The organism is Micromonospora sp. WMMD714 (assembly GCF_029581315.1).
Lineage (GTDB): Bacteria > Actinomycetota > Actinomycetes > Mycobacteriales > Micromonosporaceae > Micromonospora > Micromonospora rifamycinica.
The window spans coordinates 5361852-5477194 of the sequence record NZ_CP120744.1 but is presented as its reverse complement, the minus strand read 5'-3'; the positions used below and the strand labels follow the sequence as shown (position 1 = coordinate 5477194).

The 115343-nt window shown below is 72.6% G+C and carries 90 protein-coding genes and 4 pseudogenes (2 of these 94 cut by a window edge); 35 read left to right on the top strand and 59 right to left on the bottom strand.

What is annotated here, in order from left to right; translation table 11 throughout:
• The 15 genes in view from O7625_RS23355 to O7625_RS23285 are tightly spaced (at most 12 nt apart) and all read right to left on the bottom strand, a layout consistent with a single transcriptional unit that may run on beyond the window.
• Positions 1–1292 carry the 5' portion of a hypothetical protein gene (locus tag O7625_RS23355; RefSeq protein ID WP_282341546.1) on the bottom strand. 1087 nt of this gene lie to the left of the window's left edge, so the window shows 1292 of its 2379 coding nt (coding positions 1–1292); the start codon lies at positions 1290–1292; its stop codon lies off the left edge, out of view.
• Positions 1289–1651: a GPW/gp25 family protein gene (locus O7625_RS23350; RefSeq protein WP_282341543.1), complete on the bottom strand. Its 363-nt coding sequence runs from the start codon at positions 1649–1651 to the stop codon at positions 1289–1291. The genes O7625_RS23355 and O7625_RS23350 overlap by 4 nt, the downstream gene beginning before the upstream one ends.
• On the bottom strand, positions 1648–1992 hold the full coding sequence (locus O7625_RS23345) for a hypothetical protein (protein ID WP_067303919.1): 345 nt from the start codon (positions 1990–1992) through the stop codon (positions 1648–1650). The genes O7625_RS23350 and O7625_RS23345 overlap by 4 nt, the downstream gene beginning before the upstream one ends.
• Positions 1992–2498 (bottom strand): phage baseplate assembly protein V, encoded by a 507-nt coding sequence (locus O7625_RS23340; protein WP_067303923.1) that lies wholly within the window; start codon positions 2496–2498, stop codon positions 1992–1994. Before O7625_RS23340 ends, O7625_RS23345 begins: the two co-directional genes overlap by 1 nt.
• Positions 2495–3646, bottom strand: a complete 1152-nt coding sequence (locus O7625_RS23335) for a hypothetical protein (RefSeq protein ID WP_282341542.1) — start codon at positions 3644–3646, stop codon at positions 2495–2497. Before O7625_RS23335 ends, O7625_RS23340 begins: the two co-directional genes overlap by 4 nt.
• Positions 3639–4061: a hypothetical protein gene (locus tag O7625_RS23330; RefSeq protein WP_197700039.1), complete on the bottom strand. Its 423-nt coding sequence runs from the start codon at positions 4059–4061 to the stop codon at positions 3639–3641. The genes O7625_RS23335 and O7625_RS23330 overlap by 8 nt, the downstream gene beginning before the upstream one ends.
• On the bottom strand, positions 4058–4702 hold the full coding sequence (locus tag O7625_RS23325; protein WP_067303927.1) for a hypothetical protein: 645 nt from the start codon (positions 4700–4702) through the stop codon (positions 4058–4060). The genes O7625_RS23330 and O7625_RS23325 overlap by 4 nt, the downstream gene beginning before the upstream one ends.
• On the bottom strand, positions 4699–12273 hold the full coding sequence (locus O7625_RS23320; protein ID WP_282341539.1) for a DUF4157 domain-containing protein: 7575 nt from the start codon (positions 12271–12273) through the stop codon (positions 4699–4701). Before O7625_RS23320 ends, O7625_RS23325 begins: the two co-directional genes overlap by 4 nt.
• Positions 12270–12512: a hypothetical protein gene (locus O7625_RS23315; RefSeq protein ID WP_282341537.1), complete on the bottom strand. Its 243-nt coding sequence runs from the start codon at positions 12510–12512 to the stop codon at positions 12270–12272. Before O7625_RS23315 ends, O7625_RS23320 begins: the two co-directional genes overlap by 4 nt.
• Positions 12509–14347 (bottom strand): ATP-binding protein, encoded by a 1839-nt coding sequence (locus O7625_RS23310; protein ID WP_282341535.1) that lies wholly within the window; start codon positions 14345–14347, stop codon positions 12509–12511. The genes O7625_RS23315 and O7625_RS23310 overlap by 4 nt, the downstream gene beginning before the upstream one ends.
• Entirely contained in the window at positions 14347–15633 is a 1287-nt protein-coding gene (locus O7625_RS23305) for a DUF4255 domain-containing protein (protein WP_282341533.1), read from the bottom strand. The genes O7625_RS23310 and O7625_RS23305 overlap by 1 nt, the downstream gene beginning before the upstream one ends.
• On the bottom strand, positions 15630–16463 hold the full coding sequence (locus O7625_RS23300) for a hypothetical protein (protein ID WP_282341532.1): 834 nt from the start codon (positions 16461–16463) through the stop codon (positions 15630–15632). The genes O7625_RS23305 and O7625_RS23300 overlap by 4 nt, the downstream gene beginning before the upstream one ends.
• Positions 16460–17179 (bottom strand): hypothetical protein, encoded by a 720-nt coding sequence (locus O7625_RS23295; protein ID WP_282341530.1) that lies wholly within the window; start codon positions 17177–17179, stop codon positions 16460–16462. The genes O7625_RS23300 and O7625_RS23295 overlap by 4 nt, the downstream gene beginning before the upstream one ends.
• Entirely contained in the window at positions 17176–17694 is a 519-nt protein-coding gene (locus O7625_RS23290) for a phage tail protein (RefSeq protein WP_282341528.1), read from the bottom strand. The genes O7625_RS23295 and O7625_RS23290 overlap by 4 nt, the downstream gene beginning before the upstream one ends.
• Positions 17695–17706: 12 nt before the next feature.
• Positions 17707–19722 (bottom strand): phage tail sheath C-terminal domain-containing protein, encoded by a 2016-nt coding sequence (locus tag O7625_RS23285; RefSeq protein WP_282341527.1) that lies wholly within the window; start codon positions 19720–19722, stop codon positions 17707–17709.
• 370 nt (positions 19723–20092) lie between these two features.
• Between O7625_RS23285 and O7625_RS23280 the strand changes: the two genes are divergently transcribed.
• Positions 20093–20830 (top strand): DUF2071 domain-containing protein, encoded by a 738-nt coding sequence (locus tag O7625_RS23280; protein WP_282341525.1) that lies wholly within the window; start codon positions 20093–20095, stop codon positions 20828–20830.
• Positions 20831–21156: 326 nt separating this feature from the next.
• On the opposite strand, the gene O7625_RS23275 is transcribed toward O7625_RS23280, so the two are convergent.
• Positions 21157–23259: a ThuA domain-containing protein gene (locus O7625_RS23275; RefSeq protein WP_282341523.1), complete on the bottom strand. Its 2103-nt coding sequence runs from the start codon at positions 23257–23259 to the stop codon at positions 21157–21159.
• Between the two features lie 66 nt (positions 23260–23325).
• Positions 23326–26103 (bottom strand): PQQ-dependent sugar dehydrogenase, encoded by a 2778-nt coding sequence (locus tag O7625_RS23270; RefSeq protein WP_282341521.1) that lies wholly within the window; start codon positions 26101–26103, stop codon positions 23326–23328.
• Positions 26104–26446: 343 nt separating this feature from the next.
• Between O7625_RS23270 and O7625_RS23265 the strand changes: the two genes are divergently transcribed.
• Complete coding sequence (locus O7625_RS23265; protein WP_282341519.1) at positions 26447–27439, top strand: hypothetical protein; 993 nt, start codon at positions 26447–26449, stop codon at positions 27437–27439.
• 320 nt (positions 27440–27759) lie between these two features.
• On the opposite strand, the gene O7625_RS23260 is transcribed toward O7625_RS23265, so the two are convergent.
• From O7625_RS23260 to O7625_RS30300, 5 genes and pseudogenes are all read right to left on the bottom strand, one after another.
• Positions 27760–28749 carry a Dyp-type peroxidase gene (locus tag O7625_RS23260; protein ID WP_282341518.1) on the bottom strand — a complete coding sequence of 330 codons (990 nt, stop codon included), beginning with the start codon at positions 28747–28749 and terminating at the stop codon, positions 27760–27762.
• Between the two features lie 307 nt (positions 28750–29056).
• Positions 29057–29407, bottom strand: a complete 351-nt coding sequence (locus tag O7625_RS23255) for a hypothetical protein (RefSeq protein ID WP_282341517.1) — start codon at positions 29405–29407, stop codon at positions 29057–29059.
• Between the two features lie 12 nt (positions 29408–29419).
• Positions 29420–29761 (bottom strand): hypothetical protein, encoded by a 342-nt coding sequence (locus tag O7625_RS23250; RefSeq protein WP_282341516.1) that lies wholly within the window; start codon positions 29759–29761, stop codon positions 29420–29422.
• Between the two features lie 2 nt (positions 29762–29763).
• A complete protein-coding gene (locus O7625_RS23245) occupies positions 29764–31002 on the bottom strand; it encodes an RHS repeat-associated core domain-containing protein (RefSeq protein WP_348774023.1) in 1239 nt (412 codons plus the stop codon).
• A 174-nt stretch (positions 31003–31176) separates the two neighbouring features.
• A pseudogene (locus tag O7625_RS30300) lies at positions 31177–31260 on the bottom strand (hypothetical protein); the annotation flags it as partial.
• Between the two features lie 297 nt (positions 31261–31557).
• On the opposite strand from O7625_RS30300, the gene O7625_RS23240 reads away from it, so the two are divergent.
• Complete coding sequence (locus tag O7625_RS23240) at positions 31558–33414, top strand: ribosome-inactivating family protein (RefSeq protein ID WP_282341512.1); 1857 nt, start codon at positions 31558–31560, stop codon at positions 33412–33414.
• A gap of 654 nt (positions 33415–34068) precedes the next feature.
• Here O7625_RS23240 and O7625_RS23235 read toward each other — a convergent pair.
• Both O7625_RS23235 and O7625_RS23230 read right to left on the bottom strand, forming a co-directional pair.
• A complete protein-coding gene (locus tag O7625_RS23235) occupies positions 34069–34488 on the bottom strand; it encodes a hypothetical protein (RefSeq protein ID WP_282341510.1) in 420 nt (139 codons plus the stop codon).
• Between the two features lie 752 nt (positions 34489–35240).
• Positions 35241–36329: a hypothetical protein gene (locus O7625_RS23230; RefSeq protein WP_282341508.1), complete on the bottom strand. Its 1089-nt coding sequence runs from the start codon at positions 36327–36329 to the stop codon at positions 35241–35243.
• Here O7625_RS23230 and O7625_RS23225 point away from each other — a divergent pair.
• Positions 36316–36639, top strand: coding sequence for a transposase (locus O7625_RS23225; RefSeq protein WP_282341506.1), 324 nt, complete (start codon positions 36316–36318; stop codon positions 36637–36639). The two genes, O7625_RS23230 and O7625_RS23225, sit on opposite strands and share 14 nt — an antisense overlap.
• A complete protein-coding gene (locus O7625_RS23220) occupies positions 36636–37532 on the top strand; it encodes an IS3 family transposase (RefSeq protein ID WP_282341504.1) in 897 nt (298 codons plus the stop codon). The genes O7625_RS23225 and O7625_RS23220 overlap by 4 nt, the downstream gene beginning before the upstream one ends.
• A gap of 37 nt (positions 37533–37569) precedes the next feature.
• Here the strand turns inward: O7625_RS23220 and O7625_RS23215 are convergent, their stop codons facing one another.
• On the bottom strand, positions 37570–37935 hold the full coding sequence (locus tag O7625_RS23215; protein ID WP_282341502.1) for a hypothetical protein: 366 nt from the start codon (positions 37933–37935) through the stop codon (positions 37570–37572).
• Positions 37936–38025: 90 nt separating this feature from the next.
• Complete coding sequence (locus O7625_RS23210; RefSeq protein ID WP_282341500.1) at positions 38026–38364, bottom strand: hypothetical protein; 339 nt, start codon at positions 38362–38364, stop codon at positions 38026–38028.
• A 258-nt stretch (positions 38365–38622) separates the two neighbouring features.
• Here O7625_RS23210 and O7625_RS23205 point away from each other — a divergent pair, with 258 nt between their 5' ends.
• Positions 38623–38814: a hypothetical protein gene (locus O7625_RS23205; protein WP_282341497.1), complete on the top strand. Its 192-nt coding sequence runs from the start codon at positions 38623–38625 to the stop codon at positions 38812–38814.
• A 204-nt stretch (positions 38815–39018) separates the two neighbouring features.
• A pseudogene (locus O7625_RS23200) lies at positions 39019–39300 on the top strand (transposase); the annotation flags it as partial.
• Between the two features lie 81 nt (positions 39301–39381).
• On the opposite strand, the gene O7625_RS23195 reads toward O7625_RS23200, so the two are convergent.
• Positions 39382–40626, bottom strand: a complete 1245-nt coding sequence (locus tag O7625_RS23195) for an IS256 family transposase (protein ID WP_282341496.1) — start codon at positions 40624–40626, stop codon at positions 39382–39384.
• A 118-nt stretch (positions 40627–40744) separates the two neighbouring features.
• Between O7625_RS23195 and O7625_RS23190 the strand changes: the two are divergent.
• Positions 40745–41614 (top strand): annotated as a pseudogene (locus O7625_RS23190) (IS3 family transposase); the annotation flags it as partial.
• On the opposite strand, the gene O7625_RS23185 reads toward O7625_RS23190, so the two are convergent.
• Together O7625_RS23185 and O7625_RS23180 are read right to left on the bottom strand one after the other, a co-directional pair.
• Positions 41602–41931: an acyl-CoA dehydrogenase family protein gene (locus O7625_RS23185; protein ID WP_282341495.1), complete on the bottom strand. Its 330-nt coding sequence runs from the start codon at positions 41929–41931 to the stop codon at positions 41602–41604. The pseudogene O7625_RS23190 and the gene O7625_RS23185 sit on opposite strands and share 13 nt — an antisense overlap.
• Before the next feature lie 348 nt (positions 41932–42279).
• The gene (locus O7625_RS23180; RefSeq protein WP_282341494.1) at positions 42280–42792 is read right to left on the bottom strand and encodes a hypothetical protein; all 513 of its coding nucleotides are present in this window, start codon (positions 42790–42792) and stop codon (positions 42280–42282) included.
• Positions 42793–43580: 788 nt separating this feature from the next.
• Here O7625_RS23180 and O7625_RS23175 point away from each other — a divergent pair.
• Complete coding sequence (locus O7625_RS23175) at positions 43581–45113, top strand: DHA2 family efflux MFS transporter permease subunit (protein WP_282341493.1); 1533 nt, start codon at positions 43581–43583, stop codon at positions 45111–45113.
• 101 nt (positions 45114–45214) lie between these two features.
• On the opposite strand, the gene O7625_RS23170 is transcribed toward O7625_RS23175, so the two are convergent.
• Positions 45215–45820 carry a TetR/AcrR family transcriptional regulator gene (locus tag O7625_RS23170; protein WP_282341492.1) on the bottom strand — a complete coding sequence of 202 codons (606 nt, stop codon included), beginning with the start codon at positions 45818–45820 and terminating at the stop codon, positions 45215–45217.
• Positions 45821–46275: 455 nt separating this feature from the next.
• Here O7625_RS23170 and O7625_RS23165 point away from each other — a divergent pair, with 455 nt between their 5' ends.
• On the top strand, positions 46276–47505 hold the full coding sequence (locus O7625_RS23165; RefSeq protein ID WP_282341491.1) for a hypothetical protein: 1230 nt from the start codon (positions 46276–46278) through the stop codon (positions 47503–47505).
• Positions 47506–47734: 229 nt separating this feature from the next.
• Here O7625_RS23165 and O7625_RS23160 read toward each other — a convergent pair.
• Positions 47735–47860: pseudogene (locus O7625_RS23160) on the bottom strand (IS5/IS1182 family transposase); the annotation flags it as partial.
• Between the two features lie 81 nt (positions 47861–47941).
• Here O7625_RS23160 and O7625_RS23155 point away from each other — a divergent pair.
• Entirely contained in the window at positions 47942–48145 is a 204-nt protein-coding gene (locus tag O7625_RS23155; protein WP_282341490.1) for a hypothetical protein, read from the top strand.
• Between the two features lie 93 nt (positions 48146–48238).
• Here O7625_RS23155 and O7625_RS23150 read toward each other — a convergent pair whose 3' ends face one another.
• A complete protein-coding gene (locus O7625_RS23150; protein ID WP_282341489.1) occupies positions 48239–48700 on the bottom strand; it encodes a MarR family transcriptional regulator in 462 nt (153 codons plus the stop codon).
• A gap of 72 nt (positions 48701–48772) precedes the next feature.
• Between O7625_RS23150 and O7625_RS23145 the strand changes: the two genes are divergently transcribed.
• Both O7625_RS23145 and O7625_RS23140 read left to right on the top strand, forming a co-directional pair.
• Positions 48773–50239 (top strand): DHA2 family efflux MFS transporter permease subunit, encoded by a 1467-nt coding sequence (locus O7625_RS23145; RefSeq protein WP_282341488.1) that lies wholly within the window; start codon positions 48773–48775, stop codon positions 50237–50239.
• Between the two features lie 43 nt (positions 50240–50282).
• Positions 50283–50846: an NAD(P)H-dependent oxidoreductase gene (locus tag O7625_RS23140; protein ID WP_282341486.1), complete on the top strand. Its 564-nt coding sequence runs from the start codon at positions 50283–50285 to the stop codon at positions 50844–50846.
• A 74-nt stretch (positions 50847–50920) separates the two neighbouring features.
• Here O7625_RS23140 and O7625_RS23135 read toward each other — a convergent pair whose 3' ends face one another.
• Genes O7625_RS23135 through O7625_RS23125 form a run of 3 tightly spaced genes read right to left on the bottom strand, consistent with a single transcriptional unit; the run spans position 50921 to position 53828 of the window.
• Positions 50921–51739, bottom strand: a complete 819-nt coding sequence (locus tag O7625_RS23135) for an ABC transporter ATP-binding protein (RefSeq protein WP_282341485.1) — start codon at positions 51737–51739, stop codon at positions 50921–50923.
• A 44-nt stretch (positions 51740–51783) separates the two neighbouring features.
• Positions 51784–52806, bottom strand: coding sequence for an iron chelate uptake ABC transporter family permease subunit (locus O7625_RS23130; RefSeq protein ID WP_282341482.1), 1023 nt, complete (start codon positions 52804–52806; stop codon positions 51784–51786).
• Positions 52803–53828 (bottom strand): iron chelate uptake ABC transporter family permease subunit, encoded by a 1026-nt coding sequence (locus O7625_RS23125; RefSeq protein ID WP_282341479.1) that lies wholly within the window; start codon positions 53826–53828, stop codon positions 52803–52805. The genes O7625_RS23130 and O7625_RS23125 overlap by 4 nt, the downstream gene beginning before the upstream one ends.
• A 103-nt stretch (positions 53829–53931) precedes the next feature.
• Here O7625_RS23125 and O7625_RS23120 point away from each other — a divergent pair, with 103 nt between their 5' ends.
• Complete coding sequence (locus O7625_RS23120) at positions 53932–54981, top strand: iron-siderophore ABC transporter substrate-binding protein (protein ID WP_282341477.1); 1050 nt, start codon at positions 53932–53934, stop codon at positions 54979–54981.
• Positions 54978–55889 carry a siderophore-interacting protein gene (locus tag O7625_RS23115; protein ID WP_282341476.1) on the top strand — a complete coding sequence of 304 codons (912 nt, stop codon included), beginning with the start codon at positions 54978–54980 and terminating at the stop codon, positions 55887–55889. The genes O7625_RS23120 and O7625_RS23115 overlap by 4 nt, the downstream gene beginning before the upstream one ends.
• Here O7625_RS23115 and O7625_RS23110 read toward each other — a convergent pair.
• Entirely contained in the window at positions 55831–56868 is a 1038-nt protein-coding gene (locus O7625_RS23110) for a LacI family DNA-binding transcriptional regulator (RefSeq protein ID WP_282341474.1), read from the bottom strand. The genes O7625_RS23115 and O7625_RS23110 overlap by 59 nt on opposite strands.
• Before the next feature lie 71 nt (positions 56869–56939).
• Here O7625_RS23110 and O7625_RS23105 point away from each other — a divergent pair, with 71 nt between their 5' ends.
• Positions 56940–57941: a P1 family peptidase gene (locus O7625_RS23105; protein ID WP_282341473.1), complete on the top strand. Its 1002-nt coding sequence runs from the start codon at positions 56940–56942 to the stop codon at positions 57939–57941.
• Between the two features lie 42 nt (positions 57942–57983).
• On the opposite strand, the gene O7625_RS23100 is transcribed toward O7625_RS23105, so the two are convergent.
• Complete coding sequence (locus O7625_RS23100; RefSeq protein WP_282341471.1) at positions 57984–59138, bottom strand: histidine kinase; 1155 nt, start codon at positions 59136–59138, stop codon at positions 57984–57986.
• Between the two features lie 155 nt (positions 59139–59293).
• Here O7625_RS23100 and O7625_RS23095 point away from each other — a divergent pair, with 155 nt between their 5' ends.
• The 4 genes from O7625_RS23095 to O7625_RS23080 all read left to right on the top strand — a co-directional run bounded on the left by O7625_RS23095 (position 59294) and on the right by O7625_RS23080 (position 62847).
• Positions 59294–60613, top strand: coding sequence for an ATP-binding protein (locus O7625_RS23095; RefSeq protein ID WP_282341469.1), 1320 nt, complete (start codon positions 59294–59296; stop codon positions 60611–60613).
• Positions 60614–60838: 225 nt separating this feature from the next.
• Positions 60839–61486, top strand: coding sequence for a response regulator transcription factor (locus O7625_RS23090; protein ID WP_282341467.1), 648 nt, complete (start codon positions 60839–60841; stop codon positions 61484–61486).
• Between the two features lie 334 nt (positions 61487–61820).
• Positions 61821–62507, top strand: a complete 687-nt coding sequence (locus O7625_RS23085; protein ID WP_282341465.1) for a hypothetical protein — start codon at positions 61821–61823, stop codon at positions 62505–62507.
• Between the two features lie 160 nt (positions 62508–62667).
• The gene (locus tag O7625_RS23080) at positions 62668–62847 is read left to right on the top strand and encodes a hypothetical protein (RefSeq protein WP_282341463.1); all 180 of its coding nucleotides are present in this window, start codon (positions 62668–62670) and stop codon (positions 62845–62847) included.
• Positions 62848–62939: 92 nt separating this feature from the next.
• Here the strand turns inward: O7625_RS23080 and O7625_RS23075 are convergent, their stop codons facing one another.
• Entirely contained in the window at positions 62940–63605 is a 666-nt protein-coding gene (locus tag O7625_RS23075) for a DUF998 domain-containing protein (RefSeq protein ID WP_282341461.1), read from the bottom strand.
• 136 nt (positions 63606–63741) lie between these two features.
• On the opposite strand from O7625_RS23075, the gene O7625_RS23070 reads away from it, so the two are divergent.
• From O7625_RS23070 to O7625_RS23055, 4 genes are all read left to right on the top strand, one after another.
• Positions 63742–64941: an ATP-binding protein gene (locus O7625_RS23070; RefSeq protein ID WP_282341459.1), complete on the top strand. Its 1200-nt coding sequence runs from the start codon at positions 63742–63744 to the stop codon at positions 64939–64941.
• Positions 64938–65567, top strand: a complete 630-nt coding sequence (locus O7625_RS23065; protein WP_282341457.1) for a response regulator transcription factor — start codon at positions 64938–64940, stop codon at positions 65565–65567. The genes O7625_RS23070 and O7625_RS23065 overlap by 4 nt, the downstream gene beginning before the upstream one ends.
• Before the next feature lie 148 nt (positions 65568–65715).
• The gene (locus O7625_RS23060; RefSeq protein ID WP_282341455.1) at positions 65716–66378 is read left to right on the top strand and encodes a HEAT repeat domain-containing protein; all 663 of its coding nucleotides are present in this window, start codon (positions 65716–65718) and stop codon (positions 66376–66378) included.
• A gap of 4 nt (positions 66379–66382) precedes the next feature.
• Positions 66383–67396, top strand: a complete 1014-nt coding sequence (locus O7625_RS23055; protein ID WP_282341453.1) for a HEAT repeat domain-containing protein — start codon at positions 66383–66385, stop codon at positions 67394–67396.
• Between the two features lie 70 nt (positions 67397–67466).
• Here O7625_RS23055 and O7625_RS23050 read toward each other — a convergent pair whose 3' ends face one another.
• A complete protein-coding gene (locus O7625_RS23050; protein ID WP_067313666.1) occupies positions 67467–67685 on the bottom strand; it encodes a hypothetical protein in 219 nt (72 codons plus the stop codon).
• A 170-nt stretch (positions 67686–67855) separates the two neighbouring features.
• Here O7625_RS23050 and O7625_RS23045 point away from each other — a divergent pair, with 170 nt between their 5' ends.
• Genes O7625_RS23045 through O7625_RS23030 form a run of 4 tightly spaced genes read left to right on the top strand, consistent with a single transcriptional unit; the run spans position 67856 to position 71522 of the window.
• Positions 67856–69082, top strand: a complete 1227-nt coding sequence (locus O7625_RS23045) for a sensor histidine kinase (protein WP_282341451.1) — start codon at positions 67856–67858, stop codon at positions 69080–69082.
• Entirely contained in the window at positions 69070–69726 is a 657-nt protein-coding gene (locus O7625_RS23040; protein WP_282341449.1) for a response regulator transcription factor, read from the top strand. The genes O7625_RS23045 and O7625_RS23040 overlap by 13 nt, the downstream gene beginning before the upstream one ends.
• Positions 69727–69786: 60 nt before the next feature.
• Positions 69787–70881 (top strand): winged helix DNA-binding domain-containing protein, encoded by a 1095-nt coding sequence (locus O7625_RS23035; protein WP_282341447.1) that lies wholly within the window; start codon positions 69787–69789, stop codon positions 70879–70881.
• Positions 70882–70925: 44 nt separating this feature from the next.
• On the top strand, positions 70926–71522 hold the full coding sequence (locus tag O7625_RS23030) for a GNAT family N-acetyltransferase (protein ID WP_282341445.1): 597 nt from the start codon (positions 70926–70928) through the stop codon (positions 71520–71522).
• A gap of 30 nt (positions 71523–71552) precedes the next feature.
• Here O7625_RS23030 and O7625_RS23025 read toward each other — a convergent pair whose 3' ends face one another.
• Genes O7625_RS23025 through O7625_RS23010 form a run of 4 tightly spaced genes read right to left on the bottom strand, consistent with a single transcriptional unit; the run spans position 71553 to position 74960 of the window.
• A complete protein-coding gene (locus tag O7625_RS23025; protein ID WP_282341443.1) occupies positions 71553–72158 on the bottom strand; it encodes a response regulator transcription factor in 606 nt (201 codons plus the stop codon).
• Positions 72155–73312, bottom strand: coding sequence for a sensor histidine kinase (locus tag O7625_RS23020; RefSeq protein ID WP_282341441.1), 1158 nt, complete (start codon positions 73310–73312; stop codon positions 72155–72157). Before O7625_RS23020 ends, O7625_RS23025 begins: the two co-directional genes overlap by 4 nt.
• A 21-nt stretch (positions 73313–73333) precedes the next feature.
• On the bottom strand, positions 73334–74065 hold the full coding sequence (locus O7625_RS23015; protein WP_282341439.1) for an ABC transporter permease: 732 nt from the start codon (positions 74063–74065) through the stop codon (positions 73334–73336).
• 1 nt (position 74066) lies between these two features.
• Positions 74067–74960: an ABC transporter ATP-binding protein gene (locus O7625_RS23010; RefSeq protein WP_282341437.1), complete on the bottom strand. Its 894-nt coding sequence runs from the start codon at positions 74958–74960 to the stop codon at positions 74067–74069.
• 414 nt (positions 74961–75374) lie between these two features.
• On the opposite strand from O7625_RS23010, the gene O7625_RS23005 reads away from it, so the two are divergent.
• The gene (locus O7625_RS23005; RefSeq protein ID WP_282341435.1) at positions 75375–78740 is read left to right on the top strand and encodes a M12 family metallo-peptidase; all 3366 of its coding nucleotides are present in this window, start codon (positions 75375–75377) and stop codon (positions 78738–78740) included.
• A gap of 111 nt (positions 78741–78851) precedes the next feature.
• Complete coding sequence (locus O7625_RS23000; protein WP_282341433.1) at positions 78852–81068, top strand: ATP-dependent RecD-like DNA helicase; 2217 nt, start codon at positions 78852–78854, stop codon at positions 81066–81068.
• A gap of 140 nt (positions 81069–81208) precedes the next feature.
• Here the strand turns inward: O7625_RS23000 and O7625_RS22995 are convergent, their stop codons facing one another.
• Both O7625_RS22995 and O7625_RS22990 read right to left on the bottom strand, forming a co-directional pair.
• Entirely contained in the window at positions 81209–82813 is a 1605-nt protein-coding gene (locus O7625_RS22995; RefSeq protein WP_282341432.1) for an arabinofuranosidase catalytic domain-containing protein, read from the bottom strand.
• Positions 82814–82999: 186 nt separating this feature from the next.
• A complete protein-coding gene (locus O7625_RS22990; protein ID WP_282341430.1) occupies positions 83000–84832 on the bottom strand; it encodes an RICIN domain-containing protein in 1833 nt (610 codons plus the stop codon).
• Between the two features lie 499 nt (positions 84833–85331).
• On the opposite strand from O7625_RS22990, the gene O7625_RS22985 reads away from it, so the two are divergent.
• On the top strand, positions 85332–87077 hold the full coding sequence (locus tag O7625_RS22985) for a trehalase family glycosidase (protein ID WP_282341428.1): 1746 nt from the start codon (positions 85332–85334) through the stop codon (positions 87075–87077).
• Between the two features lie 140 nt (positions 87078–87217).
• Here the strand turns inward: O7625_RS22985 and O7625_RS22980 are convergent, their stop codons facing one another.
• Entirely contained in the window at positions 87218–88231 is a 1014-nt protein-coding gene (locus tag O7625_RS22980; RefSeq protein ID WP_282341426.1) for a LacI family DNA-binding transcriptional regulator, read from the bottom strand.
• A gap of 306 nt (positions 88232–88537) precedes the next feature.
• Between O7625_RS22980 and O7625_RS22975 the strand changes: the two genes are divergently transcribed.
• From O7625_RS22975 to O7625_RS22965, 3 genes are all read left to right on the top strand, one after another.
• Positions 88538–90007: an arabinofuranosidase catalytic domain-containing protein gene (locus O7625_RS22975; protein WP_282341424.1), complete on the top strand. Its 1470-nt coding sequence runs from the start codon at positions 88538–88540 to the stop codon at positions 90005–90007.
• Between the two features lie 243 nt (positions 90008–90250).
• Positions 90251–90769, top strand: a complete 519-nt coding sequence (locus O7625_RS22970; RefSeq protein WP_282341422.1) for a hypothetical protein — start codon at positions 90251–90253, stop codon at positions 90767–90769.
• Positions 90770–90837: 68 nt separating this feature from the next.
• Positions 90838–93144 (top strand): helix-turn-helix domain-containing protein, encoded by a 2307-nt coding sequence (locus O7625_RS22965; RefSeq protein WP_282341421.1) that lies wholly within the window; start codon positions 90838–90840, stop codon positions 93142–93144.
• On the opposite strand, the gene O7625_RS22960 is transcribed toward O7625_RS22965, so the two are convergent.
• Positions 93090–94217, bottom strand: a complete 1128-nt coding sequence (locus tag O7625_RS22960; protein ID WP_282341419.1) for a helix-turn-helix domain-containing protein — start codon at positions 94215–94217, stop codon at positions 93090–93092. The genes O7625_RS22965 and O7625_RS22960 overlap by 55 nt on opposite strands.
• Positions 94218–94399: 182 nt before the next feature.
• Entirely contained in the window at positions 94400–95869 is a 1470-nt protein-coding gene (locus O7625_RS22955) for an RICIN domain-containing protein (RefSeq protein WP_282341417.1), read from the bottom strand.
• A 483-nt stretch (positions 95870–96352) separates the two neighbouring features.
• Between O7625_RS22955 and O7625_RS22950 the strand changes: the two genes are divergently transcribed.
• Positions 96353–97225, top strand: a complete 873-nt coding sequence (locus tag O7625_RS22950; protein WP_282341415.1) for a hypothetical protein — start codon at positions 96353–96355, stop codon at positions 97223–97225.
• A gap of 83 nt (positions 97226–97308) precedes the next feature.
• Here the strand turns inward: O7625_RS22950 and O7625_RS22945 are convergent, their stop codons facing one another.
• From O7625_RS22945 to O7625_RS22895, 11 genes are all read right to left on the bottom strand, one after another.
• Entirely contained in the window at positions 97309–98913 is a 1605-nt protein-coding gene (locus tag O7625_RS22945; RefSeq protein WP_282341413.1) for a class I SAM-dependent methyltransferase, read from the bottom strand.
• A 142-nt stretch (positions 98914–99055) separates the two neighbouring features.
• Positions 99056–101794, bottom strand: a complete 2739-nt coding sequence (locus tag O7625_RS22940; RefSeq protein ID WP_282341411.1) for a M14 family zinc carboxypeptidase — start codon at positions 101792–101794, stop codon at positions 99056–99058.
• A 355-nt stretch (positions 101795–102149) separates the two neighbouring features.
• Positions 102150–103598 carry a phosphoesterase gene (locus tag O7625_RS22935; protein WP_282341409.1) on the bottom strand — a complete coding sequence of 483 codons (1449 nt, stop codon included), beginning with the start codon at positions 103596–103598 and terminating at the stop codon, positions 102150–102152.
• Positions 103599–103886: 288 nt separating this feature from the next.
• A complete protein-coding gene (locus O7625_RS22930; RefSeq protein ID WP_282341407.1) occupies positions 103887–105428 on the bottom strand; it encodes a cellulose binding domain-containing protein in 1542 nt (513 codons plus the stop codon).
• A 186-nt stretch (positions 105429–105614) separates the two neighbouring features.
• Positions 105615–108491 carry a DUF5682 family protein gene (locus O7625_RS22925; protein WP_282347066.1) on the bottom strand — a complete coding sequence of 959 codons (2877 nt, stop codon included), beginning with the start codon at positions 108489–108491 and terminating at the stop codon, positions 105615–105617.
• A 74-nt stretch (positions 108492–108565) separates the two neighbouring features.
• Entirely contained in the window at positions 108566–109678 is a 1113-nt protein-coding gene (locus O7625_RS22920; protein ID WP_067313381.1) for an AAA family ATPase, read from the bottom strand.
• 14 nt (positions 109679–109692) lie between these two features.
• Positions 109693–111192: a VWA domain-containing protein gene (locus tag O7625_RS22915; protein WP_282341404.1), complete on the bottom strand. Its 1500-nt coding sequence runs from the start codon at positions 111190–111192 to the stop codon at positions 109693–109695.
• Positions 111189–112586, bottom strand: a complete 1398-nt coding sequence (locus tag O7625_RS22910; RefSeq protein ID WP_282341402.1) for a hypothetical protein — start codon at positions 112584–112586, stop codon at positions 111189–111191. Before O7625_RS22910 ends, O7625_RS22915 begins: the two co-directional genes overlap by 4 nt.
• Positions 112586–113053 carry a hypothetical protein gene (locus tag O7625_RS22905; protein WP_089004249.1) on the bottom strand — a complete coding sequence of 156 codons (468 nt, stop codon included), beginning with the start codon at positions 113051–113053 and terminating at the stop codon, positions 112586–112588. The genes O7625_RS22910 and O7625_RS22905 overlap by 1 nt, the downstream gene beginning before the upstream one ends.
• A 286-nt stretch (positions 113054–113339) precedes the next feature.
• Positions 113340–114596, bottom strand: coding sequence for a Cmx/CmrA family chloramphenicol efflux MFS transporter (locus O7625_RS22900; RefSeq protein ID WP_282341400.1), 1257 nt, complete (start codon positions 114594–114596; stop codon positions 113340–113342).
• 192 nt (positions 114597–114788) lie between these two features.
• Positions 114789–115343, bottom strand: partial view of a hypothetical protein gene (locus O7625_RS22895; protein WP_282341398.1) — the 3' portion only. It continues 36 nt past the right edge of the window; only the last 555 of its 591 coding nucleotides appear in the window; its start codon lies off the right edge, out of view; it ends in the stop codon at positions 114789–114791.

The following is a 115343-nucleotide window of genomic DNA, read 5'->3' as shown; positions in this document are numbered from 1 at the left end:
GACACCGCGATGGCGTGCTGCACGGCCACCAGGTTGGCCCGCGCCACCGCGCAGGTCACCAGGTGGTCGGTGCCCGTCCCGGCGACGGAGGCGGTGACGGTCAGCGGGAAGGCCAGCCGGTCGGCGGCGCTCCACTCGACCTCCAGCACGGCCACCCCGGTCACCGGGTCGGTGGTGGGCCGTACCGACACCAGCCGGACCACCTGCCGGTGGGTGGGATCCGCGTCGGCGTGCCGCCCGGTCCGTGGGGAGAGCACCTCCTCCAGCAGCAGCAGGTCACCGGCGGCCAGCCCGGTCGCCGGCAGGTCGACCAGGGTGGCCCGGGTCGCGCCGACGGGCAGGCCGCAGTCCCGGCCGCCCCACACGTACAGGGCGATCTCGTTGCGGGCGGCGCGGGGGGCGAGCGGGGTCAACGTCTCGAAGCCGGTCGCGCCGCCGGCCAGCAGCGCCGCCGCGTCGGCGGGCCGTACCGCCGGGGTGGCCCGGTCGGCGGCCAGCACCGGCGTCCCGGCGGGCACGCCCCGGCTCTCCACGTCGGAGCCGGCGGCCACCCGGACGCTGAGCCAGGCGCGGGCCGCGCACCCGTCGTGCACCGCGTAGTCGAGCAGCCGGGCGTGCCGGCGTACCGAGATCCGGCTGCGGGCGGTGCCCAGGTACGCCTCGGTGCCGGCGGCGTCCTGCCGGTAGGACAGCCGGTCGGCGACGTGCGCCAACGCCTCGACCACGGTGGTCAGCGGGTCGGCCGGGTGCCGTGCGGATCCGCCGGGCAGGGCGGCGAGCCGGTCGAGCATCAGCCGCCGGAACCCGGCGTAGTCCTTGGCCAGGTAGTCGGTCGGCGCGGTGGTCGCCGGCGGCGGGGCCACGGTGGGGGCGGCCGGGGCCGGGTCCAGGTCGCTGGGGCAGTTGGCCTTGAAGGAGAAGGTCTGCGCCGACAGCACCGGGTCGAAACCGGGCGGCACCCGGTCGTCCACCGCCGAGCGCACCAACCGCAGGGTGTACGGGGAGAAGTCCCCGGCCCGGTCCACCCGGACGGTCAGCTCCGCGCCGGTGGCGGCGACGCTGAGCACCCGGACGCCGGTGATCCGGACTCCGCCGTCGACCAGCACGTTGCCCACCGCCAGTGCCGCCCCGGCGGGCACCTGACCGGGCTGGCCGGGCAGCGGGTGCAGGAAGCCGACGCGCAGCAGCCGCTGGTCGGCGGCGTCCACCTCGACCCAGTCGATGCCGTTGAACGCGCTGCCGGGCCGGGCCACCTCGGCCCGGCGTTCGTCGTCGTCGCACCGCACACTCATCCGTCGCCCCTCTCCACCGACACCTGCGCGGGCCGGCCGGTGGCCCGCAGCCGGTACCCGACGTGCACCCGCACCGCCGCCTCGGCCAGGTCGACGCGGACGTCGTCGACCTCGATCAGCTCGCCGAGCCAGCGCTGCAACGCGCTGCGGGCCTGCAACTCGGCGGTGCCCACCACCGCGTCGTCGACCGGGGCGAAGAGCAGCTGGCCCAGGCCGGCGCCGAAGTCCGGCCGGTTGACCCGCTCGCCGGGCGCGGTGAACAGCACCGCCTCCACCAGGTCGGCGACGTGCCGTTGCGGGTCGGCCAGGCCGGAGCGGCCCCGGTTGTCCGGCCGCCAGGGGAACGCCGGGTACGTCATGTCGCCACCGCCCGCACCTGGACGCCGGCCACCGTCGGCGGACCCTGCGGGACGCCCTCCGCGCTGACCCCGAGCCCGACGCTGGTGCCGAGCACCGGCGGCTGCCCGTTGACCAGCACCCGGGCCGCCGGGGTGGTCCACTGGAGCTGGACGCAGGGCTGCGGTTTGGTGCCCGCGCCCACCGGCACCTGGAACGGGCATCCGGTGACCGGGTAGGCGTCGGTGGCGGTGACCACCGGCAGGCCGTTGACCAGCACCCGCGCGTTGCCGGTCTGCGGGGTGACCGGGCCGGTGTGCGGGCAGGTCAGCACCGCCCCGACGTGCAGCAGCGGGCCGGGCATCAGGTCACCGTCAACGCGGTCTGGTTGACCGCCACCGTCGGGCCGACGAGGGTGATCGAGGCGCCCTTGCCGTTGGAGATGATGATCCCGGTGTCGTTGATCGAGATCATCGCCCCGGTCAGCGTCTTGAGCAGGATGCCACCGGTCGGGCCGGGGGCGTCGGAGATCATCAGGGTGGCCTGGCCGGGGGTCTGCAACACGATCGGCGGGGTGGGCGGCGGGGCGGACGACACCAGTGCCGGGATCTCCGCCTTGGAGCCGTACCAGCAGCCCGTCCAGATCGGATGGTCGGCGTCGCCCTGCTCGAACTCCACCCACACCCCGGTGCCCGGCAACGGCACGGCGAACATGCCCGCCTGGATGCCGGCCAGCGGGAAGCAGGGCATCGCCCAGCTCGACGGGGGGAGCGTGACGTCGGGGACGGTCACCTGGATGCGGCCCTGCTGCAACGGGTCGAGGTGGTTGACCACCGTGCCGCGATACTTGCCGTAGTACCTCGTCGTCATGGTTGTGCCCTTCCGGAGCGGGAGATCTGGGCGTTACGGCCGAGGGTGAACCGCTGCTTGACCTCGCCGGCCTTCACCGTGGTGGTCACGCTGCGCACCACGTACTCGCCGTCGTAGGCGCGGCCCGCCCCGCGAACCCCGACCAGCCGCCGGCAGCGCAGCAGGCGGCCGTAGCGCAGCACGTCCAGCGACCCGGACCCGCTGATCACGTTCGCCGACTGGGCGGCGCGGGCCAGGCCCCGGGCGAGGGTCTGCACCACGTCCATCCGGGCCGTGGCGTCGTCGGTGCCGTCGGGGTTGGACCGCCCGACGTTCATCCGCCGGTACGACAGCGGGATCGGGATCTTGCGGCCCAGCGGCGGGTTGAGCGGGCTGACGTCCGGCACCGGCAGCGGGATCGGCACCCGTACCTGCTCCGGGAACGCGGTGAGCAGGTAGACGGTCTTCTGCACCCCGTCGAAGGAGAACGACAGCGACTCCACGTTCGCGCCGGCGTCGGCGTTGACCGTCAACGCCGGCTGCGGCTGGCCGGCGCGCACCTCCGGCCCCCAGTAGGCGGTGTTCATCCCCGGGGTGGGCCCCGGCTCGACGTAGAACGTGTAGCCCACCTCGTCGGCGAGCTGCGACACGTACGCGAAGCTGGTGCCGCGCACCGCCGGGATCCGCTGCACCGGGTTCGGCGCGAACACCAGCACGCTGGGCACCACCATCGGCACCACCCCGTACGCGGCGAACGGGGCGAGCAGGGTCAGCACCCGGGCCTCGGCCGGCATCGGCATCGGCAGGTCGGACAGGTCGATCAGGTCCATCATCTGGCTGACGTCCACCCCGGTGAGGGTCAGCGTCGACGCGCCAGCGTCGTTGCTGCGGGCCACGTCGTGCCGGGTGACCACCCCGTCGGAGAGCACCTGCGGCCGGCCGTCGACGTGCAGCACCAGCAGCATCCGGGTCGGCGGGTCGAGGCCGCCGTCGGCGAGCATCCGCTCCACCAGCGACCCGCGGCCCAGCGCGAGACGCAGCTGGAAACCCGAGCGCTGGCCGGCGTTCTCGGTGACCTGCGCCTCCTGCACCGCCGCCACCAGCTCCAGCGGGGCCGGTCGGAAGGTCAACGGCCCGGTCAGCACCTGCAACCGCACCCCGCTAGGCATCGCCACCTCCCGGGAACCCCTCGGGCAGGGCCACCCGGACCACCCGGCCCGGCTGCTCCAGCTCGGCCGGGTCGAAGACGCCGTTGGCGTCGCAGAGCTGCCAGAAGGCGGTCGGGTCGCCGACCGTACGCCCGGCCAGCAGGTCCACCCGGTCCCCGTCGGCGACCGGCTCCCAACCGGCGGTGGCGAGCCGCTCGGCGGGGGGCACGAACCGGCGACGCAGGTGCACGATCTCCTCGCCGGTGTCCGGGTCGACGGTGACCGTGGTGCCCACGGCGGCGTACCGGCTGTCCGGGGCGACCGCCCCGGGGGCCGGCGTGCCGACGCCACCCGCGCCGGTGGCGGCGAAGAGGGTCTCCGCGACCCGGCTCTGCGCGGCGACCAGGGCCGGGTCGGTGTCGGTCGGGTCGCTCACGGCAGCCGGTCGATGCCGAGGTCGGCCAGCCGCCCGCCGCGCGCCCGGCCGGCGAGCTGTTCGAGCTGCTGGTGGGCGGCCATGGCCAGGCCACCGGCCCGGCCGTCGGTGCCCACGTCGTTGACGGTCAGCACCCGCAGACCGAGTCGGATCTTGGCGCGGATCGGGTTCAGCATCGGGTCGAACGCCTCCTCGGTGATGGTCAGCTCGGTGATCCGTACCGGCCAGAGCCGGCGTCGTCCGAAGGCCAGCAGCACCAGCGGCGCCGGGGGTGGCACCACCTCCAGGGTGCCGGCGGCCAGCAGCGCCGCCGCGTCCTGCACCGCCGCCAGGCTGGGGTAGGCCAGCGATTCCAGGGCGGCGAGCTGGGCGGTCAGCCCCAGCTCCACCGTGTCCGGGTCGGTGAGCTGGTCGGCGGCGTCGAGGTCGGCCTCCAGGGTGAGCGTCTGCACCGGCGGGCCGGTGATCCGCAACGCCTCGCCCCGCGCCCCGCCCTCGGCCCCGGCGGTCTTGAGCTGGAAGCCGCGGGTCAACGAGTCCGGGTTGTACTGCAGGGTGATGACCCGACGGCTGCGTCCGCTGTCCGGGTCGAGCACGACCAGGCCGGCGCGGAGCAGCCGGGGGCTGAGGGGACTGGTCACGGGGTGCCTCCAGAGGTGGGACGCCGCCAGCGGATCCGCTCCGCCACGGCCCGGGTGATCCGGCCCTGCATCAGCAGCGGGTCCAACCCGCTGAAGTCGACGGTGCAGTCGGCCAGCTCGGTGATCCGGATCTGCCCGGTGGACAGGCCGAGCCCGTCGAAGAGCAGGTTCACCCGGGCCACCGTGGCACTCTGCAACGACACCGGCCGCAGCCGACCCGGCCGACCGCCACCACCGGCGGCCCGGCGTACCCCGCCGCCGACGGCGAGGTGCACCAGCGCGTCGGGGGCCAGCACGATCTCGTTGCCGCCGCCCAGCGGCAGGGTGATCTCCCGGGGGTTGTTGACCGACAGGTCCACGTCGACGTTGCCGATCGCCAACATGCCGGGCGGGCCGGTCGACGGTTCGTCGCTCTGCACGTCGGCGATGGTGTGCAGCAGGTCGTCGCGGGACGCGGCGGTCGGTCGCAGCAGCCGGTTGAGGCGTACCAGGTGCTCGGTGCGGGCCTGGCTGACCTCGCCGGTGTCGAGCTGCCACCGCAGCAGGTCGACGTCGCTGTCCGGTGGGGGAGCGCCCTCCGCCGCGAAGCTGGGCAGGTGCACCCGGTAGACCAGGTCGTCGCCTTCGACGATGAACCGGCCCGGCGTCCACCACGGCAGCGCACCGGTGAGCCGGCGGTAGTCGACCGCGCCGTCACGCAACGTCAGCCGCACCTCCCAGCTCCGCTCGCCCCACAGGAACCCGTCGTGGGTCACGTCGAAGTCGATGTGCCCGTTGAGGCTGTCCAGCACCTCGCCGATGCGGTAGGCGTCGAGCACCCGGACCAGCGCGTCCCACTTCCCGGCCAGGGCGGCCCGGCGCTGCGCGCTGGTGGTCCGGGCCGGCGGCGGGGCCGGGATCGGGGAGCCGCCGCCGAGCATGGTGGCCAGGTCCAGCACGAACCGGGCGTTGCGGATGTCCAGCGACGGCAGCTCACCCGACCCGCTGGTCAGGTCGTGGGTGAGGTCGCCGAGCAGCCCCTGTTCGACGAAGACGTACAACCCGAGCCCGCTGTCGGTGAAGCTCAGCCCGGTCACCTCGCCACCGCGGACGGCGATCCGCTTGCCCGGGGCCGTCGTGCCGTCCGGCCCGGCCGGGTCCTGCTCGTAGCCGATCGAGGTGAACCGCAGCCCGTACTCGGGGCGGCCGGTCGGTGCGCCGAGGAACAGCAGCTGCCGGCGCGGGTCGGCGGTGACCTGGGCGCTGATCGCGGTCAGCGTGGGCTGCGCCAGGTTGAGCCGCAGCCCGCCGTGGTCGAGGAAGTCGACGCTGAGCCCACCGGCGGTGAAGTCGGCCGTACCGCCGGACAGGAACGTGCCGATGTCGAAGCCGACCCGGGCCGCCTCGATCGCCCCGATCCGCAGGCCGCCGAGGATCCGCATCCCCTCCGCCGTGCGGGTCGCCTCCACCAGGAAGCCGTCCTGCCCGGCGGCCGGCACCAGCCGCAACTCCCCGAGCACCGCCTCGATGTCCGGGTTGAGGCGGATGGTGACGCCGTCGTGCAGGTCCACCAGCAGCCCGCTGGCCCGGGTCTGCTGCACCACCAGCTCCCGCAGCAGCAGCCGGCGGAACCGGCCGCCGGGCGTGCCGGCCGGGTACAGGTCGACCCGGGCCCGCGCGCTGATGCCGAGCAGGGTGATCGCCCCCGCGCCCGACGGGATCCGCAGGCCGAGCGCCGCGCCCTGCCAGTTCAGCGCGTCCACCGAGATGGTGGCCAGGCTCAGCCCCGGCTGCCCGTCCGGGCCGATCTCGATGTGGTCCGGGCCGACGCTGACCACGCCGGTGTCCAGCCCCTGGATGCTGACCTGCTGGTCGTGCTCGCCGGGGCGGGGGCCGACGCCGAGCTGAGCCTCACCGCCGACCACCCGGGCCTGGATCCGGCCACCCCGGCCGAAGGCGAGGGTGAGCTGGGCGGCCCACAACGCGCCGTCGACGTGCAGCGCGGCGTCGATCCGGCCGGCGATCTCGACCCGGGTCGCCCCGGTGGTGAGCCGCCCGGCGGTCACCCCCGCCGCCGCCGACCAGCGCAGGCCGCGCAGGTCCACGTCGAGGATCTCCAGCGGCGGCCGGTCCGGCTCCCCGGCCGGGAGCGGTTCGGGCCGGCCGAGGCCGACGTCGAGCACCCCGTCGCGGTAGCGCAGGTCCCGGCCGGTGACCCGGGCGACGTGCAGCCGCTCCAGGTGCAGCGCGGCGGTGGCCGGGACGACCCGACCGGCGGCGTCGCGCTGCTCCGGCGTGCTGTCCCAGCGTCCGCTGGCGGTCAGCCCGTCCAGCACGGTCGGCCCCCGGGAGACGATCCGCCCGTCGCCGGCCCGCCAGTCGATCGCGCCCAGCTCGATGCGGGCCGGACCGACGTCCTCGAAGCGCAGCCCGCCGGCCCGCTCGGTGACCAGCCGTCCGCCCAGCCCGGCCCGGCGTACGGTGACCGCGCCGTCCGGGGTCCGCAGGGTGGTGTCGGTCAGGGTGAGCCCGTCGAGCTGGATGCGCTGGCTGTCGGTGGGGTCGCTGACGATCCGGCCGGTCACCGGGTCGACCTGGTGCGGCCCGGCCCGGATCAGGTCCACGGTGACCGAGGCGGCGTTCGGGGTGGCCGCCCGGCCGCCCACGGTGCCGGTGATCGTGGTGGGGCCGCCCTGCACCGCGCGGGAGACCACGCTGAACCGCAGCCGGTCGAGCTGGCCGACGGTGAGCCGCCCGGTGTAGGTCAGCTCCTCGCCGGTGAGGTCCACGTCGAGATCGCGCAGTCGCACCCCGATCAGCGCGCCGGAGACCACCTCGACGCTCATCCCCGGTGCCGGGTCGGTGACGTCCATGCCGATCCGGTCGGCGTCGATCCGGTCGATGACCAGGTTGCGGACCAGCGCGCCACGGACCTGCCGGCCGGTGGCCGTCACGCCGGTGCGGACCCGCACGTCGAGGCTCATCCGACCGATCCGGGTGCTGCCCCGGGAGTAGAGGCTGCGGCCGGGGGAGCTCATGGCCAGCCCGGTCAGCTCGGTCTGCTCCACCACCAGGTCGGGCAGGCGCAGGTCGTCGCCGTCGGGCAGCACCCGCCCGTGGATCGCCTCGCCGGGCGTGCCGTCGGCGCGGGCCGGCGCGGTGAAGGCGATCCGCTGGGCCTGCACGCCGGGGCCGGAGAACCCGGTCACCGCCAGCTCGCCGACGCCGAAACCGACGGCGGTCCGGCCGACCGGCAACCCCTGGGCGGCGGCCGGGCCGGCCAGCTCGGCGGGGAGCCGGCCGCCGCCGACGGTGTCGAGGTCGGCGCGCACCCGCAGCCGGGACGCCGCCAGCCGCTCGACGGCGGTGGCCCCGGCCCGGACGTCGGTGGCGGTCAGCTCGGCCAACCGCACCTCCACCCCCAGGGTGGCCGGGTCCAGGGCGACGTCGAGCCCGCCGACGGTCAGCCCGCCGACGGTGACGCCGAAGTACCGGCCGGCCCGCTCCCGCAGCAGCTGGAGCTCCTGCTCCTGGGCCCGGGTGCGGTGCCCCGGCAGGTACCGGCCGGCGGGGTCGACCGGCTCGGCGGCCAGCGACTCCAGCTCCCGCAACCGGTCCAGGTCGGTCAGCCAGCGGGTCAGCTCGGCCCGCCGGTCCGCCCAGCGCGGTTCGTCGGGCAGCGCGGCGAGCTGGGCGGTGACGTCCGCCCGGGTGGGCAGGGCACCGGCGGTCAGTCGCAGCGCCGGTGCGCCGGCCGGGCCGGGCAGCAGCCGTACCCCGGCGAGGGTGGCCGACCCGGTGCTGCCCCGGGCCGTCGTCGCGGCGTCGGCGGGCCGGCGGTCGCGGCGGAACCGGGTGATCAGCTCGTCGTCGGGCAGGTACTCCCCGGCCCGCGACGGCAGGGACGCCTCGGCGTGGATCGGATCGATCTCCACTCCGGCGGCCTCGACCCGGCCGGTCAGCCCGGTGACCCGGATGCCGCCGACGTCGACCGCGCCGCCGACGGACTGGCGCAGCTGGTCGGAGAGCTCGACCAGCCGGCGACGTTCGGCCTCCGACAGCGACTCGGCGTGCCAGCGGTGCCGGGCCTCCAACCGGTGCAGCTCCCGCTCCGCCGGCTCCAGCTCGGCGAGCCGGCTGTCGACCGCGCGCAGCCGCTCGTCGAGGGCGGGGTGGGCCGTCGGCGGGGCGGTGTCGCGCCGCAGCCGCAGCGACTCCCGCTCGGCGCGCAGCCGGGCCGGCAGGCTGGTGGCCACCCCGATCAGGGTGCGGCCCACCTCGATCCGGCCGATCTGTTGCAGGCCGGCGAAGGAGAGCCCCTCGGCGGTGGCGCTGGAGAAGCTGACCCGTAGCGAGTGCATCATCTCGGCCGCGTCGGTGACCCGCTCGCCGACCCCACGGGGTGGCCGGAACACCCCGTCGGTGAGCAGTCCGATGGTGGCGTTGGCCAGCGGGGTGAAGATCTCCCCGGCGGTCAGCGAGGTGAACTGCTGGGCCAGGAACGGCGCCCCGGCGGTGTACGGGGCCAGCAGCGCGTCGCTGATCTTGGACAGGAACGGCAGGCCGCCGTAGAACGAGATGACGTTGTGCAGCAGGTGGATCAGCGGATCGATGACCGGGATGCCGACCCAGCCGTGCCGGCCCGGCTCGGTCAGGTCCTCCTGCCCGGTGGCCCCGGCCCGGAAGGCCAGCGTGGACAGCCCGAACCGGCTCAACCCGAGCAGCCCGCCGGGCAGCCCGTCGCTGGCGTACACCACGTCGGCGACGCTCAACGAGCCCATCCCGGCCTGCGCGCCGACCGGCCGGTCGTAGCCCCGGTCGGAGAACGACGCGACGATGTCCAGGTCGGTCAGGGTGACCCGGCCGGTCCGCAGCGAACTGCCGGTGAAGGTGCGGTTCACCCCGTCGAGTTCCAGCCGGGGCAGCCGGATCCGCAGCACCCCCTGCCGGGCGTCCACCGACAGCGACAGCCGGTTGGTGCGCTCCCGGTCGGTGTCGCGCAGCCGGGCGCCGCCCAGGTCGCCGCTGATCCACTGGGCGTCGTGCAGGTCGAACTCGTCGACGGTGACCTCGTCGGTGAACAGGCTCAGCCCGGTGCGGCTGAGGAACAGCAGCTTCAGCCCGACCGCGACCAGCCGGGCCAGGTCACCGACCACGGTCGGCAGGCCGTCGGTGCGCAGCGCCTCCGGCTCGAACGAGGGCCTTCGGGTGGCGTGGTAGAGCCGCAGCTCCGCGACCAGGGTCGCCAGGGCGGGCAGCAGGTCCGCGCGGACCTCGCGGGAGCGCAGGAACACCCACCGCCGGTCGTCCAGCGCGTACGCCTGGATGATCAGCGAGCGCAGCTCGGTGGCCCGCCCGGCCCGCCAGAGCCGGTCGTCGCGCAGCCGGTCCCGGAGCTGGTCGCGGGCCTCGACGCGGCGCGGGCCGGAGATCGCGGTGACGGCCAGGGAGGCCCGCATCTGCGGGGTCATCCCGGACTGCATCCGGGCCCACCGGTCCGGGTCGTCGGCGGCCAGCCGGGCCTGGTCGGCCAGCGGCAGGTTCCGCACCAGCTGGAACGCCAGCCACGCCTCCCGGGGGTTGACCGCCCAGTCGGTCAACCCGATCGCCAGCAGGCCGCGGGCCTGCCGCTCCAGGTGCGCCGGGTCGCGCAGGGCGAGCAGGTCGAGCAGTTCGGCCCGCCACGTCTCGTGGGTCAGGTAGGCGTCCGGCAGGGCGGCGAGGATGCGGTCCAGGTCGCGCAGCGCGTCCAACCGGTGCACGGCGGTCCGCAACGCCTCCCGGCCCCGGGCGTCCGGGCCGGCGGTCGCGCCGGTCGGCCGGTCGTAGCCGATCAACCGGCGGACCAGCTCGACGGCGTTCACCCCGTCCAGACCACCCTGCACGATCCGGTGGATGTCGGCGACGAGCCGCTCGGCGTCGACCTGCCCGGCGCTGCGCCGGCGGCGGTCCCACGGCTCGGCGAGGGTGCCCACGCCGGTGTAGCCGCCACCGAGCACGTCCCCGGCCGGGATGTTCTCCTCCAACCGGTCGAACCAGCTGCCCTGGTCCAGCCGTCGCCACCGGTCCTGGGTGGCCAGTGGGAGGCTGCGCAGCAGCAGGTACGCGAAGCGGGCCTCGTGATCGCGGATCGCCCAGTCGAACAGCCCGTACGACAGCAGCCCCTCCACCCGGGCCAGGTTCCGGTGCTCCGGGCGGGCGGCGAGGACGACCAGCAGCCGGGGGCCGAGCGGCGCGTCGACCCGCTTCTCCTCCCACGGCAGGTGGTCGAGCAGGGTGTCGACGTGACCGCTGTCGTCGAGCCGGCGGACCACGTACCGCAGCCGTGGCCCCGGCTCGGGCGGTCCCGCGCCGGCCGCCGTGGTGGTGGTCGGGGTGCCGGCGGTGGGTGCGCCGGGGGCCAGCTCGGCCAGCAGCCGCAGCGCCTCGTCGCCCTGCCGGTCGCCGACCAGCCGTTCGATGCGGCGCAGCCGCGCGCCCAGGTCGGCGTCCCGGTCGAGCCGGGCGTCGTCGGTCTGCGCGTCCCGCAGCGCGGTGACCTGCTCCCGTAGCGCGTCGGCGTCGCTGCCCGCCGGAGGCCGCTCGGCCAGCAAGGCCCGGAAGTGCGCCCTGCGGTCCCCGCCCAGCAGCTCCCGCAGCACGCTGGTCCGCAGCGCCCGCAGCACGTTCAGCGCGGTCCGCCGCTGCACCGGGTCGAGCCCGTCGGTGGCCAACCCGTGCACGTTGTCGGCCTCCAGCACCCGCAGCAGGTAGGGGGTCTGCCCGCCGAGGGCGGCCAGCGCGGCGCGCGGGTAGGCCCGGTGGTGGTCGTCGTCGAGGTTGCCGGCCAGGTCGGTGCGCCGGGCCGCGGGCAGGCTGTGCACCAGGCTGCGGGCGACCACGAACGGCAGGGTGTCCAGGATCCGCAGGCACCCGCGCACGTCGTCGCCGGAGACCCAGAGACCGTCGAGCAGGTCGACCAGCCGGGACCGTTCCGCCCGGTACCGGCGGTCCACCAGCGCGCCCAGCTCCGCCTCCAGCGGCCCCGTCCCGTCCTCGCCGGCCGGTGCCCGGTCGGCGGCCGGCGGGGTGGCCGGTCGCGGCGGGGTGGCGACCGCACCGGTGTCGGCGGCGACCGCACCGGCCGGCAGCCACGCCACCGGCGTCCACAGTGCCCGCCCGGCCGCAGCGGCGTCGGCCAGCGCCCGCGCCTCGGCCTCCGGATCGGTCGCCCTCCTCCCGGGGTACGCCGGCGCGGCGTCCGCCTGCGCCAGGTGCCCCAGCTCGTGCACCAGCAGGGCCCGCCCGGCGGCCCGGGACGGGTCGAACCCCGGGGCGAGGTGCACCGCGCCGTCGGCCAGCAGCCCCCGCGCGCCGTGGTTGGCGGCCCGTCGGCCCGCCTCGCCGAGGCGCACCCGCACCGCGTCCGGCCGTAGGCCCAGCGCCGGGGCGTACCGGTCGACCAGCTCGCGGGTCAGCGCGGCGAGGGCGTCGTCGCGGTGCGGCGCGGGAGGCCCCGCCGGCCGGGCCGCGCGGTCGACCGCCGGGTCGGCGGCCGCCCGCGTGCCGGTGGTGTGGTGGGCGGCCCGGTCGGGTCCGCCGGGGGTGGTCATCGGCCCACCGCCGGGGGCACCAGCCGGGTCCAGATCGTCTCGGCCAGCACGGTCGGCAGGTCGCCGCCCGCCGGCGGGCCGGTGGCCGGGGTGCCCGCCGCCGGCAGGCCACGGTCGGCGACCAGCCGACGCAGCCGTTCGCCCACCTCGGCCGCCAGCGTGCCGTCGACCGGCCCGTCGACGCCGGTGAGGACCAGCCGGCGGATGTCGACCTCGATGGCGGTGACCTCGACGTTCATGACCACAACCCGGGGTCGGCCGGCCGGTCGTGCTTGGCGTACTCGGCGGCGACCGCGTCGAGCACGTGCCGCATCCCGACCGGGTGACCCTCCCCGGTGGCGACCAGCGCGGCGCGCAACGCGACGGTGTGGATGTCCCCGCCGGTGAGGTCCAGCGCGGCGAGGCGGGGCAGGTCCAGCTCGGCGGTGGCGACCCCGGCCGGGAAGGCCCGCCGCCACAGGTCGGCCCGCTCGGCGGGACCGGGGTGCCCGAACGGGACCACCACCCGCAGCCGGCGCAGGAACGCCGGGTCGATGGCGGTCCGCATGTTGGTGGTCAGCACCGCCACGCCCCGGTACTGCTCCATCCGTTGCAGCAGGTACGACACCTCGATGTTGGCGTACCGGTCGTGGCTGTCACGCACCTCCGAACGGCGGCCGAACAGGGCGTCGGCCTCGTCGAACAGCAGCACCGTGCCGCCGCGTTCGGCAGCGTCGAAGATCCGCCGCAGCTGCTTCTCGGTCTCGCCGATCCACTTGCTCACCACTGTCGCCAGGTCCACCCGGTGCAGGTCCAGCCCGAGCACGCCGGCGACCACCTCGGCGGCGAGGGTCTTGCCGGTGCCGCTGGGCCCGGCGAACAGCGCGGCCACCCCGAGGCCCCGACCGGTCCGACCGGCGAAGCCCTGCTCGGCCAGCAGCGTCCGGCCGGCCGCGGCGGCGGTCAACTGACGCAGCTGGGCCAGGGCCGGGGCGGGCAGCACCAGGTCGTCCCACCCGGCCCGCACGTCGATCCGCTCGGCCAGCCCGTCCAGGTCCCGCCGGACCCGCTCGCGGACCAGCCCCCGGGCCAGCGTCACCGGGTCGCCGGCCGGGCCGGGGGCGGCGGCGTCCAGGATCTCCCGGTGTCCCAGGTCGAACTCCCGGGCCAGCACGGTGGCCGCCTGCCCGGTGCGGCCGGGCAGCAGCTCCCGCCAGAGCGCCCGCTGCTCGGCCCGGGTCGGCCGGTCCACCGTCGGCCCGGGGGCCACCCCGTCGAGGGCGACGGCGCGGGGCGTGCAGACCACCACGTCACCGACGAGCCGGGGCAGCAGCTGCGCCACGGCGGCGTTCGCGTCCGGCGGTTCGTCGCCGGTCAGCTCGACGACCAGCACCGGGTCGGCGAGCACCACCTCGCGGTTCCACAGCCGGGCGAAGGCGTCCCGGTCGGTTACCGCGCGGGGCAGGTCGGCGGCGGCCACCCGGTGCCCGGCCCGGCCCACCGTCGCGCAGGCCGCCGCCAGCACGTCGACCCGGTCGGCGTGGTCCGGGCCGCAGACCCGCAGCGGGTGCCGGCCGGCCTGCCAGGCGGCGCAGAGCTGCTGCGCGGCGCGGCGGCGGCTGGCCGGCAGCACGGCCGGCGGCGGGGGCAACGCCACCAGGTAGGGCCGCAACCGTTCGTCGAGCCGCCCGACGCCGCGCAGCTCGTGCAGGATCCGTTCGTCGACCCGGATCGGGGCGTGCGGCAACGGCCCCTCACCCAGCTCCACCAGCCGGGCCGCGCGCAGCGGGCGGTCGGCGGCCAGGGCGTCCCAGTGCCCGCCGGGCAGGGTGTCCAGGCACCAGGCGAAGGTGGCCGGCCGCTCCAGCAGGCCCAGCTCACCGGCGACCGAGGCGACCAGCACGTCGCGTTCGAAGGCGGTCAGCCCGAACCCGGTGACGATCCGGCCCAGCGCCGCCCCGTCGGCCCGGTGCCCGGGTGCCGGTTCGCCCTTGAGGAGCAGCCGGATCCGGTCCACCTCGGCGGCCAGCCCGTCGTCGTGCCCGGTGGCCGGCGGTGGGGCGGGCCAGCGGGCGGCCGGGCGCGGGGCGGGCATCACAGCACCACGGCCGGGCTGTCGTACCGGCCGGTCGGGTCGGCGTGCAGCGGACTGTCCACCCCGTCCACCCGCAACCGGGCCAGGTAGGTGCCGGCCGGCAGGTCCTGGAAGGCGAAGCCGATCCGCCCGGTGCGCTGCCCACCGGGCGGCACCCCGTTGCCGGCGGGCGCGGCGAGCACCGTGCCACCCGCCCCGGTCAGCCCGAGGGTGACCTGCTGACCGGTCTCGACCTCGGGGACCACGTCGACGGTGACCGTGCCGGTGCGCAGCACCACCCCGTCGACCGTCCGGCTGGAGGCGACCACCACGTCGCCGGGGGCGATGGTGATCGTCGGGCGGTAGCTGACCGGCACCGCGTCGGAACTGATCGCCGGCCGGGGCGTGGGCGGGTCACCGAGCGTCACCGAGTGGGTGACGACCAGACCACGGATCCCGGCCGCGACGGGCCGGTCGAAGGCGGACAGCGGCAACCGCAACTCGCCGGCCGAGGCGGTGGCGGGGCTGGCCGAGGCGGTCCCGATCCGGACCCGGACGTCCGGCCCGGCCAGGTTGCGGCCGGTCACCACCAGGGTCGCGCCGGCCGTGACCGGGGTGCCGGTCGGCCCGTCGGCCCGGACCAGGTCGACCTCGGGGCCGTCGACGTCGACGGTGCCGGCGGTGACCGCACGCACCGGCAGGGGCTCCCGTGCGCCGCGCAGCGGGTCGATCAGCACCACCGACACGTCGAAGAAGACGCTGCTGCGGTACGGCGCGCTGAACGCCGACCAGAGCCGGAAGCTCTCCTCCCCGCCCGGGCTGTTGGTGACGCTGACCCGGAGCAGCTCGACCTGCTCGGCGAGGCGGGAGTCGGCCACCGCGGCGGGCAGCGTCGGGTCGGGCGGGTCGGGGGCGAGCGACCGGCGGATCGCCGCCCGGGTCAGCACCGGCGTCTCGTGCAGCATCGCCAGCAGGTGACCGAGCAGGATCTCCCCGGTCAACGGGTCGTGGCCGTAGACGCTGGCCACGTAGTGCAGGTCGACGCCGAGCGGCGGCGCGGCGACGTCGTCCCCGCCGGTGCTGCGCGGCGGCGGGCCGAGGTTGGCCCAGGTCGGGTTCCGGGTCACCCGGCTCAGGAACAGGTTGACCTGGTTGCCCTCCTGGTTGCCGACGGTGACCCGGTCCGGTGGGCCGGCGGAGACGGAGACCCCGCCGACCGCCGAGGAGGCGCCGGTGGCCCGCAGGTACGCCATCAGCTGCCCGCGCAGCACGGCGGTGACGGCGGCCAGGGCGTACCCGGTGCTCATCGTGTCGCCCCCGACCCGCGCAGGTACGACTCCAGCTCCGGAGCCGGCCCCGGGGCGACGGTGGGGGTGGTGGCGGCGACCGGCACGGCGGTCGTCGGGGGCCGCCGGTCGCCGGTGAGGCGTACCTCGATCCGGTCGATGTGCACGTGCACGGTGACCGGCTCCGGGGCGCGGGCGGCGGCGCGGGTGACCGGGGGACGGTACCCGGGTGCGGCGGGCGGCCCGGGAGGCGGCACGACGTCGACGCGTACCGGCGCGACGGCCGGGGGAGGGACGACGGGGTACGGGTCGGGGGTGCGGGCCGGCGACCGGTCCGGGTCGTCCCGGCGGGGCGGCTGCGGTGGCCGGTCCGCGGTGGCCGCTACGGCCGGCGGTCGGGACGGGGTGGCCCGGCCCGGCGGCGCGGCGGCGGCGGGGGGCACCCACGCGGGAGGGGGAGGCGGCGTGGGTGCCGGCGGGCGGGCCGCCGTCGGCGGGGTCGGCGCGGCGGCCGGGCGGTCCGGCCCCTCGTCGTGGTGGGCACGGGGTCCGGGCGGTGGGAACGGCGGCGGCGGATCGGCCACCGGCATCCGGGCGGCCGGCGCGGCCGGTGTCCCCACCGGGGCGGGCGGCGGTGGCACCGCGACCCGGGGGCGGGGCGTCGGTGGCCGGTCCGTCGCCTGCGGGACGACCGGCCGGCTGACCGGCGGGGGCGTCGTCCACTCCTGCTCGTCGGTCACGAAGCCGCCCGCCTGCGCCGGGTCCGGCTCGAACCGACCGTGGCCCCGGGGACGCAGCCGGGGGGCGGTGCCGACGGCCAGCGCCGCCAGCGCGGCCAGGTAGCCGGTCACGGAACCCGCTCCAGGTACGCGGCCCGCCGGTGCGGACCCAGCCCCAGCACCTCCGCCTCCGACCAGCCGTAGGCCCGGGCGAGCCGGTGCACCTCGTCGAGCAGCCGGCGGACCCGGGTGTCGGCCGCCTGCCACGCCCAGGCCGGCACGTCCAGCAGCGCCTCGGTGGTGCCGGCACAGCCCGGACAGGTCAGCGCGACCGCGACGACGCCGAGGGGGTCGCGGTCGGCCAGCGCGGCGGACACCGCCGGCAGCGCGGCGGCCGGGTCGGTCAGCGGCGGGGTGGCGTCGAGCAGGCAGGCGTCGAACAGCCACCGTTCGGCAGTCGCCGCGTCGCCGGCCCGCGCCGCCCCGGCCAGGTCGGCGGTGGTCGGCAGCCGCAGGGTGAGCAGGTGCCCCTGCCAGCGCAGGGTGAACGACCGGCCGTCGCGCTCCGGTGCGGTGGCCGGGTCGGGTGCGGCGGCCAGCAGGTCGGCGACGGTGAGGGTCACCTCCAGGAGCTCCGCGCAGGACGGGCAGTCCACGGTGGCCGCCACCCGACCGCCCGCCCAGCCGCCGGCCACGGCCAGCAGCAGCGCCGTCACCTCGCCCACCGGCAGCCGGTCGGCGTCGGCCCGGCCGAGCAGCGACAGCCCTCGGACGTCGTCGGGCTGCTCCAGCGCCAGGTCCCAGGCGTGGACCAGCTCCACCTCGGTCAGCGGCGGCCCCGCGCTCACGACCCGAGCCGGGGTTCGGCCGGCTCGGGCACCGCCTCGTCGCGTTCCCAACCCTCGTTCTCCAGTTTGAGATGCTCGATCGCCACCGCGTTGGCGTTGGCGTCCAGCTCCGGCAGCGCCTGGTACTCCGAGACCCAGCAGCGGAACAGCCGGTACGACAGGGCGACCTGGCCGGCCTCGTTGAGCAGCTCGATGGTGATGTCCCGGCGGAAGTCGGCCAGCGACACCTCCGAGCCGAGCCCGGCGTGCAGCGCCCAGATCCGGCCCGCCCACTGGGCGAACTCGGCGTCGTGGGTCAGCCCCCGTTCCAGGGTGACCGCCTCGAACTCGGTGCGCCCCGGCGACTTGTGACTGGTCGAGGCGTTGCCGCCGTCGCGGTGCTTGACCACCTCGGTGGTCCGCTTCAACGCGCTGACCTTGCTGACCCCGGCCACGTAGCGGCCGTCCCACTTCACCCGGAACTTGAAGTTCTTGTACGGGTCGAAGCGCGTCGGGTTGACCGCGAACTGCACCATGACTCACACCTCTCAGGACGGACTCTGGCCGGCGAGCTGCTGGATCCGCACGATCACGAACTCGGCGGGTTTGAGCGGGGCGAACCCGACGACCACGTTGACCACGCCGCGGTCCCGGTCGTCGCTGGTGGTGGTCTCCGCGTCGCACCGCACCAGGTACGCCTCGCGCGGCGTGCGCCCGGCGAACGCGCCCTTGCGGAACAGGTCCTGCATGAACGACGTCAGGTTCAGCCGGAGCTGGGACCACAGCGGCTCGTCGTTCGGCTCGAAGACGGCCCACTGGGTGCCCCGGAAGACGCTCTCCTCGATGTAGAGCGCGAGCCGCCGGACCGGGGTGTACTTCCACTGGCTGGCCAGCACGTCCGCACCGGCGGTGGTGCGGGCGCCCCAGTTGACAGTGCCGATCACCGGGAAGGTGCGCAGGCAGTTCAGCCCCAGCGGGTTGAGCACCCCGTTCTCGGCGTCGGTCAGCGGATAGACCAGGCTGGTCACCCCGCGTAACTGCGCCTCGGTGCCGGCCGGTGCCTTCCACACCCCGCGTTCGGTGTCCTGGCGGGCGTACAGGCCGGCGAGGGTACCGCCGGGGGCGACGGTGCGGGGCCGGAACCCGTCGGTGGGGTCGGGGATCCGCAGCCGGGGGAAGTGGGCCACCGCGTTGGGGCCCCGGACCCCGAGCTGGTTGATCCAGTCCAGCGCGCGGTCCGGGTCGTCCACCCCGGGCGGCGGGTCGACCAGCAGGATCGCCCGGCGGCGTTCGCAGACGTCGTAGGCGGCCGACCAGACCGCCCCCGGGTTGAGCCCGCTGTCGATCGCGGCGGGGTCGCCGTGCCGGGCGCGGGTGGCGTCGGGGATGCAGAGCAGGTTGAACAGGTCGGTCTTGAGTAGCGCGTAGATTCCGGAGTAGGCCGCCTCGCTGCCGATCAGCGCGGCGGTGCCGGGCAGCGTGGTGCCGTCGGAGCCGGTGACCAGGTCGCCCTGGCCGAGCCGCTTGGCGCCCACCGGGCTGAACCGGCCCACGTTGGTGGTGGCACCGGACAGGCCCAGCAGGGCCGCGCCGTCGGCGACGTCACCGGCGGGGGCGACCCCCGCGACGGTGAAGGCGGCGTCCACGGCTGCCGGGGCGACCACCGGGTCCACGTCGCCGAGCAGGCGCAGCCCGCCGGCGGCGGTGGGGACCACCCGGACCCGCAGGCCGGCCGCGCCGTCGGCGGCGCCGAGCGCCGTGTTGACCTTCCGTTGCAGCAGCGCGGCGACCCCGGCAGGGGAGGACGGCAGCCGCTCGCCCTTCTCCAGCACGGTGACGGTCACCGGGGCGACCGCCGGCACGGTCTTGGTGGGGTCGTTCGGGTCCGGTTTGGTGGGCCGGTCCGGTTGCACGGTGAGCCGGTAGTTCTTCGCGACGTCCACCGTGGGCGTGCCGAGCGCCGCGCCGACCGTGCCGCTGGGCACCGGCCGGCCCGCCCCGGCGGCCCCGCCCCGCGCCCGGACCAGCGCCGAACCCCGGTCCGGGTCGTTGAGCAGGGCCACCGCGTACGCGGCGCTGGTCGGGTCGGCGGACAGCCCGGTGAACCGTTCGGTCCCGCCGGTGGCGGTGTCGGCGACGCTCAGGTTGAAGGAGGTGGCGTCGGCGGCACCGTCGTGGTCGACGTCGACGAGCAGTCCGCTGCCCCACGCACCGGTGCTCGCCGCGTCCAGCAGCAGCGCGGACTTCGCCCCCGCGCCGACCTTGTCGAGCAGGGTCACCGAGGCGGCCCGGGCATCGGCCCGGGGCACCCGCACGACCAGGGCGGCGGACCCACCGTTGCGGAAGAACTGCTGCACGGCCAGGCTGAGTTCGGAGTCCCGGTCGACCCCACCGAACCGGCGTTCGAACTCGCCGAAGGTGTTCACCCGGACGGCTCGGTGCTCGGGTCCGGTCCGGACGTACCCCACGAAGGCGGTCACCCCGGTCGCCACCCCGATGGTGGGGCGGACGGAACTCGCGACTTCCTCGATGTACACGCCGGGATAGCTCGGAGTGACGGGCATGACTACCTCGTCTCGCAGTGGCGGGTCGGCTGATGTCACCCTCCGCTCACACCGCACCCGCCTCTAGCGGACACCCGACTACGCCGCGTCAACTACCCGACATCCCCGACCACCCCGTCCCGGTCGGACATCGATGCACCGGACCGGTCCGGCACCCCGGCTGTCGCGGGTGGCCACGTCGTGAGGTGCCCGCCGACAGCCGCGGTGCCCTCCGCCGACGCGGCAAGCCAATTTCCGCCCGGCCGGCTGGATCCGTCGTCCGCCGCCGCCCGGGAAACGGCCCGTCCGACCCGTCCGACCCCGGCCGCCCGTCCGACCGCCCCCCGGCGACCCGTCCGACCGGCCGGAGCGGCAGAGGAGGATGGGATGCGTGCAGATCGAGCCGGTCGACCCCGCACCCGTCCAGACGTTCCCCCGGACGCTGCTGCGCCAGCGTTGGGCCGACCTGACCCTCCTGCACTGGGCGGTCGACCCGGACCTCGTCGCGCCGCTGCTGCCGGCCGGCACCCGCCCCGACACCCTCGACGGCACCAGCTACGTCGGACTGATCGGCTTCCGGATGGTCGGCGTCGGGCTCGCCCGGGGACCGGCCGTCCCGTACCTGGGGACGTTCTGGGAGACCAACGTGCGGCTCTACTCGGTCGACCAGGCCGGGCGGCGGGCCGTGGTGTTCCGCTCCCTCGACGCGTCCCGGCTGATCCCGGTGCTGGTCGCCCGGATCACCCTGGGACTGCCGTACCTGTGGTCGGCGATGCGGCTGGACCACGACGGTGACCTGCGCAGCTACCGGTGCCGTCGACGCTGGCCGGGGCCGGCCGGCACGACCAGCCGGATGGTGGTCCGGGTCGGTGCGCCGATCCACCGGCCGACCCCGCTGGAGCACTTCCTCACCGCCCGGTGGGGCCTGCACACCCGGGCCTACGGACGCACCCTGCACCTGCCGAACTGGCATCCGCAGTGGCCGTTGCACCGGGCCGAGCTGCTGCACCTCGACGACGACCTGGTCACCGCGGGCGGACTACCGACGCCGACCGGGCCACCGGTCAGCGTGCTGTACTCGCCCGGCGTGCCGGTCCGGTTCGGTCCTCCGACACCGGTGAGCACGTGATCCCGGTGGCTGCCGGAACGGACACCGTTCGTGCCGTCGGCCGGGTAGGTCAGGCGGATCCCCAGCTCGCGGTAGGTCAGCGCCCTGGGGGTGGCTTCGTGGAGGACGCGGTCCCAGCCGGGCAGCGGGGGAGTGTCACGTAATTCGTACGGTCCCTTGAGCGTTGGAGTCGGCGCCAGCGGATGATGACGCAGGCCAGGGTGAGGAAGGGTCCGTGGATGTCGTCGTGGACCTCCCAGCGGGTACGGAGGCGGCCCGGCCCGGAAGACCGGCCGTGCCCCCGCTGCCGGACCGGTAGCGGGGGCACGGCTGGTCCGCCTACCGGGTCAGGGCAGGGTCCATTTCTGGTTGGCGGCGGACAGGCAGGTCCAGAGGTGGACGGCCTGGCCGTCGGTGGCGCTGTTGTTCGACACGTCCAGGCACTTGCCCGACTGCGGGTTGCGCAGGGTGCCGTCGGCCTGCGCCGACCAGTTCTGCGCGCCGCTGCCGTTGCACGTCCAGAGTTGGATCTTCGTGCCGTCGGCGGAACCCCCGCCGGAGATGTCCAGACACTTGCCCAGTGCCTTCACGGTGCTGTTCGGGGTGACCGACCAGGTCTGGGCGGCGCTGCCGTTGCAGGTCCAGATCTGGATCTGGGTACCGTCGGCGGTGGCGGCGTTGCGGACGTCGAGGCACTTGCCGCCAAGCCCGACGATCGGCCCGGTTCCCGGGGTGCCCGGGGTGCCCGGGGTGCCGCCGCCCCGGACGAGGGTGAAGTCGTCCACGTCGAACAGGCCGGTCCCGGATCCGGTGAAGGTCAGGTACACGGTCCGTGTGCCGGTGGGCACCCCGGTCAGGGTGGTGCTGACGTCGGCGTACGTGCTCCAGCCTCCGGTGTTGGGCACCGTCACCTGGCCGAGCAGCGGGCCGGTGGCCGAGCCGGTCCGGATGCCGATGGTGCCGCCCGAGCCACCGGAGACCACCCGGGCCCGCAGCGAGGTGACCCCGGTCAGGTCGAGCCCGGGGTAGGCGGCCCAGTCGCCCGGGTCGACGTAGCCGAGGGTCTGCCCGCCGTTGGCCCCGGCCTTGGTGAACGCGCTGACCCCGTTGGCCGAGCCGAACGCCTCGGCCTGCACGGTGGTGGTGCCGCCCAGCTCCTTGATCCGGACGTTGCGGAACGACACGTCGTCGCCCGTACCGTGGTTCTGCAGCCCGATGTGGCCGGCGAGCGAGCGGGCCGGGTCGGTGTTGGTGAAGTCGTTGATCTTCCGCCCGTTGAGGAGGACCTGGAGGCGTTCCCCCTCGACCAGCAGTTCGTAGGTGTTCCATTCTCCCGGCGGGTTCAGGGCGGCGTCCCGGGCGGCCAGGTCGGCGGACTGGAAGGTGTAGACCGCTCCGGTGGTACGGTCGGCGGCGTCGGTGGCGTCGATCTGGATCTCGTACCCGTTGTCCACCGCCGACCAGGGGTCGGTCGACGGCGGGAAGCCGATGAAGACGCCCGAGTTGTCGTCGCCGGCCATCCGCCAGTCCAGCTTCAGCGAGTAGTTGGTGAACTGCCTGGCGCTGTACCAGTACAGGCCCATGCCGCCGATTGAGGTGAGGGTGGCGTCGGCGTTGCCGAAGCTGCCCGGACCGGCCTGCGACCAGCCGGTGGTGGACCCGTTGTAGAGGGTGCCGTAGCCGGTCTCCGGGCGGCAGTCGGCTTTCGCCCGTCCCGCCGCGTAGCGGATGCCGCCGAGCAGGTGGCTGCGGAACGCCGCCTCGGCGTACGACTCCTGGGTGTGCCCGAGGCCGGTGTAGAACGACCGACCGGAGCTGACCGTCTTGCACCAGGAGATCGGATGGTCGCCGCCCATCGAGCCGCCCGAGTACGACGACTCGTCCAGGGTGGCGAGCACCCGGGCGCCCGCGCGCGGATTGGTCTGGTAGTTGTACCACTCGTCGGTGCGGGTCCAGGTCTGCGGCAGGTGGCCGGTGGCCGGGTGCGCCCGGTTCTCGACGCGGACGTTCGCCTGCTGGATGGCCGGGTGCGAGGCGAAGTAGCCACCCACCAGGCTGCCGTAGTAGGACCAGCCGTACTCGGTGTCGGCGGCGGCGTGGACGCCGACGTACCCGCCGCCGCCGTTGACGTACGACTCGAAGGCGGACTGCTGTGCGGCGTCCAGGACGTCACCGGTGGTGTTGAGGAAGACCACCGCCTCGTACGGGGCCAGGTTCGCGGTGGTGAACCGGGACGCGTCCTCGGTCGCGGTCACGGTGAAACTGTTCGCGGTGCCGAGTTCCCGGATCGCCTGGATACCGACGGCGATCGAGTCGTGCCGGAACCCGGCGGTCTTGGAGAAGACCAGCACGTCGTACGGGGCGTCGGCCGCACCGGCCGGCGTCGGGACGGCGAGAACCGCGGCGGCGGCGGTCACCGCGCCGAGGACGGATCGAAGGAGTCTGCGCATGTCACTCTCCCGGACGGGTGGAGGAGGGTGGTGCCGGGGCATCCCGAGGGTGCCCCGGCGGGCCGGTTACGGCAGGGTCCACTTCTGGTTGGCGGCGGACAGGCAGGTCCAGAGGTGGACGGCCTGGCCGTCGGTGGCGCTGTTGTCGGACACGTCGAGGCACTTGCCGGACTGCGGGTTGCGCAGGGTGCCGTCGGTCTGGGCGGACCAGTTCTGCGCCGCGGTGCCGTTGCAGGTCCAGAGTTGGATCTTCGTGCCGTCGGCGGTGCCGCCGCCGGAGATGTCCAGGCACTTACCCAGTGCTCTGACGGTGCTGTTCGGGGTGACCGACCAGGTCTGGGCGGCGGTGCCGTTGCAGGTGTAGATCTGGATCTGGGTGCCGTCGGCGGTCGCGGCGTTGCGGACGTCCAGGCACTTGCCGCCGAGCCCGACGATCGGCCCGTTGCCCCCGGTGGTGCCGCCGGTGACGAACGTGAACGCGTCGAGGTCGAACAGCGCCCCGGTGCCCCCGGCGAAGGTGAGGTAGAGCGTGCCGGTGCTGGCCGGCGCACCGGAGAGCGCACCGGTGACGGTGGTGAAGGTCTCCCAGCCGCCGGTGACCGGGACGGTCGCCTGGCCCAACACGGTGCCGGTGGGCGAACCCGTCCGCACCTGGAGGGTGCCGCCGACACCGTTGGAGGAGACCCGGGCGCTGAACGAGGTGGCCTTGTCCAGCCGGTACGGCTCGAACGCGATCCAGTCGCCGTTGTCGATGCTGCCGACGGTCTTGCCGCCCTCGGCGGGGGTCTTGTCGTAGACGGTGATCCCGGACGAGGTCTTGAAGTGCTCGGCCTGGCGCTTGCGCGGCTGGAGGGTGTGCTGCCGGTGGGTGGTCAGCCCACCGGTGTCGGTGTACTCGGCGTCGAAGACCGCGAAGATGTTCGCCGCGTCGTCGTGCTCGCCGTCGACCGGGATGGTGATCGTGCCGGAGCAGCCGTTCTTGGCGGTGATCTGGTGACCGTGCTGGTCGTGGCCGAGCACGTAGGTCATCCTGACCCGGGCGCAGTCGATGGTGCCGTCCTCCGGGTCGGTGACGGTGATGCTGAACGGCACCGTGTCGCCGTAGGAGAAGAGCGAGCCGTTCGCCGGGCCGGTGATGGTGACCGTCGGGGCGGTGTTGCCGACGCCGATCTGCACGCTGGCGGTACCGGTCGCGCCCTGCGGATCCCGGACGGTCAGGGTGACGTTGTAGGTGCCGTTGGCGGTGAACGTCTTGCTGGGGTTGGCCGCCGTGGAGGTGGTGCCGTCACCGAACGCCCACGAGTAGGTCAACGCTCCGCCCTCCGGGTCCGACGACCCGGCCGACGAGAAGGTCACCGTCAGCGGGGCCGCCCCGGAGGTCCTGTCGGCGGCGGCTGCTGCCGTCGGCGCGCGGTTGCCACCGCCGACGTAGTCGTACCGGTACAGCGCCGAGTTGGCGTCACCGTTGAAGTAGCCGGTGCCGTAGTCGAGGACGTACAGCGCGCCGTCCGGGCCGAACGCGGAGTCCATCACCTGCTTGCCGTTCCAGGGGAACGACGCGTCGATGGCGCCCCGGGAGCCGTCGGCGTTGACGTGGACGGGCTTGATCCAGCCCCGGCCCAGCTCGGTGGCGAAGAACTGGCCGTCGAAGGACTGCGGGAACTTCGTGGTGGACGGGTTCGACGCGCTGTAGCGGTAGACCGGGCCGGCCATCGGCGACTCGGAGCCGCCACCGAACTCCGCCGGGCTGCCGGCGTCACCGGCGTACCGGATCCAGGCCGGCTGCGCCCCGGGCAGGGTGGGCAGGCCGGTGTTGCGGAACGAGTTGTTGGTCGGCCCGCCGGTGCAGTTGTACTTGGCCCCCGCGGTGCCGGCGGCGAAGTCCCACTCCGCGTACGTCTCGGTGGCGGTGTTGCTGCCCGTGCAGTACGGCCAGCCGTAGTTGCCCGGCCCGGTCACCCGGTTGAACTCGACCTGCCCGCTGGGGCCGCGCGGGCCGGTGGTGCCGGCGTCCGGGCCGTAGTCGCCGACGTAGACGACCCCGGTGGCCCGGTCCACGCTCATCCGGAACGGGTTGCGGAACCCCATCGCGTAGATCTCCGGACGGGTCCGCGCGGTGCCCGGGGCGAACATGTTCCCGGCCGGGATCGAGTAACTCCCGTCCGCGTTCACCCTGATCCGCAGGATCTTGCCGCGCAGGTCGTTGCTGTTGGCCGCGCTGCGCTGCGCGTCGTACGCGGGATTACGGTTGGTCCGCTCGTCGATCGGCGCGTACCCGGCGGAGTCGAACGGGTTGCTGTCGTCCCCGGTCGACAGGTACAGGTTCCCGGCTGCGTCGAAGTCGATGTCCCCGCCGACGTGGCAGCAGATGCCCCGGTCGGCCGGCACGTCCAGGATGGTGACCTGGCTGGACGTGTTCAGCGTCCAGTTGGCGTTGAGGGTGAACCGGGACAGCCGGTTCACGCCCTGCCAGGCGGAGAAGTCCGTGCCGGTGGCCGGGGCGTCCCCGGCGGGGGTGGACAGCGGCGGGGCGTAGTACAGGTAGACGTGCCGGTTGGTGGCGAAGTTCGGGTCCACCCCGACGCCCTGCAGGCCCTCCTCGTCGTGGGTGTAGACGGGGACCGTGCCCACCACGGTGGTGGTGCCGGCCGCGTCGGTGCGCCGCAGCGTGCCGTTACGGGCGGTGTGCAACACCGACCGGTCGGGCAGCACCGCGATGGTCATGGGCTCGCCGACCTCGGGTTCCCCCTTGGCCAGGGTGACCTGCTGGAAGTCGGTGGGGTTGATGGTGTGGGCCTGGGCGGGGACCGGGTTGGCGAGGGCGACCAACCCGGCCGTGGCCATGAGGAGCAGTGCGGAGCTGACCGACGCCGTTCGCCGGCCGATTGCGCCATCGTGTGAGGACACTGGCTGTCCGTCCCTTCCTGACCTGCGTTTGCCAGGGCGGGGCGCGCGCCGTCGCGCCGGATGCCGTAGCGGGGGAGGGAGCGATGGGTCACCGCGCCGCCGGTTCACCTCGCTGAAACACTTTCGTGATGGCGGAGACATTAAGCTGTTTCAATCCCGCTGTCCATACCTTCTGTCGAAGCACGGCGGACTTTCACTTGAATCGCGAAAAGTCCCCGCCGTCGATGTCGGAGGCGTCGTCTACCGTCGCCGGCGTCGGCAGGCGACGGAAGGACAGGACGTGACGGGCTGGGATGGACTGTCGTTGTGGGGTGGTGGCGGCGAGGACGAGGTACGGGCTCGTCTGGCGGCGGGAGCCGACCCCTGCGCGCTGCTCGGGCACGACCCGGCCCTGCACGTCGCGGCGGAGCACTCGCCACCCGCGGTGGTGGCGGCGATGGCCGCGGCAGCGCCCGACGTCGACGTCCTGTCCGGCGGCCGGTCCCCGCTGTGGTTGGCGGTCCACTCGCGGCGGCACGACAACGCCCGGGTGCTGGCGGCCGCCGGTGCGGACCCGTGGCGGCCGATGATGACCGGATGGTCACCCGGCCGGCTGGGCCTCGCCGGCCCCGAACCCGACCTGTTCGGCGCCGTCCCTGCCGGTGTCGAGCTGAGCCCGGCCGAGCGGGAAGCTGTCGCGTTGGCCGGTGAGCTGGGGGACCGGTTGCAGGTCGACTACTACGACGGGACCGGGCTTCTCTGCGTGGCGGGGATCGACGCGAGCGAGGCGATCAGCCGGCTCGACGGCACCCCGACGGCCGAGGAGGAACTGCTCGCCCACTACGACATCGATGTCGAGGAGGAGCCCGAGCCAGGTGACTGGGGTTGGCTCGCGGAGATGAACGACCTGCTGCTCGTTGGCGTCACCGACGTGCCCGGCGGCTGCGTGGTCACCCAGCCGTGGGGATACCAGCCGCAGACACCGTTGGTCGGTCGGCTGCTGTCCGCCGACACCGTCGCCTACGGCCTGTACGCGAACCCGAAGAGCGGCGACCAGGGCAGCATCTACCGCGGTGGGAAGACGATCGGCTGGGACCTGCACCCTGGTGGTCCCGCGTGGAACACCGACACCAGCCAGATGGTCCTGCTCAGCTACCTCTACCCGCTGCAGGCCCCCGCATACGCGTGCGCGTTCGTGGGCCTGCGCCCGGTAGACGTCCGATGCGTCACCGGTCCCGCCGACCACTGGGTTCTCCTGCCCGACCGGGACTACTGGGCCGGCACAACGGTGTGATGACGTCCGAGACGATGAGGCACCGCCCCGCCCGGTCGGTCGCCGCCTCCGACCGCTACGTAACGTCATCTGCTTGAACATCGCCAGGCTGGAGAGTTGTCCCGATCGCGAGCGGAGCCCGGCGTGGCCCTACGACCCAGGCCCCAAGGTCATCCTCCAGGACACTCTGACGGTATCCATTCTGTGGGTGACCTTCGGGGTGGTTCATGGCAGGGCGAGGAAACGTTCTCGGAACTCGCCCATGCGACCTGACCAGTGCCCGCTGACGCGGTACGGTCTCCGCCAACGCAACAGCGTCCGCCGGCTAACCGGCTGACCCTTCACCTCACAAAATCGACCCGGGCCCGGCTGGGGGGGACGAAGAAGTAACCACCACCGAAGGTCAGCACGTACTTGTCCAGCGCCTCACCGGCGAGCCGCCGCTGCACACTGACGAAGCCCCGGTCCAGGTCCGCTTGGAAGCATACGAAGACCAGCCCCTCATCGGGATGTCCCTCGCCCGCTACGCCCGTCCGCCGGTAGGCGTACCCGCGGCGCAGGATTCGGCTGTCCTCGGTCTGCGGGGTACGCGGGTTCGCCCGCCGGATGTGCGCGTCGAGCCGGATCACCATGCCATCCGGATCCTGGGCGTAGTCGGGTTCGTCGTCCTCACGCTGGCGACCCAGTGGAGCGCCGGTCGCCTTGCTCCGACCGAATACCTCCTCTTGCCGGCCCACTGGCTCGACGTCCCATAACGCGGTGGCGAACCGGACGAGCCTGATCACCTGGTACGTCCCGCCGACCGCCCATCCGGGTTCCCCGGCACCCGCCCAGACTAGGCGGTCCATCAGATCAGCGTCGTTGACCCGAGGGTTGCCGGCACCGTCGCGGAAACCGAACAGGTTCCGGTCGACGAACGCACCGGAACCACTGGTCTGATTCTCCGATCGGAAGCCGTCGATCGACCAGCGGGACCGCAACCCGCCGCCACCTGCGGCTAACAGGTCCCGTCCTATCCGGGCGACAGTTTCCGGCCCGTCCGCGCAGACCTGCACCAGAAGGTCGCCGTGGCATTGCTCCGGGTCGAGCGCATCGTTGGGAAAGCTGTCCATAAGCCGGAGGCCGCCTGGTCGGAGGGTGGCCAGACCGAACCTGCTGTCGAACAACGACACGCCGAACCCCACCGTCACACTGGCCCGTCCGGAGGCACGGCCGTTGACCGTGTCGGCCAATTCACCCAAGTCGCGGAGCAGGACGGTCAGGGCGGTCCGATCGGGGATCCGCACGTCGAAGGCGGTGAACCGGGCGGAAGCTGGCGGGGCGGTGAGCACACCCGGTGGATGGGCGGCGGCCGGCGGGCTGGCACCGGCCGCCGAGGTTGCCGTGCCCGGTGGGACGACCGGGGTTGGCGGGGCACCGGGCGTCGCGTCGGCACGGGGAGCCGAGTCGACGCTGCACCCGGCGAGCAGCGTGGCGGCACCGACCGCAACCGTCCCGGTCAACACCTCCCGCCGCGGCACCACCCGACCGGCCAGGTCGATGGTCGGGTGTTTCCCGTACACAGCTTCCGTTCCCTCTCGCACGTCATCTCCTCCTATGCCAGCCCACCGGTGTTCGGCACGACGATCAGGCGCGTCATCAGTCGAGATACGTGTCCAGCAGTACCGCACATCTGACGCGATAGAGCAGGGTCACCATCTCGATATCCAGCGCGATCCCGTCCTGCGGAGCGCGGGGGGTCCAGCCGATGGTCAGATCCATGTCGCACTCCCGTAGGTTTTCCAGCACGTCGAGTCGATCGCGCAGGAACTCCTTCACCGTTGTCAACTGGTCCGCGAGGCCGACCTGACTGTCCTCCGTCAGGTCCGTGGCCCACGGACGACCAGGGGGAGCCGCGCTACGTCTGCCCAGCATCGTGGCAATTTCATCACTGGTCATCGTTGAACTGGTGATCCGCAGGCTGACCCGCGCCCACGATTCTTCGCTCACCTAGTTATCCAACTAATCGAAAATGTTGCCAATGGAGTCCTCGCTTGGTTCGCCGTTGGGCATCTTGACATAGACCTCGCCGCTATCAAGGTCGACCACCACGTCCGGGTTCCGCTTTGGACCGCCGCGAGGAAGACCGTCCCGTTTGACAGCATGGATTGCGTCCTTGATCTGCGGGGTGGTGTACCCCAAACGATCCGCGATCTGGGACGGTCGAGTTGAAATATTCCGACCACACGCATTGTGCACGAGCACCGGGGTGTCGCCGGCCAGCACATAGTACGTGTGCAGGCCCGCAACAGTCAGGTTGAACACCGGCTGCTCGACGGCGCCGTGCCGGCGGACCCCGCCCACCTCTACGGTGCCACCGGCCGGGAGCGCAATCCGTCCCCAGCGGTGAGGGCATCCGCATCGGTCCAGCGACGGTCGGCGGCGTCGTAGAACGGGTGCCCGGCGGTAGCGGTCACCACCTCGCCGTCGATGGTCAGGTCAACCAGGTCCTTCTCGCCGTCACCGCTGATCAGGTCGGTGACCTTGCGCGGACCGGTCACGCCCGTTTCCGGGTCGGTAGCCAGCACCTCGTCCCCGACGGCGACCTCGCCGATGGGTTTCGTGCTGCCGTCGGCCATCAGCACCCGGGTGTCCGGGGTGAAGCTGTTCCACCGGCAGAGCTTGGTGATGTCGTACACATCGTCGACCAGCGTGAAACCCTTGCCGAACCCGGCGGTAGCCGCACTGAGGAAGCCGCCGAGGACGGCATCCCCGGCCACACCGTTCCAGCCCCAGTCCACCTTCCGGCCGGACAGCCGTTGGGTTCCGTAGCTGATCCCGCCGTCGACCACCGCGCCGATCAGGAACGCGCCGGCGATAAGCACCAGGAACGGCATGTGGCCGGTGGGATCGGTGTAATTCACCGTGCTGTTCGCGGCGTAGGCGTACAGGTTGCCGCCACCGGCGTGGCCGATCGGGTCCTGGCTGATGAATCGGGACAGCGCCGGGTGGTAGTACCGGGCACGCTGGTAATACAGCCCGGTCCCGTCGTTCTCCCGGGCGGTGTACTGCACGGTGTTGTCGCTTGCCGCGCCACTGCTGCTGGTCGTACCGAACGGCTCGTAGGTGTAGCTGATGGCGACCGGCCCGGATCCCTGGGTCAACCCCACCACGCTTCCGAGCGCATCGGTGAGCACGTCGTGCTCGCCCGTGGCGTCGCTCCGGGCGTAGTGGACGTCGGTGCCGCCGGTCATCAGGTTGGCCTTCGGCCCGGTCGCGTCCAGTTCCTGTACGGCGGTGTCCCCGTCGTACAGGTAGCGGGTCACCGAACCGTTGACCGTGCGTGTCGTGCGTCGGCCCAGGCCGTCGTAACTGAAGCTCGCCGACATTCCGGTACGCGCCAACGAAGCGAGCTGTCCTCGGGCGTTCCAGCTGTAGGTGGTCGCTCCGTCGCCGGTGAGGTTGCCCTCGTTGTCGTAGCTGTAGGTGGTGCCGTCCAACGAGGTGAGCTGGTCGGCGTCGTTGTAGTCGTAGCCGAAGGTGGTGCGCCGGCTGCGTTGATCGACCAGGGCGGTGACCCGGTTGGTGACGGCGTCCCGTTCCATGCTCTTGGCCTGCGCCTTGGCGGTGCCGTGCGCGGCGACCTCGGTGATCGGATATCCGGCGCTGTTGAACGTGACCCGGCGGACCCGGTCGTTCGGATCGGTGACCCTGGTCTCGGTGATCCGCCCATTGGTGTCTGTGGTGTAGTCGAACTCGTAGACCGCTCCATCGGCCAGCGTCTGGCGTTGCACCCGACCGGCACTGTCGTACACGTTGGTCAGGTAGGCGATGCCGCGTGGGTCGGTGATGGTGGTCAATCGCCTGTTGGCGTCTTACCCGTAGGTGGTGACCTTGCCCGCGACATCGGTGACGGTCCGCAGCCGGCCGGCGGTGTCGTAGGTGTCTGCGGGTCTCTGGGGCCAAGGCGCCGTTCCGAAGTTGATCGATGAGCGACGCCCGGGTCTCCCGCCGTCCCTGGTGGCCGAAGTCCTGGCTCTTGTCGTTGGACCGAAGGTTGCCTGAGTGGCAACCAGCACCTGGCAAGGAGCAGACACTTCTGCCAATGCAGGCATCATCGCCTATGTGGCCTTCCGACAGTAATGCTGTCGGATAGCCGCGTGGAACAGGGCTTGTCGAGCAATAAGCTGCCGCCGACAGTTCGAGATGGAGAGGTGTCTATGGGAATCTGTTCAGTCGGTCGTGCTCCGCTGGCCTGGCTGCGAGCGCTTGTCTCGGTGGTCATGATGGCAGCCCTGCTGGCAACAGTGTCGCTGGTCGCACCCATCCGCCCGGCCCTCGCCTCCGAGATACCGGAATTTAGGCTCGATCAATCCACCACCGCCGACTATCGGATATGGTTGAACGTCATCAGCGCCTACTTCGCCGACCGCCTGATTCCCGGCTCAGCCATTGGCATGACAGAGTACGGCAGTGCGGAGATCTTCGCGATCGAGGTGGCGCACGGCGGCGAGAGCATTCACCTCGTCTTCAGCCGCGACGACCTTTACCTGGTCGGCTATTACCGGCCATCCGATGGCGTCTACTCGTACTTCAACGACCGTAACAACCGCTCCAACGCCTACCGACCGCCAGGTCTGCTCGCCTCGTACGAGATGTCCTACGGCGGCAGCTACAAAGATCTCCAGCGGGTGGCGGGTGTGCAGCGCAAGAACCTGCGGCTTGGGCGAGCGCCGCTTGGCGCCGCGATCGACGTCCTGTCGGAAGGCAGTGCCACCCCGGACAACGAGGAGGCCAAAGCACTGCTGCTGGTGATCCAGATGCTCGCCGAAGCAGCGCGCTTCACGCCGATAGCGCAGGCCGTCGCCGCAAGCTGGACCACGCCGGCACCACTTGGTGCCGACCTGATCGCCATCCAGGTCAACTGGACGGAGTTGTCCCGACTCGCCTACCACGGGACCGTCGCGCTGTCCGACGAGGACGACATGGTGCCCCAGGACTATGGCGGTGTCGACCCGTTCACTGTTGGCACGTTGCGCTTCGACTCGCAGCGCGACGCGCAGGACGTCCTGACTATCGCCCGCGGCTGTGACGACATGCCGCCGGAGGTGTTGACGGCCAGCCGGAGTGAAACTGTGGAAGGGGATCCGGCCGACTGTGCGTTCACCCCGAACACCTATGCCGTGACCGTCAAGAGCGTCACCTTCGCCAACCCTGGCGACGCCGGTGGGGATCCCGAGCCGTACGGCTATCTCGACGTCAGCTACGGCTACACCCCCAGAGACCCGAAACGTACCCACCAATGGAGCCGCTTCTGGAGTGTCGACGCCGACTCGACGGAAACCGTCGGTGCCGCGACGATCAACTACGACCACATCTTCACCGGGCTCAGCGGGCAGGTCTGCTTCTCCGGGCGGGTCTACGACCAGGACAGCAGCGGCGCGGACGACAGGCTGACCCCAGAATGGGAGCTGCCGAATCCGGAGGAGGAGTGCGGGGTCGACGGCACCTGGACGCTGTGGGGACCAGAGGGCACTGTCACCATCGACTACGAGGTGAACCAGGTCTTCGACTGCACCAACCAGACCTTGTACTCCCAGTGCGTCGACTACCACCGGGACTTCTACGTCGTCACCAACCAGATCAGCTTCACCCAGCCCGGTGACGCCGGCGAAGGGCCCGAGCCGTACGGCGCCATCACACTGGAGGAGCCCGGCGCCACCACCACGGCTGGCGACACGGTCTGGTCTGTCGACCCGGACGACGCGCGGGAACTTGACTACTACACCCAGGTCTATGTCGAGAAAATCGAATTCGGGGGTCGGCCGCAGACCTCCGCACCCTGCCTGAAGTTCGACGTCAAGGACGAGGACGGTGCCGGCAACGCCGACGACCAGATCGCCGGCCCAGGCGTCGCCTGCGGAAAGAATGGAAAGCTGATCCTTGGCACAGCTGTGGGCCGGGTAAGTCTGATCTACCAACTCTTCCGAATTCTCGTCAGCCACGACGAACTCTGAACACACAGCGCGCCGAGGCGTGGTGCTGCCAGTAACCGGAGTGCCACCGGTTCAGAACCCCATAGACAAACGCGAAGCCCTGACCAGGGTTTACCCTGTTCAGGGCTTTGGTCTGTCGGGACGGCCGGATGCGAACCGACGGCCCCTTGAACCCCGGCTGGGGGCGTTTCGGCCGCCGCGTATCTGCCCGCGGGCACCGTGTCCTCCCCAGATACGAGACAGCAGGTGCGCTCATCCAGCCTGCCCCGCGACTAGCATCGACATCCGCAGCTACCCGGCGAGGCTGGGACAGCGTCAATCGCGGCGATGAATGTTCACGGCCAGTGCATGATCCCCGTAGGCGGCCATCGCTGCCCCGCTGATGGCCAGGGTTCTCCCCATGGACGGCCAGATTTCTCCCGGCTGATCAACACCGGATGCCGGTCGGCGAGGGTCGGCGGCGTGAAGAGCGGCTAACCGCCCCTCGACCTACGGGAGGCGCTGCTCAGACTCGGTGGGCACCCGAGCCGATCTGCAGCCCGCTCGACGCCGACGCGACACCGACCGGTGCTGAGCCGTCCCACCGCTTCCTGCGCCGGGCACGCCGACTGGCGGTGCCGTCGGCTGGCGTCTGAAGCGGTCAACGGCCCGGGGCCGCGCGGAGACGGTTGCCGGCTATGCCCAACCGTTGACGGAGATCGACGCGGAGCCACCGTGGTCGTCGGTCATCAGGCCGTTCACCGTGACCTCCCGGAAGGGGTCCCAGCCCTCGGCGACATAGACGGTGACCTGCCAGGCGACCGGCCCGGCCGCGCAGGGCACGTCCACTCCGCCCGCGCCGAGCCGGAACGGCATCAGCTGCACCACGGTGGAGAGCATGTGGGCGGTGCCGGTGGGCTGGGTGCAGGTCGCCGTCCCGTTCACCTGGATCTCCCGGTCGGAGAGGGCGTAGAAGCTGGTCACCGTGATCTGTGCGGTGGTGGTGATCTGCCGGACCGGTGGCGCGGGGGCGGCCTGCGCGGGCGGGGCCACGGTCAGGCCTGCTGCGGAGACGGCGGCGGTGATCAGCAGAGTGCGGAGGGACCCACGAACCATGACGTCGACTCTCCCGGACTGGTGCGGTACCGACCCGGCGGCGGTTGCCGTCGATGGGTCCGATTCTCGCAGCACAGTGTCACTGTAGGCAATCACAGCGTGACTAAAACATTGTCATTCATCAATGACTTGGAGGTCGCTTCGGTCGCTACCGCTGCACGCCGGCCTATCCTGCGGGCCGCTGCTTTCCGATCCGCCACATGGCGTGCACGAGCTTGCCGGTCACGAGTTGGACGTGGCCGCCGTTGGCCGTCCGGGTCGGCGCGTCGAAGTGGACGCGGCCGTGTGACGCCTGCCCGGCCGTGGTGAAGGCCGTGGACGCCAGTTGGGGTGCGGCGACCTGGGTGCTGGCCTGTGTCGGGTGGGTGGCCTGGGTTTGTCCCGGAAGATGAGGTTCTCGGGTCCTCCGTTGTCCGGTTTCCCGGCCTTCAGCAGCCTGATGTCGACGGTGACGACCAGGTTCTCCCGGCCGGCGGCCGGCGGGGACAGCTCCGCCGCGGTTACGGTCACGCTGGCTTGACCGTTTCCCCGGCGGGTCGATCGCGGTCTGCTGGCCGAGCCGCAGGCCGCCTGTCGGCGGGGTGGCCGTTTCCGTCGCCACCGGTCCAGCCCGCGTAGGGGGCGCCACCGTGGGTGCCGGACGGGCGGTGGTAGTGCTCTACCAGACGATCGGCAAACGATCAGCGAGCAGCCCGCCCGTCGGGCAGGCCCCAGGGTGGCGCGCTGAGGTGGCGCGTCGTCTTGCTTCCGGTCTACGGACCGCTGGTTCCCTCGTCGAGCAGCCTGCGTAGATCTGCCGCCTCCTCACTCCGGCCGAGTCCGTCAAGGACGTAGGCGAGCGTCTGGCGTGCCGAGGACAGGTGTCCACCGAACCTCTGGGGTAGCTGCTCGGCGAGGGGCTGGTAGAGATTGATGGCCTCGGTGACGGTCTCCAAGGCCTGCGGCAGGTTGGTCTGCCCGTTCACACAGACCCATGCGTACGCCCATAGCAACGTGGCGAGGTTGGGTAGGTGGGCGTCGGGGTCCGCCTCGGCGAGGCGGCGTCGGATGCGGACGGCTTCCTCTGCTGGTGCCAGAGCCTGTTGTCGTTGGCCGGCGTTGGCGAGGCGCCAGGCGTGGTTGGCGTGTAGGTGGGCTTGCTGTGCGGGGTCGGTGGTGTGGGTGAGACGGTGGTGGGTGATGGCGGCGGCGGCGATGTCGAGGTCGATGTACCGGTCGACCGGGAGTAGGGGTTCGAGGGTCTCCAGGATCGTCAGGTCGATGTCGGGGATGCTGGCCAGTCGGGTCAGGGTTGCTCCGCCTGCGGTGATCGCCAGCTGTGGGTGTTTCCGGATGAGGGGGTAGAGCACGGTGGTGGCCAGGTGGGGCCAGCGGTGTGCGGTCTCGTCCAGCACGGTGATCGCGGTCCTGGTGCAGGCCGGTGGTGTGGTACTCGTGGTGAGCAAAGCGGTGATCGCCTCGGAAGTCCAGTCCCGCGCCAAACGGCTGCTGTGGTGGCCGGGGGTGGACAGGGCGATGAGGTCTTCGCCGAGCCGGTCGGGGTGCAGCGGCTCGAACACGGTCCGGGTGTCCGACGCGAGGTAGCAGGCGCTGTGGTCGTCGATGAGCCGATCCGCAGCCGGGCCGGTGTCGGTGAACCCGGCGTCGGTCAGGGCCTGGCGGGCCACGCTGCGGGGTCGGGCGCCGGTCAGGGTCGCCGCGACGACGGCCCGGTGCATCACCCTTGGCGGGGTCTGCACCGGTGCCTCGGTTCGGGTGTGTAGCTGCGGTGGGCCTGCCCCGTTTTGACGGACATCCGAGATCAGGGGACCTGGGGTCTCCGGGAGGATGTCCATCATCATGGAGAGCATGGGGAAGAAGCGGCCGCGGCCTCGGCGTTCGTTCACGCCGGAGTTCAAGGCCGAGATCGTCGAGTTGTGTCAGCGTGGTGACCGCACGCTGCGGCAGGTCAGCCAGGACTTTGACCTGACCGAGACGGCAGTGCGTGAGTGGGTCAAGCAGGCCGAACTCGACACCGGCGTGCGCGCCGACGGGCTGAGCACCGACGACCGGGCCGAACTCGCGCAGCTGCGCAAAGAGAACCGCAGGCTGCGCGAAGACGTCGATGTGCTCAAACGGGCGACGGCTTTCTTCGCGAAGGAGACCCGGTGAACGTCTTCCCGTTCATCGCCGCGGAGCAGGCCGGCAAGCACAACGTCAAACGTGCCTGCGAACTGCTCGAGGTCTCCCGATCCGCCTACTACCAGCAGAAGACCGGCGCCCAGTCGCAGCGCGAGCGGGTCGATGCCCGGCTCACCGACAAGATCACCGTGCTGCACGAACGGTCGAAGGGCACCTACGGGGCGCCGCGGATCCACGCTGACCTCACCGAGCTGGGGCTACGGCACGGACGCAAACGCGTCGCCCGGCTGATGCGCACCGCCGGACTCGCCGGCAAGAGCCCACGCCGCTGGCGCACGACCACAATCCCGGATCCGGCCGCCGGGCTCCGGCCTGACCTGGTCGGCCGCGACTTCCGTGTTGATCCTGGCGTCATCGATACCCGCTGGTGCGGCGACATCACCTACATCAACACGTGGCAGGGCTGGCTCTACCTGGCCACCGTCATCGGTCTCGCCTCACGCCGGGTCATCGGCTGGGCCGTGGCCGACCACCTGAAGACCGACCTGGTCGACGCCGCCCTCGCCGACGCTCTCGCACGCCGCCGACCCGAGCCCGGGCTGGTGTTTCATTCCGACCGCGGCACCCAATACGTCAGCGCCCAGCACGCCCGCCTCGCACACCGTCACGACATCCGCCTCTCCGTCGGCCGGCGCGGACAGTGCTGGGACAACGCAGTCGCCGAATCGTTCTTCGCCACCATCAAAACCGAACTCCTGCACCGCCAGGCCTGGCCCACCCACCAAGCCGCCCGCCAGGCCATATTCGAATACATCGAAGGCTGGTATAACACCCGCCGCCGACACTCAACCCTCGGCTACCTCAGCCCTGCGGCCTTCGAGACCACCAGCTCGCAACCGCTACCGATCGCCCAAGCCGCCTAACTAACATCAACACACCGACCCTGTCCGTCGAAACGGGTCAAGCCCACGGCCAGTACGCCTGTCCCCGACCCAGCAGATACGACAACACCGCATCCGGGCCACCGGGCAGCACATCGCCGCGCCCGGCCGCGTCCACCACGGCCAGGGCCGCCATGTGTACGGCCAGGACCTGCGCGAACCCGTCTCCGGCCAGATCCGGCACCGACCAGCCCTCAGCAGGAGCCGCCACCCCCAGGACGACCGCGAACCGGTGCGCGGCAGCGGCGAACAGACCCGGCCGGTCATCGACGACACTGTCGGCGGCCAGCGCGGGCAAAGCGAACTGGTCCACCTCGACGCCGAGGGTGCTGTCGGCCCGGTCGGCCAGTGCCGGCCACCAGTAGCCGTCAGACCGTGCCAGCATCAACACCCGCACCCGGGTTCCCGCCCGGGCGTGTAGATCCCGCAGCTGGGTAAGCAGAGCGAGCAGCGCGGAGGCTGGCCACCGGTCGGCTTAGTCCACCACCGCCAGCACTGCGCCACCGGGCAACGCGACCCGCGACACCGGCGCGGCCCGGCAACCGGGGTCGGCATATGGGTCACCTGCCACACCGCCCACCCCACCACCGATCGTCGAGCCGGTCACCGACTGCCCGTCGGCCCGCTGACGAGCACGGAGCCCACCGGCCACCGACAGCGCCACCCCCGACAGGCCGACGAACACCCCGAACACACTGGCCCACTTGTCGGCCTTGTCGAGACCCTGGACCACCAGGAACCCACCCAGCCCCACGACCAGCACCCCGACGGCGAACGCCACCACCCACCCGCGCAGCCGACTACCATGCGTCATCACACCATCATGGACCGATGCGGCAACGGCGGCATCACCGCCCTGCCCGCCGTGCCGGTCATGATCGGCGTGGATCGTCGATTGACAGCGGGACACCGGAATTGTGTCAATCGGGGCGCTTGCCGCTCTATCCGGATGGCTGATCCCGCGTCGGACCTGCGCCATCCCCCGTACGCAGTCGGACCGAGTTCAGAGATCAATCTCGTCGTCGTTCTCGGTGCCGGAATCCAGTAAGGCTCCCCTTCTGCCGGTACAACAATGGCCGCTGCCGGACGCGACCTCGCCCACCTCCACCTGCCGCCGGACGAGCTGTGCAGCTGGGCCTGGTGCGCCGAAGGGCAGATCCGGGAGCGGATGTCGGAGCTGCTGGCACGTCGGGTCGTCGCTGCGCTGCGCGCCAAGGCCGAGGGCACGATGTTCGACCTGGAGAACGGCTTCCGCGCGCACTGAGGTGTGTCGGCGGCGCGCTTCCTCGGTGAGAAGGGAGCGCGCCACCTCTGTGTTCAGGCCGCTGTGTCGTAGCGGTGTGCGGCTGTGGTGCCGGGCCTGGTGGGCGCGACGTGGGCGGCCGGTTCGGTCAGGAGGGGGGTCTGCTGCACCGATGGGTGACATCTGAGATGGCTTGCCCTGCGGGCGGGCTGGAAGGATGTCGCTGTGCCCAAGCCTTACCCCCGAGAGTTCCGCGATGATGTCGTGCGGGTGGCCCGTGACCGTGATCCGGGCGTGACCGTCGAGCAGATCGCGAAGGACTTCGGGGTCCACCCGATGACGTTGTTCAAGTGGCTGCGCCAAGCCGACATCGACGCTGGCGCGAAGCCCGGCACGACCGGTGGCGAGTCAGCCGAGCTACGCGAGGCCCGCAAGCGGATCAAGCTCCTCGAACAGGAGAACGAGGTCCTGCGGCGGGCCGCGGCGTACCTGTCGCAGGCGAACCTGCCGGGAAAAGGCTCTACCCGCTCGTGGGTCACGTCCGCGCTGGTGGTGTAAGAGACGGCCATCGCGTGATCCGGTCTGATGTTATGCGGCGATCGGGGCGGGGTCGGTGTGGTCGGTGTCGTGTTGGCTGGTGTCGAGGGTGATCAGGCGGGCTTTGGCGAGGAGTTCCAGGCTCATGTAGCGGCGGCCTTCGGTCCATTCGTCGGTCTGTTCGGCCAGGACCGCGCCGACGAGGCGGATGATCGCTGGCCGGTTGGGGAAGATCCCGACGACGTCGGTGCGGCGGCGGATCTCCTTGTTCAGGCGTTCCTGCGGGTTGTTCGACCAGATCTGACGCCAGATCTCACGGGGGAAGCCGGTGAACGCGAGGAGGTCGTCGCGGGCGGTGTCGAGGTGCTCGGCGGCGGCCGGGAACTTCGCTTCGATCGTGGTCACGACCCGCCGGTACTGGGCGTGGACGGCGTCGGCGTCGGGCTGGTCGAAGATCGTGCGGACGAGGGTAGCGATCCATGGCTGCGCGGACTTCGGGACTTTGGTGAGCAGGTTGCGCAGGTAGTGGGTGCGGCATCGTTGCCATGCGGCTCCTGGCAGGGCGGCGCCGATCGCAGCGACGAGGCCGGCGTGGGCGTCGGAGATGACCAGGCGGACACCGGACAGACCGCGGGCGGTCAACGAGCGCAGGAACGCCAGCCATCCGGCGCCGTCCTCGTCGGAGGCGACGTCCAGACCGAGGACTTCGCGTTGGCCGTCGGCGTTGACCCCGACCGCGATCAGGGCGTGGACGTTGACGGTCCGTCCGTGTTCACGGGTCTTCATTGTCAGCGCGTCCATCCACACGAACGTGTAGTGGGCGGCGTCCAAGGGCCGGTTGCGAAACGCCTCGACCTGCGCGTCCAGGTGCGTGGACATCTCCGAGACCTGCGACTTGGACAACTGACGGACACCGAGCTGCTCGACGAGCTTCTCCACCCGCCGTGTCGACACCCCGAGCAGGTAACTCGTGGCCACCACCGAGACCAGAGCCTGCTCGGCCCGCCGACGATGCGTCAGTAGCCAGTCCGGGAAGTAGCTGCCGTGCCGCAGCTTCGGCACCGCCAAGTCGATCGTGCCAGCCCGGGTGTCCCACTCGCGCTGCCGGTATCCGTTGCGCGAGTTGACCCGCTCGTCGCTGCGCTGTCCATAGCCGGCACCGCAGATCGCATCAGCTTCGGCAGACATCAGCGCCTGCGCGAACGTCTTGATCATCGCCTGCAACACATCCGGCGACGCGCCCGCGATCTGCTCGCACAGCAGCTCAACAGGGTTCACACTCTCAGATGCGGCCATCGCGCATCACTCTCCTTCACTCGGACTTAGCCGTCTCGAAGGATCGCGCGGTGGCCGTCTCTCATCTACGCAACACGCCCATCACGGGCAAGTCGTACACCACTCCCGTGGACGCGACCCGCTCGTGAGCGAGCTGGCCGCCGACGGTATCCCCGTCGCGGTGACGTGCCGGGTACTGAACATCGCTCGTCAGCCCTACTACCGGTGGCTCGCCCAGCCCATCGGCGACGCCGAACTGGCTGCGGCTCACCGGGCGAACGCTTTGGTGGACGCCCACCGCGACGATCCGGAGTTCGGCTACCGGTTCCTGGTCGACGAGGCCCGAGCAGCCGGGCAGGCGATGGCTGATCGCACCGGGTGGCGGATCTGCTCGGACAACGGCTGGTGGAGCGCGTTCGGCAAGCGCAAGCGGCGCGGCAAGGGTCGCAAGGTCGGGCCGGCGGTGCACGACGACCTGGTCTGCCGGGACTTCACCGCCGACGGTCCGAACCGGTTGTGGCTGGCCGACATCACCGAACACCGCACCGCCGACGGCAAGCTCTACCTGTGTGCGATCAAGGACGTGTGGTCGAGGCGGATCGTCGGCTACTCCATCGACTCACGGATGACGTCGAGGCTGGCCGTCAACGCCCTGGACAACGCCGTAGCCCGCCGGGGTGACGTGGCCGGCTGCGTGCTGCACACCGACCGCGGGTCGCAGTTCCGCAGCCGGAAGTTCGTCCACGCCCTCCACCACCATCACATGATCGGGTCGATGGGCAGAGTCGGCGCCGCCGGCGACAACGCCGCCATGGAATCCTTCTTCGGCCTGCTGCAGAACAACGTCCTCGACCGCCGAACCTGGACGACCCGGCAGCAGCTGAGGACCGCGATCGTGACCTGGATCGAACGGACTTACCACCGCCGTCGACGCCAACGATCCCTGTCCCGCTTGACCCCTATCGAGTACGAGACCATCATGACCCCACCGGCCAGTCAGGCCGCGTGACTGAAACTGTCACCTATCGGTGCAGCAGACCCGGGTGACGCCCCCGGAGCGGTAAAGCTGTCGTGGATACCGTCGGCGTGCAGCAGCCCGGTCAGGTCGTTACGGGCCTTGGCGACGGGGTGTGCCCGCTGGAGTCCTGCCGCGCCGATCAGCGGTGCGACGTCCGCGACGGCCCGTACGGCAGTGTCGACGCCAGCGGCCTTGCCCACCCATGCGGCGAAGTCGGTATGTGGGTGCGCGTCGGTGGACAGGCGGCTGGTGGTGAGCGCGGCCAATAGCGCGGCGGTGATTTCGGCGTGAGTGCGGCCGAGCGCCACCAGGGCGTTGTGTCCCGTACCCGGGGCAGCAGCCCGATCCGGGTCTTGGCGGTCAGGGCTTCGGCGACCAGGGTGTGTACCCCCGCGGCGGTGCCCAACGCTGTCGCGGTGACCAGCGGTCGGAACCTGGCGAAGTGCCGCCGGGTAGGGTCCTGCCGCTTCCGCTGGCCAGGATCTACCTGAGGACAGTTGACGTGGCCGACGCGGGAATCCGCGCCGACCACGTCGATGGGCATCCCACAAGTCCTGCCCCTGTCAACTCTTTAGCGTTTGGTTTCGCTTCGAAGCTGGGACTTTCCCCCAGGGCTGCTGGGATGCGTTGAAGGCGCGGAATTACTCGTAGTCAATTCAGTAGACATCCTTGAAGCAGGCTTGTACCGAGTAGCCATACTTCTGGACCGGGTTCCCGAATGGAATGACGAGCCATCCGTTTCCGTTGCTGACACCGCACGCCGTATAGCGATCTCCCAGCGCGTACCCGATGCAGTTGTACTGACGCCCCTTCTCTCCCACCGTCACGAGTGGTGCATCGACTTCCGGCCTGACGCGAATATTGACCGAGGTTGCAGTGACTTGTATGCGGCCCGTAGCGCAGTACGAGATGAGTGGCCCCACCGAGTTCACGCCCGGTGATCCTGACGTCGAGACGTTGGTGGCGATGCTGGTGGAGGTCGCCGTCGACTCCGATGCGGCGACACCGCGATCGCCTGCTGAATCGGCCTGAGCTGGGGATGTTGATAGGCTAGTTGCCGTCAGGAATGCACTCGCTGCTGCGGCGACGATCATTGTTCGACGTTTGACGGACCTGATCACAGTGCCCTCCAGGGGGTCGGTGAATTGGTGATTCGCTTCACCGTACACCAGGCAAGAATGATCGGTTTTGGTTAGTTGATTATCAACAACCGAAATCACTTATATCTGTGCAGGTGAAAGCTGGGTCAATGGCTGTAAATCGATGAGGTGTCAAAAATCGGACCTGCGGATTTATTTGCCCTCTTGCACCAGATGTAGATAAAATGCCACTGTGTGGAGCGGGAGGCCGATCCACCGGCCGCCGGTCCTCCTCGGTCCGGTACCGGATCCCGGCTGGAGGCGGTGCTGCCGGACCTCGGCCAACCAGAACACGCCCTCGCCGAAGGGGGTGCGGGCGGCGTCGGCCACCCGGAGCCGGTTCGGCCCGTTGGCGGTGAACTGCCGGTTGACCAGATCCGGCGCCGGCGTGTGCCGGGGGTCCTGCTTCGTGGAGTCTGGTACGCCTGCCGACGAGTTCGAGTGGGCGACGGACGGGTTCAGTGGTGATGCGCGGCGGGCAGAGCGACCTACGTCCGGTTCCGTTCGAATCGGCCCGCGACGGCTTCTCACGAGAGGATCGCGCCCGCTCCGCCGGACGGCCTGAAGGCGGTCGTACAGGTTCCCCTCCTCCTCGCGGTCCCTCGGCTGCGCGTTCGCCGGTCCCGAGTGCGTCGGGGCTTCCTTCAAGATCATCTCTTGTGGGATGTGGGCGGGTCGGCCCGCCTCGGTGCGGCGGACGGGGAGGTGGGCTGCGGGGCGGCCCTGTGGCGTCAGGGGGATAGCGGTGATTCCGGCCCGCGACGTATAATTTCCGTACGCGTATAGTTTATCTGTAAGAAAACGACGGGGGAGCGCGCATGGATCAGACGGAGTCGAGAAGAGGACGCGCCCTGGCCGCAGTGGCCCTGGCGCAGTTCATGGTCACCCTGGACATGACCATCGTGAATGTCGCGCTGCCCTCGCTCGATGCCGATCTCGGCTTCGGAGAGACCCAGCTGCCCTGGGTGGTCAACATCTACGCCTTGCTGTTCGGCGGTCTTCTGATGCTCGGCGGCCGTGCGGCCGACCTGTTCGGCCAACGCCGCCTGCTGCTGGGCGGCACGGTGCTCTTCGCGTTCGCCTCGCTGACGGGTGGCCTGGCGCAGGCCCCGTGGCAGCTGATCGTGGCCCGAGCGCTGCAGGGCATGGGTGCCGCCATGATGGCGCCGGCCGCACTCGCCGTGCTCACGCTGAGCCAACGCGAGGGTCGGGAACGCATCCGTGCCCTGGGCGTCTACGCCGCGGTCTCGGCCGTGGGAGGCGCGGCAGGCGTGCTCAGTGGTGGCCTGCTCACCCAGTATGCGGGCTGGCGGTGGGTGATGCTGGTCAACGTTCCGATGGCCGTCTGCGTCCTCCTGCTCGCCCTGACGAGCGTGCCGGGCGGATCGCTCGGCGCTCCCCCCAACCGGAAGCTGGACATCGGCGGCGCGGTGCTGGTCACCGGTGGTGTGGGCTCCCTGGTTCTCGGCCTCGTCCGCACCGACCGGCACGGCTGGGGTTCGACCACGACCCTGCTCACTCTCGGCGCGGCCGTCCTGCTGCTCGTGCTCTTCGTGCTCTGGGAGACCCGTGGGGTCACCGACGACCCGCTCGTGCGAATCGGCCTGCTCACCAAGCGCAACGTCGCCGCTGCCAACCTCTTTGTCCTGCTTCTCTGCGCGGGTCAGTTCGCGGCCTTCTACTTCATCTCCCTCTACCTGCAGGACGTGCTGCGCTTCGACGCGGCACGCGCGGGTGCCGCCTTCCTGCCGTTGACGCTCACCGTGGTGGTGGCGATCAACCTCTCGACCCGGCTGCTTCCCCGGACAGGCCCCAAGCTGCTGCTGGTGGCTGGCGGCCTGCTCGCCGCCGCTGGTGTCGCCTGGTTCGGCGCGCTCCACGTCGACGGCAGCTTTGTCGCCGACCTGCTAGGCCCCTCGATCCTCACCGGCCTGGGCATGGGCATCTCGTTCGTACCGCTCACCGGTGCCGCCGTCGGCGGGCTGCCGCGGCACGAGGCCGGCATGGCCTCGGCCGTGCTCAACAGCTCCCGCCAGATCGGCGGTGCTCTCGGCCTGGCCGCCCTGGTCACCGCGCAGGCCACCTACACGGCCCACCGCCGGGCCGCCGGTGACCCGCCCCTGGAAGCGCTGACCGGTGGGTTCGGTCTCGGCCTTGCGTTGTCGGGCGCCTTGCTGTTCGCCGCCGCCCTCGTGGCACTGTTCGTCCTTCCCGGTAGGCGGGCCGCCGGTGGCCCGGCCGGAGAGCCGGTGGCCAGGAGCGGCGCGGCACCGTCGTCCCCAGGGACGACGACCGCGCCCGCCGGGCCGCGCCCGGACCGTGCTGCCTCACCCCTGAGCGAATCGAGGTGACGACCCCGACGGCGGAGCAGTCACGGCGGTGGCCGACGCGGCCGGCAGCAGCCCGCAGCTCTCGCTGTGTCGAACGCTCACCCGACAGCTGACCGACCAGGTCAGCCCACGGTCTGCCTCAGCAAGCCGTCGATGACCGCGATCAGTCCCGACCGGTGCATGTTGCGGGAGGTGAGCGTCGGCCACAGCTCGGCGAGTGAGGACAACCGAGGGAACTGTGTGGCGTCGAGGTCGGCGAACGCCTTCTCCCGGTGTGCTCCCGCGTCCGGCTGGGAGTAGTGCTTCCCGCGGGCGACCCGCAGCAGCAGCTCGCCGGCGGTGTAGTACCAGATCACCCGGTAGGCGTAGACGGCCTGCTCAGGAGTCATACCGCAACGGATGGCACCGTCGATGATGCTCTCGACTATCCACAGGGCGGAAACCGCCATCAGATCGTCCGAGGCGAGCACCTCGACGATCCACGGGCACTCGGTCAGGATGTCGTGCAGTGCCTGGGCACCCTTGATCAGCTGGTCGCGGGGCTCGGACGGCATCTCCGTGCGGGGGAACTGCGCGGCGTGCGCCTCGAGCAGCAGAAGCAGCAGCTCGTCCTTGTCCCTCACATGGTGGTAGAGCGCCATCGGAGTGCTCTCCAGCTCCTTGGCGAGGCGACGCATCGACAAGTTCCGGACGCCCTCCTCGCTGAGGATCCGTCCGGCCGCCGCCACGATGGCTTCCCTGGACAGGCGGGGAGGACGCCCCATCCGACCGCCCTGCGACGAGGAGGACTGCATACGGTTCTGGACCCCCTATGGTTACAGGAAGCCCTCGACCTGCGGCGTTTCAGCCTACGAACAGGGACGTCCCCGGTGAACCGCACCACCGTATCCGGCAGCCGGTGCCGCCGGCCCGCCAGGAGCCGCCGCGAGTCGGCGACGTCCGAGGCGCACCGTTCCCCGGACCGGAGCTGGCCGGGGGACAGGGCGAGCACCGCCTCGGCCGCGACCACGCCGGACAGCGCCGAGCCGTCGCTTCCGCGGATCACCACCGAGCGGCGGTGGGAACCTCAGAGGTCGGGACCGGAGGATCCCGCGTCGGAAAGTCGACCGGATCGGCTTGTCGACTGTGGTGACGCGAGTGAACCTCATGATTCAAGGCATCGCTCCTGCCACGAGAGGACACCATGAGAGGCAGCACCATGGTCCGCCGGATACTGGCGACCGTCGCGACCGTCGCGACCGTCGCGACCGCCGCGTTGGCCGTCACGGTCGGCACCACCCCGACGGCCGCAGCGGCCCGACCGGAACCGGCGATGCCGCGACTGGCCACCGCCGGGCAGCTCCTCACCCGGTCCGCCGCGAACACCGCCCCACCGCCGGTACGGAACATCGTCGGGACGGTCGCCGTCGGTGACCGTTATCCGTACGTCTTCACCATCGGCACCGACGGCAACCTCTGGATCAACTGGCAGGACCAGACCCAGGGGTGGAACTGGTCCGACATGGGCACACCGCCGGGGGTCGGGATCCGGATGCCGGTCGGGGTGACCATCGTCGACACCTTCAGCCGGCCGTACGCCTTCGTCCTCGGCACCGACGGCAACCTCTGGAGCCTGTGGCGGTCGGCCACCGCCTGGCAGTGGCGCAACCAGGGCGCACCACCGGGTGCGAACTTCGTGAGTTGGCCGAGCTTCGCCGCCATCGCCGTGGACGGCACCAGCCCGTACATCTTCGTCCGCAGCGACGGCGACGAGACGATCTGGGTCAACCGGTGGAACGGTGCGGTCTGGTCCTGGGCCAACCTCGGCTCGCCCCCCGACGGCATCTCCGCCTACGGACCGCTCGGCGTCCTGCTGGAGGAGGGCACCCCGCAGGTCTACGTCGTCGGCAACCACGGACACCTCTGGAGCACCCGGGTCGACGGTCACGCCGCGATCTGGAACGACCTGGGAAATCCCGGGGTCAACCTCGACTCCGGCAGCAACGCTCTCGGCGCGCAGAACGCCATCCAGGTGGCGCCGGACGCCCGCCCGTACCTCTTCGCCCTCGGGTTCGACCAGAACGCCTGGATCCGCTGGCGGTCCGGGGCCGGATGGCAGTGGCACAACCTGGGCTCACCCCCCGGGCAGACGCTGGTATCCGCCCCGCTCGGCGTCCTCTCGGTCGACGGCACCTCCCCGTTCTCGTTCCACCGCACCGGTGAGGGCGGGCTGTGGATCAACTACTGGGACGGATCGAACTGGTACTGGAGCGACCAGAACCCACCGTTCCAGCCTTCGGGGGGCGGCTCCGCCGTGGTCGCGCCGCAGAACTCGAGCCGACCGGCGCTCTTCCTCCTCGACACCGGCGGCAATCTGTGGAGCCGGTGGTGGAACGGGAGTTGGTGGAACTGGACCAACCGGAGCGCCACCTAGCGGGTCCGGCCTGGACCGACATATCGGGGCCGAGTGGGTCGCGTTGCGGAACCGAACCTGTCGGACGCCCGCCTGTGCCGGGACTCTATGGTCGGGAGCTGGTGCGTCAGGTTCCGCCTCGCGGGTCTTGGTTGTCGGAGGCGGCGCGTAGCCGGTCGAGGGTTTCGACCAGGTCGTGGGTGTCCTGGACGTTGGCGGCGAGGGTGGCGGGGCCGCGCCGGTGTTGGCGCCGGTTGAAGCCGCGTTCGACCTGGTCACGGTGCCGGTAGGTGGCCGGGTCGAACGTCGGTGGTCGGCCGCCGCGCCGCCCTTTCCGCTTCCCGTTGGCGATCTGATCGTGGGGTTCGGCGATGACCGTGGTGACGTGCTTGTTCCGCGGGACGGTCCGGTTCGCGCGAGCGGTCCCCATGCAGCCGTCTCTACCTAGACTGGCCGCATGAGGCGGGCGATGAAAGACCTGACCTGGTCCGAGCACTCCGAGTGGTTCGGCCTGGGTCCGCTGGCGCTTGCCGTCCTGGCGGGTATCCGCGCCCTGGTGGCCGACGAGTCCTTCGACCGCTGGGCATGGGCCACCATCGCCGTCCTCATGCTGATCCTCTGCGCCGTCTACGTCATCTGGACGACGAGGAAGCGCTCCTGAGACCTGGCGTTTGCGCAGGTCCCGGCGGAGCGGCCGGAGCCGCGCGGCAACCTGCCCGCCGGTGGTGTGACCGGGTGCCGGTGACCTGGCGGCTCAGGGTGGCGGGATGTTGACCAGGCGTCGGAGCAGGTCGGTGAACTGGGCGCGCTCGGCCGCCGTGAACCGGTCGAGCAACTCGTCCTGAGCGGCGTCGACCAGCGTGTCCATCTCCCGCATCCGGGTGGTTCCGGCGTCGGTGATGTGAACGACGTTGCGGCGTCGGTCCACCGGGTCGGGTTCCCGGCGGAGTAGGCCGTCGGTCTCCATCCCGCTCAGGGTGGTGACGGCGTCGCCCCGGTCGATGCCCAGCCGGCGGCACAGCTCTGCCTGGCTGATCCCGCCGGACTCGTCGAGCGCGGCGAGGATGGCGTACCGCATCCGGTCGCCGGGGCGATCCAGGTACGTCCCGACGACCCGGTTCGCGCGGGCCGCCCCGTGGTGGAGCAGCCAGGAGGTCAGCCGCCGGAGCCGGGCCGGTGGTGCCCCCGCCTGGAGGGCCGGTTCGTGCTCAGTCACCCGACCAGTGTAGCCAAACGTTGGACTTCCAACGATGCAGGCATTATCGTTGGCCCTCCAACGATCTCTCCGGTGGGAGTGGCGATGAAGCTGGGCAGCGCACGCCCCGGCACGGACACCGGTACGGGACGGATCCCCACCCCGGCGGTTCCCCCCTCGGTGTGGCGGATCGCGGTCGTCCTGGCGTCCGGGTCGGTGATGACCGGCCTGGACACCTCGCTCGTCAACGTTGGCATCGAGATCATCGGTCGGGACCTGGACGCCTCGCTGAGCGAGATGCAGTGGATCAACAGCGGCTACCTGCTCGCCCTCGCCGCGGGCCTGCCCGTCTGCGGCTGGCTCAGCCGGCGGATCGGAGCCGGTCGGCTCTGGATCTGGGCGCTGGCCGGGTTCACCCTCACCTCCGCGCTCTGCGCCCTCGCCCGCGACGCCGACACGCTCATCGCCGCCCGGGTGCTCCAGGGGCTGACCGGCGGACTGCTCATCCCCACCTGGATGACCATCCTCGGCCAGGTCGCGGGAAGCCAGCGGATGGGCCGGGTGATCGCCGTGTCGAGTGTGCCGTCCATCCTGGCCCCCGCCGTCGGCCCGCTCGTCGGTGCCCTGCTCATCGACAACTTCTCCTGGCGCTGGATGTTCCTGATCAACGTGCCGATCGGCATTGTCGGGCTGCTGGTGGCCCTGCGGGTCGTCCCGCGTGGTGAGGCCGGTCGGGCCGGGCGGCTGGACCTGCCGGCCCTGTTCCTGGTCGCCCTGGGGCTGCCGCTGCTCACCTACGCCATCACCGCGGCGATGGACCAGCGCGGCCTGTTCACGCCGGCCGTGCTGACTCCACTTCTGGTCGCACTGGTCGCGCTCGTGCTCTTCGTCCACCGGTCGCTGCGCGCCGACGAGCCGCTGATGGACCTGCGCCTGACCAGGGATCCGGTCTACGCCGCCGCTGCCGGCACCGTCTTCTTCTCCAGCGCGGCACTCTTCGGCGGACTGATCGTGATGCCGCTGTACTTCCAGCTCGCCATGGACAGGGGAATCACCGACACCGGTCTGCTGCTGATGGCGTTCAGCCTCGGTGCCGCGGTCACCTTCCCTATCGCCGGACAGCTGACCGACAGGTACGGCGGCGGCATCGTCACCCTGGTCGGACTCGTGACCGTCGTCGCCGGCACCGTCCCGATGGCGTTCCTGCCGTCCGACCCGGACGTCGTCCTCGTCGAGGCCCTCCAGGTGGTCCGGGGCGTCGGCCTGGCCCTCGCCGGATCCCCGGCGGTCTCCGCCGCCCTGGCGCGGGTCCGGTCCCACCAGATGTCGGACGCCAGCGCGCAGGTGAACATCCTGTCCCGGGTCGGCGGCGCCGTCGGCAGCGCGCTCTGCGTCGTGGTCCTCGCCGACGCGCTGGCCGACGCCCGGTCCGAGGTCGAGGTCGCCACGGCGTTCCGGACCACCTTCTGGTGGCTGACCGCCATGGCCGCCGTCGCGCTCGTCCTCGCCACCTGGCTCACCCGGGCACAACGAAGCGCCCGCCGGACGGCGGCGCGGTGACCGGGACACCGCTAGCAGATTCAACCGACCAGGAGGTCAACCCATGCGAATCGGCATCATCATCGGCAGCACCCGACCGGGACGGCGGGGCGAGGCGGTGGCGCAGTGGGTCCACAAGCTGGCCACCCGGCGCGGCGACGCCAGCTACGAGATCGTCGACCTGGCCGACCACGACCTGCCGCACCTCGACGAGGCGGTCCCGGCGGCGATGGGACCGGAGAACTACGCGGGCGAGCACACCAGGCGCTGGGCGGAGACCATCTCGCGGTACGACGGGTACGTCTTCGTCACGCCGGAGTACAACCACTCCTACCCGGGCGTGCTGAAGAACGCCATCGACTACCTCTACGCGGAGTGGCACAACAAGTCGGCCGGGTTCGTCGGGTACGGCATCCACGGCGGGATCCGGGCCGTCGAACACCTGCGGCTGGTGGCGGCGGAGCTGCACGTCGCCGGCGTCCGTGACCAGATCACCCTGAACTACTTCGCCGAGTTCGGCGCGAACGGCGAGGTGCTGCCGGCCGAGCACCAGGAGACCGTTCTGCACCGGATGCTGGACCAGGTGGTGGCCTGGGGCGGCGCCCTGGCCACCCTGCGCCAGAGGTGACCGGCGTGGGTTGATACGCCAGGCGTGGAGGACTCCCCGCGTTCAGCGGAACCGCGCGCGGGGAGTCTCGCCCGTCACCCGTCGCGGACGGGGCTGGTCGGGCGGGGGCGGGACGACTCGGGGAACACCGCGGGCGTGCCCGTCACCGGATCGGGCACGACCCGGCAGCGCAGCCCGAACACGTCGGCGACGAGGTCCGGGGTGAGCACCGCCGACGGGGGACCGGTCGTGGTGACCCGGCCGTCGTGCAGGACCACCAGGTCGGTGGCGTAACGGGCCGCCTGGTTGAGGTCGTGCAGGACGGCGACCACGGTCCGACCGCCGGCATGCAGGTCGGCGAGCAGGTCGAGAACCTCGTACTGGTGGGCGATGTCGAGGTAGGTGGTCGGTTCGTCGAGCAGCAGGATCGGGGTGTCCTGCGCCAGCAGCATGGCCAACCAGGCGCGTTGCCGCTGACCCCCGGAGAGCTCCGCCAGCATCCGGTCGCCGAATGCGGTGGTCCCGGTGGCGGCCAGCGCCGCGGTGACCGCCTGTTCGTCCTGCGACGTCCAGCGGCTCAACGCCGACCGGTGCGGGTGCCGCCCGCGCAGCACCAGATCGGTGACGGTCATCCCCGCCGGTGCCTCGATCCCCTGGGGGAGCAGCCCCACGGTGCGGGCGTACTGCCGTCGGCGGTAGCCGTGCACGTCGCGGCCGAGGACGGCCACCCGGCCCGCGCTCGGCCGCAGCACCCGGGCGATGGTGCGCAGCAGGGTCGACTTGCCGCACCCGTTCGGTCCGATGAGGACGGTGAAGCTCCCCTCGGCGATCCGCAGGGAGACGTCCCGGCAGACGCTGCGACGGTCGTAGCCGACGGTGACCGAGTCCAGCTCGATCGTGGGTGGGGCGGTCATGGTTGCCTCCGGGATGGTGGTGCGGTGCGGGACGGGCGGGCAGCTCACCCGGGCCTGCCCCGCCAGGTCCAGGCCAGGACGAGAGCCAGGTAGCCACCGCCGACGACGCCGGTGACCGCGCCGACGGGCAGTTGCTGCCCGGGGACGAGCCGTTGGGCGAGCTGGTCGGCGGCGAGCAGGAGCACGGCGCCGAACACCGCGCTGGTGGTCACCAGCGGCGCGGCGACGCGGGTGAGCCGGCGGGCCAGGTGGGGGGCGGCCAGGGCGACGAAGCCGACCGGTCCGGCGCCGGCGACACCGACGGCGGTGAGTGCGACCGCCAGGGCCGTCGCGGTGAGGCGTTGCCGGCGCACGGGTACGCCGAGGCTGAGCGCCTTGTCCTCGCCGTTCTCGATGAGTCGCAGCCCCCGGGCCGCCAGCACGGCGGGTGGCAGCAGCCCGGCGAGCGCGCCGAGCAGCAACGGCAGGTGGTGACCGCTGCCGTTGAGGCTGCCGACGAGCCAGACGGCGGCGTTCTGCGCGTCGGTCACCTCGGCCCGGGTCAGCAGGTAGGCGTTGACGGAGGTGAGCAGGGCGGCCAGGCCGATCCCGACAAGGATGAGACGTTGCCCGGTCCCGCCGAGCAGCAGGGCCGCCCCGGCGACGGCGGCACCGCCGAGCACCGCGCCCACGGCCGGGGTGAGGCGTGTCTCGTGGAGCACCAGCAGGACGACCAGCGCGCCGGTGGCGGCGCCGACGGTGAAGCCGACGATGTCGGGGCTGCCGAGGGGGTTGCGGCTGACGCTCTGGAAGAGGGCACCGGCCGCGCCGAGGGCCGCCCCGACGGCGAGCGCGGTGCCGATCCGGGGGAGCCGCAGCTCGAACAGGACGAACCGCAGGCCGGGGCTGCCGCCCCCGGTCAGCGCCGGCCACAGCTCGGGTAGCGGGGTGGCGTACCGGCCACTGGTCAGGGCGACGACCGCCAGCCCGACGCCGAGGGCCAGCGCGACGAGGCAGGCCCGGGTGGCGCGGCGGGTGTGCCGGCGGCGGGCGCGGCGGCCCGGAGCGCTGGTCGGGACGGTGGTCATGGGCGGGGAATCCTCCGGGCGCGGACCAGGGCGATGAACACGGGGGCGCCGATGGCACCCATGACGATCGCGACCTCGATCTCTCCGGGGCGGGCCAGCAGCCGGCCGATCACGTCGGCGGTGATCAGCAGGAGCGGGCCGAGCAGGCAGGAGTAGGCGACGATCCACCCGAGCCGGGGACCGCAGATCGCCCGGGCGGCGTGCGGGACGGCCAGTCCGAGGAAGCCGATCGGGCCGGCCACGGCGGTCGCGCCGCCGCAGAGCAGGGTGGTGGCGACCAGCGCGAGCAGCCGGGTGCGGCCGGGGCTGACACCCAGCGCGGTGCCGCCCTCGTCGCCGAAGCGCAGCACGTCCAGCGGTCGGATCACGCCCACGGTGACCACCAGGCCGGCGAGCAGCGCCGGTGCCGCCGTGAGCAGGGCGGACAGCGGCTGGTCGGCGAGGCTGCCGACGGCCCAGAAACGGTACCGGTCGAAGGCGGTCTGGTCGATCAGGGTGACACCGGCGACGGCCCCGGTCAGGCAGGCGCCGACGGCCGCGCCGGCCAGGACCAGCCGGCCGTCTTCGGCGGTGCCCGGGCCCCGGGTGCCGCCGATGGCGGTGACCAGGCCGGCGGCGACGCCCGCGCCGAGCAGGGCGAGCAGCAGGTGTCCGCTCTGACTGGTCACCCCGGCGAGGATGCCGGCGACCACCGCAGCGGCGGCTCCGGCGTTGACGCCCAGCAGCCCGGGGTCGGCGAGGGGGTTGCGGGTCAGCACCTGCATCAGGGCGCCGGCCAGGGCCAGGGCCGCTCCGACGCAGACCGCGATCGCGGTACGGGGCAGCCGGACCTCCCGGATGATCAGGCCCGCCTCGCTGTCGCCGGGGGAGACGAGTTCCCGCAGTACGGTGCCGGTCGTCAGGGGCAGCGCGCCGACAGCGAGGCTGACGGCGATCGCGGCCAGCAGGGCCAGCGCGCAGGCGAGCAGGCCGGCGGCGAGCAGGCGGGGGCGGCGTAAGCCGGCGGGGGTGGCGACCGACACTGTGACTCACTTCATGGTGGAACGTTCCATCACTGGATAAGGTAAACCTACCCTAAGCCACTGGGAACATCGTTCTCGCTGCCCCTCCTGAGGATCGAATGCCATGTCACACACCCGCCCACGCCGGCTGAGCACTGTCCTGACCGCCACCACACTGGTGCTCGCCCTGCTGGTGGTCGGCGGTTGCGCCACCGGCGAGGCGAGCCCTACCGCCCCCGCGTCCGGATCGTCCGACGCCGCGTTCCCCACCACCCTCACCCACGCCTTCGGCGCGACCACCCTCACCGCCAGGCCCGAGCGGATCGTGGTGGTGGGCCTCAAGGAGCAGGACTACTTCCTCGCCCTCGGCGAGGTGCCGGTGGCGATCCGCGACTGGTACGGCAACCAGCCGAACGCGACCTGGCCGTGGGCCCGGGAACGACTCGGCACGGCCAAGCCGGAGGTACTGGCCCGCGCCGAACTCGACTACGAACAGATCGCCTCCCTGCGCCCCGACGTCATCGTCGGCCTCTCCTCCGGCATGTCCCGGCAGGAGTACGACCTGCTCACCAAGATCGCCCCCACCGTCGCCCAACCGGCCGGCGACGGTAGTTGGGCGGTGACCTGGCAACAGATGAGCAGAGCCGCCGGACAGATCACCGGCCGCCGCGCCGAGGCCGAGAAACTCGTCACCGACCTGGAACAGCGGATCGCCGCGGTCGCCGCCGCCCATCCCCGCCTCAAGGGCGCCCACACCGTGTTCGCCTCCACCTACGAAGGCCAGTACTACCTGTTCAGCCCCGAGACCACCGCCTCGAAGGTCCTGCTCGACCTCGGACTGACCATGACACCCGAGGTCACCACCCTCACCGCGAACGCCAACCAGTCCGCCACCATCAGCCGCGAACGGTTCGACCTGGTGGACGTGGACGTCGCCGTCTGGTCCGAGGCGGCCACCGACCCGGGCGTGACCACCCTGCTCGGCGACCCGCTCTACACCCGGCTGGACGTCCGCACCCAGCACCGGGACGTCTTCCTCGGCACCGAGGCCAACGGCGCGCTCGCCTTCGCCTCCGTACTGAGCCTGCCCTACGTGCTGGACAAGATCGTCCCCGCGCTCGCCGTCGCGGTCGACGGCGACCCGGCCACCAGTTCGGAGTACAGCGCGCGATGACCGACACCCTCACCCGGCCCGGCTTCTGGACCGCCACCGTGCGCGAGGTCCACCGGCTGACCCCACACCTGCAACGGGTCGTCCTCGGCGGTCCCGACCTCGCCCACTTCCCCTGCCTGGGCGCACCGGACGAGTCGGTGACGATCTACCTCCCCCGCCCTGGCGAGCCGGCCCCGCCGCCGATGACCCTGCGCGGCGAGGTGTGGGGCTACCACGACGAGCAGCACCCACCCGTCGGCCGCAACTACTCCGTCCGCGCCGTCGACCCCGTCGGGGCGCGGCTGACCATCGACTTCGCCCTGCACGACCACGGCCCCGCCACGTCCTGGGCACGACAGGCCGACATTGGCACCGGTCTCCTGCTGTGGCGGTGCCGCGCCTGGTTCCGTCCACCCGCCGACACCCGCTGGCTGGTGCTCGCCGCCGACCTGGCCGGGCTGCCCGCCGCGACCCGTACCGTCGCGCAACGCCCACCCGGCCTCCCGACCCGGGTGCTGGTCGACCTGCCGGACCTGGCCGACGCCCGGGACCTGCTCACCGCAGCCGGCGACGACCCCACCGTGCACATCGACGTCCGCGTCGGGGTCGGCAACGGTCACGGACCGGGCAGCCTCGTCGACCGGCTGCGGGAGACGACCCTGCCCGACGGCCCCGGCTACGTCTGGGTCGCCGGGGAGGCGGGGGAGTGCCGCCAGGCCCGGTCCGTGCTACGCACCGTGCACCGGTTGCCCCGCGACCGCGCCGTCTGCGTGGGCTACTGGCGCACCGACGCAGCCGACTGGGAACGCCGCTACGCCCGCTTCCGCCCCCTTCTCGACCAGGTGTACCAGGACGGCCTCGCGGCCGGACTCAACCCGGTGGAAGCGGGTGACCGGATGGAGGAGACCCTGGAACGGATGACCCGGTGACCGGCGGCGACCCCCGGGTGGAGTCCCGCCACCACAGGTGGACCGGATGCTCGTAGACCCCGCCCGGGCCGCCACCGATCAGGTCGTCGAGCAGGTCGGCACAGCGGCGTCCGGCGTCCAACGGCGACAGGTCGAGCGCGGTGACCGGCGGCTGACCCAACCGCAGGGCCGACGACTCGGTGGCGCTCGCCACCAGGACGTCCCGCCCGACTGGGCGCCCGAGCCGGTGCAGCACCTGGACGGCCGTCGGCGCGGTGTCCACCGAGGCACACACCAGGGCGTCCACCCCCGGCACGGCGAGCACCCGCTCGACCGCCCGGGACACCTCCGACGGCGACGGCACCCACGGATGGTGCGCCACCACCGGGGCGACCCCGTGCCGGGCGCACCAGTCCCGGTGCCCCGCCGCCAGCTGGGCCGCCCAGTCACCGGTCTCCGGCGGCACCACCAGGGCGGGACGCCGCGCCCCGACCTCGGCCATCCGGTCCAGCAACCCGGTGAGCGCCCGGTGGTGGTCCGCCCAGAGCACCACGTCCGGGTGCATCCCGGCCGGGGGGCGTTCGAAACAGACGACCGGCATCCCACCGCGCATCAGCACCGGCACGAACTCGTCGTCCCGGTGCGGATCGGCCACGATCACCCCGTCGAGCGTCCGGGGCGACCGGTGTTCCGAAGCGGTCAGGATGGTGACGTCCCGGTCGCGGGCGGCAGCGCGCTCCATGATGCCGAACACGAACCGCATGTAGAACTCCGATGTGGACGGCACACCCGGAACGTAGACCCCGACGATGCCGGTCCGCCCGCCCCGCAACTGCCGGGCCGCCCGGTTGGGGACGTAGCCCAGCTCCTCCATCGCCGCCCGGACCCGCTCCCGGGTCGCCTCGGAGACCCGGCCGGAACGCGACAGCACATTGGAAACGGTGGACTTGCCGACACCCGCCCGGCGCGCGACATCGTGCAGCGTGACGGGACGGGCCATCAACCCAGTCTAGGCAACCCGACCCCGGTCGGAACACGCCACCACCCACCCCACGGAAGACGGTGACCCTCATGTCCGAACACCATCCGGCCCCGCCACGCACGACGTCCCCCATCGGCAACGACCACCGGCGACGAGCCGCGGTGCTCGGTGCGGCGGGCGACGGATGGATCGACTTCGACCTGCCCGGCGTGGCGATCGGCACCGCCGAGTACCCCGACGGCCCGACCGGCGTCACCGTCCTCAGCATCCCCGGCGGCGCCCGCACCGCCGTCGACAAGCGGGGCGGGGCCGTCGGGGTCAGCGGCGGCTTCCCGTACCACCACGCGTTGTGCTTCGCCGGCGGGTCGAGCTTCGGGCTCGCCGCGGCGTCCGGCGTCTACGACGAACTGCTCCGCCGCACCGGCTACGCGACCGACTTCGGCAGTCTGCCGGTGGTGTCCGGGGCCGTCGTCTACGACTTCACCCCCCGGGACAACGCCATCTACCCGGACGCCCGACTCGGTGCCGACGGACTGCGCGCGGTACGCACCGACCGGGTGGCCGTCGGGAGGGTCGGCGCGGGTGTCGCCGCGACCGTCGGCAAGGTCGACAACACCCGCGCCGAGTGGGGCGGACAGGGCGCGGCCTTCACCCGCATCGGCGCGGCCCGGTTGCTGGTGCTGACGGTGGTGAACGCCATGGGCGTGATCGTCGACCGCGACGGCGACATCGTACGCGGCAACCTCGACCCGGCGACCGGCCGGCGTCGCCACCCGGCCGAGGACTACGCCGAACTGATCGCGGCGGCCACCCCGGACCTCGCGCCCACCGGGGGGAACACCACCCTCACCGCCGTGGTCACCAACGTCCGGATGACCGACACCGAACTCGCCCAGTTCGCCACCCAGGTGCACGGCTCCATGCACCGGGCGATCCAGCCCTTCCACACCATCGCCGACGGCGACACCCTGTTCGCCCTGACGACCGACGAGGTGACGGTGCCCGCCCCGTCGCTCCGGCTGGGCACGGTCGCCGCCGAGCTGGCCTGGGACGCCGTCCTCTCCAGCGTCGACATCCGCACCCGAGGTTGATCCCGCGCCCACCCAGCCCGAGCCGGTCGCCGGCCGCACCGATCAGGGCTCCGGCCGCAGCGGCAGGTCCGCGAGCACCTGCCAGCCCGCACCGGGCAACCGGCCCGCCTCGAACCGGCCGCCGAGCAGCTGCACCCGTTCCCGCATACCGACCAGGCCGTAACCGCCGCCCCCGGACCTCCTCGGCCGGTCAGCGTGCCGTCCGTCGTCACGCACCTGCACGCGGACACGCCCGTCTCCGGCCCGTACCGTCGCGGTGATCTCACGGGCGCCCACGGCATAGCGCCGCGCGTTCGTCACCGACTCCTGGACCAGCCGCAGCACCGTCGTCGCGACCGCCGCCGGCACGGGCTCGGCGAGTTCCACCGCCAACCGGACCGCAGTGGCGTCCCCCGAGGTGACAGCCGCCGCACGCAGGTCGGTGAGGAGGTCCGTGGGCGGCGTCACCGGCTCCCCGTCGACATCCTGCAGCATGGCCACCATCCGCTGCATCGCCGACAGGGCCTCCGCACCGGCACGCTCGATCACCGGCAGCACCCGCGCCGGAGCACCGGGATCCGGCACGGCCACCGCCTGCGCCGCCTGGGCCTGCACCACCATGCCGCCAATGTGGTGGGCCACCACGTCGTGCAGCTCCCGCGCCAGGGCCACCCGCTCACGCAACTGCGTCGCGACCACGACCGCCCGCAGCTCCCGCGCCTGCCGGGCGTCGCGCACCCGCAGAATCCAGCCGGCCACGACGGCCACCACCGGCAGGAGCACCGACCAGCCCAGCTCCTGAGGAGCGCCGGGGTGCTCCGGCCGCAGCACCCCGACCGCCAGGCAGCCGAGCAGGAGCAACCCCACCAGGCCGGCGGCGGTGGACCTGGACGTCCGGCGGACCACCGCGACGATGACGGCCAGGACCGCGACGACCTCGGCAGCCCCCAACCCGCCCGCGGCGGCGGGGACCGCGACACCGGCCAGCCGCAGCACCACCGACCACGCCAGCAGGACCACCACCACACCGACACCCGCGACGACCGGCCACCGCGACGCCAGCAACGCGAGGGCACACACCACGAGGAAACCCGGCAGCTCCCACCGGTCGTCGTACCCCAGCTCGCTCGCCGTCGCCCCGTCCAGCAGCAACGCCAGCGCGAGCAGCCCGGCCAGGGGCCAGTCCCAGGTGATCAGACCTCGCCAGTCGAGCTTCACGCCGCCACCACAGCAGTTCCTCGCGTCGGTCCGAATCCGGGGGAGCCGCCGGTGACAATAGTGCAGCAGCCGTTCCGCGGGCGATGACGACGAACCGTACTGTCTCCGGTGTCCTCCCGGCGAGCGCGGAGGCGCGGCACGGGAGGGTGACGACGGTGGTATCCGCGCGGGTGCTGCGGCAATGGCCGTGGGCTGTTCCACTGGTGGTCCTCGGCCTGCTCGACATCCGGATCCTCGCGGAATCCGACACCGCGCTCTTCGGGTGGACGGTACCGGGCATCGCCCTGATGGCGACCCTGGCGCTGCTGGCACAGGTACGGCCGGTTCCCGGGGCGCTGGGAGCCGCGGCGACCCTCGTCGTCTCGACCGGGGTGCTGCGGGCGGCCGACGCCGAGAACACGGCGGGCCTGGCCGTGACCGAGATCGCCGCCGTGGCGATCGTCATCGTGGCGGTGGTCCGGCGGGTTCCCGGGGTCGCCGCCACCGGTCTCGTCGGGCTGCTCCTGGCCACCAGCACGGTGGCGGCGCAGCTACGACCGCAGCACGCGCCCCCACCGGGGGAGCCGACGCCGGAGCCGTGGTGGAGTCTGTCGCTGTCGGGAATGGCGATGGTGGTGCTGCCCGTGGCGTACGGGTGGTACCTGCGCAGTCGCGACCGGCAACGGGCCCGGACGCGGCAGGCCGCCGTGATCGCGGTGCAACAGCGGGAGCGCCTCGCCCTGGCACGGGAACTCCGCGACGTGGTGACCCACCAGGTCAGGACGATGATGGACCAGGCGCAGAGCGCACAGGAACGCTCCATATCGGACCCCGGTGCGGCACTCGACGCCCTGCCGGTGATCGAACGCTCCGGTATCGAGGCGCTGTCCTCGATGCGGCACCTCGTCGCCGCGCTGCGGGAGGGCGAACCGGGCGAAAGCCGGACGCCGGCACCGCTGACCCGGACCACCGACCTGGCGGCCGACCTGCGGGCCATGTCGTCAGCCGGCAGCCCGCCGGTACGGGTGACGGTCGAGCTGGCCGAACCGGTGGCCGAGGAGGTCGCCACATCGGTGCTGCGCCTCGTACAGGAGTCGGTGTCCAACGCCCGTCGGCACGCGGTCGGGGCACGGCAGGTCGAGGTATCGGTACGGACCGGGCAGGGACACCTCCGGGTCGAGATCCGCGACGACGGGAAGGCGAACCGGCCGATCGGCAGACGTCACAGTGGCTGGGGCGTCGTCGGTAGACGTCACAGTGGCTGGGGCGTCGTCGGTAGACGTCACAGTGGCTGGGGCGTCGTCGGTAGACGTCACAGTGGCTGGGGCGTCGTCGGTAGACGTCACAGTGGCTTCGTCAGTGGACGTCGTGGTGGCTCCGGACTCGTCGGCATGCGGGAGCGGGTGCGTCTGCTCGGCGGCCGGTTCACCGCCGGCCGCACGAGCGGCGGCTGGCAGGTCCTCGCCGACCTGCCGCTCTACCGGGCCGAACCGTAGTCCTGCCCCCGCACGACCCCGGAAGGTGGAGAGTGCTGTTCCCGGCCGCCCGATCGTCCATCGTCGCCGTCCTGGAACCACGGCGTGGCGGGCGCAGGTGGCTCCGGGACAGCGACGCGCGTACCCGTATCATCCCTTCTCGATGATCGGGGATCTCCGTCGGATGCCGACCGGGCGCTGCCAGTGTCCACCGAGAAGCGGCCACGAGGACGGGGACGGTAGCCAGTGCGGGTCTTGATCGCCGATGACCAGGAGCTGATGCGGGTCGGGTTCCGGATGATCCTGGAAGCCCAACCGGACATCACCGTGGTGGCCGACGTCGCCGACGGGCGCGCGGCGGTCGAGGCGGCGCGACGGCTGCGCCCGGACGTGTGCCTGCTGGACATCCGCATGCCGGGCCTGGACGGACTGCAGGTCACCCGGCTGCTCGCCGGCCCCGACGTCACCGACCCGATCGCCGTCGTCGTCATCACCATGTTCGACGACGACGAGTACGTGGACGTCGCCCTGCAGTCCGGCGCGAGCGGGTTCCTGCTCAAGGACTGCGGGCCGGCCCTGCTGGTCGAGGCGGTCCGCGCGGCCGTCCGCGGGGACGTCCTGGTGGCGCCCCAGGTCACCGTCCGGCTGCTGCGCAGTTTCCGGCACCGGCCGCAGATCCGCGCGACCGCGCCGGTGGAGGCCCTGACGGACCGGGAGAACGACGTCGTACGGGCGGTGGCCCGGGGACTGACCAACCAGGAGATCGCGGACCAACTGTTCGTGGCGGTGTCCACCGTCAAGACCCACCTGGCTGCCGCCCAGGCGAAGCTCGGCGTACGCAACCGCGTCGAGGTCGCCTCCTGGGCGTGGCGGGCCGGTCTCGTCGACGCCTGACGGCACCGCATCCGGCCGCGAAGACGCCCGGCCCGCCGTGGCACACCCCTGACCCGTCCAGCCGGGGACAGCACCCCGGTCGTCGGCCCGGTCACCGCAGTGCCGTCGCCTCCACCTTTCGGATGAGGCGCGGCTCCCGATCTCCGCTCAGCGTCGAGCCGACGCCGGCCCGTGGCGGGAAGAGACCGCGGTGTCCGTTCGGCAGTCTCTACGGCATGAACCCGACACCGCGGTACGAGACGAGCCCACCGGGCCACCGGCCTGAACGGCTGGCGTCGTCGGCACTGCCGGTGACACCGGGCACCCGATCCCCCCTCTCCTGAAGGAAAAGCACATGCGCCACACCCGTTCGTTCGTCATGGGGGCCGTCCTCGCCACCGCCGGCCTGCTCACCGCCTGCGCCAGCGGCGAGGACACGTCCGCCGTACCGTCGGGCACGTCCGCACCCGCCACGTCCACGCCGGCCGGAACGCCCTCCGGTACGGCGGTCCCCGCCGAGCCCCCGACCGCGCCGACCTCCGCCGCGCCGACCCGCAGCTCTGCCGCCCCGGCCAAGCCGACGACCAGGGCGAAGGTCACCTCGGACCTGTCCGGGCTGCGCATCACCGGCATCAAGACCGGCAAGAGCGTCCTGATCGACGTCGCCGGCGACGGCGTGGACCGCTTCCTGCAGGCGGGCCAGGGCCAGGTCGACTTCACCGGAACCGACCGGACGGACTCCACCATGATGGCCCTCTACCCGGCCCCGGTGGCGGCGAAGAACCGGGTGCTCATCAAGCCGCCGTTCTGGAACGAGGAGGCCGGCGGTGGTTACTGCGTCGCGGACACCGCCGGTGCCGCGTTGAAGCTGGAGAACTGCCAGGACGGGAAGGCGTCGCAGGTCTGGCGGATCGACCTGGCCGGTGACTCCGGCCTGTTCGAGCTGCACGGCGCGTACGGCGTCATCGGCGTCGAGAACGGCCGCATCACGGCATCCGGCGACGGGGACAAAGGCCTGCAGGTTCTGCCGTACGCCCCCTGACAGCGCTCGACCGGCGGGCCTCCCCGCCGACACCGACCACCTGGACAACAACACGCTTTCGCCGGCACCCCACCGGAACGGCCGGCAACCGGACGACCCGACCTGCCCGCACCAGCAGTCCGCTGCTGCGGAACTCCTCGAAGAGAAGAGAAACCGAACCATGGGATTCACGGCATTCCTCGCGCTGTTCGCAGTGGCCGCATCCGTCGTCGTCTTCGTCGTGACCCGCAAGCGCCTGCGTCTCGCTGCTGCGTTGGGACTGTCGGCGCTCACCTTCCTGGGCATCGCCCTCGCCTCGATCCTGTGGGTGCAGGTGGCCATCAGCGGCATGGACGGCTGACCGCGCAGCTCATCGGCGCCGGCCCGGACTCGGTGCTGCCGTCGCCCGTCGCCTCGCCAGGGGACTCCCCTGTCGAGGCGACGGCCGCATCCTCATCGACCTCGGCGGAACGGGCGAGTGACCGGGTACAGCTGATCGGCTGCTCCGCCGTCGTGGGCGGCGATCGTGCGGTAAAGATGCAGGGCGAAGGCGGTGATCCAGGTCCAGCCGACTCCGATGGTGAGGCGCTGGTACAGGCCGCGGTATCCAGGGACGGCCAGTCCCTGGACGAGCAGGAGCATGGTCACGCCGGCCGCTGCGCTGGCTGTCGCCCAGATCCAGTCGCGACGCCGGGCAGTGTGGACGGCCCAGGCGAAGGTCAGCAGCGGCAGGGACAGAAACACGACACCGCCGGCGGTGTCGTGCGCGGTGCCGCTCCAGGTGTGCCGGGCCTGCCCGGCGACATCGGTGGTGAACAGCCCGGAGGCGATGAGGGCGACACCGAACAGGCCGGTCAGGGCTGCCGCGATCCCGGCGATCGGGTGGGGGCGTAGGGTACGGAGCACCCCGAGGGCGAATACCGCGAACAGTAGGCCGCACACGACAAAGTTGGTGGTCTGGATCCATCCGGTCGGTCCGGTGGCCAGTTCACTGACCGTTTGGCGGACCGGGCGATATCCGGGCTGTGGCGCGCCGCCGACGAGGACCACGCTGACGAACAGCGGACCGGCAGCGGCGCCACATGCGAGGAGCCGTCGGGTGGCGACAGTTTCCTTCATTGCCCTATTGGGCGTGTGACACCCCGATCCGCGGTAGCGGCAGCCGTCGGTCGCCCGGGGCCGATGGTGGGGATTCCGGACCTACTTTCGTCGGTGCGGCCGGGACGGGTTCCCGGTTCCGGCCTACCGTGGTCGCGTGGTGAGGGCGAACGGGAGTGGGCCGGAGCCGGTCACGGAGCGGGGTGACCCGCCGAGGCGGCGGTCGGTCGACGCGGTGGTGGTGGCGGTCGCGTTGCTCTCCGGACCGGTGGTGCTGGCCGGGTCGACCGCCTCCCTCCGGATCGGCGACAGCCGCACAGCGGTGGTCTTCGCGGCGGCGGCCGGCGCGCTGTGGTGGCGCCGGAACGCGCCGGTGGCGGTGGCCTGGTTCGCCTTCGCCTGCAGCGCCGTCCTGGTCGCCGTCGAGACCATCGGCGGGGGCGGACCGATCCGGCCGGACGACAACACCGTCGTGTTCCTCACCACCGCCGCCCCGTTCGCGGCCTACGCGGTCGCCGTGTACGCCGCGCGTCGCGTCTCGGGCTGGGCGGCGGTGGTCGCTCTCCTGGTCGCGGCCACGGCACCGTGGCCGCTCTCGTGGCTACGGCTCCGCTCCGGCCTGGTGTTGCTCGGTGTGCCGGTCCTCCTCGGCCTGTACCTGGCGGCGCGGCGCCGCACGGTCGACATGCTGCGCGAGCGGGCACGGTGGGCCGAGGCCGACCGGCATGCGGAGGCCGAGCGGGCCGTCGCAGACGAACGTGCCCGGCTCACCGTCGACCTGCACGACGTCGTGACGCATCAGGTCAGCCTGATCGTGCTGGAGGCCGGCGCGCTCGGGCTCACCACCACCGACCAGGCGACCCGGGTCGCCGCCGAGCGGATTCGGGAGGCCGGTTGCACCGCCCTCGACGACCTCCGCGACCTGGTCCGGGTCCTACCCGAGCAGCCACCTGCCCGGGAACCGGTGCCGGTACCGCTGCCGGACCTACGACCACTGGTAGGCCCGGCGGCCCTGACGGTGACCGGCACCCCGGTTCCGGTGTCCCCGGCGGTCGGCCAGGCGGTGGTCCGGGTCGTCCAGGAAGCGCTGACCAACGTGAGGAAACACGCGCCCGGTGCCCGCGTCGAGGTCGGGGTGCGGTACGAGGGCGGCCATGTACGGATCGTCGTCCGCAACGGAGTGGGCCGGTCGGCGGCGGACGCACGGCTGGCCGCTTCGGGGTCGAGGACAGGGCTGCACGGACTGCGGCGTCGGGTCGAACTGCTCGGCGGCACGTTCGCCGCCGGCCCCGGACCTCAGGGCGGCTTCACGGTGCGGGCGCTGCTGCCCGGCGTACCGGACGGCGGGTCGTCGTGATCCGGGTCGTGGTGGCCGACGACGACCCGATGGTCGGCGCACACCTGCGGACAATCCTGGCGAGCGCCGGCGACATCGAGGTCGTCGACACCGTGACGGACGGGGCCGCAGCGGTCGAGGCCGCCATCCGGCACCGGCCGGACCTGGTTCTGATGGACCTTCGCATGCCCGGCGTCAACGGACTGGTCGCCACCGACCAGATCACCGCCCTGAATCCGCCCCCGGTCGTGGTGGCGCTGACCACGTTCACCGCCGACCGGTACGTGGCCGCCGCGCTGCGCGCGGGAGCCGACGGCTACGTACTCAAGACCACGCCGCCGCGCGAGTTCGCCGACCTCATCCGTACCGCCGCCGCCGGCCACACGGTCCTGCCGCCCGGCGCGGCCCGGGTCCTGCTGCCGCCCGTCCCGCCGGTGACGCTGCCGGACGGCCTGTCCGAACGGGACCGCGAGATCCTGACCGGCCTGGGCCACGGCCTGACCAACGCCCAGTTGGCGACCCGACTGCACCTCACCGAAGCCACCGTCAAGGGGTACGTCTCGCGAGTCCTGGCCCAACTCGGCTGCACCAACCGGACCGAGGCCGCCCTCCTCGCCCAGCGCGCCGGACTCGTCAGGTACGAATGACCCGAACCCGGCGGCACCGGAGGACAACGCTCGTCCGCGCACAGGTGTACCGCCACGTCGTGCAGGCGGGCCGATGATCGTGTCAGCGGGCTCCGGTTGACCCTGACACGGTGTCAGGGGCTTCACTGCGTCGGGGAGGTGGTCTCCGATGACCAGACAGGAAACGGACACGGCGCGGGCGCTACGGGGGTTGGCCAGTGGTGACCCGTCGGTGCGGCTGCGGGCCGCGCTGGCGATCGGCACCGCCCCGGACCCGGCGCTCGTCGACCCGCTCGTCGACCGCTGCGCGACCGAACCGGACTTCTCGGTCCGCGAGATGCTGACCTGGGCGCTCACCCGTCACCCGCCGGAGGCGACGGTGCCCCGGCTCGTCGCCGCCCTCGGGTCGACCGGCACCCAGGCCCGCAGTCAGGCGTTGCACACGCTGTCCAAGATCGGGGACCGGCGGGCCTGGCCGGCGATCACCCGGGCTCTGCTGACCGACCCCGACGACGAGGCGGCGCGCAGCGCCTGGCGGGCGGCGGTCGCCCTGGTGCCCGAGGGCGCGGAACCCGGGTTGGCCGCGGTACTGGCCACCCAGCTCGGGCGGGGTGACCGGGCGACGCAGCTGAGCCTCAGCCGGGCGATGGCCGCGCTCGGCGAGGTCGCCGCGCCGCTGCTGCACACTGCCGGGACGGACCCGGATCCCCGGGTACGCGCGCACGCGGTCGCCACCCAGCGGCTGGCGCGCGACCCGGACGCCGGATTCGCGTTCTCCCTCGCGGAGGCGACGCGCGTCGCGGCGCTCGGCGAGGCCAGCGGGCAGGGGTGAAGCGGTGCTGATCGGTGAGGTGTCACGACGCTGCGGCGTGAGCGTCCGGATGCTCCGGCACTACGAGTCGCTCGGCCTGCTCCGACCGACCGGCCGTACCGGCGTCGGCTACCGCGAGTACTCCGGCGCGGACCTCCGACGGATCTTCCACATCGAGAGCCTGCGCTCGCTGGGGCTGCCGCTGCGGGCGGTGGGCCGGGCGCTCGACGATCCCGCCTTCACCCCGGCGGAACTCGTCGACGACCTCATCCGGCAGACGCAGGCGCGCATCACCGCGGAACGGGAGCTGCTCACCCGCCTACGGCGGATCGACGCCGCCGACCCCGCCGACTGGCAGGACGTCCTCCAGGTCGTCGCGCTCCTGCGGGACCTGGGCTCACCGCGCGCGGACCAGCGTCAACGCGCCGCGTTGGCCTCCGCCGGCGAGGTCCCGGTGCCGGTGGAGGCGCTGGTCGCGGCGGCGCTGGACGAGTCCGACCCGAACGTCGCCGGGGCACTGCGCTGGGCGCTCGCCCACGCGGGCGTCGACGCCCTGCCCCTGCTGGCGGACGGGCTCGACGCCCCCGGTGCCGAGGTGCGGGAACGGGCCGTCCGGGCCATCGTCGAGATCCCGGGCGGGGAGGCCACCACGCTGCTCCGCGACGCCCTGCGCCACCCGGATCCCGTGGTCGGCAGGCACGCGGCGCTGGCCCTCGGAACCCGTGGCGAACCCGACGCCGTGCCGACGCTCATCGACATGATCGTCGCGGAGGTGAACGACGTCGACGCCGCCGACGCGCTGGGCGCGCTGGCCACCGATCCCGCCACGGCACAGCGGATCGCCGCACGCCTGATCGAGCTGCTCACCCCGGGCCACCTCGGGGCGTCGGCACGCGGCCGGCTGACCCAGGCGCTCGCCGGCATCCCGGGGGACACCACCTCCCGGGCACTGGCCGGCCTGACCGGGGACGACGACCGGGCCGTCGCGCTCACCGCCCGCTACCTGCTCACCCTCCGCACCACCCCCGACGGCCGCTGAGCGCCGGCCGCCGACCCGGCCACCGCAGGCGCCGGCGACCGGCCCGGCGCCGGACGGCCCGGCGACCCGCTCACCGCCCGCGGCGGTGCCGGACGATCAGCGTTCCCGCGCAGAACACGGCCACCAGGCCGCACGCCGACCCGATCCACGGATGGTCCACCGCGGTCGTCAGCACCACGTTGGCCGCCACACTGGCGAACAGGACCAGCCACAGCAGCGGGCGGAGCCGGTCGGCCGCCGGCTGCGGCGGGGCGACCGGAGCGTCGGCGACACGGGTCGAATCGATCATGGTTGCCTCCTCGGACGAACGAACATCGACCCGTCCGACGGTAGGCGCGGGCACGGGCCGAGGACGATCCCGCCAGCGCCACCAACCGGGGTACAGCAGGCGGTACTTTCCGCGCCGGCCGCTGCCGCCCGGGACCACGGTGGCCTATGTTGGCGCCGGGAGGTCTGGCGATGACGCACCTGCGGGACCGGGCACGTGCCGCGGTCGACGCCCTCGAACACCTCGTCGGTGGGCTCGGTACCGCACTGCTGGCGTTGGCCGCGCTGCTCTGGACGGTGTTCGTGGCGACGGCCTGCCTGGTCTGGGTGGGGCTGCCGGCGGCACCCGGCGCGCTGCGGACGGTCCGCGCGGTGGCCGACCGCGAGCGCGCCCGACTGTCCCGCTGGGGCACGCCGATCCCCACCCCGGGTCCGGTGCCGACCGCGCTGCCCGTGGCGGTACGCGACCCGTTCGTCCGTCGCGAACTCGGCTGGGTCGCCCTGCACGCGGTCACCGGCCTGTTCAGCGGACTGATCGGCCTGGCCCTGCCGCTCTACGCCGTGCAGGACATCACGTTCCCGCTGTGGTACCGGCTGCTCCCGGCCGAGGCCGGCGCACCGGGGATCGTCTGGTGGCGCATCGACGGGCTGGCCGAAGCGCTCCTGGTCGGCCTGCTCGGGCTGGGCTGGCTGGCCGCCACGGTCACGGTCGGCCCGGCCCTCGCCCGCCTCCAGGCCCGGCCGGGCCGGTGGCTGCTGCCCCCGCCGCCGGGCATCGACCTGTCGTTGCGGGTCGCCGAGCTGACCGCGACCCGGGCCGCGGCGCTCGACGCCCACGCGGTCGAACTGCGCCGCATCGAACGGTCCCTGCACGACGGTACGCAGAACCGGCTGGTCGCGGTCAACGTGCTGCTGGGAGCGGCCCGCCGGGCGGTCCGACGAGACCCCGACCAGGCCGACGAGATCCTCGGGCGGGCACAGGACGCGGCCGAGCAGGCCCTCGGCGAACTCCGTACGGTGGTGCGCGGCATCCTGCCACCCGTACTGGACGACCGGGGTCTCGCCGGAGCCCTGGCCGGACTGGCCGGCGACTGTGCGGTGCCCTGCCGGCTCACCGTCGACGTGCCGGTACGCTGTGCCGCCTCGGTCGAGGCCACCGCCTACTTCGTGGTGGCCGAGGCGTTGACCAACGTGGTCCGGCACAGTGGTGCCGGCCGGGTCGACGTGACCGTCCGCCGGGAGCGGGGTCGGCTGCTGGTCACCGTCGAGGACGACGGACACGGCGACGCCGACGAGACCCGCGGCTCCGGGCTGACCGGCATCCGTCGGCGGGTCGGGGCGTACGACGGCCGGATGACCCTGACCAGCCCTGCGGGAGGGCCGACGAGACTGGAGGTGGAGCTGCCGTGCGGATCGTGATCGCCGAGGACGACCCACTGCTGCGGGAGGGGCTGGCCCTGCTGCTGCGGGCGGAGGACCTGGACGTGGTCGCCACGGCGGGCACCCCGGGGGAGTTCCTGACCGCCGTCGACACCCACACGCCGGACGTGGCGATCGTGGACGTGCGGATGCCACCCACGCACACCGACGAGGGCATCGTGGCCGCGGTGGAGGCCCGCCGCCGCCAGCCCGGCCTCGCGGTGCTGGTCCTCTCGGCCTACGTGGAACAGGCGTTCGCCACCGACCTGTTCTCGGTCGGCGCGGTCGGACTCGGCTACCTGCTGAAGGAACGGGTCGGCCGGGTCGAGGAGTTCCTCGCCGCGCTGCACCGGGTCGCCGCCGGCGGCAGCGTCATCGACCCGGAAGTGGTCGGGCAGCTGCTGGCCCGCCACCGCCGACCGGACACCGCACTGAGCGAGCTGTCACCGCGCGAGCGTGAGGTGCTGGGGCTGATGGCCGAGGGCCTCGGCAACTCCGCGATCGCCGAACGGCTGTTCGTCACCGACGGCGCGGTGCACAAGCACATCCGCAGCATCTTCGCCAAGCTCCAGCTGCCCCCGGACGACCGGGTCGACCGCCGGGTCACCGCGGTGCTGCGCCATCTCGGCGGCGGCCGGGGGTAGCGCCCGCGGTAGAACCTGACGGCGGCGCGTTCTGTCGGGGGTGTCGCCTAGGCTGGCCGGATGATCGACCGGCGGCAGGTGCTGCACTTCCGCGTCCAGGCACAGCAGCTCGACCGGGCCGGGGGCACGCTCGCCGACACCGCGGTCCTCGACATCGGGGCGCAGGACACCGGCCCCGACGGCGGCCGGTGGGCGCTGGCCGTGCGCGGGCTCGACCTACCGGAATCGTCCCTGGCGGACCTGGTCCTGCTCTGGACCGTGCGCGGTGCGCCACACCTCTACCGACGCGCCGACGTGAACGAGGTGGCGGCGGCGGTCGCGCCGTACTCCGACGCCGACGCGAGCAAACGCATCTACGACGCCGCCAAGCCGTTGAAGGCGGCCGGCATCGGCACCCTGGCCGCCCTCGACGAGGTGGCCGCCCGGCTGCGGGACGTCGTCACCACACCGACGGTCAAGGGGGACGCCTCCGGCCGGTTGGCCGAGCTACTGCCCCAGCCCTACCTGCGGTTCTGCCGCCCCTGCGCCGCCACCCATCTCTACGAGATGCCGTTCCGGCTGGCCGCCGTGCGGGCCGGGCTGGAGCTGCGCCCCGGCACCTCACCACCGGTCCTGCAACGCATCCCCGGATTCACCAGGGCCGCCATCTCGGGCGACCGCTTCGACCTGATCCGCGCCTACCTGCGGCTGCTCGGCCCGGCCACCCCCCAGCAGGTGGCCGACTATCTCGACGCCCCGGTCAGGGAGGTGAAGGCCCGCTGGCCCGAGGACGTGGCCGAGGTGCAGGTCGACGGAGCGGCCCGCTGGGTGCTGGCCGCCGACGAACCGGCCCTCGCCTCCTGCGACGACACCACGGCCGTCCGCCTGCTCGGCCCGTACGACCTGTTCCTCCAGGCCAGGGACCGGGCCACCCTGGTGCCGGAGCCGGCCCAGGCCAAGGAGCTGTGGCCGGTGCTGGGCCGGCCGGGTGCCGTCCTGGCCGGTGGCGAGCTGGTCGGCACCTGGCGTCCCCGCAAGTCCGGCCGGACGATGACGCTCGCCGTCCGGCCGTGGCGCACCCTGTCCGCCGCCACCCGCGACAGCATCGTCGCGCAGGCCCGACGTCTCGCCGCGCACCGGGGCGTCTCCCGGGTCGACGTCGACGTCGACGCCTGACCGGCGGCTTGACACCGGTCCACGACGGTGGGGGAGGATGCGGCGTGCGGGTACCACTCTCCACGCCACCCACCATTCCCGCCGGGGCGCTCGCCGCCGGCCCGCAGCCGACCCTCACCGCGCCGGGTGACCTCGTCCTGCGCCCCTGGGAACCACCCGACGCCCCGGCGTTCCTGGCCGCCTACCAGGATCCGGAGATCCGGCACTGGCACGCCCGTCATCCCGCCTCCGAGAGCCAGGTCCGGGAGTGGTTCGTGGAGTACCACCAGGCCTGGGCACGGGAGACCGGCGCCAGCTGGGCGGTGACCCGGGGCGGCGGCGAGGTGCTCGGGCGGATCGCGCTGACCAGCATGGACCTCGACGACGGTGTCGCCGGGTGTGCGTACTGGGTGCTGCCCGCCGCCCGGCGGGCGGGGGTCGCCTCCCGGGCGTTGACGGCGCTCGGCGGCTGGGCGCTGGACAGGGCGGGCTTCCACCGTCTGCACCTGGACCACTCGACCCGCAATGCCGCGTCCTGCCGGACCGCGCTGCGGGCCGGGTTCCTGCTGGAGGGCACCAAGCGCAGCGACGCCGTCCATCCCGACGGCCGGCACGACATGCATCTGCACGCCCGGATCCGGGGCGACCGACCACCCACCTGACACCGGCACCCGCCCAGGGCCACCGGTCGGTCAGAGCCAGCCGTTGGCGCGCGCGGTCCGGGCCGCCTCGATCCGGTTGCGGGTACCCGTCTTGCCGATCGCCGCCGACAGGTAGTTGCGGACGGTGCTCTCCGACAGGTGCAGCCGGGCCGCCACGTCGGCGACCGTGGCGCCGTCCACCGCGGCGACGAGCACCTCCCGTTCCCGGTCGGTCAGCGGGTTCGGGCCGGCGGCCAGCGCCGCCGCCGCCAGTGCCGGGTCGATCACCCGCTCGCCGGCCAGCACCCGGCGGACCGCCACCGCCAGCTCCTCAACCGGCCCGTCCTTGACCAGGAAACCCCGCGCCCCGGCCTCCATCGCCCGACGTAGGTAGCCGGGCCGGCCGAACGTGGTGAGGATCAGGACCCGGCAGGAGGGGAGCCGGTGCCGCAGCGCCGCCGCGGTGTCCAGCCCACTGCCGTCGGGCATCTCGATGTCCAACAGGGCCACGTCGGGGCGGACCCGCAGGGCCGCCGCCAGCGCGGCGGTGCCGGTGCCGGCCTCGGCCACCACCTCCAGGTCGGGTTCGAGGCTGAGCAGCAGAGCCAACGCGCCGCGCATCATGCCCTGGTCCTCGGCGAGCAGCAGCCGGATCATTCGGGTGCCGACCCGTTCGCGCCGGTGGGGATCCGGGCGGTGAGCCGCGTGCCGCCGCCCCGCCCGGCGGTGACGTCCAGCTCCCCGCCGGCCCGCGCCAACCGTTCGGTGAGGCCCCGCAGGCCGTTGCCCGGCGCGATCCGGCCACCGACGCCGTCGTCGTCGATGGTCAGCACCGACCCGTCGGCGTCGGTGTGCACCTCGATCGCGCACCGGGACGCCCGGCTGTGCCGCAGTACGTTGGTCACCCCCTCGCGCAGCACCCAGCCGAACGCGTCGTCCGCCTCCACCGGCAGCGGCCGACCGGGCTGCCGCACGGTGACGGTGACGCCCCCGCCGGCCAGGGCGGTCCGGGCGCCGTCCAGTTCCCGACCGAAGCTGTGGTCCCGGTAACCGGTGACCGCCTCGCGGACCTCGGTGAGCGCGGTGCGGCCGATCCGTTCGATGTCGGCGGCCTCCGCGGCCGCCCGTGCCGGATCGGTCGGGGCGAGCCGCCGCACCACCTCCGCCTTCACCACCACCAGGGACAGCGTGTGACCGAGCAGGTCGTGCAGGTCCCGGGCGAACCGGAGCCGTTCCTGCTCGACCGCCCTGCGGGCCAGCTCCTGCTGGGTACTGCGCAGCTCCTCCACCAGCCGGGCCGTCCGGGCGAACGCCAGGGTCAGGGTGCCGGCGAGCACCGTGATCAGCGCCGACCCGGTGGTGTCGCCGGCCGGCACCCGGTGCACCGCCCCGATCACCAGGACGGCGGCGGCACTGCCCCCCACCCAGGCGAACCCCCGGATCGGCTGGACCAGCCCGACCGCCCCGGCCGTCGCGACGTACACCAGCAGGATCAGCCAGCCCTCCGGGCCACCGGCGTACGCGCCCGCGAGGCCGACCCCGAGCGCCGCGAACACCACCAGGCCGAGGTGGGACAGCAGCGGCGGCACCGCCAGGTCGGCCACCGGGACCGCCACCAGGGCGAGGTAGAGCAGGGCGAAGGTGCCCAGCCCGGTGGCCGCGACCGCCGTCGGGCGTACCTGCCCGTGGGCGACCGCGCTGGCCGGTGGCAGCAGCAGCCAGAACCAGAGCGTATGCGAGGCCACCAGCAGCAGTCCGCGCCGGTGGGGGCCGCGGCCGGTGGCGGGGGCCGCGCTGGGGGCGCCGGGCATGGTCGACACGGTAGCCGGATCTCAGCGCCGCGCGGTCGACCGGCGGTACGCCGCCGCGGCGAGCGCCGCGAAGGCCACCGTCCACCCCGCGAGCACCGCCAGTCCGGACGGGCTGGGTGCCAGACCACCGGCCGCCCGCCAACCGAGTTCGGCGAACCGGTACGTCGGCAGCGCGTGCGCCAGGTGCCGCAGCGCGTTGGGGAAGTACGCCACCGGCACCAACAGACCGCCGAGCACCGACAGGCCGAGGAAGGCCAGGAAGTTGGCCGGCTGGGCGAGCTGCGGGGTGAGGCCGTACCCGATGGCGAGCCCGAGCAGCGCGAACGGCACCGTGCCGGCCCACATCAGCACCAGCAGGGCGACCCACCGGCCGGCGGACAGCTCGACGTGGTGCTGGAACCGCCCGGCGACACCCACCGCGACCAGCGCCGGCACCGCGCTCAGGGTGCTGACCAGTGCCTTCACCGCGACCACCCGGCGGGGTGGCAGCGGGGTGACCCGCAGGTGGTGCAGCCAGCGGACGGCGCGTTCCTGGGCCACCGCGGAGCCGACCGAGAGCACCCCGGCCATCGCGCCGTAGCCGGCCAGGCCGACCATGAGCGCGACGGTGGCGGTGACGCCCTCCAGCCGGTCGCCGGTCGCCGGCAGACCCGAGAAGATCAGGTACGTGACCACCGGGCCGAGCACGGTGAACAGGGTCAGCCGCAGGTCCCGGACCAGCCGGCGCAGCTCGAAGGAGAGGTAGGCGCGCATCTCAGTGTTCCCCTTCCGGGGCGGTGAGGGCGAGGAACGCCGCCTCCAGCCCGGCGTCGGTGACCGACAGACCCCGGAATCCCCGGCCGGTGGCCAGCGCCAGCACTGTCGCGTCGGCGTCGTCGGTGGTGAGCGTCACCCGCCCGGCGTCCACCCGCACCGACCGGACGCCGGGCAGCAGGTCGAGGCCCGTCACCGGCCCGTCGGCGAGGTCGAAGGCCACCGTGCGGCCGCCGGCCAGCGTCCGTAGCCGCGCGGGCGGGGCGTCGGCCACCACCCGCCCGCCGGCCAGCACCACCACCCGGTCGGCGTACTCGTCGGCCTCGTGCAGGTGGTGGGTGCTGAACAGGACGGTGTGGCCGTCGGCGGCGTACCGGCGGATCGCCGCCCAGAAGACCTGCCGGGCGGCGACGTCCAGGGCCGCGCCGGGTTCGTCCAGGACCAGCAGGTCCGGGCCGCCGGCCATCGCGAAGGCGAACCGGGCGCGCTGGCTCTCGCCGCCGGAGAGCCGGTCCAGCCGACGGTCGGCCCGGTCGGTCAGCCCGGCCAGGGCGAGCACCCGGGCGGTGTCCAGCGGACGGGGATACAGGGCACGGGCGAGTTCGATCACGTCCCGCACCGTGGCGCCGGCCGGGAACCCGGCGTCCTGGAGCATCGCCCCGACCCGGCCGGCCCGGACCGCCTCGACCGGCGACCGGCCGAACAGGGTCACCGTTCCCGTGTCGGGCGGGGTGAGGCCGAGCAGGAGCGCGATAGTGGTCGTCTTTCCCGCGCCGTTGGGGCCGAGCAGGGCGACCGTGCTGCCCGGGGCGATGGTCAGGTCGATCCCGTCGACGGCCCGGACGGGACCGAACCGCCGGGTGAGCCCGGTCAGGCGTACCGCGGTGTCATCCATGCCGGTCACGCTAGGCAGCCGGGGCCGACGGTGGCAGAGCCGGCGGTACCCGGCCGGCCGGGACAAATGTCCCGGCGGACGCTCGGCTCGGCGCAGCGCCGCCACGCTCGACCGGTGCCGGCCCGCCGGTCTCCACCCACCATGGGTGCGGCCCCCACCGGTGGCCACGCTCGACGGGCACCGGCCCAGGCACCACCTGTCGCCGGTCGCCGTCCATCATGGTGAGCGTCCGCGAGCCCGCGCTCCACCGTGGACCGCCTACACCGTCGGGCTCCGCCGTCGCGTCGACTTTACGGATGATGTCTGTCGACACCGGACCCGTCATAGCGTGGGCTTCCCGGGACAGCCCGGCGTGGCCCACGACCGCCACGCCACCCGGCCCGTTCCCCGACCTGGTGAAGTGAGGCCCTCTCGATGACGGTTCCACCCCCCGACTCCGCTGGTCCAGGCCGCCGCCGGCTGGCCGGACTGCTCGCCACCGTGCTGGCCGCCACCGTGCTGCCGCTCACCGGTGGCACGGCGGCGGTCGCCGCGCCGGCCGACCCCGGCCCCTGGCGGCAGCTGCCCGGCGAGTCGTCGACGAACGCCCGCGACGGGCGGGTGCCCGACATCCGCGCCGAGCGGTTCACCGCGTACACCCTGGACCGGGCCGTGCTGGCGGACACCCTGGCCGACGCCCCGGCCGAACGGTCCGGCGCGGCCCGGCGCGGCCAACCGGCGCTGACCGTCGCGCTGCCCACCCCGACCGGCCGGTTCCAGCGGTTCGCCCTGGTCGACTCGCCGGTGATGGAGCCGGGGCTCGCCGCCCGGCATCCCGAGATCAGCACGTACGTCGGCCGGGGGCTGGACGACCCGACCGCGACCATCCGGGCCGACCTGACCCCGCTGGGCTTCCACGCCTCGGTCCGGTCGGCTGACGGCAACTGGTACCTCGACCCCTACTACCACGCCGACCAGAGCGTCTACGCCAGCTACTTCGCCCGGGACCTGCTCGACACCGATCCGGCCCAGACCGAGCGGGAGGACGTCGCGGCGGCGGCCGGGGCGTCGACGCCGCAGGCGGCCGGGGACGAGCCGGCGGGCGCGCCGGTCACCCTGCGCACCTACCGGCTGGCGCTGGTCACCGACCCGTCGTACGCCACCTTCTTCGGCGCGGAGAACGTCACCGCGGCGAAGGTGACACTGGTCAACCGGGTCACCCAGATCTACGAGGACGAGACGGCGATCCGGTTGGTGCTGGTCAACGACACCGACCGGACCAACCTGAACACCGCCGCCCTGGCCACCGAGCCGAACGGGCCGTGCGGCGCGGCGGCCTGCTACACGGCGGCGCAGATCTCCTCGTGCACCAGCTCGCTGCTCAACCGCAACCGGATCGTGCTCGGCCAGCTCGTCGGCGCGGGCAACTACGACGTGGGGCACATCGGTCTGGGCCTGCCCGGTGGCGGGGTGGCCGGGCTCGGCGTGGTCGGTCTGGACGGCAAGGCCCGCGGCTGCACCGGCCTGCCCACCCCGGTCGGTGACTTCTACGCCGTCGACTACGTGGCGCACGAGATCGGGCACCAGTTCGCCGGCAACCACACCTTCAACGGCACCCAGTACAACTGCTCCGGCAGCAACCGCAGCGCCGCCAACTCGTACGAGCCGGGCAGCGGATCGTCGATCATGGCGTACGCGGGCATCTGCCAGCAGGACAACCTCCAGCCGCACAGCGACCCGTACTGGTCGCAGCGCAGCTACACCGAGATCAGCACGTTCGTCGCCGGCACCCGTCCGGCGCTCAACGAGGTGCAGACCGTCTCGCTGTCCGGGTTCGACACCGACGGCGACTCGTTCACGCTCAGCTACGCGGGGCAGTCCTCGGCGCCGGTCGTGCGCGGCGGTAACTACACCGCGGCCGGGATCCGGGCGGCCGTCGAGTCGATCACCGGCTGGCCGGCCGGGGCCACCGTCAGCGTGACCGCCTTCGGCGGGCTCGGCGCCCCCAACGACACCGGCTTCCAGGTCACCTTCAACGGTGGTCCGGTGGTCGGGGTCGACGTGCCGGCGCTCGGGCTGACCGACACCGTGGGCACCTCCGGCTTCGTCGGCGAGACCGCCCAGGGCGGCCCGGCCGGCAACAACGGATTCCAGACCGCGCAGACCGGCAACCGGGCCCCCGTGGTCACCGTGCCGGCCCCGGCGTACACCATTCCGGCGCGGACCCCGTTCGCGTTGACCGGTGGCGCGACCGACGCCGACGGCGACACCGTGCGCTACCTGTGGGAGCAGAACGACCGGGGCGGCAGCGCCGGCACCGCGCTGGTCAGCAACACCAAGACCAACGGCCCGCTGTTCCGGCAGTTCGGCGAGGCGGCCGTGGTCAGCCCGACCGACGCGCTGGAGTACCACTCGCCGGGGCAGAACGCGGTCACCACCGACCCGACCCGGCACTTCCCCAACCTGGCCCAGATCGCGGCGAACAACACCAACGCGGCCACCGGGGCCTGCCCGGCCGCGCCGGCTCCGCCGGCCACCGGTGGGGCGAGCAACGTGCCGGCGGCGACCGTGGACTGCTACTCGGAGTTCCTGCCCACCGCCGACTGGGTCGGCGTCGCCAACGACCGGACCCTGCACTTCCGGCTCACCGGCCGGGACGGCCACCCCGGTGGCGGCGGGATCGGCAGCGCCGACGTGGCGCTGACGGTCGCCCCGACGGCCGGGCCGTTCCTGGTCACCTCGCCGGCGACGTCGACGGCGTACCTGGGTGGCGGCACCGTGCCGGTCACCTGGGACGTGGCCGGCACGGACGCTGCCCCGATCAACGTGAGCGAGGTGCGGATCTCGCTCTCCGTCGACGGCGGGGCCACCTTCCCGCACGTGCTGGCCGAGCGCACCCCGAACACCGGTGCGGCGACGGTGACGCTGCCGAACGTGGACACCGCCCGGGGCCGGCTGAAGATCGAGGCGGTCGGCAACGTCTTCTTCGACCTCAGCGACGCCGACCTCACCGTCACCCGGGTCCGGGCGGCCACCGTCACCTACACCGGTGACGCCCTGGCCGCCCCGGTGGACGACGCCGACGTCACCGGCGTGCTGCTGCGGGCCACCGTCCTCGGTGGCGGCGGTGACGTCCGCAACGCCACGGTGACCTTCACCGAGGGCGACGAGACCCTCTGCACGGCGGTCGCGACGCCGTTCGGCGCGGCGGCGGACGACGGCTCGGCCAGTTGCCGCGCCGTGCTGCCGCACGGCGCGCATCCGGTCACCGCCACGCTGTCGGGGGCGTACACCGGCAGCACGACGGCCATCGTCACGGTGGCCGGCGGGTACGGCCGGACGGTCGCCGGCTCGGGCTACCTCAGGGGCGGGGCCACCGCCGGTGGTTACCCGCTCGACGACGACCGGCGCATCGAGGTGACCCTGGACGGCCGGATCAACAACGGCAAGAAGCTGGTCGGCAGCGCGAAGGTCGGCTACAAGTCGGCAGGCAAGCGGTACAAGTTCCAGAGCACGGCGCTGGAGTCGTTCGGCGTCGCCGTCGGGGCCGGGGAACCGGTCGCCGACCTGCGTTACCAGGTCACCCTGTACGACATCTCCACCGCGCAGGCCCCGGTCCCGGTGGCCACCGGGCTGACCATGCGGGTGACCGCCACCGACCGGGGCGAGCCGGGCCGGCGCGACGGGATCGGCATCACCGTCTGGGACGGTGACCGGCTGCTCTTCTCCTCCGACTGGACCGGCGCGTCGACCCGGGAGAGCACCCTGACCGCCTCCGGTGGCAACCTCACCATCGGCTGACCAGGCGCACCGCGACACCCGGCGTCCTCTCCCGCCCACCCGGCGGGGGAGGACGCCGGTCTGCGTCCGGGCGGTGGACGGGGCGCGTCGGGCACCCGGCACGATGAGGGGGTGACCGCCCCCGCCCGCCCGCCGCTCGCCACCCTGGACGCGGTCCTCGAACGGCTGACCTACGTCAACGAGGAGACCGGTTACACCGTCGCCCGGGTCGCCACCGACCGGGGCTCCGACCTGCTGACGGTGGTCGGCGCGCTGCTGGGCGCACAGCCCGGTGAGAGCCTGCGGCTGTCCGGCCGCTGGTCGTCCCACCCGAAGTACGGCCGGCAGTTCGAGGTCGACTCCTACACCACCGTGCTGCCGGCGACCATCCAGGGCATCCAGCGCTACCTGGGTTCCGGCCTGGTCAAGGGCATCGGGCCGGTGTTCGCCGAGCGGATCGTGGCGCACTTCGGCCTGGACACCCTGCGGATCATCGAGGAGGAGCCGGCCCGCCTGGTGGAGGTGGCCGGCCTGGGACCGAAGCGCACCGCCAAGATCACTGCGGCGTGGGAGGAGCAGAAGGCGATCAAGGAGGTGATGGTCTTCCTCCAGGGCGTCGGGGTGTCGACCTCATTGGCGGTGCGGATCTTCAAGCAGTACGCCGACGCGTCGATCGAGGTGGTGACGAAGGAGCCGTACCGGCTGGCCGCCGACGTGTGGGGGATCGGGTTCAAGACCGCCGACACCATCGCCCAGGCGGTGGGCATCCCGCACGACAGCCCGCAGCGGGTGATGGCCGGCCTGCGGTACACCCTGTCCGAGGCCACCGACTCGGGCCACTGCTACCTGCCCGCCCCCGCCCTCGTCGCCGACGCCACGAAGATCCTCGACGTCCCCGGGGACCTCGTCACCCGCTGCCTGGACGACCTGATCGCCGAGGAGGGCGTGGTGCGGGAGCTGCTGCCCGGCGACGACGGCGAGCCGGTGCCGGCGGTGTACCTGGTGCCGTTCCACCGCGCCGAGCAGTCCCTGGCGAGCGCCCTGCTACGGCTGCTGCACGACCGGGCCGACCGGTTGCCCCACTTCACCGACGTCGACTGGCCCCGGGCACTGGCCTGGCTGCGGGCGCGCACCGGCAACGACCTGGCCCCCGAGCAGGAGCACGCCGTCCGGCTCGCGCTGACCTCCAGGGTGGCGGTGCTGACCGGCGGTCCCGGCTGCGGCAAGAGCTTCACCGTCCGCTCCATCGTCGAACTCGCCGCCGCGAAGAAGGCCCGGGTCACCCTGGTCGCCCCGACCGGGCGGGCCGCGAAACGGCTGTCCGAGCTGACCGGGCATCCCGCCGCCACCGTGCACCGGCTGCTGCAGCTGCGCCCCGGCGGGGAGGCCGCCCACGACCGGGACAATCCGCTCGACGTCGACCTGCTGGTCGTCGACGAGGCAAGCATGCTCGACCTGATCCTGGCCAACAAGCTCGTCAAGGCGGTGCCGCCAGGAGCACACCTGCTCCTGGTCGGTGACGTCGACCAGCTGCCCAGCGTCGGCGCCGGGGAGGTGCTCCGCGACCTGCTCACCGCACCCGCCATCCCCCGGGTGCGGCTGACCCGGGTGTTCCGCCAGGCCGCCCAGTCCGGGGTGATCACCAACGCCCACCGGATCAACGCCGGCCGGCCGCCCGTCCTCGACGGCCTGCCGGACTTCTTCCTGTTCGCCTGCGACGACACCGAGGCCACCGCCGCGCTGACCGTCGACGTCGCCTGCACCCGGATCCCCGCCCGGTTCGGCCTCGACCCGCGCCGCGACGTGCAGGTCCTCGCCCCGATGCACCGGGGGCCGGCCGGTGCCGCCGCCCTCAACACCCTGCTGCAACAGCGCCTCACCCCGCACCGCGAGGGCCAACCCGAGCGGCGGATGGGCGGCCGGGTGTTCCGGATCGGCGACAAGGTCACCCAGATCCGCAACAACTACGACAAGGGCCAGGCCGGCGTCTTCAACGGCACCCTCGGCATCGTCACCGCGCTCAGCCCCGAGGAGCAGACCCTCACCGTACGCACCGACGAGGACGAGAACCTCGACTACGAGTTCGACGAACTCGACGAACTCGCCCACGCCTACGCGATGACCATCCACCGCTCACAGGGCTCGGAGTACCCGGCCGTGGTCATCCCGCTGACCACCAGCGCCTGGATGATGCTGCAACGCAACCTGCTCTACACCGCCGTCACCCGGGCCCGGCAACTCGTGGTGATCGTCGGCTCCCGCCGCGCGCTGGCCGCCGCCGTGCGTACCGTCGGCGCCGGCCGCCGGCACACCGCCCTGGACCACCGCCTCGGCGGGGCGGCCGGATAGCGGGTGGGGCTTCGCCGGTCGCGGGGCGGGCCGGGGAGCGGGACACCCCGCGGTGGTCCGCGCCTCGCCGGCCGGCGCGCCGGTCACCGCCCGAGGACGGTGACCGGCGCGCCGGGCCGGTCAGGCGGCCGGCGCCGGGGTCAGCGGTAGCCGGCGGCGGTGATGTTCGCCTGGACCGCGTTCTCGGTCGCGTCCGACGGGTAGCCGGCGACCATCGCCCCCTCGTAGAAGGTGCCGGCGCTGAGGTTCGCGCCGCCGTCGGGCTTGCAGCAGTCCCCGCCGCTGCCCAGGATGATCGCGCCCTGCTTCTTCATCGGGCTGTACCCGGGCGGCAGCGACCCGTCGTAGAGGGTGTAGAGGCTGCCGGACTGGGCGTTGCTGCCCTTGATGGCGAAGCGGGAGGTGCCGTTGTTCTTCAGGGTGGCGGTGACGAACTTGTGCGGGAACGCCCGCTGGTTGGGGTTCCACGAGCTGCTGCCGCCGGGGAACAGCCCCCACTCCAGGTCGGCCTGCACCCAGGGGCCGGAGCCGGAGCAGCCGCCGAACCAGCACTGGGTGCTGAAGTTGATCGCGTCCATCGCCCCGGCGGCGTCGGCCTTGCGGGTGGTCTCGCTGTTGCCGTAGTCGAAGCAGCAGCCGTTGTTGACGTGGGTGCCGCTGGTGACCATGTACATGCCCTCGGGGGCCGCCCCGGTCGGGATGCCGGTCAGGTGACCGTCCCGCCAGTAGCTGTTGCCCGGATTGATGTAGAGCGAGTACGCCTTCGCGCCGCCCACCGTCAGCGACTCCGAGGTCGCGACCGCCGGCCGGCTCTGCGGCGACCCGGGCACCACGCTGGAGCCCTGGTACCACAGGTCGTTGCCCCGCCCCGACTGGTCGAACACGACGGTCACCACGCAGGTGGTGCCGGTGCAGAACGAGTCCTGGGTGGCGGCGTTGGCGGTGCCGCCGGTGCCGGTCAGCCCGATGTTGCGGGTCGTGTTGTCCGAGGACCGGCGCACCTGGTAGAGGTTTCCGGTGTACGCCGCGTAGAGCGCCCGGGTGGTGCTGTGCGCGGCCACGCACGGGGTGCCCCCGGCGGCGTAGATGTCGCACGGCAGGGAGCCGGCGGGCGGGGGCGTGGTGGTCGGGGTGGGGGTCGGGGGCGTGGTCGGCGGGGGCGTGGTCGTCGGCGAGGTCCACTGCTGGTTGGTCTGGCCGTTGCAGTTCCACAGCAGGATCTTGGTGCCGTTCGCGGTGCCGTTGCCGTTGGCGTCGAGGCACAGCCCGGATTGCACGCCGACGATGGTGCCGTTGGCGTTGACGTTCCACTGCTGGTTGGTCTGGCCGTTGCAGTCCCAGATGATCGCGGCCGTGCCGGCGGTGGTGCCCCGGCCGGAGGCGTCCAGGCACTTGGTGCCGTAGACGGTGAGCTGCCGGCTGGCCGTCCAGGTCCAGGTCTGGCCGGAGCCGCCCTGGCAGTCCCACAGCTGCGTCTGGGTGCCGTTGGTGGTGCTGGCGTTGGGGACCTCGAGGCAGCGGCCGGAGGCGGTGCCGACGATCCGGGTGCTCTGCCCCGGCTCGATGGCGGCCAGCGCCGGTGCGGCGGCGGCCCCGGCGACCGGCGCGGTGATGCCGGGGGTGGCACCGGCGACGACGAGGACGCCGGCCAGCGCGCCGACCAGCATGGTCAGCCGGTGCAGCCGGCGGGGTCGCGGGCGGGGATCACGGACCTGTCCAGGTCCGGTCGGGGACGGGGTTCGCACGGAGCGGCTCCTCGGTTCGTCGGCGGCGCACGGGGTGGATCCGCCTACGGGTGGTGGTGGCGAATCGGTTCGGACCCTCTCAGGATCACGGAGAAAACGAAATCAATCAATGCCTCGGGCTGGCTTCCGGTACCCCGGCCAGGGTCGGGCACCGGCCAGCCGGCACCCGATCCCCCCGGGTGGGCACTACCGGCCCCAGAGCCGCCAGGTCTGGTTCAACGGGCTGCTCTGGCCGACCGGTTTGCAGGTCCACTGCAGGATCCGCGCCTGGGCGGCGGTGGAGACCCCGTTGACGTCCACACACTTGCCGCTGTGCCGGGCGACGAGCTGGTAATCGTGCGGGTCGTTGCCCCCGTAGGTCACCCGGCGCAGGATGAACTGCTGGCTCGGGGCGTTCTGGCAGGTCCCCTGCTGCACGGCCGCACCGTCCACGGTGGACGTCCCGCTGACCTCCAGGCACTTGCCGCTCTGCTGGTTGACCACGGTGTAGGTGTCGGCCACCCCGGCGACCGGGCGGAAGCCCCAGAGCTGCTGGTCCCCGCCCTCGCAGGGGAACTGCTGCTGGGGGTTGCCGTCGGCGGTGCCCAGGCCGGTGTTGTCCAGGCACTGCTGGGAGTGCTGGGCCACCGCGACCGAGGTGAAGCCGGTGTCCGAGGGCGGCAGCAGGGTGACCGTGTAGGTGTCGTTCTGGTTGCCGTACGGCAGGGTCACCGAGACGGCGTTGTTGGCCACGGTGAGCACGGTGTTCGACACGGTGACCGGCCCCTGCACCGCGCCCCCGTTGTTGTACGGGATGCGCTGGGTGAGCACCCGCACCTGGTTGTTCTGCACGATGCCGCTGGTGGCGTCCAGCCGTTGCAGGTTGACGGTCAGGTTCCCGGTGGTCCGGCCGCCGCCGACCAGGACCTTCGCCACGCCGCCGGCATGGGTGGCGAACGCGTCGTACGACTGGCTGGCGGTCACCGTGGCGATCTGCCCGGCCTGCGAGGCGTAGTAGCGGTAGACCCACCACTCGCCCTTGGGCTGGTGCTGACCGGCCGCGTTGCGCACCAGCAGGTTGCCCAGGTCGTTGTGCAGGTTGCCGGCGCTGGCCCAGTTCGCCCGCAGGCCGTCGGCCCTGGCCCGTTCCAGGCGGGCGACGTACCAGGCGCCGTCGGCCGGGTTCTGCTCGTTGGACGCGCCGTACTCGTTGATCTGGTACGGCCGGGGGTGGGGGATGCCGCGCGGGTCGAGGGTGGCGTTGGCGGCGGCGACGTTGGCGACCGGGTCGCCGGGCAGCGCGTGCCAGCTGACGATGTCCGGCACGGTGTTGGTGGAGCGGACGAAGTCCAGGTACTGGTTCCAGAAGGCGTGGTTGGTCGACGGCACGCAGGCGCAGCTCGGCCCGACGATGAGCTGGTTGGGGAACTCCGCCCGCAGCCGCTGGTAGGTGCGCCGCCACAGTTCGAGGTACTGGGAGATCGGCCGGTTCCAGAAGATGGTGATGTTGGGCTCGTTCCAGATGTCCCACTGCACGGTCAGCCCGGCGGCCCGGACGTCACCGATGAGCCGGGTCAGGAAGTTGTCGTAGTCGGTCCAGTTGCCGTTGTCGCCGGGGAAGCGGGAGATCCCCGCACCGTCCGCGCCCCACAGGTCGTGCGGCAGAATGATGAACTGGCCCCCCAGGGCGGCGGTCCGGCGGGCCTGGGCGAGCGTGGAGTTCCACCGACGGTCGTAGTTCCCGCCGACCCACCCGCTGCCGGGCAGTTGCGCGCCGCCGGCCCGCATGTACTGGAACTTGACGTCCCGGTAGAAGTGGTCGGCCGGGCCGCTGGCGTTCTCGGTCATGCCGTAGATCCAGCCGGAGGCGCGGTAGGTCGGCGTGCCGGCGGAGCTGGCGAAGTTGACGGTGATCGACTCGTCGGCGGCCTGGGCCGGGGTGGCGGCGACGGCGGTCGCGGCGACGGCGAGCAGTCCGACGGCGAGTCGGGTGACGACCGTCCGGGCTCGTCGGGGCCGGCTGCGGGACGGGGTTTTCACGGGCGGCTCCTTAGGTGGCGTGCGGGGGACGCTCTCCGGAGGGCTGCGCTTTGCGAATCGATTCGCAGGGATCGTAGGGCCAGGGGTTGAAGGATGTCAATGAGATGACACTCCGGTGACGTCGGTGTTTCCGCCGCTGGCCCCCCTTCCGAAGGGCCTCCCTTGACGGTCGCGCATGGACGGACCTATGGTCGTGTCGACCGGTTTGTCGAATCGATTCGTCTGCTCATCACGCCGCCCCGCCCCGGACCGTCATCGGATCCACCACCGGGTCACCGACCACCACGGCAGCCACCGCCACCGCCGGGCGAGGGCCGTCGTGGGCGGGCGGCCACCGTCCCGCCCGGGTGCCGGGTGGGACGGTGGTCGGCCCGGGTCCTCCCGGCCACCGCCCCCGCCACCACGCCGCCGGTCCCGGCCCGGCGGCACGTCCCGACCGGGGTCGCCGCCGCGCCGTCTCAGGACCGACCACCCGCGCCACAGAAGGGCCTCGCCACCCATGATCGTCGCACCGTCCGGTCCGGAGTTCCCCATCCAGGACATCCCGTTCAGCTACCGCGGGTCCTGGCTCAACATCTCCCCGGTGGTAGCCGAGAAGACGTACGCCGAGGACCTGCACCTGGTGTCCCACCAGACCGGACTGCACCCGGTGCTCCGCCTCGCCCCCGACCCCGGCAGCACGGTCGTCGCCACCCCCACCCTGCTGACCTGGCACCGTGCCGACGCCCGGATCGAGGCCGCCTACCAGGGGCCGGACACCCTGCGGATCCGCAGCCGGGGCCTGGGCCTGCGGGTCGCCGCCGCCGCCCCCACCCTCACCCCGTTCAGCGGCACCTACCTCTACCGCGACCCGGTCGACGGATCGGCGGTGTTCACCTCCTACGAGACGGGCCGCCGCTACCGGGTCACCGTGCTGTCCGGGGCGCTACGGGCAGCCGGGGGAGTGGAGGCGCTCGGCCCGGCCGACCGGTGGCTGGACCTTCCCGCCGACCAGCCGTGGGAGATCGCGGTCGAGGAGTACGCCACCGCCCGCCGCCCGTACGCCCCGGGCGTCCCCTTCGACCAGCTGTGCCGCGAGCGCCGGGCCGAGTTCGCCGCGTTCGTCGACGCGGTCGCGCCGTGGCGCGGCGTGGACACCCCCGCCGCCGAACTGGCCGCGTACGTGCTCTGGTCGGCCACCGTCGACCCGGCGGGCTTCGTCACCCGACCGGCCGTGCTGATGTCCAAGCACTGGATGGACAAGGTGTGGAGCTGGGATCACTGCTTCAACGCGATCGCCCTGGCGGCCGGCGACCCCGAACTCGCCTGGCACCAGTTCCAGCTCCCCTTCGACCACCAGGATCCCGCCGGTGCGCTGCCGGACTCGATCACCCACTCGGAGGTCCTGTACAACTACGTCAAGCCCCCCGTCCACGGCTGGGCGCTGGGCCACCTGCGCCGTCGGCTGTCCACGCCGCCGGACCGGGCGGCGCTGGTCGAGACGTACCACCGGCTGAGCCGGTGGACCCGGTTCTGGCTGGACGCGCGCCGCGCCCCCGGTCACGCCCTGCCCCACTACCAGCACGGCAACGACAGCGGCTGGGACAACGCCACCACCTTCGACGACGGCCGGGTGCTGGAGACCGCCGACCTCGCCGCGTTCCTGGTCGGCCAACTACGCTGCCTGGCCGACCTCGCCACCGAGCTGGGCGAGCCCGCCGCCGGCTGGTCGGCGGAGGCCGACCGGGTGCGCGCCGCCCTGCTGCGTGAGCTGTGGGACGGCGAACGCTTCACCGCCCGCAGCCCGCACACCGGGCGACGACGGGCCAGCCGCAGCCTGCTCGACCTGATGCCGGTCACCCTCGGCACCGAGCTGCCCGCCCCGGTCACCGCGGCCCTGGCCCGGGGCATCGAGACCCACCTGACCCGGCACGGGCTGGCCACCGAACCGACGGATTCGGCCGACTACCTCGCCGACGGCTACTGGCGTGGCCCGATCTGGGCGCCCGCCACGGTGCTGGTGGAGGACGGCCTGCGCCGGGCCGGGTACGCCACGATCGCCGACGACGTCAGTCGACGGTTCCTGGCCCTGTGCGAGAAGTCCGGCTTCGCGGAGAACTTCGACGCCGAGACCGGCACGGGGCTGCGCGACCGGGCGTACACCTGGACCGCCAGCAGCTATCTCATCCTCGCCGCCGCCCAGCAGGAACGTGCCGGGTCGGCGGTGGGCGGCCGGGGCGCGCGGACGGGTCCGGTGCTGCGGTGAGCGGGCCCGGGCGCGGACCGTCGCCGGGGAGCCGGGCGTTGCCGGGCGCACGTGCGCCGCGCCGCCGGGCGTGCCCGGGCGGATGAATGCCGCGCCCCCGGGCGGGGCCGGGCGGACCGGTGCCGGGCCGTCGGGCCGGGTCAGCGGGGCCGGACCGGGCCGGTGCTGGCGCGCAACGAGATGGGCGGGGCGTACAGCCGGTGCCGGGGTGCGGCGGCCGGAGCGGCGATCAGCTCCAGCAGCAGGGCGACGGCCTCGGCGCCCATCTGACGCGTCGGCACATCGGCCGCGGTCAGCGGCGGGTGGAAGTCCTCGGCCCAGTGCTGGGCGGCCACGCCGGTGACGGAGAAGTCGCCCGGTACGGACAGGCCGGCACCGCTCAACGCGCGCTGTATGCCGGGCAGCGCCGCCTCGTTGATGGTGGCCACCGCCGTGACCTCGGGATGCGTGCTCAGCAGCCGCTCCAAGCAGGCCTCGCCCGAGGCCGTGTCGTCACCGCAGCAGACGTCGACACCGGTCAGGCCCCGCTCGGCGACCGCCGCCCGGAAGCCGGCCAGGGCGCGGTGGCTGGGGCCGTAACCGGCGGCGACCAGCTCGGCGGACCGGTTCACCAGAGCCACCTGCCGGTGGCCCAGGTCGGCCAGGTGGTGCACGCAGCGGGAGATCAGCGCCGCGTAGTCGATGTCGATCCAGCTCGTCCCGTGCGGCTCCGCCGTCCGGCCGATGGTCACGAACGGCAGCCCCGCCGCGGCCAGCCGGCTCACCCGGTCGTCGGTCAGCCGGATCTCCATCACGACCACGCCGTCGACCCGCCGCCCGGTGACGATGCGCTCGAACGACCGGTCGTGGTCGCCGCCGGACGGGGACAGCAGCACGTCCAGATCGTGCCGCGCCGCCGCCTCGACGACGCTGGCGACGAAGCCCAGCTGCATGTCGGTCAGGCGCTGGCTGGCCGGGGGGATCACCAGGCCGAGGGTGCGGGTGCGGCCCTCCTTCAACGCGCGGGCGCTGGCGTTGGGCCGGTAGCCCAGCTCGTCGATGACCGTCTGGATCCGCAGCCGGGTGGTCTCGGAGACGGCGCGCTTCCCGCTCAACACATAGGACACGGTGCTGCGGGACACCCCGGCCCGCCGGGCGATCTCCCCGATGTTCATGCCGCCCTCAACCGAATTCCCGACACGGATGCGGAATGCGCCGCGCTTCCCGTGGAGCATAACGGTTCCGCAATTCGTACCCGGGGTCGCAACTGTTGCGCGCCCGGCCCGGCGGGCAATCCGTCGGAGGTCGGACGGACAGGGATCGGAGGGTGGCGCAACGCATCGACGACTATTAATGTAAAAGATCTGACGTGTTATGTCGGGAGCGGTCTCGACCGGCAGCCCGGCCCGGCGTCGCGTACACCACAGGACGCCTGACCAGAAGCGGTCGTCACCATCCCGCTCCGGTGCGGAGAGGATTCGATGAACGTGAAGAGAAGGCCGATTCGTCTGACGGTCGCCGTGGCGGCCGTGCTGACCCTCACCGTCGGTGGCGGCTACCTGGTGTCGGACCCGCCGGACGCGCGCGCCGCGACCACCGGGCCGTGCGACATCTACGCCTCCGGCGGCACGCCGTGCGTGGCCGCGCACAGCACCACCCGAGCCCTCTACGGTGCGTACAACGGTCCGCTCTATCAGCTACGGCGGACGTCGGACGGCACCACCCGGGACGTCGGGGTGCTGAGCGCAGGTGGCGTGGTGGACGCCGCCGTCCAGGACTCCTTCTGCGCGAACACCAACTGCGTGATCACGGTCATCTACGACCAGTCGGGCCGCAACAACCGCCTCACCCAGGCGCCCCCCGGCTACTGGCCCGGCCCGGCGCCGGGTGGCTGGGACAACCTGGCGGACGCGAAGGCGGCCCCGGTCACGGTCGGCGGCAGGAAGGCCTACGGCGTCTACGTCTCGCCCGGGACCGGCTACCGCAACAACAACACCAACGGGGTGGCCACCGGCGACCAGCCCGAGGGCATCTACGCCGTCGTCGACGGCACGCACTACAACCAATGGTGTTGTTTCGACTACGGCAATGCGCAGACCGACGGTCAGGCGGACGCACCGGCCATCATGGAGACGGTCTACTTCGGCGCCAACAAGCAGTGGGGCTACGGGGCGGGTGCCGGTCCATGGGTCATGGCCGATCTCGAGTGGGGACTGTTCTCCGGGGTGAACGCGGGATACAACAACATTTCGTCCATCAACCACCGATTCGTGACCGCCATGGTGAAGGGCGAGCCGAACCACTGGGCGATCCGGGGCGGTAACGCGCAGTCCGGTGGCCTGACGACCTATTTCGACGGGCGGCGTCCCAACGGATACCACCCGATGAAGAAGGAGGGGGCGATCCTGCTCGGCATCGGCGGCGACAACAGCGTCTCCGGGCGCGGCACCTTCTTCGAGGGCGTCCTCACCTCGGGCTACCCGTCGCAGGCCACCGAGGACGCCGTCCAGGCGAACATCGCCGCCGCCGGGTACGCGCCGGCCGGTGGCGGCACCCCGCAGCAGAACGTCCAGCTCGTGGGCGCCCAGTCCGGCCGCTGTGTCGACGTGCCGAACGGCAGCACCACCAACGGCACACAGGTCCAGCTCTGGGACTGCACGGGCGGGACCGCCCAGCGCTTCACCCACACGGCCGGCAAGCAGCTCCAGGTGGCGGGCAACAAGTGCCTCGACGCGTCCGGGCAGGGCACCGGCAACGGCACCCAGGTCATCATCTGGGACTGTCACACCGGCACCAACCAGCAGTGGAACGTCAACGCCAACGGCACCGTCACCGGCGTGCAGTCGGGACTCTGCCTGGACGCCTCCGGCGGGGCGACGGCGAACGGCACCAAACTGATCCTCTGGGCCTGCAACGGGCAACAGAACCAGCAGTGGACCGTGCGGAGCTGACCGGAGCCCCGCACCCGACGGCCGGGCCATCCCGCCCGTCCGGCCCCCGGGCCATCCCGCCTGTCCGGGCCACCCGCCACGCGGGTGGCCCGGAGGACGGGTGCGGCAGGTCCGGGCCACGGCCGTTTTCTTGCCTGTCGTTCTGCGTGGTCACCACAGCCGTCCGCCGCTGTACTCGGTGTAGACGGATGCCCGGGTCCGCGCGCAGGCCGGCCCGGCGACAGGAGGGACAGGGTGGCAGTCATGGGGTACCGGATGTCATGGCGGGGAGTCCTCGCCAGGATGGTCGCGGCGGTCATGCTGGTCGGCGGGGGAGTGGCCCTGAGCGCCGCGCCGGCCGCCGCGGCCTACGAGTTCACCGGGCAGTTCCAGAACCACGCGACCGGGATGTGCCTGGACAGCAACAGCAACGGAGTCATCTACACCCTGCCGTGCCAGGCCGGCAACAACTGGCAGACGTGGATCGTCACCTCGGCGGGCAAGGCCCCGTCCGGCTACGACCGGGTTACCGTCCGCAACCGGCAGACCGGCCGCTGCATCGAGATGTGGGAGTACGGTGGCCCGCAGCAGCACGCCTACCCCTGCACCGGCAAAGCCCGGCAACTCATCGAGGGTTACGGTCCGAACTGGAGCCAGGTGTCACTGCGGCTCAACTTCGTCGACGCCCGCTACATCTGCGTCGACACCCACGGCAGCGGGGACTCCTACGCGCGGGCGTGCAACTACGGCGGATACCAGACCTGGCGACTGAACGGGCGGTGAGCCGACCATGCGGTAGGTCACTGATCGATGCCTGGAACCTCGGCCGGTGATCTGTGAGGGTGTGCCCAGTGGAGCAGATACCGGGCACCCCCGAATCCCCGTCGCTGGGTTCGGCACTGCGTGCCCACCGGGTGGCGGCGGGGCTGTCGATCGAGGGGCTCGCGGACCGCTGCGGGGTCAGCGTCCGGGCGATCAGCGACATCGAACGGGACCGGGTCCGCCGTCCGCGACGGCGTACCCTGACCGTCCTGCTCGACGCCCTCGCCGTGCCGGACGACGAGCGCCGCCGCCTTGCCGAGGCCGCCTCCGGCCGACCGGTCGGCGGGGAACTGCCCGGGCCGCCGCGCTACTTCAGCGGCCGGGCGGCGGAGCTACGGGCCCTGGGTGACATCGCCCGCCGCCCGTCGGGGGACCGGCAGCAGGCCACCGTGCTCGTCGTCACCGGACCCGCCGGGGTGGGCAAGACCAGCCTCGTCCTGCGGGCCTCGGCCGACCTGGCCCCGGAGTTCCCCGACGGCCGGTTCTTCGTCGACCTGCGGGGCATGGACGACGTTCCGACCCCGCCCGGTGAGGCGCTGCACCGGCTGCTGCGGGCACTCGGCGTGCCGGAACAGCGGATTCCCGCCGGCCTGGAGGACCGGGCGACGGTGTACCGGTCGGCGCTGTGCGAGCGCCGCGCCCTGGTGGTGTGGGACAACGCCGCCGACGAGGCCCAGGCCCGACCGCTGCTGCCCGGGGCCGGCCGTAGCCTGGTGCTGTTCACCAGCCGGCGGCGGCTCAGCGGCCTCGACACCGCCCGGTGGCTGTCGGTGGAGCCGTTGTCGGCCGAGGACTCCACCGCCATGCTCCGGGCCATCGCCCGCCCCGGCCCGGCCACCGACCTGGCCGCGCTGGCCGAACTGGCCCGGCACTGCGGTCACATGCCCCTGGCGCTGCGGGTCACCGGCCAGCGGCTGTCGGAGGAGCCGGGCCTGTCGGTGCAGGAGCTGAACCGGCGGTTCTCCGGGGAGCAGGCCCGACTGCAGGTGATCGACGCCGGGGCCGCCGGCATCCACACCGCGCTCAGCCTGTCGTACCGGCGACTCGGGGCCGACCTGCGGCGCACCTTCCGGCGGCTGTCCCTGATGCCGGGTCCGGACTTCGGCCCGGATCCGGTCGCCGAGGTCACCGGGGCCTGCGGTGCGCAGGCCGAGCAGCGGCTGGAGGCGCTGGTGGAGAGCGGGCTGGTGGCCGCCGTGCCGGCGGACCGCTACGGACTGCACGACCTGGTACGGGACTTCGCCGTCGACCGGATGACCGCCGAGGAACCCACCTCGACCGGCCCGCTGCGGACGTCGTCGCTGCGGTGGTGGCTGGCGCGCACCACCGCCGCCGGGCGGCACTTCGAACCGGACGGGCCGACGTCGCTGACGGAGTTCCGCGACCGCGCGGCAGCGGCGGCCTGGCTCGACGCCGAGCGGGGCAACTGGTTCGCGGCGCTACGGTCGGCCACCGCCGAGGGCCTGCACGAGCTGGTGGTCGAGGCCGTCGACGCGCTGCACTGGTTCTCCGACAGCCGGGTCCACCTCGACCTGTGGCCCGAGGTGTTCCGGTTGTCCGCCGAGTCCGCCGCCCGACTGGACGACCCCCGCACCGAGGCGGTCCATCTCAACTACCTGTCCTGGGCGCAGGCGATCTGCCAGCGGGCGTACGCCAGCAGCGTGGCCACCGCCGGCCGGGCGCTGGACCGGGCGGTCCGCGCCGGCGACCCGGCCCAGCAGGGCTGGGCGTTGCTCTACGCCGCCAGCGGCCACACCGGGCTGGGCGAGCACGAGGCGGCCCTGCGGCAGCGCCAACGGGCCTGGGTGCTGCTGCGCCGCGCGGCCGACCCGGAGGGTCTGCCACAGGCGATGGCCTCGGTCGGCTCCTCGCTGCTGGCGCTCGGCAGACCCGCCGAGGCGCTGCGGGTGCACCAGCGGACCAGAGATCTGCTCCGCGATCCGCACCATCCCATCGCGGCCTTCGCCCGGGCCGCCACCGACGCGTTGAACTGCCGGCGGATCGCCGACGACCTCGCCGCCCTCGGCCGGTGGCCGGAGTGTGTCACCGCCCGGCGGGAGGCGGTCGCGCGGCTGCGCGCCACCGCGATGCCGGCGACCGAGGCCGTGGCGGTGGCGGAGCTGGTCGAGGCGCTGCGTCGCACCGGGGAGACCCGGGAGGCCCCGGCGTACCTCAGGCGGGCGATCGAGCTGGCCGAGGAGTGTGACGATCCGGACCTGGCCGCTCGGGCCGCGACGCTGCTGGCCGCCTGCTCCCGCGACGACCTGACCGCCGGTCGGGATCAGGTGCCGGCGGCGACCCGGGCGAAGGCGCGTACCAGCGGGTGCGGCTCGTAACGGTGCCCCCGGCCGGCGGTGACCCAGCCCCGTTCGGCCAGGTCGAGCAGGCCCGCCTCGGCGGGGGCCGGACCGACCGGCCGGGTCAGCAGCAGGACGGCCCGGCGGGCGCGTTCCGGCAGCCCCGCGTACGTCCGCTCGAACGCGTCGCGGACCGACAGGTCCCCGGCGACCAGCGCGTCCAGGATCCGTTCCGGCCGGGCCAGCCGGTCGATCAGCCACTGCGCGCTCCACTGCGGCCGGGTGAGCAGCCGGTTGGCGGTGACCCGCAGCGCCAGCGGCAGGCCGCCGCAGCCGACGGCCAGGGTGGCGACCGCGGAGGTCGGTGCGGTGCCGCCCACCATCGCGGCGAGGGCGGTCCGTGCGTCGGCCGCCGGCAGCGGTGGCACCAGCCGCCGGTCGGTCACCGGGAGGTCGGTCAGCGGATGCCGGCCGGTGATCAGCGTGACGCCGAGGGCGTCCGCCGGCAGCAACGGACCGATCTGGCGGTCGTCGCGCACGTCGTCCAGCAGGACCAGGATCCGTCGGTCACGCAGCAGGTCGCGGTACGCCCCAATGGCCGCCGCGTCGGACCCGTGCGCCGCCACGTCGGCCGGTGACAGGACCCGTCGCGCGATGGTGGCGGCGGTGGCGTCCGCGACCGGGCCGAGGAACCGTACCCCGTCGGGGAACCGTTCGGCGAGGTCGGTGGCGGCCTGCACCGCCAACGCGGTCTTACCCGCCCCGGGCAGCCCGATCAGCTGCACCGTGGGGCGGCGGCCGAGCTGCCGGGCCAGCCAGGCGAGGTCGTCGCGCCGGCCGGTGAAGTGCGCGGTCACCCCGGGCAGGCCGGTGACCCCGGCGACCTGCCCGCCGGTCGGGCGGAGCTGCCCGGCGTCGGCACCGTCGAGACCCAGCGCCGTGCCCAGCGCCCGCAGGGTGCCCTGGTGCGGACGGCGGATCCGGTGCCGTTCGATCCCGCCGATCGTCCGGGCGCTCACCCCGGAGCGGACGGCGAGTTCCTCGATGGTCAGCCCGGCGGCCGTCCGCAGCGACCGGAGCCGATGGATCTGTTCCTGTGTGGTGTCCCGCACCCCGTACCCCCGTCAGGACGTCTGCTGTCCCGCCCAGTAGACGCCGCCGGGAAACCACCTGGGGTGAGGGTATCGTCACATCGCGTTCCGGTGCTGGTGGGGCGCGGGGCGGCCGTCGCCCGCCGTCCCGCCCTACGGGAGGCGGGACGGCGGACGGGGGTGGGACGGCGGGCGGGGCGGTCTCAGGCGGCCCCGACCCGCTGCCACTGCTGGTTGGCGCCGGTGCCGCAGGCGTACTGGATCACCCGTGCGCCGTCGGCGGTGGAGTAGCCGCTGACGTCGAGGCACCTGCCGCTGTGCCGGGCCACGATCCGGACGCTGCCCGAGCTGGCGTCGACGAGCTGCCACTGCTGGTCGGTGCGGCCGGTCTGGCAGGCGAACTGCTGTACCGCCGCATTGTCGGCGGTGGACCCGCCGGCCACGGTGAGGCACTTGTCGCTGTGCCGGGCCACGATCTGCCGGTAGCCGGACCCGACGTCCCGCAGTTGCCACTGCTGGTTGGTGCCGTTGTTGCAGGCGTACTGCGCCACCGTGGCGCCGTCGGCGCTGGACCGGTCGAGCACGTCCAGGCACTTGCCGCTGTGCCGGGGACGCAGTGTCTCGTAGGTGTAGCTGCCGGCGACCCCGGTGACCACGCCGGTGGCGGTGTCGATGGTGAGCTGCGGGTACCAGCTCATGGTGAGCGAGGTGGCGGAGGGGAAGTTCAGCGGCAGCCAGACGTACCGGGACTGGTTGACCGGGCCGCCCGTCGCGCCGGCCCACCGGTCGCCGAGGTAGAGGTACGACGTGGCGGCGCTGCCCTGCACCGGCAGCACGTACGCCGACTGCGAGTCGTAGGTGGTGCCGTCGGCGAAGTTGGTCGGGTTGGTCCAGGTGCCGCCGATGCTGCTGGCGGTGGCGTACCGGGCCTGGTTCGGCGACCAGCCGGTGGCGCCCGAGGTGACCAGGAAGTAGACCCCGTTGCGTTTGAACATCGCCGGGGCCTCCCGGTAGTTGTCCGGCCACAGCGTGCGGACCAGCGACGCGACCCCGGTGTAGTCGGGGGTGAGGCGGTAGATGTTCAGGTCGGCGTTGTTGCGGGTGGCCGAGATCAGGTACGCGGTGCCGTCGTCGTCGCGGAACACCGTCTGGTCCCGGGAGTCGTGGCCGAGCGGGCGGAAGCTGCCCAGGTAGCGGTAGTTGCCGTCGACCGTGCTGGAGGTGGCCACCGCGACCCGGGCCTGGTTGTAGTCGACGCCGTTCTCCCAGTGCATCCAGAGCACGTACTGACCGGTGCCGGCGTTGTAGATCACCTTCGGTCGTTCGATGTTGGCCGTCGCCAGCTCCCCGGCGGAGGACTGGGTGAGCACGTTGTTGCGGAACTCCCAGGTGCGCAGGTCGGTGGAGCGGTAGACCGAGACGTACCGGAAGGTGTTGTTGTCGTTGCGGTTCTCGCCGAACCAGTAGTAGTAGTCGCCCACCTTGATCATGCCGCCGCCGTGGGCGTGCACCCCGGCGCCGGCGGTGTCGGTGAACTGGGTGCCGTTGGTGACGGTGACCGGCGCGGCCCGGGCCGCGGGGGCCGGCAGGGTGAGCGGGACGAGCAGGGCCGCGCAGGCGGCGAGGGCGAGGACGAGCCGTCGGAGGGTGGTGGGGTGGGGCGCGGCAGGCATGGGCCGCCTCCTCTTACGGTGGACGCGAGGTGCCCGCGGGGACGTGCGGGCCGTGATTTCGACCCTCACGATAGGCCGATGTACCGTCACATGCCCATATGTCAATGTGACAGACATCGATATGTTGGGGTGGCGGGGAGGGTGTCCCGGGTCACCTCGGTCGGCGAGGTGGTGTCGATCGTCGGGATGGTTGCCAATGATCTACGTCACATTGTGAAGGGTTCTCGCAGTGTCCGGCACGGAAGGCACGTTCCGGGCCTAATCCCTTTTCCGCACCCCACATTTCACCACCGAAGGTCCCTGTGAGGTGGTTCGACGGCCGCCGAGGAGAGTGGATCCGTGACCCAGTGTGATCGCTTGTCACCCCGTGTGGTCGGTCCGGGTTTGCTTGCCCTCCGACAACGACCGTCTCGGTTTGTGCCGCTCACTACCCTGACCGATGATCCAGTGCCTGGGTACCGTCGACAGCGATAAGGGCTTCAGATGAGCAACAGTCACCCTCCGTACGGAGAACAGCCGGATCCGAACGTCACGCCGTGGAGCGGGCCACCGGCCCCGGCCGCCGGTTACCCGGCGTACGGCCAGCCCGGTCAGGCCCCGCAGTACGGCCAGGCCCCGCAGTTCGGTGTTCCGGTGCCGCCGCCCAAGTCGAACCGCGGTCTGGTCATCGGCCTGATCGTCGGCGCGGTGGTCCTCATCCTCGCGCTCTGCGGCGCCGGCATCGGGCTCGCCCTGGTCGGCAACGACGACGAGCCCGACCCGACCCCGACGCCGACCGCGGCCACCAACCCGGGGCCCGGCACCGACACCTCGGCCAGCCCGCAGCCGTCCGACCCGCCGACGGAGCAGCCGAACAACAACAACAACGCGGTGACGGCCCGCTACTCCAGCGACCTGTCGTCGGTCTGCGACGGCAGCCCGATCCTCAACGCGGCCACCTACAGCGGCCCGGCCACGGCCAAGGCGTACGTCTTCTCGAACAACCCCGAGCGGCCGACGTTCTGGTCGTCGAAGCTGGTCGGCTCCGACAAGCGGTACTACGCCAAGTCGGCGGACTTCACCACCGTGTCGGTGGTCGGCTGCATGTCGATGGTCCCGGGCAGCGAGGGTGCGCCCAAGAAGTGCGACTACAAGGCGAGCGACGGCAAGAACGTCAGCGTCTCCTACATCTCCTCGCGCTACCAGCTCACCTTCTACGCCGCCAAGACGGCCGAGAAGATCGGCGACGGCGGGACCGTGAACGCCCCGGCCACCCGGTGCCCGAGCTTCATCTCGTACAACAAGACGACGATGAAGGCGTACGCGGCGCCGGACAGCGGAACCATCGAGGCCGCCCTGGACAAGTTCCTGTCCTGACCGGCTCCTGACGGCGGTGCCGGGGGCGGGAGGAATCCTCCCGCCCCCGGCCTCCCGCCCCCGGCCTTCCGCCTCCCGCCGGATCAGGTGTTGACCGGCCGGCGGGCGACCAGCAGCACGTGCGTCACCGGCCAGTCCAGCGCTGCGCCGTCCACCCGGCTCAGCGCGGCGCTCGGCGCGAGCCGGTGGGTGACGATCCAGTCGTTGCGGTACGGGCCGCTGGCCGGGTCGACCTCGAAGCCCACGTCGGCCAGCAGGGCCTTCCAGTCGGCCCACTCCAGCCCGCAGAACTCCTCCTGCGTCTCGGACAGCCAGTTGTCGGTGTAGTCCTTGCGGGTGAGGAAGTCCATCGCCGAGCCGAGCAGCAGCTCGACCAGCCCACCGGTGCCGTCGTCGACCGGCCGGAACCCGAACGGGAACCGGTAGTCGACGGCGAACTGGTCCAGCCGGGCCCGGGTCGACAGCCCGGTGAGGTGCGCGGCCACCTGGTCGGCCGGCAGCGACGCCAGATCCTCGCGGGGGCGGGCCGGGTTGGCCCCGTCGGTGGTCGACAGCCGCAGCCGTACCGTCCGGTCCCGGCCGTCCGGCCCGCACACGTCACTGTTGATCCACACCCCGCCGGGCACCGTGTGCTCGTAGATGGCCTGCACGAACCGGCGCAGCGACGCCATCCGGTCGCCGTACGACCAGATCTCGTGGGTCAGCGCGAACGTCAGCGTGGTGTCCACCGAGCGGGGCGCGAACACCGCCCCGCCGAGCACGTTGCGACGGTAGAAGAACACGTTCGGGTTGGTGAAGAAGCCCTGCGCCTTCTTGTGCACGCACTCCTCGTACAGGTGCCGGGCCACCTCGACCCCGATCAGGTCGCTCTCCCGCAGCGTCGGCTCCCGGTCGGCCAGCTCCAGCACCGCGCCCGCGCCGCAGCCGACGTCGACGATCCGGCCGGGCCGCACGTGCTCGCGCACCGTCGCCCACTTGCGCTGCGCCGCGTCGGCGAACGCCTCGGCGTACGTCCGGTAGTCGCGGGTGGCGGTCAGCCCGCCCTCGTCGCCGACCACCGGGTCGTTGACCACCGAACGGACCAGGTCGTCGAGCCGGTAGCGGGCGTAGACGTCGAGGGTGGCCGGGTGGGCCAGCTCCCGCCACGACGGGTCGTCGGCGGCCAGCCGCAACAGCACGTCCCAGGGCCGGGCGGGGCTCGGGTCGACGTCAGCCTCCACCCCGGCGATCGGGAACCCCAACCGGGCGTACATGGCGGCGACCTGCGGCGTCGAGCAGGCGACCACGGTGTTCTCCGGGGTCAGCTCCAGGCCTGCGGTGGCCGCCACGTTCTTGAGGGTGACCTCGGCGAACCGGTCGGTCTCGGCGGTGTCGAAGACCGGCACCACCACCGACCGCAGCCCGGCCAGCACGCTGAACCGTTCGATCGCCGCCTCCCGCCGGTGGTAGGGGACCGGGTTGCGGCGGGTGTTCTCGTGGTTGGCCGAGGTGACCGCCCAGACCACGGTGACGTCGGCGGAGCGGTCGACCGGGCGGCCCCCGGCTGCGGCGTCGTGGTCACGTTCGGTAACACCGTGTCCACCGTCGGGGGTGTCGTGGTCGCCACCGGTGGCGAACCGGTGTAGATAGTCGGCCTGGAACCGGGTCAGCAGGTGATGTCGGCCGGGAAACAGCAGGTAGCGGGGCATCCCCCGTTCCTAGCCGATGCGCGGTGCCCGGCTCCGCGCGGGGTGGGGGACGCGGCTCCGCGTGGGGTGCCGGGACGGTGCGTGCCGCCCGGAGCGGGTGCGGGGGCGACGCCGTGCGACGCCGCCCCCGCCCCGTCCGGCGTCAGCCGACGACGGAACGTAGCGGAACCTGCGCGGCCCGCAGGGTTCGCACCAGGTCACCCAGGAACGGGTGCTCGTCGATCTGGAGACCCGCCGGGTTGGGGATCACCAGGTAGGCCGAGCCGCCCGCCACCGCCACCCGCGCGGTGTCGGTGTACCGCTCGACGATCGCCTCGGTCCGGGCCAGGTCGCCGGCGGCCACCTGGAGGGTGAACGGCCGCCACTGCCCGCCCAGGTTCTCGGTGACCGGGGCGGCCGCCGCGGCGGCCCGCGCCGGGTCGACCCGCACCGGCGACGCCGTCCGGGCCGACGTGCCGGTCGCCGGGTACAGCAGCGCGTTGGCCACCAGGTGCAGCCCACTCTCGTTGTACGCCCGGAACAGCGGGTTGAACGCAAACAGCACCGCCCGCCCGGCCCCGGTCGGCTCGTCCACCACCGCGACCGTGCCCTTGAGCGCGTCACCCTGCACGGTGTAGCCGTTGGCCCAGAAGGTGTCCCCGCTCGGGTAGCGCAGCACGTTGCGGCCGGTGCTGCTCGGGGTGAGGATCGGGTCGTTGTTGTTGAACTCGAAGTCCTCCGCCGGCCGGCCCAGCCCGACGGGGCTGTCCGGGTCCACGTCGACCCGCAGGTGCGAGCCGATCACCGTGTAGCCGGTCGGCTTCGGCTTCTCGGTGGTCGAGGTGAGACCGGCGGCGCGGGCCATCCGGGTGCCCTCGTTGCGCAGGCCCAGGTAGGTGTGGCCCTGGGCGATCCAGGCGCGCAGGTTGGCCTGCCCGGTCGCGGTCAGCCCGCCGGTCGCGTTGCTGCCGTCCGGCACCAGCAGCACCGTGCGGCCGGTGAAGGCGGGGGTGTTGTCGTTGATGTCGGCGGTGGTGACCGGGGTGAGGTCCAGGCCCCACCGCTTGCCCAGCACGTACCGGGCCTCGCCGTGCGAGCCGGAGGTGGTGGAGATGCCGGTGCCCTGGAACAGGCCGACGTCCGGCCGGCTGATCGGGGTGCCGACCGCCGCCGTGGTGTACGGGGTGAGCGTGACGCCCAGCTTCTTGGCCGTGGTGTTCAGCTCCGGCGTCAACGCGCCGGCCGGCATCCCCACCTCGCCGCTGTCCAGGTCCCGGACCAGCTGCACGTCCTTGCCCAGCAGGGTGAAGGTGAACTCGGCCGCGGCGGCGGAGTCCAGCGCGTAGGTGTAGGAGCCCTTCAGCGGCGGCGCGGCCAGGATCTTGCCGCCCCCGGTGTTCTGGATCTTGTCGATCAGCTCGGCGTTGGGCTTGACGTCCGCCCCGGTGTAGACGGCGTTCACCCCCATCAGCAGCGGGTTGCTCCACGACGACACGTCGTAGAAGTACGGGAACGGCGTGTACGGGTCCTCACCCATGATCGCCTGGATCCAGTGCTTCTGCGGCTGGTTCATCGGGATCCAGTACGACCCGACCGGGACGGTCAGGTTGGTCGCCGACCGGCCGCCGAAGAGCTTCGCGGTGGGCAGCTTGACCGCCTTCTTCACCTGGTAGACCTCGACGTCCATCCGGCGCAGCCGCTCGACGAGCTGGCGGGCGTCGGCGAGCTGCCGGTCGGGCAGCAGGAAGTACGACCTGATGCTCTGCTCCGGCACCGGGAACTGCACGGTGTTGGTCGGCTGGACCACCTCGTTGGGCTCCAACGTGCCGGCCCGGCCCTGGGCGAGCGCGTCCTTCCAGACCTTGAACCAGCCGTTGAGCACCTCCCGCTTGTGCGCCGCGGCCCAGCCCAGCGTCGACCACTGGGTGTGGAACTGCTGCTGCACCCGGTCGGCCACCGCCGACGAGCTGCCCTTCTCGAAGGTCATCCCGGCGGCCCCGAAGCCGGCGGCCGGCACGGTGTCGCCGTACCCCATGAAGAACAGGTCGTAGGTGGAGTAGTTGAAGTAGCACTCGGTGGTCACCGTGGCGTCGCACGCGCCGTTGTAGCCGAAGCCGGCCTTGTTGGCCTCGCCGATCCGGTTGATCCAGTCCACCGCCTCACCGGCGATCTCGTGGTGGATCGGGTCGGCGTTGGGCGGGAAGAAGTACTGCCGGCCGCCCATCTCGTGCGCGTCGATGAAGACCTGCGGCGGGTACTTCCGCATCAGTTCGAGCTTGCCGTCGGTCTCCTGCTGGGTCCGGGCGAACCAGTCCCGGTTCATGTCGAAGCCGTACTCGTTCTGCCGGCGGCTGGCGTCGCGGCCGTCCGGGTTCTGCGTCGGCACGATGATGGTGATCAGGTTGTCGTTGCGCTGCTGGACCTCGCAGGACAGCCCGGCGGCCAGCTCGTACAGCGTCTTGAGGGCGGCGTCGGTGCCGCTCTTCTCGCCGCCGTGCACGTTGGCGGTGACCCAGACGATCGCCGGGGCCGCCTCGGCGATCTCGCCGGCCCGCTGCTGGTCCACCACCCGGGGGTCGCGCAGCGAGCGGACGTCCTCGGCGATGCCCTTGAGCACGGCCGGTCGGACGTTGCTCTCGTTGGACACGATCGCGTACGGCAGCGGCTGGCCCAGCACGCTGCTGGCCAGCACGCCGGTGACGACCCGCTTCGAGGCGGTGTCCACGGCGGCGAGGTAGCCCCGCACCTCCTCGTTGGTGACCACCCGCTCCTGGCCGGTGCCGAGCGGGAAGCCGAGGAAGCTCTCCGGGGTGGGCACCGAGGCCAGTCGGTCGGTGGGATCGGTGCTGCAGGTGGCCGGGGGAGCGGCGGTGGCCGACGGACCGGCCACCAGGGGGGTCATTCCGGCCAGTAGGACGATTGCGGTGGCGCTCGCCAACCGTCTGCTGGAATGCAGTGTGGAGCGGAGTCCGGCAGTTCGCATGGGTGTCCCGTTTCCCTTCCCGGGAAATGAATCGAGGGTGCCCGGAGCGTATGACCTGCGCTTTCGGGTGGTCAAGATTCACAATCGGTGACCGGTACGCGATTCGCCAATTGCCCCACACCCGCTCGAACGCGGGCGATTGATGGCGAGTCGACGTCCACTCCGGACCCTGGTCCGTCCCGGGAAACCCGCGCCGTGAGCCTGATCATATTCAACGCCGTCGACCCGGTGGGGGGCGGTCCCGGCCCGCCGACGGCGGGCCGGGACCGGGCGGTCAGCGCACCCGGACGAACACCGGGTTGGAGTAGAACCACAGGTCGCTCCACGGGCTCTCCAACCCGTCGGCCAGCGGCTCGGCCTCGTCGGTGCTGGTGCCGCGTACCCGCAGGTAGCTGTCGGCGTCGACGTTGCGCAGGGTGTGCCGGATGACGCACTGCGCGCCCTGCTGTCGCCAGTCGCGTGGACCGAACCGGGCCACCACGGCGGTGGTCGGATTGGTGTCGGCGTCCCGGTCGACGCTCGGGCCGGTCACCCGGCCGACGATCAGGTCCACCCGGCGGACCTGCGGCCGGTCGCCGTTGGCGTTCGTGCCGGCCGGCGGCCGGAACCGGATCTCGACCTCCACGTCGGTGCGGTCGCGGCGGCTGACCGTGATGGTCTCGCCCGAGCCGGCCGAGCGCCCCTGGCTGCCGGCGGTGACGTCGAGCCGGGTGATCAGGTCACCGGTGGTGACGAAGATCCGCCCGTGTCGCAGCCCGTCCATGATGTCGTGGTACTCCTGGCGGGCCAGCACGTAGGTCTTGCTGTACTCGCCCGGCCAGAAGTCGGTGCCGCCCCGGGTCCAGTGCACGTGCGAGTCGGAGGTCGCGGTGATCCACCACCGCCGCCCCTCGCCCAGCAGCGCGTCCCACAGCCCGCCCACCCGGGCGGTCGCCTGGTCGTAGCCGCCGTAGGTCGGGTGGTTGCCGTAGCCGCCCCGGGCGCTGCCGTTGAGCGGCCCCGCCTGGTGCCCGGGGGCGCCCTCGAAGCCGACGTAGACGTCCGGGGCGGCGTCGTTGCCGTTACGGAACTCGTGCGGGAGATCCTGCCCGTAGACCCCCAGCCCGGTCGCCGAGCGGGAGGTGTGGTGGGCGATCACCAGCGGCTTGTGCGGCATGGTCCGGGCCACCTTGAGAAACTCCACCATCTTGGCCTCGGTGTCGCGGCTCGGGTCGGCGGGGAACGGATCCCGCTTGGCGAACCGGCTCTCCAGCTCGAAGAGCTGCTTCGCCTCGTCGGCGTGCCGGGGGATCATCAGGGTGTGGTGGTCCATCGCCGGGGCGTCGAACTCCATCCCCCAGAACTGCAACACCTCGGGCACCAGCCGGCGGGACCGCAGTAGATCGGGGTACGCCAGCTCCAGGTTCACCTTCGAGTGTGTCGGCCCACCGTGGTCGGTGCACATCGCCCAGGTCAGCCCGAAGTTCTTCGCCATGATCGCATTGGTGACGATCGGGTAGACCGCGTCGGCGCCCTTGCGGAACGTCGGCGGGTTCGTGGTGGTGTCGAAGTCCCCGCTGTACTCGGAGTGGATGTGGTGGTCACCGGCCCGCCAGACCCGGCCGTCGGGCCGACCCGCGCCGGCCTGCGCCGCCTCCTGCCGGTCCGGGTCGGCGTGCGCCGCCTCGGCCCCCACGAACGGGCCGGCGGCGGCGAGCGTCGCACCGACACCCGCGTACTTCACCAGTTGGCGACGCGACAGCTGACCGCCTGTGGCGTCCTCGGAATCCCTGTCCTGCACTGCGGAGCCCTTCGCTCGATCCGGTGGTGACCGTGTCGATCACGAAGCCTGCGAGAGGGTGGTGAACAACCGTTGCACGGTGGTCGGGACCGGGATGAACGATGCCTGGCCAGCGAAGCGCCGTCGCCGCTACCGGGACCAGGCCCCCGTCGCACAGCGCGACGGGGGCCTGGCCGGACGATCGGATCGCGGGGTGCCGCCCGGCCGCGGTGCCCGGGCGGCCCGGACGGATCAGTTGCAGGTGGTGCCGTTGAGGGTGAACGGCGCCGGGGTCGCGGGAGCGCCGTTGGCGGTGAAGCCGAAGCTGACCGCCCCGTTGGTCGGGATGCTGGCGTTGTGGCTCTCGTTGGTCACCGTGACGTTCGCCCCGGTCTGCTGGAAGACACCGTTCCAGTGGCCCTGGACCGACTGACTGCCGGGGAAGGTCCAGCCGAGCGACCAGCCGCTGACCGCCGGGCCGTCGTTGTAGACGGTGACGCTGGCGTTGAAGCCGGTGCCCCACGAGTCGGTCACCACGTACGACACCCGGCAGGTGCTGGCCAGGGCGGTCGCCGGCCGGATGTCGCCGTAGTCGTCGCGGGCGGTGGCGAAGTCCTGGAAGCCGAAGCCGGGACCGGCCGACCGGGTGGTGGTGCCGGCCGCCAGGACGGTGCCGTTGGCGTTGACGGCGTAGACCGGCCCGCCGCTGTCCCCACCCCGTGCCGACTCGTCGCCGTCGAGCTGGGTCGCCTCGACCAGGTCCTCGATGTCGTCGTAGTGGAAGTCGACCCGCAGGTTGCAGACCGGTCCGCCGATCTCGCCGGCCGAGGTGTACCCCGACTGGCAGAGCAGCTGGCCGGGGACGACCTGGGTCCACCCGGTCACCTGGGCGCGTACCTCGTCGTTCTGCCCACCGACGTAGATGTGGCTGCCCGGCGAGGAGGTGGAGACCAGCATGGTGTCGTGGTCGTCGTTGCTGGCGACCGAGTAGCCGATCAGCGTGCCGGTGTTGGTGTTCGTGTTCCAGCCGACGTGCCACGGCTGACCGATCGGGCCGCAGTGCTCCGCGGTGAGCAGGTAGCCCACGTTGGTGGTGTAGTTGCGGACACCGAAGCCGGCGGTGCAGGCGTAGGTGGTCAGGCCGATGCCGATCCCGCCGTCGTACGGTGCGGAGTCGTTGTACCGGGACCGCTCGACCATCCGCTCGCGGACCACGGTCCGGGTGCTGACCCCGGTCGCCGGCAGCTTCGGCTGCCTGGCGCCGATCTTCGGGTCGACCGCGACCTCGATGCCGGATCCGTCGGTACGCAGCCGGACGGCGTGGGCGGCGTCCTTCGGGTCGGCGTCCACCACGGGGGCGATCTTCGCCGCCGCCTTCTTCAACTCGGTACGGGAGTACGTGGCCCCGACCACCTCGACCGGGGCGGTGTGCCGCGCGGTGGCCACCGCCGCCGCGACGTCACCGGGCAGGGCGCCCTTCCACCAGAGCGTGACGTGGTCGTCCACCAGCCCGATGCCGGCGTAGCCGCGCGGCGTGCCGGCGTCCACGGCGGTACGCACGATGTTGGCGGCGTCGACCAGCGGGGCCTGGGCGAGCATCCGGTCCCGGGTCTGCGCCGGGATCAGGTCGAGAATGGAGCGGCCGTCCTCGGCCGTCGGCGTCGTCGCCGACGGTGCGAACGGCTGGCTGGGCGCGGCGTGTGAGGGCGCCGTCAGCGGACCGGCCAGCACCATGGTGCCGAGCAGCACGCCGGCGACCACCGAACGGGGGGTCGCTTTCCAGGTTTGCGTCATGACGACGAGTCAAGTGATCCCGGACCGCCGGAAACAGGCAGAAGCATCGGCAAGAATCCCGCCGGACCGTCGGCGGTGCTCCGGCCTGCCCTCCACCTGTCCTCCGGCGGGCATGGGACATCTCACACGACCCGGATCGGGACGCCCGTCGACCGCGTTACCGGCAGCCGTCCACCCGGTTCCCCCTCACCGGAGGTGACCCTGTTCCGGGCCGCTCAGCAGGGCGGCGACCGCCTGCGCGGTGGCCGGATGCCCGGCCAGCAGCGCCGGCACCGCCGCCCCCACCGGGTCGGCGGGTGGCGCCGACCAGTCGCCGTCGCAGCCGAGCAACGTGGCCACCGCGTCGAGGGCCGCCGGGTGCGCGGCGAGCAGGGTGTGCACCTGACCCACCGGTACGCCCCGGTGCGCCGTCGGCGCGGGTGCGGCGGCACCCGATCCCCGCCACGGCGGCACCCAGGCGTCCAGCTCGGGCAACGTCCCCGGGAAGGTGCGCGCGGCCTCCCGGACCAGCACCGGCACGAGTTCCGGGCCGTGCTCCCGCAGGGTGGTGATCAGGGTGGGCAGCCAGGGCAGCAGCACCGGGTCGGGCAGCCGGGCGAAGGCGCTGGACATCGTCTCCACCACGAACGGGGCGAGCCCCGGCACCGGTTCCAGCGCGTGCACGAAACCGGAGAGGTAGCGCGGGAAGGCGGGCACCACCAGCGGGTTGGCCAGCAGGCCCGTGCAGCGCTCCCGCAGCTCGGCCAGCGGCAGCAGGCCGAGGTGGTGGCGGGCCGCCCAGACCAGGGCGACCTTCGCCGGTGCCTCCGGATGCGACTGGGCGACCGCGAGTTCGAGCTGGGACCGGTCACAGCCCAGGGAGAGCGCCAGGCTCTCCATGCTGAACAGGAAGCCCAGCATCGCCCCCACCTGCCGGACCCCGGTCTCCTCCTCGACGAACGCGGTCGGCAGCAGCGTGCAGTAGTGCGCGTAGCCGGTCGTCACGAACGCCTCGCACCAGGCCGGCAGGGTCGGTGCGGTGGCCCGGTGGTGGGCCAGCAACCGACGGATCCGCCGCAGCACCTCCGGGGCGTCGTCCACCGTGCGCTCGGTGGACAGCAGCTCCACCGCCCGGGTGCCCAGCTCGTCGACCAACCGGGGGCTGTGCAGCAGCCGGATGGCGTCCTCCACGGCGGCCAGGGCACCGGCGGCGGTCGCGTCCGGACCCCGTACCGACCGGCGCAGCCGCTGCTCCAGCACCTGCTCGACGGTCACCCCCTCGTACCCCAGCTCGATCAACGCCCGCTGGTGGCGACCGAGCGCCAGGTCCCAGCTCTCCTGGATCGACCGGTGCCCCAGCCGGCGCTCACCCATGATCGGGCGGACCGCGTCGCCGGGAAGGAGGTGCCGCAGGATCCACAGCAGATCCGAACAGCCGGCCAGCCCGGGGTCGGCGTGCAGGTCGAGCAGGGCCCGCCCGATGGTGCGCTTCTCCAGGTCCAGGCCGAGCGGCTCGAGCCGGTCGAGCACGTCGCGGGCCAGCGGAGGCAGGGCGTCGTAGCCGACCTGCCCGATCCGGTCCCCGCCGAGCAGGATCTCGCAGAGCCGCCGCACGTCCCGCCGGCCCGGTACGACGTCCTTCTCGATGCAGGTCACCGCCGCGTCGGCGAAGTCGTACGGGGTCGGGCGGGCCCGGTTGCGCAACCCGGCCAGCAGGATCGAGGTCTCGAACACCGCGATCGCGTCGGCGGTGCTGGCCAGGTAGCCGTTGCGGCGGGCCAGCCGCACGATGTCCACGCACCAGCCGCGCAGCTCCGCCTCGTCCAGCCCGTCGAGGTGCGGGGGCGCGGCGAGGAACCCGGTGAGCCGGTCGGCGACCGGACCGGCCGGCGCGACGACCGGCGGGACGGCCTTGCGCCGGCCCCGGCCGGCCTTGCCGCCCCGTTGACCGTCGAGCCGGTACGGTGCCGGACCCGACCCGCCCACCGCCTTGGTCCAGGTGGCGGCGGCGATCGACACCGACCCCGGGGCGAGGCCGAACTGCGCCTCGATGGCCGAGTGGCTCGACGGGATCAGCCCGTACCGCCAACGGGTGCCGGTACGGGGGGTGATCGCGAAGTCCGGGGCGGGGGAGTCCAGGCCGAACTGCTCGACCCGGCTGGCGGCGTGGAAGGCGCCGCACACGTACAGGCAGTCCGCCGGATCGGCTCCGGACGCGGCGAGGTGCTGCCGCATCCGGGTCCACATGTAGCGCTCCCGGTCCTCGTCCCGGTCGGTGCGGTCCGACCCGGCGGGGCGCAGCCGGCGGAACAGGCTGCCGATCAGCACCATCACCTGCCGGTAGGTGTCGTGGTCGGCGGCGGCGAGGGGCCGCTCGACGTACTGGTCCCACCACTCCGACCAGTGCCGCACCTTCCCGTGGTGCAGCAGGAACGCCTCCAGCTCGGCGAACCGGGGCCGCAGGTCACCGATCTCCACGCCGACCGCGTCGCCGTGCAACGCGGCCTGCTCGCCCGCGCCGCCGGCCGCCGCGGTGGCCGCCGCCGGGCCGCCGTCGTCCACCGGCCCGCCGTCGCCGGCCGGGCTGTCGTCCGCCGGAGCGGCGTCGTGGCGCGGGGACCACTGGAAGACGTGGTCGGTGGAGCGGTCCACCAACACCAGCTCCACCCCCGGCGTCTCCAAGGCGTACGCGATCGCCTGGTACTCGGCGGACGCCTCGGTGACCGGCGCGACGACGCTGAGCGGACCCCACTCGGCGGGGAAGCCGTCCAGCTCGGAGGCGAACGCCTGCACCGCCACCGGCAACCGGCAGTTGCGCAGCTCACCGAGGAGCGGCTGGAGATCCTCGCAGAGCTCCAGGTAGATCACCTTGGGCTGCTTGTGCCGCAGCCGGCGTACCATCGCCAGCGCCGAGGCCGGCGAGTGGTGGCAGACCGGGAAGATCTCCAACCGCTCGCCCAGCGCCCGGTCGACGTCGTCGACGATGCCGGTGAGGATGCCGGCCAGCGCGTCGGCCGAGCCGGCGAAGGTGGCCGCCGCGTCGGTGAGCTGCTCCCGCAGCGCCCCGAACGGGCCGACGACCACCCCGTCGACGGCGGTCGGGTCCGGGGCGACGGCGGCGCTCCCGGCCGGGGCGTCGGTGCGGGCGTCGGCGGTCGTCACGACAGCGAGGCGATCGCCTGGCGGCCACCGTCGAGGAAGCCCGCCCAGTCCGCGCCGTCCTTCTTGGCCCGGGGCTCCACCACCCCGTGCAGGTACTTGTTGAGGATGGCCAGGTCCTCCGGGCTGCGGCGGGCCAGCGAGCCCATCAGCGACCCGGCCAGCGTCTCCGGCCGCAGCACCCGGTCACCGAAGAACTGGCTGTGCAGGATGGCGTCCTCCAGCACGCCGATCTGCTCGGCGGTGGACAGCGCCGACTCCAGCTTCTCGTCGTCGCTGGTCGCCGACGCGGCGGCGGCCCGCAGGTCGGCGAAGCTCTGCAACAGGATGTCCAGCAGGGTGGGTGGCACGTCCAGCTCGATGCGGTGCCGGCGCAGCAGCTCCTCGGTACGGAACCGGACGATCTCCGCCTCGCTGCGCTTGTTGGTGACCACCGGGATCCGGACGAAGTTGAACCGGCGCTTCAACGCCGACGACAGGTCGTTGACACCCCGGTCCCGGCTGTTCGCGGTGGCGATGATGGAGAAGCCGGGCTGGGCGAAGACGATGTTGTCGTCGTTCAGCTCGGGGATGGAGACGTACTTCTCCGACAGGATGGAGATCAGCGCGTCCTGCACGTCGCTGGTGGAGCGGGTCAGCTCCTCGAAACGGCCCACCACGCCCTGCTCCATCGCCGTCATGATCGGCGACGGGATCATCGACTCGCGGGACTGCCCCTTGGCGATGACCATCGAGACGTTCCAGGAGTACTTGATGTGGTCCTCGGTGGTGCCGGCGGTGCCCTGCACCACCAGCGTCGAGTTGCGGCAGATCGCGGCGGACAGCAGCTCGGCCAGCCAGCTCTTGCCGGTGCCGGGGTCGCCGATGAGCAGCAGGCCCCGGTCCGACGCCAGGGTCACGATGCTGCGTTCGACGAAACTGCGGTCGCCGAACCACTTCTGCGGGATCTGCCGGTCCAGCCCGTCGGCCCGTTCCGAGCCGAGGACGAACAGCCGCACCATGCGTGGGCTCAGCCGCCACGAGAACGGCTTCGGGCCGGTGTCGACCGACTCCAGGTAGTCGAGTTCGTCGGCGTACTTGACCTCGGCGGGGGCACGCAACATCTCGGACATCAGGGGTGATTCTCCTAGGTGAGGAAGTTCTTGAGCTCGAAGACGAGTTTGCGGATGTGACCGGAGAGGACCGGGGTGCCCAGGTCCTTGAGGCGCTGCCGGAACCAGGGGTTGACGCTCTGCTGGCCGGAGCTGCTGACCGAGCCGACCGGGATGAACCGCACCCCGGAGCGGTGCACCGCCTCGATGCCGTCGAACAGCGGCTGGGAGCGGTCGAACTCGTAGAAGTCCGAGATCCACACCATCACCGTGTTCCGCGGCTCGACGATCTTGGGGCGGGCCATCGCCATCGCCACCGGCCCGTCGTTGCCGCCGCCGAGCTTGGTGCGCAGCAGCACCTCGAACGGGTCGTGCACCCACGGGGTCAGGTCCAACGCCCGGGTGTCGTACGCGATGAGGTGCACGTCGACCTTGGGCAGCCCGGCGAAGATCGAGGCCAGGATGGTGCAGTTGACCATCGAGTCGACCATCGACCCGGACTGGTCCACCACCACGATCAACCGGGACGGGGTGGTCTTGCGGGCGGTCTGCCGGTAATAGAGCCGGTCGACGTAGAGGCGCTCGTCCTCCGGGCTCCAGTTGGTGAGGTTCTGCCAGATGGTGCGGTCGAGGTCGAGGTTGCGGAACACCCGCTTCGGCGGCACCGACCGGTCGATCGTGCCGACTGTGGTCTGTTCGACCTGGGTCCGCAGCACCTCGGCGACCTCGTCGACGTACCGCCGGATCAGCGCCTTGGCGTTGGCCAGCGCCACCCCGGACAGGTTCGCCTTGTCCCGCAGCAACTGCTCGATCAGCGACATGCTCGGGGTGAGCTGGGCGGCCAGCTTCGGGTCGGCCAGCACCTCCCGCAGGTGCATCCGGCGGACCAGGTCGCCCTCCAGACCGGCGAGGGTGCCGCCCAACCCGGTGCCGCCCTGCCGCCGCAGTTCTCCCGGATCGCAGCCGAGCGCCTGCTCGAACCAGCCGGCGTCGGCCTGCCAGCGGGCCAGCTGGCCGGCGCTGACCGGTCCCGACCCGGTGCCGAAGACGTTGAGCAGCAGCTTCGACACCAGCGCGGCCCGGCGCACTTCGGCCTCGCCGGGCCGGTGCGCCCCGCCGCCGCCGTCGTCGTCGGCCTGGCCATCGTCCGCGTGGCCGTGGTCCGGGCCGCTACCCCCGGCGGGGCCGGCGTTCCCGGTCGTATCGGCGTTTCCGGCCGGGTCGGTGCTCCCGGCCGGGTCGGGGGCGAGTAGGCCGCGGAGTTCGTCGGCGAGCGCCGGGAAGCGCTGCACGACGGTGTCCACCGACACGGTCGGGTCCAGTAGCGTGGCGGGCAGGCCGAGGTCGTCGACCACGGCCACGCTCGCCGACTCCAGCGTGGGCTGCTCGTCGGGGTCGAACAGCCGCCCCAGCAGCCGCCAGTAGAGCACCTGCCGGCGGTTGGCGGCGGCGAGGTCATCCGGGGTCACCGGGTCGTCCGCCGGCACGGCGGCACCCGGGGTCGGGGCATCGGTCGTCGGGGTGGGGTCGCTCATCGGCGCAGCAACCGTCCCGCGCGCTCGCGCAGCACGGCCACGGCGTCGCCCGCCCTGGCCTCGGCCTTCGCCACCTTCGGGTCGGTCACCCCGTCGGCCCAGTCGCCGTTGTGCGCCTCCACCGGCCGGCGTTTGACGGTGGCCCGCACCGCGAGCGGCTGCACCCACCACCGCCCGTCGTCCCAGCGCAGCAGGCCCAGGCAGGTGGACGAGGCGGCGACCAGCGCGGGGGTGAGCGGACCCGCCGTGGGTAACCGGTCGACGGCGACCGCGAGGCGGTGCCCGTCGAGGTCGAGGGTCAGCCCGTCGTCGTGCACGGTGTAGCCCTCCAGCAGGACCGGCTCGGCGATCGCCGCCGGGTGCCGGTCCAGCGGTGGGACCGCCGTCGCCGTCGCCGCGCCGAGCAGCACCCGGGCGGTGGCGAACGGGTCGGCGGGCTCGCCCGCCTGCGCCTGCCCGTCGACCCAGAGCAGGTCGCCGCCGTGGGCCGGCAGGTCGGTGACGGTCAGCGCCCGCCGTTGGGCGATCGCGGTGAGCAGCACGGGGTACGCCGACAGCAACCGCCACACCGCCGGCCCGCCGATGGTGGCGACCTTGGCCGCGCCCACCGTCACCCGGACCAGCCGGGGCGTCCCGGTGCCGGTCGGTTCGAGGATCGCGTGCAGTTGCACCTGGACGGCGGTCTCGTGTTCGTGGACGTCCACCCCGAGCGGCAGCAGCCGCCCGCTGACCCGCTCCGGGTCGACGGCGGTGGCCCCGGTCGGCCCGTCCTGGGCCAGCAGCACGCCCCGGGACCACAGGTCCGCCCAGCGACGCACCGGCACCCGGGGCATGCCGGCCACCGGCAGCCCGGCCCGCAGCTCGGCGGCGAGCCCGTCGAGCAGCACCGCCAGCCGTCGGGCTCCCGGCTCGGCCAGCGCGGTCTCGACCGGCGTGCCGACCGCGGAGAGCAGCTCGTGGTCGACACCGTGCCACCCGGCGAGGGCCGTCTCGTGCAGCCAGGACCGGGCGGCGGCGCGGGCGGGGGAGGCGTCGGTCGGCTCGTCGGCCGGCGACGGCCACGCCGCCCGGTCCCGCCCGAGGGCGGTGTCGAGCTGGCCGGTCAGGGCGTCGTGGGCCGCCCCGAGCAGCGCGACCCGGGCCCCGGCCAGCGCGGCCAGCTGCTCCTGGCCGACCGAACCGGCGGCCACCTTGCCCACCGCCTCGGCCACCCGGTCGCCCAGCGGGGTGCCCGCCACCGCGTCGGCCAGGGCCGTCAACGCGGCCGCGTCCGCCTCGCCGACCCGGGCGAAGCCCCGCAGCAGCGCCTCGTCGAATCCGGCGACCACGTCGTCGGCGTCGGCCAGCCCGGTGGGGCCGCCGCCGCGCAGCTGCGCCAGCTGCGTGCCCAGCATCAGCGACCCGCCCCGGTCGACGGGAACCAGTGCAGCTCGGGCAGCGCCGTGGTGCTGGTCGGGAGTTCGAGGTAGGCCAGGTGGCGCAGGAACCGGCTGAAGACCACCGCGGCCGGGGTCGGCTCGTGCCGGGCGTCCAGCCGGGCCAGCAGCTCGACGCCGGTCTGCGTCCCCTCGCCGGCGTCGACCCGCAGGTAGCGGGCGACCCGGTCGACACCGTACTGGAGCACGGCCTCGTCGGCGAGGGCCTCCAGGTGCTTGCAGGGTGCGCCCCGCAGCCCGCCGCAGGGCCGGTTGTTGTTGGTGCTGCAGTGGTAGGCGTGGGTGCCGGCGGCCACCGACGAGACGTAGACCCGTTCGATGTCGGAGCCGCTGGACACCACCCCCTGCAAACGTCCGTCGGCCAGCTCGACGAAGGGCACCTTGGCCAGCTTGCGGGGCCGGGCGGGCGGGACCACCGCCAGCACGCTCCGCCGCCGCCAGGCGGTCCCGTCAGGGTCCGTCACCACACGTCCTCCCACCCGCCGTGACACCGGCGTTGACCAGCGTTGATGGCACGCACCGACCGGGGCCGGCGTCGCCGTGACCACAAGATCATGGCCCACGGGTACGACACTTCCACGGCCCCCTTCCCCCCGCCGACACGACCCGGCCGCCCGCCCGGGGCACCGCCCCGGCTGTGGGCCTGCTGACCGGTGCTCCCCGCTGGTCGGCCGCGCTTCCGCGGCCTCTGGTAGTCGGCGTTCCTGCGGGTCACCGGGGCGCCCGGTCGGGGCGGGGTGCGATGACCCGTAGGAACGGCAGGGCGATGAGCAGTGTGACCGCGACCAGGAGGCCGCTGACCCGGACCGGGCCGAGGTCGCCAGCATCGGCCGTGAGGGTCGCTGCGGCGACGACGGGGCCGCCGGCCGCACCGATGTTGAGCGCTGCGGTGGCATACGACCCACCCATGGTGGGGGCGTCTGTGGCTTCGTAGAGCACCCGGGTGATCAGGGTGGCACCCAACGCGAAGGAGAGCGTGCCCTGCGTGACCGCGAGGAGGAGAAGCGCCGCAGGCTGAGGAGCCAGGGCACCCAACGCGATCCAGCCGAGCAGTAGCAGCGGGCCACCGACTGCGATCACGATCGCGGGATGCCTGTCGGAGAGCCGTCCCGCGAGGGTGACGCCGACGAAGGACCCCGTGCCGAAGAGCATCAGGACGGCGGGAACCCAGAGCTGACCCAGGCCGGCGGTGTCGGTCACGATCGGTGCCAGGAAGGTGAACGTGGCGAAGGTGGCGGCGTTGACCAGAGCACCGAGCAGCATGACCAGGAGCAGCCTGGGCATCGTGAGTTGGGCGATCTCGTCGCGAAGTGACGAGATCCCCACGGTCCCCGACCGGATCTTTCCACCGCGGGCCGGGATGCCCTTCACGACGCCGAGGGCAGCGGGAAGGCAGAGCAGTGCGATCGCCCAGAAGGTCGAACGCCAGCTGAACACCGTGCCGAGCAGGGCACCGCCCGGCACTCCAGCGATGGTGGCCATCGTCGTGCCGGAGAGCAGCACCGCCAGTGCGCGCCCTTTCTGGTCGGGGGCGACGAGCGTGGCCGCCGTGCTCAGCGCCACGGCGAGGAAGCCCGCGTTGGCCAGGGCGGCGATCACCCGGGTGACGAGCAGGACCGCGAAGCTCGTCGTGAGTGCGCCCACGACGTGGGCCATGGCGAAAACCAGCACGAAACCCAGCAGGCTGGCCCTGGCGGGCCACCGGCGCGCAAGCGCCGCCATCAGCGGGGCGCCGACCACCATCCCGGCGGCGAACGCCGACGTCAGGAGCCCGGCCGCGCCGATCGGCACGTTGAGGCTGGTGGCGATGTCCGGCACCAGGCCGGCGAGCATGAACTCCGAGGTGCCCATGGCGAAGACCGCCACAGCAAGGAGGTAGAGCGGCAGAGGCATCGAGAACTCCGAGGTGAGAGAAACGAGAGGAGACGTCTCGTCACCGCGGCCAGCGCCCAGGGTGCGCGTAAACATCCCACGCAGCAGAGCTGCGGGGAGGCGGACCAGGAACTCAGCGGTTGAGGGAGCTGACGGCGTGACCGAAAGCCCCCACCGTGGATGCCTCAGGGCTCGACATGTCACCGACACTACTCATGCGGGTAGGCCGGCACGCAACCGGTTTCACCCGGGGCGAGTGCGTCAACCTCGTGCCCCGCACCAGGCCTGTCACAGTGCCCCCGACATCGGCCAGTTACTCCAATGGGTGTTTCCCGGGCGGGTCGGCCGGTAGCGGGCCGGATCGGCGCTCGCCAACACCGCGCCGATCTGCTGGTACGTCTCGGTGTCGCTGGGTCGGACCTCGAACGGCACCCGCTCCTGCGGTGGTGCGTGCCGGGTGAGCACTTCGTGCAGCTGCCGGCGCCGTTCCCGCCCGGGATTCGGCGGCCGGACCCGCAGTGGGGGGTGGTGCCAGTCGTCCAGGCGCAGCACCTGGGGCAGGTCCGCCGGGACGAGGCGGCGGACCTCGACGTCCTCGGCCAGGAGCAGATCGCGGTGCCGGGGAGCGAGCAGTCTGAACAGGTCCTCCGGAGGGGTCGTCGCGGCGGCGACCACCGGCACGGCCCGTCCTCGGACGACCGGCGGCACCTGCCGGTACCGGGACGCCAGCGGACCACCCTCGAACAGCGCCGCGATGTTGTCGATGCGAGGGGCAAACTTTCTGGCCCAGGTCTCGTTCGTGCCGGTGAGACAGTTGCCGAGCGCGTGCAGGAGGTCCACGAC

Coding starts and splice junctions, on each gene's coding strand:
- O7625_RS23350 (WP_282341543.1), bottom strand. CDS start 1,651: ATGACGTACCCGGCGTTCCCCTGGCGGCCGGACAACCGGGGCCGCTCC.
- O7625_RS23345 (WP_067303919.1), bottom strand. CDS start 1,992: ATGCCCGGCCCGCTGCTGCACGTCGGGGCGGTGCTGACCTGCCCGCAC.
- O7625_RS23340 (WP_067303923.1), bottom strand. CDS start 2,498: ATGACGACGAGGTACTACGGCAAGTATCGCGGCACGGTGGTCAACCAC.
- O7625_RS23335 (WP_282341542.1), bottom strand. CDS start 3,646: ATGCCTAGCGGGGTGCGGTTGCAGGTGCTGACCGGGCCGTTGACCTTC.
- O7625_RS23320 (WP_282341539.1), bottom strand. CDS start 12,273: ATGACCACCCCCGGCGGACCCGACCGGGCCGCCCACCACACCACCGGC.
- O7625_RS23315 (WP_282341537.1), bottom strand. CDS start 12,512: ATGAACGTCGAGGTCACCGCCATCGAGGTCGACATCCGCCGGCTGGTC.
- O7625_RS23310 (WP_282341535.1), bottom strand. CDS start 14,347: ATGCCCGCCCCGCGCCCGGCCGCCCGCTGGCCCGCCCCACCGCCGGCC.
- O7625_RS23305 (WP_282341533.1), bottom strand. CDS start 15,633: ATGAGCACCGGGTACGCCCTGGCCGCCGTCACCGCCGTGCTGCGCGGG.
- O7625_RS23290 (WP_282341528.1), bottom strand. CDS start 17,694: ATGGTGCAGTTCGCGGTCAACCCGACGCGCTTCGACCCGTACAAGAAC.
- O7625_RS23285 (WP_282341527.1), bottom strand. CDS start 19,722: ATGCCCGTCACTCCGAGCTATCCCGGCGTGTACATCGAGGAAGTCGCG.
- O7625_RS23275 (WP_282341523.1), bottom strand. CDS start 23,259: ATGCGCAGACTCCTTCGATCCGTCCTCGGCGCGGTGACCGCCGCCGCC.
- O7625_RS23270 (WP_282341521.1), bottom strand. CDS start 26,103: ATGGCCACGGCCGGGTTGGTCGCCCTCGCCAACCCGGTCCCCGCCCAG.
- O7625_RS23245 (WP_348774023.1), bottom strand. CDS start 31,002: ATGGAACGGGACGCCGTCACCAACCGGGTCACCGCCCTGGTCGATCAA.
- O7625_RS23235 (WP_282341510.1), bottom strand. CDS start 34,488: ATGGTTCGTGGGTCCCTCCGCACTCTGCTGATCACCGCCGCCGTCTCC.
- O7625_RS23225 (WP_282341506.1), top strand. CDS start 36,316: ATGTCCATCATCATGGAGAGCATGGGGAAGAAGCGGCCGCGGCCTCGG.
- O7625_RS23230 (WP_282341508.1), bottom strand. CDS start 36,329: ATGATGATGGACATCCTCCCGGAGACCCCAGGTCCCCTGATCTCGGAT.
- O7625_RS23215 (WP_282341502.1), bottom strand. CDS start 37,935: ATGCTGGCACGGTCTGACGGCTACTGGTGGCCGGCACTGGCCGACCGG.
- O7625_RS23210 (WP_282341500.1), bottom strand. CDS start 38,364: ATGACGCATGGTAGTCGGCTGCGCGGGTGGGTGGTGGCGTTCGCCGTC.
- O7625_RS23205 (WP_282341497.1), top strand. CDS start 38,623: ATGGCCGCTGCCGGACGCGACCTCGCCCACCTCCACCTGCCGCCGGAC.
- O7625_RS23195 (WP_282341496.1), bottom strand. CDS start 40,626: ATGGCCGCATCTGAGAGTGTGAACCCTGTTGAGCTGCTGTGCGAGCAG.
- O7625_RS23175 (WP_282341493.1), top strand. CDS start 43,581: ATGGATCAGACGGAGTCGAGAAGAGGACGCGCCCTGGCCGCAGTGGCC.
- O7625_RS23165 (WP_282341491.1), top strand. CDS start 46,276: ATGAGAGGCAGCACCATGGTCCGCCGGATACTGGCGACCGTCGCGACC.
- O7625_RS23155 (WP_282341490.1), top strand. CDS start 47,942: ATGAGGCGGGCGATGAAAGACCTGACCTGGTCCGAGCACTCCGAGTGG.
- O7625_RS23140 (WP_282341486.1), top strand. CDS start 50,283: ATGCGAATCGGCATCATCATCGGCAGCACCCGACCGGGACGGCGGGGC.
- O7625_RS23135 (WP_282341485.1), bottom strand. CDS start 51,739: ATGACCGCCCCACCCACGATCGAGCTGGACTCGGTCACCGTCGGCTAC.
- O7625_RS23130 (WP_282341482.1), bottom strand. CDS start 52,806: ATGACCACCGTCCCGACCAGCGCTCCGGGCCGCCGCGCCCGCCGCCGG.
- O7625_RS23120 (WP_282341477.1), top strand. CDS start 53,932: ATGTCACACACCCGCCCACGCCGGCTGAGCACTGTCCTGACCGCCACC.
- O7625_RS23115 (WP_282341476.1), top strand. CDS start 54,978: ATGACCGACACCCTCACCCGGCCCGGCTTCTGGACCGCCACCGTGCGC.
- O7625_RS23110 (WP_282341474.1), bottom strand. CDS start 56,868: ATGGCCCGTCCCGTCACGCTGCACGATGTCGCGCGCCGGGCGGGTGTC.
- O7625_RS23105 (WP_282341473.1), top strand. CDS start 56,940: ATGTCCGAACACCATCCGGCCCCGCCACGCACGACGTCCCCCATCGGC.
- O7625_RS23085 (WP_282341465.1), top strand. CDS start 61,821: ATGCGCCACACCCGTTCGTTCGTCATGGGGGCCGTCCTCGCCACCGCC.
- O7625_RS23080 (WP_282341463.1), top strand. CDS start 62,668: ATGGGATTCACGGCATTCCTCGCGCTGTTCGCAGTGGCCGCATCCGTC.
- O7625_RS23075 (WP_282341461.1), bottom strand. CDS start 63,605: ATGAAGGAAACTGTCGCCACCCGACGGCTCCTCGCATGTGGCGCCGCT.
- O7625_RS23060 (WP_282341455.1), top strand. CDS start 65,716: ATGACCAGACAGGAAACGGACACGGCGCGGGCGCTACGGGGGTTGGCC.
- O7625_RS23050 (WP_067313666.1), bottom strand. CDS start 67,685: ATGATCGATTCGACCCGTGTCGCCGACGCTCCGGTCGCCCCGCCGCAG.
- O7625_RS23045 (WP_282341451.1), top strand. CDS start 67,856: ATGACGCACCTGCGGGACCGGGCACGTGCCGCGGTCGACGCCCTCGAA.
- O7625_RS23035 (WP_282341447.1), top strand. CDS start 69,787: ATGATCGACCGGCGGCAGGTGCTGCACTTCCGCGTCCAGGCACAGCAG.
- O7625_RS23025 (WP_282341443.1), bottom strand. CDS start 72,158: ATGATCCGGCTGCTGCTCGCCGAGGACCAGGGCATGATGCGCGGCGCG.
- O7625_RS23020 (WP_282341441.1), bottom strand. CDS start 73,312: ATGCCCGGCGCCCCCAGCGCGGCCCCCGCCACCGGCCGCGGCCCCCAC.
- O7625_RS23015 (WP_282341439.1), bottom strand. CDS start 74,065: ATGCGCGCCTACCTCTCCTTCGAGCTGCGCCGGCTGGTCCGGGACCTG.
- O7625_RS23010 (WP_282341437.1), bottom strand. CDS start 74,960: ATGGATGACACCGCGGTACGCCTGACCGGGCTCACCCGGCGGTTCGGT.
- O7625_RS23005 (WP_282341435.1), top strand. CDS start 75,375: ATGACGGTTCCACCCCCCGACTCCGCTGGTCCAGGCCGCCGCCGGCTG.
- O7625_RS22985 (WP_282341428.1), top strand. CDS start 85,332: ATGATCGTCGCACCGTCCGGTCCGGAGTTCCCCATCCAGGACATCCCG.
- O7625_RS22980 (WP_282341426.1), bottom strand. CDS start 88,231: ATGAACATCGGGGAGATCGCCCGGCGGGCCGGGGTGTCCCGCAGCACC.
- O7625_RS22975 (WP_282341424.1), top strand. CDS start 88,538: ATGAACGTGAAGAGAAGGCCGATTCGTCTGACGGTCGCCGTGGCGGCC.
- O7625_RS22970 (WP_282341422.1), top strand. CDS start 90,251: ATGGGGTACCGGATGTCATGGCGGGGAGTCCTCGCCAGGATGGTCGCG.
- O7625_RS22955 (WP_282341417.1), bottom strand. CDS start 95,869: ATGCCTGCCGCGCCCCACCCCACCACCCTCCGACGGCTCGTCCTCGCC.
- O7625_RS22950 (WP_282341415.1), top strand. CDS start 96,353: ATGAGCAACAGTCACCCTCCGTACGGAGAACAGCCGGATCCGAACGTC.
- O7625_RS22945 (WP_282341413.1), bottom strand. CDS start 98,913: ATGCCCCGCTACCTGCTGTTTCCCGGCCGACATCACCTGCTGACCCGG.
- O7625_RS22940 (WP_282341411.1), bottom strand. CDS start 101,794: ATGACCCCCCTGGTGGCCGGTCCGTCGGCCACCGCCGCTCCCCCGGCC.
- O7625_RS22930 (WP_282341407.1), bottom strand. CDS start 105,428: ATGACGCAAACCTGGAAAGCGACCCCCCGTTCGGTGGTCGCCGGCGTG.
- O7625_RS22920 (WP_067313381.1), bottom strand. CDS start 109,678: ATGTCCGAGATGTTGCGTGCCCCCGCCGAGGTCAAGTACGCCGACGAA.
- O7625_RS22915 (WP_282341404.1), bottom strand. CDS start 111,192: ATGAGCGACCCCACCCCGACGACCGATGCCCCGACCCCGGGTGCCGCC.
- O7625_RS22910 (WP_282341402.1), bottom strand. CDS start 112,586: ATGCTGGGCACGCAGCTGGCGCAGCTGCGCGGCGGCGGCCCCACCGGG.
- O7625_RS22900 (WP_282341400.1), bottom strand. CDS start 114,596: ATGTTTACGCGCACCCTGGGCGCTGGCCGCGGTGACGAGACGTCTCCT.